Annotated in this window: 107 protein-coding genes and 2 tRNA genes (1 of these 109 cut by a window edge); 72 read left to right on the forward strand and 37 right to left on the reverse strand. The window is 64.6% G+C overall.

The window, feature by feature from the left end:
- Nucleotides 1-25 precede the first annotated feature (25 nt).
- The 8 genes from CG51_RS08655 to phoB all read left to right on the forward strand — a co-directional run bounded on the left by CG51_RS08655 (nt 26) and on the right by phoB (nt 7,638).
- Nucleotides 26-1,087: a sensor histidine kinase gene (locus CG51_RS08655; protein WP_035744010.1), complete on the forward strand. Its 1,062-nt coding sequence runs from the start codon at nt 26-28 to the stop codon at nt 1,085-1,087.
- A 32-nt stretch (nt 1,088-1,119) separates the two neighbouring features.
- Nucleotides 1,120-1,449, forward strand: coding sequence for a hypothetical protein (locus CG51_RS08660; RefSeq protein WP_035744011.1), 330 nt, complete (start codon nt 1,120-1,122; stop codon nt 1,447-1,449).
- A gap of 310 nt (nt 1,450-1,759) precedes the next feature.
- Nucleotides 1,760-2,785 (forward strand): substrate-binding domain-containing protein, encoded by a 1,026-nt coding sequence (locus CG51_RS08665; RefSeq protein WP_035744013.1) that lies wholly within the window; start codon nt 1,760-1,762, stop codon nt 2,783-2,785.
- 58 nt (nt 2,786-2,843) lie between these two features.
- Complete coding sequence (gene pstC, locus CG51_RS08670) at nt 2,844-4,055, forward strand: phosphate ABC transporter permease subunit PstC (RefSeq protein ID WP_035744014.1); 1,212 nt, start codon at nt 2,844-2,846, stop codon at nt 4,053-4,055.
- Nucleotides 4,052-5,413 (forward strand): phosphate ABC transporter permease PstA, encoded by a 1,362-nt coding sequence (pstA, locus tag CG51_RS08675; RefSeq protein WP_035744015.1) that lies wholly within the window; start codon nt 4,052-4,054, stop codon nt 5,411-5,413. Before pstC ends, pstA begins: the two co-directional genes overlap by 4 nt.
- Before the next feature lie 12 nt (nt 5,414-5,425).
- On the forward strand, nt 5,426-6,223 hold the full coding sequence (pstB, locus tag CG51_RS08680; protein ID WP_035744016.1) for a phosphate ABC transporter ATP-binding protein PstB: 798 nt from the start codon (nt 5,426-5,428) through the stop codon (nt 6,221-6,223).
- Nucleotides 6,224-6,235: 12 nt separating this feature from the next.
- Nucleotides 6,236-6,955 (forward strand): phosphate signaling complex protein PhoU, encoded by a 720-nt coding sequence (gene phoU / locus CG51_RS08685; protein ID WP_035744017.1) that lies wholly within the window; start codon nt 6,236-6,238, stop codon nt 6,953-6,955.
- Nucleotides 6,952-7,638, forward strand: a complete 687-nt coding sequence (phoB, locus tag CG51_RS08690) for a phosphate regulon transcriptional regulator PhoB (protein ID WP_035713014.1) — start codon at nt 6,952-6,954, stop codon at nt 7,636-7,638. Before phoU ends, phoB begins: the two co-directional genes overlap by 4 nt.
- Nucleotides 7,639-8,130: 492 nt before the next feature.
- On the opposite strand, the gene CG51_RS08695 is transcribed toward phoB, so the two are convergent.
- The gene (locus CG51_RS08695) at nt 8,131-10,593 is read right to left on the reverse strand and encodes a penicillin acylase family protein (protein ID WP_035744018.1); all 2,463 of its coding nucleotides are present in this window, start codon (nt 10,591-10,593) and stop codon (nt 8,131-8,133) included.
- 78 nt (nt 10,594-10,671) lie between these two features.
- On the opposite strand from CG51_RS08695, the gene CG51_RS08700 reads away from it, so the two are divergent.
- The 6 genes from CG51_RS08700 (at nt 10,672) to CG51_RS08725 (ending at nt 16,900) form a co-directional block, all read left to right on the forward strand.
- Nucleotides 10,672-11,562 carry an NAD(P)-dependent oxidoreductase gene (locus CG51_RS08700; protein ID WP_035744019.1) on the forward strand — a complete coding sequence of 297 codons (891 nt, stop codon included), beginning with the start codon at nt 10,672-10,674 and terminating at the stop codon, nt 11,560-11,562.
- A 62-nt stretch (nt 11,563-11,624) separates the two neighbouring features.
- Nucleotides 11,625-12,074 carry an RrF2 family transcriptional regulator gene (locus CG51_RS08705; protein ID WP_035744021.1) on the forward strand — a complete coding sequence of 150 codons (450 nt, stop codon included), beginning with the start codon at nt 11,625-11,627 and terminating at the stop codon, nt 12,072-12,074.
- Nucleotides 12,071-13,363, forward strand: coding sequence for an FAD/NAD(P)-binding protein (locus CG51_RS08710; protein WP_035744023.1), 1,293 nt, complete (start codon nt 12,071-12,073; stop codon nt 13,361-13,363). Before CG51_RS08705 ends, CG51_RS08710 begins: the two co-directional genes overlap by 4 nt.
- Before the next feature lie 121 nt (nt 13,364-13,484).
- Nucleotides 13,485-13,955 carry a MarR family winged helix-turn-helix transcriptional regulator gene (locus CG51_RS08715; protein WP_035744025.1) on the forward strand — a complete coding sequence of 157 codons (471 nt, stop codon included), beginning with the start codon at nt 13,485-13,487 and terminating at the stop codon, nt 13,953-13,955.
- Nucleotides 13,956-13,957: 2 nt separating this feature from the next.
- Entirely contained in the window at nt 13,958-15,730 is a 1,773-nt protein-coding gene (locus tag CG51_RS08720; RefSeq protein ID WP_084695115.1) for an MFS transporter, read from the forward strand.
- Nucleotides 15,731-15,766: 36 nt separating this feature from the next.
- Nucleotides 15,767-16,900: an HlyD family secretion protein gene (locus CG51_RS08725; RefSeq protein WP_051930298.1), complete on the forward strand. Its 1,134-nt coding sequence runs from the start codon at nt 15,767-15,769 to the stop codon at nt 16,898-16,900.
- Between the two features lie 161 nt (nt 16,901-17,061).
- Here CG51_RS08725 and CG51_RS08730 read toward each other — a convergent pair whose 3' ends face one another.
- Nucleotides 17,062-17,982, reverse strand: coding sequence for a LysR substrate-binding domain-containing protein (locus CG51_RS08730; protein WP_244901195.1), 921 nt, complete (start codon nt 17,980-17,982; stop codon nt 17,062-17,064).
- 66 nt (nt 17,983-18,048) lie between these two features.
- Between CG51_RS08730 and CG51_RS08735 the strand changes: the two genes are divergently transcribed.
- Nucleotides 18,049-19,266 carry an acyl-CoA dehydrogenase gene (locus CG51_RS08735; protein WP_416171706.1) on the forward strand — a complete coding sequence of 406 codons (1,218 nt, stop codon included), beginning with the start codon at nt 18,049-18,051 and terminating at the stop codon, nt 19,264-19,266.
- Nucleotides 19,266-20,432, forward strand: coding sequence for a CaiB/BaiF CoA transferase family protein (locus CG51_RS08740; protein WP_035744027.1), 1,167 nt, complete (start codon nt 19,266-19,268; stop codon nt 20,430-20,432). Before CG51_RS08735 ends, CG51_RS08740 begins: the two co-directional genes overlap by 1 nt.
- Nucleotides 20,433-20,578: 146 nt before the next feature.
- Here the strand turns inward: CG51_RS08740 and ilvN are convergent, their stop codons facing one another.
- Both ilvN and CG51_RS08750 read right to left on the reverse strand, forming a co-directional pair.
- Complete coding sequence (ilvN, locus tag CG51_RS08745) at nt 20,579-21,136, reverse strand: acetolactate synthase small subunit (protein WP_084695116.1); 558 nt, start codon at nt 21,134-21,136, stop codon at nt 20,579-20,581.
- A gap of 11 nt (nt 21,137-21,147) precedes the next feature.
- On the reverse strand, nt 21,148-22,935 hold the full coding sequence (locus tag CG51_RS08750; protein ID WP_051930322.1) for an acetolactate synthase 3 large subunit: 1,788 nt from the start codon (nt 22,933-22,935) through the stop codon (nt 21,148-21,150).
- A gap of 335 nt (nt 22,936-23,270) precedes the next feature.
- Here CG51_RS08750 and speB point away from each other — a divergent pair, with 335 nt between their 5' ends.
- Nucleotides 23,271-24,233 carry an agmatinase gene (speB, locus tag CG51_RS08755; protein WP_035744030.1) on the forward strand — a complete coding sequence of 321 codons (963 nt, stop codon included), beginning with the start codon at nt 23,271-23,273 and terminating at the stop codon, nt 24,231-24,233.
- On the opposite strand, the gene CG51_RS08760 is transcribed toward speB, so the two are convergent.
- From CG51_RS08760 to cobU, 3 genes are all read right to left on the reverse strand, one after another.
- Complete coding sequence (locus tag CG51_RS08760) at nt 24,234-25,103, reverse strand: glutathione S-transferase (RefSeq protein ID WP_035744031.1); 870 nt, start codon at nt 25,101-25,103, stop codon at nt 24,234-24,236.
- Nucleotides 25,104-25,179: 76 nt separating this feature from the next.
- On the reverse strand, nt 25,180-25,764 hold the full coding sequence (locus tag CG51_RS08765; protein ID WP_084695117.1) for a histidine phosphatase family protein: 585 nt from the start codon (nt 25,762-25,764) through the stop codon (nt 25,180-25,182).
- Entirely contained in the window at nt 25,761-26,297 is a 537-nt protein-coding gene (gene cobU, locus CG51_RS08770) for a bifunctional adenosylcobinamide kinase/adenosylcobinamide-phosphate guanylyltransferase (protein ID WP_035744032.1), read from the reverse strand. Before cobU ends, CG51_RS08765 begins: the two co-directional genes overlap by 4 nt.
- Nucleotides 26,298-26,399: 102 nt before the next feature.
- Between cobU and CG51_RS08775 the strand changes: the two genes are divergently transcribed.
- From CG51_RS08775 to CG51_RS08800, 6 genes are all read left to right on the forward strand, one after another.
- Nucleotides 26,400-27,269 (forward strand): RNA polymerase factor sigma-32, encoded by an 870-nt coding sequence (locus tag CG51_RS08775; RefSeq protein WP_035744033.1) that lies wholly within the window; start codon nt 26,400-26,402, stop codon nt 27,267-27,269.
- Nucleotides 27,266-28,084: a ChaN family lipoprotein gene (locus tag CG51_RS08780; RefSeq protein ID WP_035744035.1), complete on the forward strand. Its 819-nt coding sequence runs from the start codon at nt 27,266-27,268 to the stop codon at nt 28,082-28,084. The genes CG51_RS08775 and CG51_RS08780 overlap by 4 nt, the downstream gene beginning before the upstream one ends.
- A gap of 61 nt (nt 28,085-28,145) precedes the next feature.
- A complete protein-coding gene (gene coaBC / locus CG51_RS08785; protein ID WP_035744036.1) occupies nt 28,146-29,342 on the forward strand; it encodes a bifunctional phosphopantothenoylcysteine decarboxylase/phosphopantothenate--cysteine ligase CoaBC in 1,197 nt (398 codons plus the stop codon).
- A gap of 14 nt (nt 29,343-29,356) precedes the next feature.
- Complete coding sequence (gene dut, locus CG51_RS08790; protein ID WP_035744172.1) at nt 29,357-29,824, forward strand: dUTP diphosphatase; 468 nt, start codon at nt 29,357-29,359, stop codon at nt 29,822-29,824.
- A 3-nt stretch (nt 29,825-29,827) separates the two neighbouring features.
- On the forward strand, nt 29,828-30,904 hold the full coding sequence (locus tag CG51_RS08795; protein WP_035744037.1) for a HesA/MoeB/ThiF family protein: 1,077 nt from the start codon (nt 29,828-29,830) through the stop codon (nt 30,902-30,904).
- Between the two features lie 125 nt (nt 30,905-31,029).
- The gene (locus CG51_RS08800; RefSeq protein ID WP_035744038.1) at nt 31,030-33,057 is read left to right on the forward strand and encodes a M3 family metallopeptidase; all 2,028 of its coding nucleotides are present in this window, start codon (nt 31,030-31,032) and stop codon (nt 33,055-33,057) included.
- Here the strand turns inward: CG51_RS08800 and CG51_RS08805 are convergent.
- From CG51_RS08805 to ilvC, 4 genes are all read right to left on the reverse strand, one after another.
- The gene (locus CG51_RS08805; RefSeq protein WP_035744040.1) at nt 33,054-33,329 is read right to left on the reverse strand and encodes a hypothetical protein; all 276 of its coding nucleotides are present in this window, start codon (nt 33,327-33,329) and stop codon (nt 33,054-33,056) included. The genes CG51_RS08800 and CG51_RS08805 overlap by 4 nt on opposite strands.
- A 56-nt stretch (nt 33,330-33,385) precedes the next feature.
- Complete coding sequence (locus CG51_RS08810) at nt 33,386-34,261, reverse strand: cation diffusion facilitator family transporter (RefSeq protein WP_035744042.1); 876 nt, start codon at nt 34,259-34,261, stop codon at nt 33,386-33,388.
- Nucleotides 34,262-34,329: 68 nt separating this feature from the next.
- Nucleotides 34,330-34,836, reverse strand: a complete 507-nt coding sequence (locus tag CG51_RS08815) for an SH3 domain-containing protein (protein ID WP_035744044.1) — start codon at nt 34,834-34,836, stop codon at nt 34,330-34,332.
- 222 nt (nt 34,837-35,058) lie between these two features.
- Entirely contained in the window at nt 35,059-36,081 is a 1,023-nt protein-coding gene (gene ilvC / locus CG51_RS08820) for a ketol-acid reductoisomerase (RefSeq protein WP_035744046.1), read from the reverse strand.
- Nucleotides 36,082-36,212: 131 nt separating this feature from the next.
- On the opposite strand from ilvC, the gene CG51_RS08825 reads away from it, so the two are divergent.
- Both CG51_RS08825 and CG51_RS08830 read left to right on the forward strand, forming a co-directional pair.
- The gene (locus CG51_RS08825) at nt 36,213-36,668 is read left to right on the forward strand and encodes an Lrp/AsnC family transcriptional regulator (RefSeq protein ID WP_035744048.1); all 456 of its coding nucleotides are present in this window, start codon (nt 36,213-36,215) and stop codon (nt 36,666-36,668) included.
- On the forward strand, nt 36,665-37,123 hold the full coding sequence (locus tag CG51_RS08830) for an Lrp/AsnC family transcriptional regulator (protein WP_035744050.1): 459 nt from the start codon (nt 36,665-36,667) through the stop codon (nt 37,121-37,123). Before CG51_RS08825 ends, CG51_RS08830 begins: the two co-directional genes overlap by 4 nt.
- Here CG51_RS08830 and CG51_RS08835 read toward each other — a convergent pair.
- The 5 genes from CG51_RS08835 to fabI form a co-directional block, all read right to left on the reverse strand.
- On the reverse strand, nt 37,083-38,099 hold the full coding sequence (locus CG51_RS08835; protein WP_035744052.1) for an FUSC family protein: 1,017 nt from the start codon (nt 38,097-38,099) through the stop codon (nt 37,083-37,085). The genes CG51_RS08830 and CG51_RS08835 overlap by 41 nt on opposite strands.
- Nucleotides 38,100-38,109: 10 nt before the next feature.
- Nucleotides 38,110-38,694, reverse strand: coding sequence for a Dps family protein (locus CG51_RS08840; protein WP_035744054.1), 585 nt, complete (start codon nt 38,692-38,694; stop codon nt 38,110-38,112).
- 116 nt (nt 38,695-38,810) lie between these two features.
- Nucleotides 38,811-39,320: a xanthine phosphoribosyltransferase gene (gene gpt, locus CG51_RS08845; protein ID WP_035744056.1), complete on the reverse strand. Its 510-nt coding sequence runs from the start codon at nt 39,318-39,320 to the stop codon at nt 38,811-38,813.
- Nucleotides 39,321-39,332: 12 nt separating this feature from the next.
- Nucleotides 39,333-39,965: a LysE family translocator gene (locus CG51_RS08850; RefSeq protein ID WP_035744058.1), complete on the reverse strand. Its 633-nt coding sequence runs from the start codon at nt 39,963-39,965 to the stop codon at nt 39,333-39,335.
- 1 nt (nt 39,966) lies between these two features.
- Entirely contained in the window at nt 39,967-40,788 is an 822-nt protein-coding gene (fabI, locus tag CG51_RS08855; protein ID WP_035744060.1) for an enoyl-ACP reductase FabI, read from the reverse strand.
- Nucleotides 40,789-40,978: 190 nt separating this feature from the next.
- On the opposite strand from fabI, the gene pdxH reads away from it, so the two are divergent.
- From pdxH to CG51_RS08930, 16 genes are all read left to right on the forward strand, one after another.
- Nucleotides 40,979-41,584 (forward strand): pyridoxamine 5'-phosphate oxidase, encoded by a 606-nt coding sequence (pdxH, locus tag CG51_RS08860; protein ID WP_035744062.1) that lies wholly within the window; start codon nt 40,979-40,981, stop codon nt 41,582-41,584.
- Nucleotides 41,585-41,728: 144 nt separating this feature from the next.
- Nucleotides 41,729-42,271, forward strand: coding sequence for a cold-shock protein (locus CG51_RS08865; RefSeq protein ID WP_035744064.1), 543 nt, complete (start codon nt 41,729-41,731; stop codon nt 42,269-42,271).
- Nucleotides 42,268-42,738, forward strand: coding sequence for a DUF192 domain-containing protein (locus CG51_RS08870; protein ID WP_035744066.1), 471 nt, complete (start codon nt 42,268-42,270; stop codon nt 42,736-42,738). The genes CG51_RS08865 and CG51_RS08870 overlap by 4 nt, the downstream gene beginning before the upstream one ends.
- 62 nt (nt 42,739-42,800) lie before the next feature.
- A tRNA-Pro gene (locus CG51_RS08875) sits at nt 42,801-42,877 on the forward strand.
- Between the two features lie 605 nt (nt 42,878-43,482).
- Nucleotides 43,483-46,002, forward strand: a complete 2,520-nt coding sequence (locus CG51_RS08880; protein ID WP_035744068.1) for a cation:proton antiporter — start codon at nt 43,483-43,485, stop codon at nt 46,000-46,002.
- 324 nt (nt 46,003-46,326) lie between these two features.
- A complete protein-coding gene (locus CG51_RS08885; protein WP_051930301.1) occupies nt 46,327-49,074 on the forward strand; it encodes a vitamin B12-dependent ribonucleotide reductase in 2,748 nt (915 codons plus the stop codon).
- Between the two features lie 298 nt (nt 49,075-49,372).
- Complete coding sequence (locus CG51_RS21040) at nt 49,373-49,624, forward strand: Arm DNA-binding domain-containing protein (RefSeq protein ID WP_338085910.1); 252 nt, start codon at nt 49,373-49,375, stop codon at nt 49,622-49,624.
- An 8-nt stretch (nt 49,625-49,632) separates the two neighbouring features.
- Nucleotides 49,633-50,583 carry a tyrosine-type recombinase/integrase gene (locus CG51_RS21115; protein WP_423785209.1) on the forward strand — a complete coding sequence of 317 codons (951 nt, stop codon included), beginning with the start codon at nt 49,633-49,635 and terminating at the stop codon, nt 50,581-50,583.
- A complete protein-coding gene (locus CG51_RS08895) occupies nt 50,580-51,332 on the forward strand; it encodes a hypothetical protein (RefSeq protein ID WP_156961336.1) in 753 nt (250 codons plus the stop codon). The genes CG51_RS21115 and CG51_RS08895 overlap by 4 nt, the downstream gene beginning before the upstream one ends.
- 212 nt (nt 51,333-51,544) lie before the next feature.
- A complete protein-coding gene (locus CG51_RS08900; protein ID WP_035744072.1) occupies nt 51,545-51,736 on the forward strand; it encodes a helix-turn-helix transcriptional regulator in 192 nt (63 codons plus the stop codon).
- A gap of 64 nt (nt 51,737-51,800) precedes the next feature.
- Nucleotides 51,801-52,682 (forward strand): DUF7146 domain-containing protein, encoded by an 882-nt coding sequence (locus CG51_RS08905; protein ID WP_035744074.1) that lies wholly within the window; start codon nt 51,801-51,803, stop codon nt 52,680-52,682.
- A complete protein-coding gene (locus CG51_RS20915; RefSeq protein ID WP_035744076.1) occupies nt 52,679-53,341 on the forward strand; it encodes a DUF3987 domain-containing protein in 663 nt (220 codons plus the stop codon). The genes CG51_RS08905 and CG51_RS20915 overlap by 4 nt, the downstream gene beginning before the upstream one ends.
- Nucleotides 53,328-54,203: a DUF3987 domain-containing protein gene (locus CG51_RS20920; protein WP_035744078.1), complete on the forward strand. Its 876-nt coding sequence runs from the start codon at nt 53,328-53,330 to the stop codon at nt 54,201-54,203. The genes CG51_RS20915 and CG51_RS20920 overlap by 14 nt, the downstream gene beginning before the upstream one ends.
- A gap of 160 nt (nt 54,204-54,363) precedes the next feature.
- Nucleotides 54,364-54,570 carry a hypothetical protein gene (locus tag CG51_RS20015; protein WP_143412918.1) on the forward strand — a complete coding sequence of 69 codons (207 nt, stop codon included), beginning with the start codon at nt 54,364-54,366 and terminating at the stop codon, nt 54,568-54,570.
- Between the two features lie 628 nt (nt 54,571-55,198).
- Nucleotides 55,199-56,278, forward strand: coding sequence for a ParA family protein (locus CG51_RS08925; RefSeq protein WP_035744082.1), 1,080 nt, complete (start codon nt 55,199-55,201; stop codon nt 56,276-56,278).
- A 3-nt stretch (nt 56,279-56,281) separates the two neighbouring features.
- Complete coding sequence (locus CG51_RS08930; RefSeq protein WP_035744083.1) at nt 56,282-56,965, forward strand: RelA/SpoT domain-containing protein; 684 nt, start codon at nt 56,282-56,284, stop codon at nt 56,963-56,965.
- 332 nt (nt 56,966-57,297) lie between these two features.
- Here CG51_RS08930 and CG51_RS08935 read toward each other — a convergent pair whose 3' ends face one another.
- Nucleotides 57,298-57,930 carry a tyrosine-type recombinase/integrase gene (locus tag CG51_RS08935; RefSeq protein ID WP_035744084.1) on the reverse strand — a complete coding sequence of 211 codons (633 nt, stop codon included), beginning with the start codon at nt 57,928-57,930 and terminating at the stop codon, nt 57,298-57,300.
- Between the two features lie 344 nt (nt 57,931-58,274).
- On the opposite strand from CG51_RS08935, the gene CG51_RS08940 reads away from it, so the two are divergent.
- Nucleotides 58,275-59,858: an ABC-F family ATP-binding cassette domain-containing protein gene (locus CG51_RS08940; protein ID WP_035744085.1), complete on the forward strand. Its 1,584-nt coding sequence runs from the start codon at nt 58,275-58,277 to the stop codon at nt 59,856-59,858.
- A 423-nt stretch (nt 59,859-60,281) separates the two neighbouring features.
- Here CG51_RS08940 and CG51_RS19110 read toward each other — a convergent pair whose 3' ends face one another.
- On the reverse strand, nt 60,282-61,184 hold the full coding sequence (locus tag CG51_RS19110; protein ID WP_051930303.1) for a nucleotide-binding protein: 903 nt from the start codon (nt 61,182-61,184) through the stop codon (nt 60,282-60,284).
- A gap of 245 nt (nt 61,185-61,429) precedes the next feature.
- Nucleotides 61,430-61,517, reverse strand: a tRNA-Ser gene (locus CG51_RS08950).
- Nucleotides 61,518-61,844: 327 nt separating this feature from the next.
- Between CG51_RS08950 and CG51_RS08955 the strand changes: the two genes are divergently transcribed.
- The 7 genes from CG51_RS08955 to CG51_RS08985 all read left to right on the forward strand — a co-directional run bounded on the left by CG51_RS08955 (nt 61,845) and on the right by CG51_RS08985 (nt 67,841).
- Nucleotides 61,845-62,201, forward strand: coding sequence for a hypothetical protein (locus tag CG51_RS08955; protein WP_143412986.1), 357 nt, complete (start codon nt 61,845-61,847; stop codon nt 62,199-62,201).
- Nucleotides 62,202-62,342: 141 nt separating this feature from the next.
- Nucleotides 62,343-63,515: a D-alanyl-D-alanine carboxypeptidase family protein gene (locus CG51_RS08960; protein WP_051930304.1), complete on the forward strand. Its 1,173-nt coding sequence runs from the start codon at nt 62,343-62,345 to the stop codon at nt 63,513-63,515.
- 41 nt (nt 63,516-63,556) lie between these two features.
- Nucleotides 63,557-64,165, forward strand: coding sequence for a dTMP kinase (tmk, locus tag CG51_RS08965; protein WP_035744087.1), 609 nt, complete (start codon nt 63,557-63,559; stop codon nt 64,163-64,165).
- Nucleotides 64,162-65,259, forward strand: coding sequence for a DNA polymerase III subunit delta' (locus CG51_RS08970; RefSeq protein WP_035744088.1), 1,098 nt, complete (start codon nt 64,162-64,164; stop codon nt 65,257-65,259). The genes tmk and CG51_RS08970 overlap by 4 nt, the downstream gene beginning before the upstream one ends.
- A 7-nt stretch (nt 65,260-65,266) precedes the next feature.
- Entirely contained in the window at nt 65,267-66,106 is an 840-nt protein-coding gene (locus CG51_RS08975) for a TatD family hydrolase (RefSeq protein WP_051930306.1), read from the forward strand.
- Nucleotides 66,103-66,903, forward strand: coding sequence for an MBL fold metallo-hydrolase (locus tag CG51_RS08980; RefSeq protein ID WP_035744089.1), 801 nt, complete (start codon nt 66,103-66,105; stop codon nt 66,901-66,903). Before CG51_RS08975 ends, CG51_RS08980 begins: the two co-directional genes overlap by 4 nt.
- Nucleotides 66,903-67,841: an AEC family transporter gene (locus CG51_RS08985; RefSeq protein WP_035744090.1), complete on the forward strand. Its 939-nt coding sequence runs from the start codon at nt 66,903-66,905 to the stop codon at nt 67,839-67,841. The genes CG51_RS08980 and CG51_RS08985 overlap by 1 nt, the downstream gene beginning before the upstream one ends.
- A 427-nt stretch (nt 67,842-68,268) precedes the next feature.
- Here the strand turns inward: CG51_RS08985 and serA are convergent, their stop codons facing one another.
- Together serA and CG51_RS08995 are read right to left on the reverse strand one after the other, a co-directional pair.
- Entirely contained in the window at nt 68,269-69,864 is a 1,596-nt protein-coding gene (gene serA / locus CG51_RS08990; protein WP_035744091.1) for a phosphoglycerate dehydrogenase, read from the reverse strand.
- Between the two features lie 67 nt (nt 69,865-69,931).
- Nucleotides 69,932-71,086, reverse strand: a complete 1,155-nt coding sequence (locus CG51_RS08995) for a phosphoserine transaminase (RefSeq protein WP_035744092.1) — start codon at nt 71,084-71,086, stop codon at nt 69,932-69,934.
- Between the two features lie 279 nt (nt 71,087-71,365).
- Here CG51_RS08995 and CG51_RS09000 point away from each other — a divergent pair, with 279 nt between their 5' ends.
- The 5 genes from CG51_RS09000 to CG51_RS09020 are packed head-to-tail and all read left to right on the forward strand — an operon-like array spanning nt 71,366 to nt 76,659.
- The gene (locus CG51_RS09000) at nt 71,366-72,127 is read left to right on the forward strand and encodes a 3-hydroxyacyl-CoA dehydrogenase (protein WP_035744093.1); all 762 of its coding nucleotides are present in this window, start codon (nt 71,366-71,368) and stop codon (nt 72,125-72,127) included.
- Nucleotides 72,128-72,143: 16 nt separating this feature from the next.
- Nucleotides 72,144-73,352 (forward strand): acetyl-CoA C-acetyltransferase, encoded by a 1,209-nt coding sequence (locus tag CG51_RS09005; RefSeq protein ID WP_035744094.1) that lies wholly within the window; start codon nt 72,144-72,146, stop codon nt 73,350-73,352.
- 5 nt (nt 73,353-73,357) lie between these two features.
- Nucleotides 73,358-74,737 (forward strand): enoyl-CoA hydratase-related protein, encoded by a 1,380-nt coding sequence (locus CG51_RS09010; protein WP_051930308.1) that lies wholly within the window; start codon nt 73,358-73,360, stop codon nt 74,735-74,737.
- Nucleotides 74,734-75,525 carry an enoyl-CoA hydratase-related protein gene (locus CG51_RS09015; RefSeq protein ID WP_051930311.1) on the forward strand — a complete coding sequence of 264 codons (792 nt, stop codon included), beginning with the start codon at nt 74,734-74,736 and terminating at the stop codon, nt 75,523-75,525. The genes CG51_RS09010 and CG51_RS09015 overlap by 4 nt, the downstream gene beginning before the upstream one ends.
- Before the next feature lie 9 nt (nt 75,526-75,534).
- On the forward strand, nt 75,535-76,659 hold the full coding sequence (locus tag CG51_RS09020) for an acyl-CoA dehydrogenase family protein (RefSeq protein ID WP_035744096.1): 1,125 nt from the start codon (nt 75,535-75,537) through the stop codon (nt 76,657-76,659).
- A 48-nt stretch (nt 76,660-76,707) separates the two neighbouring features.
- Here CG51_RS09020 and CG51_RS09025 read toward each other — a convergent pair whose 3' ends face one another.
- The 5 genes from CG51_RS09025 to CG51_RS09045 all read right to left on the reverse strand — a co-directional run bounded on the left by CG51_RS09025 (nt 76,708) and on the right by CG51_RS09045 (nt 83,473).
- The gene (locus CG51_RS09025) at nt 76,708-79,311 is read right to left on the reverse strand and encodes a TRAP transporter permease (protein ID WP_084695119.1); all 2,604 of its coding nucleotides are present in this window, start codon (nt 79,309-79,311) and stop codon (nt 76,708-76,710) included.
- A 100-nt stretch (nt 79,312-79,411) separates the two neighbouring features.
- Nucleotides 79,412-80,383 (reverse strand): TAXI family TRAP transporter solute-binding subunit, encoded by a 972-nt coding sequence (locus CG51_RS09030; RefSeq protein WP_035744097.1) that lies wholly within the window; start codon nt 80,381-80,383, stop codon nt 79,412-79,414.
- A 48-nt stretch (nt 80,384-80,431) separates the two neighbouring features.
- Nucleotides 80,432-81,244 carry a beta-keto acid cleavage family enzyme gene (locus tag CG51_RS09035; protein ID WP_035744098.1) on the reverse strand — a complete coding sequence of 271 codons (813 nt, stop codon included), beginning with the start codon at nt 81,242-81,244 and terminating at the stop codon, nt 80,432-80,434.
- A complete protein-coding gene (locus CG51_RS09040) occupies nt 81,241-82,596 on the reverse strand; it encodes an aspartate aminotransferase family protein (protein WP_035744099.1) in 1,356 nt (451 codons plus the stop codon). Before CG51_RS09040 ends, CG51_RS09035 begins: the two co-directional genes overlap by 4 nt.
- A gap of 1 nt (nt 82,597) precedes the next feature.
- Nucleotides 82,598-83,473, reverse strand: coding sequence for a MurR/RpiR family transcriptional regulator (locus CG51_RS09045; protein ID WP_158212529.1), 876 nt, complete (start codon nt 83,471-83,473; stop codon nt 82,598-82,600).
- A 131-nt stretch (nt 83,474-83,604) separates the two neighbouring features.
- On the opposite strand from CG51_RS09045, the gene CG51_RS09050 reads away from it, so the two are divergent.
- From CG51_RS09050 to CG51_RS09070, 5 genes are all read left to right on the forward strand, one after another.
- The gene (locus CG51_RS09050) at nt 83,605-84,081 is read left to right on the forward strand and encodes a c-type cytochrome (protein WP_051930313.1); all 477 of its coding nucleotides are present in this window, start codon (nt 83,605-83,607) and stop codon (nt 84,079-84,081) included.
- 572 nt (nt 84,082-84,653) lie between these two features.
- Nucleotides 84,654-85,583, forward strand: a complete 930-nt coding sequence (locus CG51_RS09055) for an AEC family transporter (RefSeq protein WP_035744102.1) — start codon at nt 84,654-84,656, stop codon at nt 85,581-85,583.
- Nucleotides 85,580-86,038 carry a YaiI/YqxD family protein gene (locus CG51_RS09060; protein ID WP_035713087.1) on the forward strand — a complete coding sequence of 153 codons (459 nt, stop codon included), beginning with the start codon at nt 85,580-85,582 and terminating at the stop codon, nt 86,036-86,038. Before CG51_RS09055 ends, CG51_RS09060 begins: the two co-directional genes overlap by 4 nt.
- Entirely contained in the window at nt 86,035-86,676 is a 642-nt protein-coding gene (locus CG51_RS09065) for an HAD family hydrolase (protein ID WP_035744104.1), read from the forward strand. The genes CG51_RS09060 and CG51_RS09065 overlap by 4 nt, the downstream gene beginning before the upstream one ends.
- Nucleotides 86,673-87,596 (forward strand): ornithine cyclodeaminase family protein, encoded by a 924-nt coding sequence (locus CG51_RS09070; RefSeq protein WP_035744106.1) that lies wholly within the window; start codon nt 86,673-86,675, stop codon nt 87,594-87,596. The genes CG51_RS09065 and CG51_RS09070 overlap by 4 nt, the downstream gene beginning before the upstream one ends.
- Here CG51_RS09070 and CG51_RS09075 read toward each other — a convergent pair.
- Complete coding sequence (locus CG51_RS09075) at nt 87,593-88,843, reverse strand: MFS transporter (protein WP_035744108.1); 1,251 nt, start codon at nt 88,841-88,843, stop codon at nt 87,593-87,595. The two genes, CG51_RS09070 and CG51_RS09075, sit on opposite strands and share 4 nt — an antisense overlap.
- A 162-nt stretch (nt 88,844-89,005) precedes the next feature.
- Between CG51_RS09075 and CG51_RS09080 the strand changes: the two genes are divergently transcribed.
- Together CG51_RS09080 and zapE are read left to right on the forward strand one after the other, a co-directional pair.
- Nucleotides 89,006-89,887 carry a hypothetical protein gene (locus tag CG51_RS09080; RefSeq protein ID WP_035744110.1) on the forward strand — a complete coding sequence of 294 codons (882 nt, stop codon included), beginning with the start codon at nt 89,006-89,008 and terminating at the stop codon, nt 89,885-89,887.
- A gap of 3 nt (nt 89,888-89,890) precedes the next feature.
- Nucleotides 89,891-90,985, forward strand: coding sequence for a cell division protein ZapE (zapE, locus tag CG51_RS09085; protein ID WP_035744112.1), 1,095 nt, complete (start codon nt 89,891-89,893; stop codon nt 90,983-90,985).
- 40 nt (nt 90,986-91,025) lie between these two features.
- On the opposite strand, the gene hspQ is transcribed toward zapE, so the two are convergent.
- Complete coding sequence (hspQ, locus tag CG51_RS09090) at nt 91,026-91,352, reverse strand: heat shock protein HspQ (protein ID WP_035744113.1); 327 nt, start codon at nt 91,350-91,352, stop codon at nt 91,026-91,028.
- A 222-nt stretch (nt 91,353-91,574) separates the two neighbouring features.
- Here hspQ and CG51_RS09095 point away from each other — a divergent pair, with 222 nt between their 5' ends.
- A complete protein-coding gene (locus CG51_RS09095) occupies nt 91,575-92,156 on the forward strand; it encodes a transglycosylase SLT domain-containing protein (protein WP_035744114.1) in 582 nt (193 codons plus the stop codon).
- A 121-nt stretch (nt 92,157-92,277) separates the two neighbouring features.
- Here the strand turns inward: CG51_RS09095 and CG51_RS09100 are convergent, their stop codons facing one another.
- The 4 genes from CG51_RS09100 to CG51_RS09115 all read right to left on the reverse strand — a co-directional run bounded on the left by CG51_RS09100 (nt 92,278) and on the right by CG51_RS09115 (nt 98,618).
- The gene (locus CG51_RS09100; protein WP_035744116.1) at nt 92,278-92,880 is read right to left on the reverse strand and encodes a LolA family protein; all 603 of its coding nucleotides are present in this window, start codon (nt 92,878-92,880) and stop codon (nt 92,278-92,280) included.
- A gap of 47 nt (nt 92,881-92,927) precedes the next feature.
- The gene (locus tag CG51_RS09105; protein WP_416171648.1) at nt 92,928-95,945 is read right to left on the reverse strand and encodes a DNA translocase FtsK; all 3,018 of its coding nucleotides are present in this window, start codon (nt 95,943-95,945) and stop codon (nt 92,928-92,930) included.
- A 23-nt stretch (nt 95,946-95,968) separates the two neighbouring features.
- Nucleotides 95,969-97,150: an aminotransferase class I/II-fold pyridoxal phosphate-dependent enzyme gene (locus CG51_RS09110; RefSeq protein ID WP_035744119.1), complete on the reverse strand. Its 1,182-nt coding sequence runs from the start codon at nt 97,148-97,150 to the stop codon at nt 95,969-95,971.
- A 130-nt stretch (nt 97,151-97,280) separates the two neighbouring features.
- Nucleotides 97,281-98,618 carry an amidase gene (locus tag CG51_RS09115; RefSeq protein ID WP_035744121.1) on the reverse strand — a complete coding sequence of 446 codons (1,338 nt, stop codon included), beginning with the start codon at nt 98,616-98,618 and terminating at the stop codon, nt 97,281-97,283.
- 127 nt (nt 98,619-98,745) lie between these two features.
- Here CG51_RS09115 and CG51_RS09120 point away from each other — a divergent pair, with 127 nt between their 5' ends.
- The gene (locus CG51_RS09120) at nt 98,746-99,972 is read left to right on the forward strand and encodes a UbiH/UbiF/VisC/COQ6 family ubiquinone biosynthesis hydroxylase (RefSeq protein ID WP_035744122.1); all 1,227 of its coding nucleotides are present in this window, start codon (nt 98,746-98,748) and stop codon (nt 99,970-99,972) included.
- Nucleotides 99,973-100,424: 452 nt separating this feature from the next.
- Here the strand turns inward: CG51_RS09120 and CG51_RS09125 are convergent, their stop codons facing one another.
- The 4 genes from CG51_RS09125 to purL all read right to left on the reverse strand — a co-directional run bounded on the left by CG51_RS09125 (nt 100,425) and on the right by purL (nt 104,013).
- The gene (locus CG51_RS09125; protein ID WP_035744125.1) at nt 100,425-101,072 is read right to left on the reverse strand and encodes a bifunctional 4-hydroxy-2-oxoglutarate aldolase/2-dehydro-3-deoxy-phosphogluconate aldolase; all 648 of its coding nucleotides are present in this window, start codon (nt 101,070-101,072) and stop codon (nt 100,425-100,427) included.
- The gene (gene grxD / locus CG51_RS09130) at nt 101,069-101,446 is read right to left on the reverse strand and encodes a Grx4 family monothiol glutaredoxin (RefSeq protein ID WP_035744127.1); all 378 of its coding nucleotides are present in this window, start codon (nt 101,444-101,446) and stop codon (nt 101,069-101,071) included. Before grxD ends, CG51_RS09125 begins: the two co-directional genes overlap by 4 nt.
- Before the next feature lie 44 nt (nt 101,447-101,490).
- Nucleotides 101,491-101,733: a BolA/IbaG family iron-sulfur metabolism protein gene (locus CG51_RS09135; RefSeq protein ID WP_035744128.1), complete on the reverse strand. Its 243-nt coding sequence runs from the start codon at nt 101,731-101,733 to the stop codon at nt 101,491-101,493.
- Nucleotides 101,734-101,850: 117 nt separating this feature from the next.
- Nucleotides 101,851-104,013 carry a phosphoribosylformylglycinamidine synthase subunit PurL gene (gene purL / locus CG51_RS09140; RefSeq protein ID WP_035744130.1) on the reverse strand — a complete coding sequence of 721 codons (2,163 nt, stop codon included), beginning with the start codon at nt 104,011-104,013 and terminating at the stop codon, nt 101,851-101,853.
- 27 nt (nt 104,014-104,040) lie between these two features.
- Here purL and CG51_RS09145 point away from each other — a divergent pair, with 27 nt between their 5' ends.
- Nucleotides 104,041-104,289 (forward strand): hypothetical protein, encoded by a 249-nt coding sequence (locus CG51_RS09145; RefSeq protein ID WP_035744131.1) that lies wholly within the window; start codon nt 104,041-104,043, stop codon nt 104,287-104,289.
- A 72-nt stretch (nt 104,290-104,361) separates the two neighbouring features.
- On the opposite strand, the gene CG51_RS09150 is transcribed toward CG51_RS09145, so the two are convergent.
- Entirely contained in the window at nt 104,362-105,270 is a 909-nt protein-coding gene (locus tag CG51_RS09150; protein ID WP_035744132.1) for a LysR family transcriptional regulator, read from the reverse strand.
- A gap of 251 nt (nt 105,271-105,521) precedes the next feature.
- Here CG51_RS09150 and CG51_RS09155 point away from each other — a divergent pair, with 251 nt between their 5' ends.
- The 8 genes from CG51_RS09155 to CG51_RS09190 form a co-directional block, all read left to right on the forward strand.
- The gene (locus CG51_RS09155; protein ID WP_035744135.1) at nt 105,522-106,334 is read left to right on the forward strand and encodes a glutamate racemase; all 813 of its coding nucleotides are present in this window, start codon (nt 105,522-105,524) and stop codon (nt 106,332-106,334) included.
- A gap of 103 nt (nt 106,335-106,437) precedes the next feature.
- On the forward strand, nt 106,438-107,064 hold the full coding sequence (locus CG51_RS09160) for a hypothetical protein (RefSeq protein WP_035744136.1): 627 nt from the start codon (nt 106,438-106,440) through the stop codon (nt 107,062-107,064).
- A gap of 92 nt (nt 107,065-107,156) precedes the next feature.
- Nucleotides 107,157-108,185 carry an N-acetyl-gamma-glutamyl-phosphate reductase gene (gene argC / locus CG51_RS09165; protein WP_035744137.1) on the forward strand — a complete coding sequence of 343 codons (1,029 nt, stop codon included), beginning with the start codon at nt 107,157-107,159 and terminating at the stop codon, nt 108,183-108,185.
- A gap of 9 nt (nt 108,186-108,194) precedes the next feature.
- Complete coding sequence (gene ccmE, locus CG51_RS09170; protein WP_035744138.1) at nt 108,195-108,641, forward strand: cytochrome c maturation protein CcmE; 447 nt, start codon at nt 108,195-108,197, stop codon at nt 108,639-108,641.
- 540 nt (nt 108,642-109,181) lie between these two features.
- Nucleotides 109,182-109,811 carry a holin-associated N-acetylmuramidase gene (locus CG51_RS09175; protein WP_035744140.1) on the forward strand — a complete coding sequence of 210 codons (630 nt, stop codon included), beginning with the start codon at nt 109,182-109,184 and terminating at the stop codon, nt 109,809-109,811.
- Complete coding sequence (locus CG51_RS09180) at nt 109,802-110,182, forward strand: holin family protein (protein ID WP_051930317.1); 381 nt, start codon at nt 109,802-109,804, stop codon at nt 110,180-110,182. Before CG51_RS09175 ends, CG51_RS09180 begins: the two co-directional genes overlap by 10 nt.
- Before the next feature lie 558 nt (nt 110,183-110,740).
- Nucleotides 110,741-112,714: a heme lyase CcmF/NrfE family subunit gene (locus CG51_RS09185; RefSeq protein ID WP_035744190.1), complete on the forward strand. Its 1,974-nt coding sequence runs from the start codon at nt 110,741-110,743 to the stop codon at nt 112,712-112,714.
- Nucleotides 112,711-112,768, forward strand: the start of a protein-coding gene (locus CG51_RS09190; protein WP_035744142.1) for a cytochrome c-type biogenesis protein. Its footprint extends 398 nt past the window's final position; the window shows 58 of its 456 coding nt (coding positions 1-58); its start codon is at nt 112,711-112,713; its stop codon lies off the right edge, out of view. The genes CG51_RS09185 and CG51_RS09190 overlap by 4 nt, the downstream gene beginning before the upstream one ends.

A 112,768-nucleotide genomic window follows, 5' to 3' on the forward strand; every position in this document is an offset into this window, starting at 1 on the left:
TTAAAGCAGCGAAAGGATTAAAACAATGAGCAGCGCGACGGCGGACGAGGCCCTGAAATCGCTGGTCGCGGGTGTGCCGATTCCCCTTCTGCTTATCGATGAGGCGGACCGGATCCTGGCTACCAACGACGCGGCGGTTCGCTTGTTCGGTCCGGCGGTTGAGGCGCGTCATTACCTGACAGTGATCCGGCAGCCTGCCGTGACAAGCTGCATCGAGGCCACGCGCCGGACGGCGCGGGAGACACAGGGCCGAATGCTCATCGCCGGCCCGTCGCTCGACCGCTCGTTCCGGGTGGTGACAACGCCTGTCTTGGACAGGCGGGTGCTCGTCTCTCTGGAGGAGATCACGGATGTGGAGCAGGCGAGCCGCATCCGGCGCGACTTCGTCGCCAATGTCAGCCATGAGATGCGGACACCGCTGACGGCGCTTCTCGGCTTCATCGAAACACTTCGCGGCGCGGCACGGGATGACGCGGCGGCACGGGAGCGCTTCCTGTCCATCATGGCGCGAGAGGCGGAGCGGATGAACCGGCTCGTCGCGGATCTGCTGTCGCTCACGCGCGTGGAATCGGAGGAGCGTGTCCGCCCGACCGCACCCGTGGATCTCGCCGCGCTCGCGCGCTCCGCGGCCGCCAGCCTCCGTCCGGTGGCGGAAGCGGCGGGGGCGGAGATCGAGCTGACGGGAGCCGCCGAGCCCCTCACGGCGCCGGGTGATGCCGACCAGCTGACACAGGTGCTTACCAACCTCATCGAGAATGCGTTGAAATATGGTGGTCCGGGGCGCGTCACGGTGGCGCTTTCCGGCCAGGCGCGGGATCCCGTGCTGAAAAGACCGGTTGCGCGGATCGACGTGATCGACCGGGGAGAGGGGATAGACGACCTCCACCTGCCGCGGCTGACAGAGCGATTCTATCGCGTGGACAGTCACCGTTCCCGCGAAAAAGGCGGGACTGGGCTTGGCCTTGCGATCGTGAAGCATATCGTCAACCGTCACCGGGGCCGCCTCAAGATCGAAAGCCGGAAGGGGCAGGGGAGTCGCTTCACCGTCCTGCTGCCCAGATCAGAGAGCGTGGAACCGGAAAGCTGAAAGAGTGTTGTCTAGAATTGGGGAGAGTTCGAATGTCCATCACCCGAAGCACCTTGCTTGCCGCTGCCGTGATCTTCACGCCGGCGATCCTCACGGCGCAAACGGCCGTGGAAACACCGAAGGTCGGCGTAGCTGGAGATTGCGAGGGCGGAGTGGCACAGCCGGCAACGGGTGTGGCGCAGGGACCGTCCAGCGGCACCGCACCGGGCAATGCCGGTTCTACGGGGTGGAGCGGCGGCACGGGCGGCTCCAATACTGGAACTGTGCCGGCGGGCGCCTTGCCAGAATCGAAAACCTGGCAGCCGAAGACCGCCTCCGGGCTGGACCTCATGGGCGTCAAGAAGCTGCCGCCTGACTGCTGATTGAAACAGACGAGTTGTGGAAACCGATGCCCTCGGGGGAAGGTTTGCCTCCGGGCGATGCTTCGTCCTCATGAGGAATATCATTATCCGATAGGGGCTGCGGAGCTGGATTCAGGGAAGGCGGACGGCGCGGCCCATCCTGTATATTGCGCACCAAGGGTTTGCCTGTGTCAGAACGGCCCGCCCGCTTTTGGCGATGTCATGAAACTGTTACCATACCGTCACATAGTGGTCGCATCCTGGTCTTAGGAGACCTGCGAAAGGTCGCTTTACCGCGGTCACCACATGATCGGGCTAACAGGAGTTTTCCATGTCCATCGTCCGTAACACTGCCTCTGTCGTCGCGATCATCGCAGCCGGGGCTTGTTCCGCCTCTGCACGTGATGTTGTTCAGGTGGCCGGTTCCTCCACCGTTCTCCCCTACGCGTCGATCGTGGCCGAGGCTTTTGGCGAGAACTTCGACTTCAAGACTCCGGTCGTTCAATCCGGCGGTTCCTCCGCAGGCCTGAAGCAGTTCTGCGAGGGCGTGGCTGACAATACCATCGACATCGCCAACTCCTCCCGTCCGATCCGCCCGGCCGAGGTCGAGACCTGCAAGGCCAACGGCGTGACCGAGATCATGGAGGTGCGCATCGGTTACGACGGGATCGTTTTCGCCTCAGACCGTTCCGCGCAGGACTTCGCCTTCACCCCCGCCGACTGGTACAAGGCACTGGCCGCGCAGACCTTCGTGGACGGCAAGCTGGTTGCCAACACGGTTTCCAGCTGGGATCAGGTGAACCCCGCCTTCAAGAAGCAGGAGATCGTGGCCTATGTCCCGGGCACCAAACACGGCACGCGGGAGGTCTTCATCGAGAAGGTCATCCAGGAGGGCTGCGAAGCCACCGGCGCGCTGAAGGCGATGACGGACGCTCTGGGCAAGGATGAGGCGCTGAAAGCCTGCACCACGCTGCGCACCGATGGCCGCTCCGTTGACATCGACGGCGACTATACCGAGACGCTGGCCCGCATCCAGTCCAACAAGGCCGGGATCGGCGTGTTCGGCCTGTCCTTCTATGAGCAGAACACCAATACGCTGAAGGTCGCCACGATGGACGGGATCGTTCCTTCGGTGGAGTCGATCTCCACCGGCGAATACCCGGTTTCCCGCCCGCTGTTCTTCTACGTGAAGAAGCAGCACATCGGCCAGATCCCCGGCCTGCTGGAATTCGCGGAGTTCTTCGTCTCCGATGACATAGCGGGTCCGGGTGGTCCGCTCGCGCAATACGGGCTTGTGCCTGACCCGAAACTGGCCGACACGCAGGCCGCCGTCGCGTCACAGGCGGTGATGAACTGACACCCGGACAGGGCGGCGCAAGCCGCCCTCCTTCCTTTCAGAGGCTCGAACGCGCGCCATGTCCCTCCCCTGGATCATTTTCATCGTGCTGGCCCTCGCGGCGGCAGGCTTCGTGCTCGGTCGCGGTCGGGCGCTGAGCACTTCCGACTCAAGACTTCTGCATTCGCTGCCCTCCTTCCACGGCTGGTTCGTTGCATTGTCCACCGCCGTTCCGGCGCTGCTGTGGCTGCTCGCAGGGCTGCTGGCGCTTCCGCTGCTGGCGGCGGGTGAGGGGGCTCGCGCGCAAGGTTTCACCATCGTCGGGGTTATCGCCGTCCTGCTTTCTCTTGCGGGTCTTGCCCTGTCGCTGAAACGGGTCTCGTCTGATTTCCGCGCGCGGAACGTGGTGGAGCGGTTCACCCTGCTCATGCTGATCCTCGCCTCCACCATCGCCATCCTGACGACGCTCGGCATCGTCCTGTCGATGTTGTTCGAGACGATGAACTTTTTCAGCCAGTACCCCTGGCAGGATTTCTTCTTCTCCCTGACCTGGGCGCCCGCCTTCCACGGGCAGAGCCAACTCGGCATCCTGCCGCTGCTGTGGGGCACGCTTTACATTTCCTTCATCGCGCTGGCCGTGTCGGTTCCGATCGGGCTGTTCGCGGCGATCTACATGTCGGAATACGCCTCCAAGCCCTTCCGGTCGGTGGCCAAGCCGCTGATCGAGATTCTCGCGGGCATCCCGACCATTGTTTATGGCCTTTTCGCCCTGATCACGGTGGGGCCGCTGCTGCGCGACTGGATCGCCCAACCGACCGGGCTTGGCACGTCGGGCTCCTCGGTGATGACGGCGGGGCTGGTGATGGGAATCATGCTGATCCCCTTCGTCTCCTCGCTCTCCGACGACATCATGAACGCGGTGCCGCAGAGCCTGCGCGACGGCTCCTTCGGGCTTGGCGCGACGAAGTCGGAAACCATTCGGCAGGTCGTGCTGCCTGCGGCGCTGCCGGGGATCGTGGGGGCTGTGCTGCTCGCCACCTCGCGTGCCATCGGTGAGACGATGATCGTGGTTCTGGGGGCGGGGGCGGCTGCGCAGATGTCGCTCAACCCGTTCGAGGCGATGACCACTGTCACGGTCAAGATCGTCAGCCAGCTGACCGGCGACACCGATTTCGCCTCGCCCGAAACACTGGTGGCCTTTGCGCTGGGTCTGACGCTCTTCGTCATGACACTGGGGCTCAATGTGCTCGCGCTCCACATCGTGCGCAAATACCGGGAGCAATACGAATGACGGACGCAACCGCCGGATCGACGCCCGCGCCGCGCCGCGAGAGCACCCAGCGTTCCCTTCTGAAGCAGGATGCGCGGACGCGCCGCCGGAACGCGGCGGAAGCGCGGTTCCGCCTCTATGGCCTGATCGCCTGTCTGCTGGGTGTATTGGCGCTTGTCGGGCTTCTGACATCCGTGCTCGGCAACGGTCTTTCCTCCTTCCGCCAGACCTATGTGGAACTGACGGTTCATCTTGATGCCGACAAGCTCGACCCTTCGGGGGCGCGCGACCCTGCCGCCATCGCCAAGGTCACGACCTTCGGTTATGCGCCGCTGATCGAGCGGGCGATGCGGGAGGCGATGGCCGCTCGCGGCATCGCCATCGACGGGCTGTCGGAAAAGGAAGCCGCCGGCATCATTTCCCGAGACGCCGCCGCGCAACTCCGCAACCATGTGCTCGCCAACCCGGAGGTCATCGGCACCGACGTGTCCTTCGACGTTCTGGCGAACGGCCGCATCGACGGCTATCTGAAGGGCCGCGTGACGCGCGAGACGGCGGAGACGGACAGCATGGTCACACCGGGGCAGCTTCAGCTTGCCGCCGCGTTGCGCGATGCGGGGCTGCTGGAGTTGAAATTCAACCCCTCCTTCATCACCGGGTCCGACGCCTCCGACCAGCGCCCCGAAAGCGCGGGACTGGGGATCGCGATCCTGGGCTCGCTCTACATGATGCTGATCGTGCTGGTGCTCGCCCTTCCCATCGGTGTTGCCGCCTCCATCTATCTTGAGGAGTTCGCGCCGAAGAACCGCTGGACCGATCTGATCGAGGTCAACATCTCCAACCTCGCCGCGGTGCCCTCCATCGTGTTCGGTATCTTGGGCCTCGCGATCTTCATCAACTTTGTCGGCTTGCCGCAATCTGCTCCCATCGTGGGTGGGCTGGTGCTGACCTTGATGACTCTGCCGACGATCATCATATCCACCCGGGCGGCGCTGAAGGCCGTGCCGCCCTCCATCCGCGATGCGGCGCTGGGGGTGGGGGCGTCCCGGATGCAGGCCGTGTTCCACCACGTCCTGCCGCTTGCCATGCCGGGGATCCTCACGGGGACGATCATCGGTCTGGCACAGGCGCTCGGTGAGACTGCTCCGCTTCTGCTGATCGGGATGGTGGCCTTCGTGCGGGACTTCCCGGCCGCGCCGCCGGAAGGGCTTTTCGATCCTGCCTCCGCCCTGCCGGTGCAGGTGTTCAACTGGACCCAACGGGCGGACCCCGCCTTCGTCGAGCGGGCCTCGGGTGCGATCATCGTGCTCCTCGCCTTCCTGCTCGTGATGAATATCGTGGCCGTGGTGCTGCGTCGGCGCTTCGAACGCCGCTGGTAACGGAGTAAGCTCATGAACGACATGCGCATTACGGAGAGATTGGTGGACGACACCAGCAACAAGATCGCCGCCCGGAACGTCCAGGTCTTCTATGGCGAGACCCACGCGATCAAGGATGTGAGCGTGGATATCCGCGACCGGATGGTGACCGCCTTCATCGGCCCGTCTGGCTGTGGCAAGTCCACCTTCCTGCGGACGTTGAATCGAATGAATGACACGATCCAGGGATGCCGGGTGGAGGGAGAGATTCTGCTCGACAGCGAGGATATCTACGACAAGCGCGTCGATCCGGTGCAACTCCGGGCAAAGGTCGGCATGGTGTTCCAGAAGCCGAACCCCTTCCCGAAGTCGATCTATGACAACGTGGCCTATGGGCCCCGCATCCATGGCCTGTCCCGGTCCAAGGCGGAACTGGACGAGATCGTGGAGAAGTCGCTTCGCCGTGCCGCCCTCTGGAACGAGGTGAAGGACCGGCTCGCGGCGCCCGGCACCGGGCTTTCGGGCGGCCAGCAGCAGCGGCTCTGCATCGCGCGGGCGGTGGCGACCTCGCCCGAGGTTCTGCTGATGGACGAACCTTGCTCCGCCCTCGACCCCATCGCGACTGCGCAGGTGGAGCAACTGATCGACGAGCTTCGGGCGAATTTCTCCGTTGTGATCGTGACCCACTCCATGCAGCAGGCGGCACGGGTGAGCCAGAAGACCGCCTTTTTCCATCTCGGTCATCTCGTCGAATTCGGCGAGACCGGGGACATCTTCACCAATCCGAAAGACCCCCGGACCGAGAGCTACATCTCGGGCCGCATCGGCTGAGCGGGAGCGACCATGCCTGAGGTACATATCCAGTCCGCTTTCGACCGCGATCTCGAAGCGATCCAAGCGATGATCATGAAGATGGGCGGCATCGTCGAGACGCAGTTGCTCGACAGCGTGCAGGCGCTGGAGGAACGCGACGACGAACTCGCCGCCCATGTCCGGGCTACAGACAAGCAGGTCGACCAGCTTGAGGAGCAGATCAATCTGGAGGCCGCCCGCGTCATCGCCATGCGGGCCCCCATCGCCACCGATCTGCGCACCGTGCTGACGGTGCTCAAGATCTCCAATAATCTGGAGCGGATCGGCGACTACGCGAAGAACCTGGCCAAGCGATCCGTCGTGCTGGGCCAGATGCCGCAGATCTCGGGCGCTGCCGGATCCATCCGGCGGATGTCCAAGGCGGTGGAGCAGATGCTGAAGGATGCACTCGACGCCTATATCCACCGCGATGTTGAGCTGGCCCGCGACGTGCGCGACCGCGATCAGGACGTGGATCAGATGTACAACGCGCTGTTCCGTGAGTTCCTGACCCACATGATGGAGGACCCGCGCAACATTACCGCCTGCATGCACCTTCACTTCATCGCAAAGAATATCGAGCGTTGCGGCGATCACGTCACCTCCATCGCGGAGCAGGTGATCTATCTCGCGACCGGCGAGATGCCCTCCGACAGCCGGCCCAAGGCGGATGCGACATCGGCCCAGCCGATCATGGAGGATCGGGGATGAGCACGAAGCCGAGTGTCCTTCTCGTGGAGGATGAGCCTTCGCAGCGTGAGGTGCTGGCCTACAACCTCGAGGCGGAAGGGTTCCGGGTGATCCCGGCCTCCAACGGGGAGGAGGCCCTGCTTCTGGTGGACGAGGAAGCACCTGATCTGGTGCTGCTGGACTGGATGCTGCCCAATGTCTCCGGCATCGAGGTCTGTCGTCAGCTGAAGGGCCGTCCCGGAACGCGCAGTCTGCCGATCCTCATGCTCTCCGCCCGCTCGGAGGAAGTGGACCGGGTGCGCGGGCTGGAAACCGGCGCAGACGACTATGTCGTCAAACCCTATTCCATCGTGGAGCTTATGGCGCGTGCCCGCGCGCTCCTCCGCCGCACGCGTCCCGCTTCGGTGGGCGAGGTGCTGGAGTTCGGCGGCATCCGGCTCGACCCGGAGAGTCACCGCGTCTGGAGGGAAGAAAAGCTGCTGAAACTCGGCCCGACGGAGTTCCGCCTGCTCTCCACGCTGATGGAGAAGCCGGGGCGGGTCTGGAGCCGGGAGCAGCTCTTGGACCGGGTCTGGGGGCGGGACATCTATGTCGACACCCGGACGGTGGATGTCCATATCGGCAGGCTCCGCAAGGCGCTCGGCATCCATGGCGGAGAGGACGTCCTGCGCACCGTGCGCGGCGCGGGCTACGCGCTGGGATAATGCCCTGCGGAGGGGGCGGGCGGCCGCCCGTCTCCGGGAGCGCGGCAATCGGGCAAGGCTGGCGCGCTGCGGGCCGGATCGGTGGGCATATTATCATGCACGATCCTGCAGTCCTCGGACCCTCAGGCTGGTGAGGATCAACCGCTGGAAGAACTCGCCTTGAGGCCTGACCGGACGCTCTCGAACCGAATCCCTGACCCAAACCAATGTTTCATTGGCTCTGTTGCTGATGGCTGCCCTTGCCCGCCCGCGTGTGGGTATTGGCGTGAGCATGGGGATTGCGCGGGACTATCGTGAGCCGGCTGAGACGCGGGCATGCGCCTGCGTCGCGCGATGTCAAGGCGGCGGGCGAAGCCAGATATCGCGTGGATATGCAGGCGCGCATGGCGGATGCTCCCCGCACAGGTTTCTTTCAGGCCCGCAATGGGTATGCCCGCAGGGCGGAGATACCCCTCCGCGCAGGCGGATATCGGCGGCAGCCCATGTGCCGCCTCAGGGGGTGGGCGTTATCCGGGTGATCCCCACGGCGGCTGCGCGGGCAAGGGCCGGGTCCAGCGACATGGGGATATACTCTCCCCGCCGCCAGAGTTCCCCTAGATCGTCATAGTGTCGTGAGAGCGGGTGCCCCGATTGCCCCGTCGCCGTGATGAAGACCGAACTGTCAGGGTCGGCAAAGTCATAGACCCCGCGATAGCCGGCGCCGTGGACATTGAGATAGGGATTGCTGCCTGTGCCGCTGGTCAACCCGCGCATCAGCGTATCGTCCCCGCCCGAAGTGGATTGCCGGATATTCACGAGATAGCGCAGCAGCGGCACGTTCCCCAGCACCGGATGATCGTGAGCGGCCTGATGGATGTCGCCCCAGCGCCAGCTTTCCAGATTTCGGCCATAGCGTTCCGAGAGCCGCAGCAGCGCGTCATCCAGTGCCATCCGCGCGATATCCGTGCACGTCTCGACCGGAGAGGACTGGATGATGTCACACCACTTCGCCGCGCCGTCTATGTTGCGGAATACTCGCTCCATGAACAGCGGATCGGCATGGGTGAAGCTGTCCGCAAGCGGGCCAAGTTCATCCCGGATGAGCTTTTCCTGAAGGCTCCGCATCCAGGCGGCATAGATCAGTGGCTCGGGTAGATGCTCGTTCATCTCCCCGTTCCATTCGGCCAGCAGGTTGAGCGCCTTCTGACGGAGCCGTTCGGTGGTTCCTTCGGCGGCGGGCTCACCGGTGAACCACAGATCCTTCCCGATCAGCGGCAGAAGTGTGCGCGCCCCCTGGCTCACCGTGTCGAGTTGCGCTTCGATGAAGCTCTCTCGGGTGTGGACTTCCCGTGTCTGCATCAGGCGCTTCCACCGCTCGATGCGCTGGCTGTCGCCCCAGTCGAAGCTCACGTGCCGGGGGAAGGGGGCGTCGATGATCTTGTTGTTGGTATTGCCGAGGATACCTCCCGCCGGCTCCACGAAGCGGGGGTTCTCTGCATAGGGGAATATCCCCTGCCAGCGGTTCTGCGCGATCCAGCCGGGGCTGGGCATCCGGCCCTGCGTCTGGTGACCGGGATCGCGTATGGGCATCGCGCCGATGAGTTGCATGGCGATGCCATGGGAATCGGCCAGCATCAGGTTCTGTGAAGGAGCGGTGTAAAGCTCACCCGCCGTCATCCCCTCCGTAACGGACCGCGCCTTCATCAGCCGGAGGCCCGCGGTCATCGTTCTGTCGTGCGGGGTGAGCGCCGTCCAGGTCAGCGACATCACGTGACCGGGCGGCGTGACCGTCCCGAGATCGTAGTGGGAGCCGGGCAGGACAGGGCCATTCTCCGTCCAGCGAAGGGTAAGGGTGACGGGGGGAGCGTCCTTGATCGACAGGATCGCGCGCCGTGTCTCGAAGCTCTTATAGCCCGAAGGTGTAAGATATTCCTCCGAGTTTTCGGGGTTCAACCGCTCGATATGCAGATCCTGATCGTCGAGATAGGAGGAGGTCAGCGCCCAGCCCAGATCGGCGTTGCGTCCGACGATAACCAGCGGAATGCCGGGGATCGTCCCGCCGATCACCCCACCGCCCGCGAGGTCCAGCCGCGCGAGATACCACACCGTCGGGGCCGAGAAATTGAGGTGTGGATCGTTGGCCAGCAGCGTCCCCCCTGAAGCGGATCGGGAGGGCGCCGCCGCCCAGGCATTTGACGCCCCGGCGAAAAGCTGCGGATGCACGGGATCAAAGGCGCTCTCCGGCCCCGACAGCGCGGCATAGGACGGCGCCACGTTCGGCACGATGCTGGCATAGTCCGGTAATGCGGCGATGCCGGGGCCGGGAACGTCTGGCAGGATATCCTGCACCCGGTTCGCGGGCATCAGCAGCGATGTCCGGGCGCGCAGCACCTCCCGCTCCATCTGGCCGGTCAGTTGCAGCGCCAAGAGTTTCAGAATCGCCAGTGAATCCGCCGGTTGCCAATGCGCGATCTCGGGCGGGAAGAGGAAGAACTCCGGTGCGCCGCGCCCCAGCGCCTGCGCGTTCACCGTTTCGATCCACGCGTTCACGCCGCGGGAATAGGCCTCCAGCGCGCTTTTCGTGGGCTCGTCCTGCTCCTCGAAAGACGCTTGCGCCAGGCCGTAAAGGTCGAGGCGGCGGATGAACTCGTCGGTTCGCATCGTGCGCGCCCCGAAGATTTCCGACAGCCGCCCCTGCGCGGTGCGGCGCAGAATCGTCATCTGCCACAGCCGGTCCTGTGCATGGACGAAGCCCAGCCCGAAGAAGGCGTCCTCATCCGTCTTGGCGAAGACATGCGGCACACTTGCGGTATCACGCACGATCTCCATGGGCTGATGAACGCCCGAAAGCCGGTAGGACGCGCTGTAATCTGGCAGGGAGCGGGACGTGACATAGTAAAGGCCCGCGAGTGTCGCAGCCGTCACCAGGATCAGCGCTGTGAGAATCCGCACAAGCCAGCGGAATGCGATGAGCATGGGGGCCTTCAGTTGACGCGGGCGATGGAGCCCGTAGTTAAGTCAAAGCAGTGAGACGCGCAATCGGGAGGAGGGGACATGAAGGTCGCATTTCTGGGTCTGGGTGTTATGGGGGCGCCGATGGCGCGTCATCTGTCAGAGGCGGGCCATACGGTCACCGTTTATAATCGCACGTATTCCAAGGCTGCCGCCTGGGTCGCAACCAATGGTGGGCAGGCCGCACGCACGCCTGCCGCCGCGGCGACGGGTGCCGAATTCGTGATGGTCTGCGTCGGAAATGACGATGACCTGCGTTCGGTCTGCCTCGGTCCGGGGGGAGCCTTCACCGGCATGGCGGCCGGCAGCGTGCTCGTCGATCATACGACCGTCTCTGCGCGGGTGACGCGGGAGCTTGCAGCGGCAGCGGCAGAGCAGTCCATCGCTTTCGTCGATGCGCCGGTTTCGGGTGGGCAGGCAGGGGCTGAAAACGGCATCCTCTCCGTCATGTGCGGGGGGACGCCGGAAGATTTCGCGCGAGCGGAGCCGGTGATTGCCGCCTATTCCCGCATCTGCCGACTGATCGGGCCGACCGGCTCGGGCCAGCTTGCCAAGATGATGAACCAGATCTGTATCGCGGGTGTGGTGCAAGGTCTCTCCGAAGCGCTGTCTTTCGGGGAGAAGGCGGGTCTTGACGGGCGCGCGGTGGTGGAGGTCATCAGTCAGGGTGCCGCAGGCTCATGGCAGATGGTCAATCGCCACGAATCGATGTTGGATGACCGCTTCAATTTCGGTTTTGCCGTCGACTGGATGCGCAAGGACTTGGGCATCTGTCTTGCGACCGGCGACGAGATCGGCGCCCCCCTGCCGCTGACCGCTCTGGTGGATCAGTTCTACAAGGATGTGCAGGCGATGGGCGGCGGGCGGTGGGACACCTCTTCCCTCCTGCGCAGGCTGAAGGCATTTGACCGTGAGGAACCGGATCAACGCTGATCCTGCTCACATATTGCGCGTGCCGTGCTTGATCGGCGGCGCGCGCCGGCCTACCAAGGGGCATGATCACGCAGCGGATGAAATATGCGCTGAAGGCGCTTATGGTGCTCGCCGATGAATGGCAGGGAGGGCATAATCCGCTGTCCATCGAGGAGATCGCCCGGCGCGCGGGTACGCCCAAGCGGTTTCTGGAGCACATCCTCCTCGATCTCCGCAAGACCGGCAACGTGGTGAGCCTGCGCGGGCGTCGGGGCGGCTACATGCTTGTCAAACCACCCGAAACCGTGGCGTTGAGCGAACTGCTCCGCGCCATCGACGGGCCCATTGCGCCGCTCCCCTGCCTGTCCCGCAAGGCCTATCAGCGCTGCGAGGATTGCACGGATGAGGAAACATGCCGTCTCCGCCGGGTCTTCGGCGAACTGTTCTGGTCTTATCTCATCCTGCTGGAAAGCCTGACGCTTGCCGACCTCATCCGCACGCCCGACCGTTTCGGGCAGCTCGTAGCCGAATGACGGAAATCCCGCATATCCTCATCGCAGGCGGCGGCGCGACGGGCACGATCCTCGCCGCGCAGCTTCTCCGCCGGGGCGCTCGGGTGAGTCTGGTGGAGAGGAACACGGTGGGCGAGGGGGTTGCTTATTCCACCCGGGATCCCGCGCATCTGCTGAACACCCGAAGTGCGGCGATGTCCGCTTTCCCCGACATGCCGGGCCATTTCGTGGATTGGCTGCTGAGCGAGCGGGGCGCGGCTGACCCAGCCGCTTTCGAGCGCAGAGCAGATTATGCACGCTATCTCAAACATCTGCTCGCGCCGTGGCAGGGCAATTCGCGTCTCCGCATTCTGAGGGAGGAGGCTTTAGCGGTGCAGAGCGAGGGCGCCGGCGTCACCCTGCGCTGCACAGGCGGTGAGGTGTTGGCGGGGGATCGCCTGGTTCTGGCCACGGGTCATCCAGTGCCCGAGGAGGAGCCGGGGATGCGACAGCCGTGGCGGGAGGGGGAAACGCCGGAGGGTCTGGTACTTCTGGTCGGCACGGGGCTGACCATGGTGGATGAGGTCTTGAGTCTGTTGGAGGCGGGCCATCGCGGCGGGATGCTGGCCATTTCGCGCCGCGGTCTTTTGCCGAGGCACCATCTGGAGGAGCCCCCGCGCCCGGTAATACTCCCCGATGACGTTCCGGTCGGAGAGGGGCCTGCTGCAATCGCGCGCTGGCTTCGCCGCTCCGTTGCGCGGGAGGCGGCCTCGGGGGGAGACTGGCGGGGCGTCGTGGATGCCGTGCGACCGGAGGTGCAGACGTTGTGGCGGGCCATGCCGGAGGCTGGCCGGCGGATCTTTCTGCGCCATGGGGCGGTCTGGTGGGATGTGCATCGTCATCGGATGCCGCCCGGTTCACGCAACCGCCTTGACGCCGCGATGGCAGAAGGGTTGCTGCGGTTGCAGCGCGCACGGCTCCGGAGCCTCGTGGACGGAACAGCTCGCTTGAGCCTGCCGGGCGGTGGAGTGGAGGACATCGCGACCGCCGCCGTCATAGACTGCCGGGGGATCAGGCGCGACCCGGAGCGTTCCGCCTCGCCGCTGGTCGCGGAGTTGCTCCGCTCCGGGCTGGCGCGAATCGACCCGCTGCGGCTGGGGCTGGACGTGACGCTACAGGGGGCCGTCATCGCACGGGACGGGACGGTGTCGCAGAAGATCCATGCGGCCGGCCCGCCAAGTCGCGCAGCCCTTTGGGAGATCACGGCGATCCCCGATATCCGGGAGCAGGTCACCCGGCTTGCCGCTTCGTTCATGCCCGGTTGCGTATAGGCTCTACCGGTCATCTCCTGCTGAATGCTGCACCGCGGAAAATATTGCGCTGGGCCTTGCCGAAATACATAGGTGCCTATACATAGGTGCCTAATAGTTATCCACTTATGTCTTTATCCCCATGCCGCAGAGCCTCACAAAACCCACGCCCGCCGATCAGCGCAACGCTTGGTTCATTGACGAACTCACCAAGGTGAGTCGCAAGATCCGCACGTTGTTCGACGCTCGTGTGCGAGCGCAGGATCTGACCTTGTCGCGTGCGCGTGTCCTTTTGCGGCTGAGCGAGGGGGACGGCCAGACCCAGAGCCAGCTCGCCTGCAAGCTGGAGGTTGAGCAGCCCTCCATGGTGGGCATACTCGATGGTCTGGAAAAGTTGGGCTACATCCGCCGCGAGGCGCAGGAGAGCGACCGGCGCGTCAAGAACGTCTATCTCACGGATACCGCGCGGATGAAGGCGCGCGGGCTGACCGATTTCTCCCGTCGGTTGCGGGAAGACATGCTTGAAGGCATTTCTCCTGCCGATCTGGAAACGGCGACGCGCGTGCTGCGTGTCATCATGCAGAACATCGACTCTGGCAAGTTGGACGGCTGATCATGAACGATCTCGCCATCATAAAACGCGCCCCGCCCGAGGAGGTGGAGGGAACGGCAGAACCGGAAGCCGCTCCACGAGAGCCGGTCGCAGGCGGCACCAGTGCCGAGACCGCGCCACCGTCTTCCGGGGAAGTTGCGCAAACCTCCCCCGATGCACCGCAGCAACCGGCGCGCCCTCCCTTCGTTCCGAAGCCGCCGCATCTCGTTGCGGCGTATATGCTCGCCTCGACGCTTCTTTCTCTCACCCAGAGCTTCGGCATGAACCTCGTCTCGGCCAACATCCCGCAGATCGCGGGCGACCTGTCGGCCACGCAGACGGAAGCCACATGGCTGATGGCCGCCTATATGGCGCCGAACGTCTCTCTCGCCCTGGCCCTCATCAAGATCAGGAACCAGTTCGGGCTGAGGAACTTTGCCGAAATCTCCATTCTGGGTTTCGTCGTTGCAGCGTTGCTGAATTTCCTGATCTCCGACCTGCATTCCGCGCTTGTTGTCCGCTTCATGAGTGGGATGGCCGCCTCTCCGATGTCGAGCCTCGCCTTCCTGTACATGCTGGAGCCGATGCCGCCTGAGAAGAAGTTGAGCGTCGGTCTATCGCTTGCGCTCACCAACATCACGCTCGGCGCTCCCATCGCGCGTATCGTGTCGCCTTACCTCATCGAACTCTGGGGCGGGTGGCATGCGCTGACCGTGCTGGAACTTGCGCTCGCCATCGCGGCGCTGGGTCTGGTGTACAAGCTGCCGCTCGGCTCCATGCCACGGGCAAATGTGATCAGCCGCGGTGACGTGGTCAGCTATCTGCTGATCGCCGTCGGCTTCGGCTGCGTAGCTGTCGTGCTGGTCACAGGCCGGCTCTACTGGTGGTTGGAAGCGCCATGGATCGGGTGGCTTCTGGTTCTCTCCGCCTTCTGTCTGACAACCGCCGCGGTGATCGAGCTGAACCGAAAGTTGCCCCTGGTGGATATTCGCTGGCTTACCAGCCCCGCCATCGTCCACTTCGCCTGTGCGCTGTTTCTGTTCCGTATCGTGCTGGCCGAACAAAGCTCGGGCGTGCCTCAGTTCTTCATCGCGCTGGGCCTGTCCAATACGCAGATGCAGTTGATGTATGTCGTCATTCTTCTGGGATCCCTGCTGGGCGGGCTGACTTCGGCGGCTGTCCTGAAGCCCGGGCGGGAGGAGATGATGCACGTCGTGGCCCTCATCCTGATCGCCACCGGCTCCCTGATGGACAGTCACACGACAAGCCTGACCCGGCCCGAACAGCTGATGTTGAGCCAGGCGTTGATTGGCTATGCCACTGCTCTGTTCCTGCCGCCCGCGATGGCGAGCGGTCTGATGTCCGCGCTGAAGAAGGGGCCGAACTATCTCCTGAGCTTCATCATCGTCTTTCTCATGACCCAGAGTGTCGGTGGTCTGCTTGGCTCCGCCATTTTCGGGACACTGGTAACGATCAGGACGAACCTGCACACGCTCCGCCTGTCGGAGCTGATGTCTCCTTCCGATCCCCTGGTCGCCCAGCGGATCCAGCAGTACGGCAACAGCTACGCCAACGTCATCCCCGACAGCCTGCAACGGCAGGTGGAGGGGACGCGGCTCCTCTCCACCGTCATCAAGCGGGAGGCGACTGTGCTGGCCTACAACGACGTGTTTCTCATCGTGGGGATCATCGCGCTGATCGCACTGGGGCTTCTGCTGGGGCACATGGCGTTGAATGCGTGGCTGAGGCGGCGGGCGGTCGCGACGGCGCCTCCCGGCGGGGCGCTGCCGAACTGACGCCCCTCGCTGACCCTGCTATCCGAGTATCCTACCATGCCACATGAAATCATTCGTTCCCGCGCTACCCATATCGCTCTTGTCACCGGTATCGCTGCCATCGGGCTGGTGCTCTATGCATGGCAGTTGCCGCCCTTCACCACCGCCATAGAAACGACGGAGAATGCCTATACCCGCGCGAAGGTGACGTTTCTTGCGCCGCAGATCGCAGGCCATGTGGCCGAGGTGTTCGTGCATGACTTCGACACCGTGAAGGCGGGCCAGCCGCTTGTGAAGATCGACGACCGCATCTTCCGCCAGAAGGTAGCGCAAGCGGAGGCGGCGCTTGCTTCCTCCCGCGCGAGCCTTGCCTCCAACGCGCAGGACCGCGTCGTGGCAGAAGCGAGCGTCCACGCCGCGGAGGCCACGCTGGAGGGTGCGAAAGCCTCGGTGAAGGTTGCCACTGCGAACTGGGAGCGGATCACTCCGCTGCTGGGCAAGGGGGTCGCCACGCAGGCGGACGGCGATACAACCCGCGCCGCTCTGGATCAGGCTATCGCCAATCAGCATCAAGCTGAGGCCGCCTTAGAGACCGCCAGACAGAAGGTGCAGTCCACCATCGTCGGGCGTCAGGCTCTGGAGGCCGCTGTCACGGGGTCGGAGGCTGCGGTGGAACTGGCCCGTATCGACCTTGATAATACCGAAATTCGCGCACCGCAGGACGGCCGTGTGGGCGAGGTGGGTGCGCGGCCGGGGCAGTATGTGTCGGCGGGAACGCAACTCATGCCGCTGGTGCCGGAGGCGCTTTGGGTCATCGCGAACATGAAGGAGACGCAGCTCGCCGAAATGCGGGTGGGGCAGCCCGCGCGGATCACGGTGGATGCCATGAACCACGCGGAACTGACCGGCCGTGTCACGGGTTTTGCGCCCGCAACCGGCAATGAGTTCAGTCTTCTCAAGACCGATAACGCCACGGGTAACTTCACCAAGGTGGCCCAGCGTCTTCCCGTGAGGATCGAACTCGATCCCGCGCAGCCGCTGGTGCGGAACCTCGTGCCCGGCCTGTCCGTCGTGGTGAGCGTGGATACCAGTGTTACCCCTCATGAGGGCTCCGCCACCGCACCCACGCAGGTATCGGATCTCGGTGCCGAGGCTACGCCCGGCACGGGTATCGGCGGTCCTCGATTCTAGGTGGCGCTAGGAAATGCGTTCCAGGACTGCTCTGAGGCCGGGATCTTTCCCTGAATTATCCGAAAATCGCCTGAGAAGCAGCGATTTCCCGCTCTCGACCGGACCGATTTTCGGGCTTTCAACGGGAGCCCGGGCCAATGCTCCGCCCGTTCAGCGACCTTTCAGGAGCGCGCCTCACCAATCAGCCAGTCGCGAAAGGCCGCGAACACCGGGTTGGCGGCGCTTCTGTCAGGGTAGAGGATGGCGTAGGGGCTTGCTACCCGCAGCCTGCGTTCGGAGGCGAGCAGCAGCCTGCCGCGGCGAAGCTCCTCCTCTGCCACCACCTCGGGCACCAGCGCAACGCCAAGGCCGGCAACTGCCGCGGTGACCAGCATGCCGAAATGCTCGAACCGCGCGCCCCGCAGGATCGGCCGAGCATCCAGCCCGGCATCGCGGAACCAGTCCAGCCAGAGCGTCGGCCGCGTGGATTGCTGAAGAAGCGGCAGGCGGGCGAGGGCCAGGTCCGGCAACGGTCCTGCCACGACGGCGGGACTGGCAACGACGACAAGCTGTTCCTCCATCAGCTCCGCCACATGCGCATCCGGCGGGCGATGCTCTGCCCGCTGGATCGCCGCATCGAACGGATCGTCGGTGAAATCGACCGGCGACAGGCGCGAGGTGATGTCGAAGGTCACATCCGGCCTGAGCACTCGGAACGCCGCTAACCGTGGCACCAGCCACGCCGAGCCAAAGGAGGGCAGCACCGCCAGCCGGATCACGTCGCCATGACCGCCGAACGCCATGACAGTAACGGCGGCCTGATTGAGCTCCGCCAGCAGCCGCTCCGCATCGGGCAGAAACACCCGCCCCGCATCGGCAAGCACGAGTCGCCCCTTCACCCGGTGAAACAGCCGCACGCCCAGCCGATCCTCCAGCGTGTTGAGAGAGCGGCTGACGGCGCTCTGCGTCAGGTTCAGTTCCTCCGCCGCGCGGGTCGTGGCGCCGGTGCGCGCACAGGCGGAGAAGGTGGCAAGCTCCTGGATGGAAGGTAGGTAGGATTGTCGCATGATATGAGAAAAACTCATCGGGATGCCAGAAAACATCGTTAGCATCCTTCACGCGGGAGGAGTAGATCCTGCGGCAAGCAGAGGAGACCCGCCATGAACGACATGCAAAAGCCCAAGCTCAAGGCCAAGGACGCACCGGACCTGACCGCCTTTACCTGGGACGACCCCTTCCGGCTGGAGACGCAGCTGACGGAAGAGGAGCGGATGCTGCGCGATGCGGCCCATGCCTTCGCGCAGGACCGGCTGATGCCGCGCGTCCAGAAAGCCTTCGCCGAGGAGCATACCGACCCTGCCATCTTCCGCGAGATGGGAGAGGCGGGCCTGCTCGGCGTGACGATCCCCGAGGAATACGGCGGGCTTGGTGCGGGGTATGTCTCCTACGGACTGGTCGCGCGTGAGGTGGAGCGCGTGGATTCGGGCTACCGCTCCATGATGTCGGTGCAGTCGTCGCTGGTGATGTATCCGATCTATGCCTACGGGTCGGAGGAACAGCGCAAGAAATACCTGCCGAAGCTTTCCTCCGGCGAGTGGATCGGTTGCTTCGGCTTGACAGAGCCGGACGCGGGTTCCGATCCTGGCGGCATGAAGACGCGGGCGATCAAGACCGAGAGCGGCTATCGCCTGATCGGCTCGAAGATGTGGATCTCCAACTCCCCCATCGCCGATGTGTTCGTCGTCTGGGCGAAGTCGGAGGCCCATGGCGGCAAGATCCGCGGCTTCGTGCTGGAAAAGGGCATGAAGGGCCTGTCGGCTCCGAAAATTCAGGGCAAGCTGTCGCTCCGCGCCTCCATCACCGGCGAGATCGTGATGGATAACGTGGAAGTCGGTGAAGACGCGCTGCTACCGAATGTCGAAGGGCTGAAGGGTCCGTTCGGCTGCCTCAACCGCGCGCGGTACGGCATCTCCTGGGGGGCGCTGGGGGCTGCCGAGTTCTGCTGGCATGCGGCGCGTCAATATGGCCTCGACCGCAAGCAGTTCGGCAAACCACTCGCGCAGACCCAGCTCTTCCAGTTGAAGCTCGCCAACATGATGACGGAAATCGCTCTGGGGCTTCAGGCCTCGCTCCGTGTCGGCCGCCTGATGGACGAGGCACAGGCCGCGCCGGAGATGATCTCCATCATCAAGCGCAACAATTGTGGCAAGGCGTTGGACATCGCGCGGATGGCCCGCGACATGCACGGCGGCAACGGCATCTCCGAGGAGTTCCACGTCATCCGTCACATGGTGAACCTCGAGACGGTGAACACCTATGAGGGCACGCATGACGTGCACGCGCTGATCCTCGGCCGGGCACAGACGGGCCTTCAGGCGTTCTTCTGATGGGGGCGCCGCTCGAAGGACTGAAGGTCGTCGAGCTTGCACGCATTCTGGCCGGCCCATGGGCCGGCCAAGTGCTGGCCGATCTCGGCGCCGAAGTGGTGAAGGTGGAAGCGCCGGAGGGTGACGACACGCGCCGCTGGGGCCCGCCCTTCCTCGACCGGGAGACGCCGGACGGCGGGTCGGAACGGTCCGCCGCCTATTTCCACGCCTGCAACCGGGGCAAGCGCTCCGTGATCGCGGATTTCCGCAATCCTGAGGATCTGGATTTCGTCCGACGCCTGATCGCAGAGGCGGATGTGGTCATCGAGAACTTCAAGGTGGGCGGCCTTGCGAAATACGGGCTGGATTACGCAAGCCTCGCCGCACTCAATCCGCGGCTGATCTACGCCTCCATCACCGGTTTCGGACAGACCGGGCCCTACCGCAATCGCGCGGGCTACGACTTCATGATTCAGGGGATGGCCGGGATCATGGACCTGACCGGCGATCCGGCGGGCGAGCCGCAGAAGATCGGTGTTGCCTTCGCCGATATCTTTACCGGGCTTTATGCAGTGATCGGCATTCAGGCCGCGCTGACGGAGCGGGAGAAGACGGGGCGGGGACAGCACGTGGACCTCGCGCTTTTCGATTGCCTCACCGGGGTGCTGGCCAACCAGGCGATGAACTACTTCGTCTCGGGTGTCGCGCCGCACCGGATGGGCAATGCGCACCCCAACATCACGCCCTATGCGACCTATCCCGTGGCGGATGGCTGGTTCATTCTTGCCGTCGGCAATGATGGGCAATTCCGGCGCTTCTGCGATGTGATCGGGCGTTCCGACTTGGGCGCAGACCCCGCCTATGCGACGAATGCCCTCCGGCTGGAGCGGCGGGCGGAGCTGACGGAGGCGATTTCCGCAGCGACGCGGAAATGGCTGCGGGACGACCTGCTGGCCGCGCTGGAAACCGCGACAGTGCCCGCGGGGCCGATCAACACGCTGGCGGATGTCTTCGCCGATCCGCAGGTCGCGGCGCGTGGCATGAGGATCGAGGCGGAAGGTCTACCCGGCCTTCGGACCCCGATCACCTTTTCGTCCAGTGAACTGGCACTCGACCGGGCGTCACCGCTCCTTGGGGCGGATGATGCGGCAATCCGTACGCGCCTGTCCGAGGGTGCCGAAAGCTGACACCGGGCGCGGGGGACGCCCCCCGCGACCCCCGACGTTACCGTTCCGCAACCTGCCAGCTCTCCCCGGCAGCGGATCGGGGGATCCGGGGGGGCGCTGCCCACCGGACAGGGGGTGCGGGGGAGCGTGCTCCCCCGCTTTCTCCGTCAACTGCCGCGGCGAAGGGCGGCGACACCGGTCCGGGCGAGTTCGATCAGCCCCAGCGGGCGCATCAGGTCGGCAAAGGCATCCACCTTCTCCGGCGTGCCAGTGATCTCGAAGACAAAGCTTTCCAGCGTCGAATCCACCACCTTCGCGCGGAAGATGTCGGCCAGCCGCAGAGCTTCCACCCGCTTCTCCCCGGTGTTCTTCACCTTGATGAGCGCAAGTTCCCGCTCCACCGCGGCACCTTCCACGGTCAGGTCATGCACCTCGTGCACCGGGACGATGCGGCCGAGCTGTGCCTTGATCTGCTCAATGACCTGGGGTGTACCGGTGGTGACGATGGTGATCCGGCTCAGGTGGCCGGTGTGGTCCGTCTCCGCCACGGTCAGGCTGTCGATATTGTACCCCCGCCCGGAAAACAGCCCCACGACCCGCGCGAGAACACCGGATTCGTTATCCACCAGAACCGTCAGCGTGTGCCGCTCGCTCACATCCGCATTGGGGTCGCGAAGATCGTAGGCAGAATGCCCGGAGGAGCCCTGCATGAGATTCAGCGCCATGATCGTTCTCCTCAGACCAGAACCGCGCCCTGGGCGCCGATCGCATTCGCCGGGTCGGCATCGCCGAGCAGCATTTCATTGTGCGGCTTGCCCGACGGGATCATCGGGAAGCAGTTCTCATGCTTCTCGACCATGCAGTCGAAGATCACCGGCCCGTCATACGCGATCATCTCGCGGATCGCATCGTCCAGATCGGCGGGATCGCTGCACAGAATGCCCTTCGCCCCGAAGGCTTCGGCCAGCTTGACGAAATCGGGCAGCGATTCGGACCAGGAGTGCGAATACCGCTCGCCATGCAGAAGCTGCTGCCACTGCCGCACCATGCCCAGCCGCTCGTTGTTCAGGATGAACTGCTTGACCGGCAGGCGGAACTGCATGGCCGTGCCCATCTCCTGCATGTTCATCAGCCACGATGCCTCGCCCGCGACGTTGACGACGAGCGCATCGGGATGGGCCATCTGCACGCCGATGGAGGCAGGGAAACCGTATCCCATAGTGCCCAGCCCGCCGGAAGTCATCCAGCGGTTCGGCTCGTTGAAATGCAGGAACTGCGCCGCCCACATCTGGTGCTGGCCGACTTCCGTGGTGATGTAGCGGTCCATTCCGCGGGTCAGCGCTTCCAGCCGTTCGAGTGCATACTGCGGTTTGATCGTCGTCTCCGAGCCGCGGTAGGCGAGGCAGTTGACCGACTTCCACTCCGCGATCTGACGCCACCAGCCGGCCAGACCCTCACGGTTCACCTTCGATCCCCGTTCCTTCCAGATGCGGAGAATATCGAACAGCACCGAACCCACATCGCCGACGATGGGCAGGTCCACTCGGACCGTCTTGTTGATGGAGGAAGGGTCGATATCCACATGCGCCTTGATCGAGCCGGGAGAGAAATCGGCCAGCCGCCCCGTGATCCGGTCGTCGAAGCGCGCTCCCAGATTGATCATCAGGTCGCAACCATGCATGGCAAGGTTGGCCTCGTAGAGGCCGTGCATGCCGAGCATGCCGAGCCAGCCCTTGCCGGACGCGGGATAGGCTCCGAGCCCCATCAGGGTCGATGTCACGGGAAAACCGGTCGCATCGGCGAATTCGCGCAGCAGGCGGCTCGCCTCCCGGCCGGAATTGATGACCCCGCCACCGGTATAGAGAATCGGACGCTCCGCCGTTTCGATCATCTCGACCAGACGCAGGATCTGCGTGGCGTCGCCGCGGACCTGCGGCTTGTAGGGGTCGCTGTCCTTGGGTTTCGGTCGGCGATAGGCGCCGGTGGCGAACTGTACATCCTTCGGGATGTCGACCAGCACCGGTCCCGGGCGGCCGGTGGTGGCGACGTGAAAGGCGCGGTGCAACGTTTCCGCCAGCTTGTCCGTATCCTTGACCAGCCAATTATGCTTGGTGCAGGGGCGGGTGATGCCGACGGTATCGGCTTCCTGGAAGCCGTCGGTCCCGATCATGAAGGTCGGCACCTGACCGGACATCACCACGATCGGAATGGAATCGAGCAGCGCATCCGTCAGCCCGGTAACGGCATTGGTGGCGCCAGGGCCGGAAGTGACCAGCACCACGCCCGGCTTGCCGGTGGACCGGGCATAGCCTTCCGCGGCATGCACCGCCGCCTGCTCGTGCCGGACGAGGACATGGCGGATCTGGTTTTGCTGGAATAGTTCGTCATAGATCGGCAGCACCGCGCCGCCCGGGTAGCCGAAGATCACCTCGACCCCTTGATCGCGCAATGCCTGCACGATGATCTTCGCGCCGGTCAGCGCCTCACCGTTCGCGGGGCCTCGGGCGTAGCGTGCGCCCTCCATCTGGCCGGGTTTCTCCGCTGTCATCTTAGCTCCTCCGCCGTTTCGTCTCGGCAAATGAAAAAGCCCCCGGAGTGAAACTCGGGGGGCGCATGGGAAGGAAATATGGCTTCCTTAACGGACCATGCGCCAACTTCCTACGATTACGATAAGACCGCTCATGTCTCGCCCCCTCGGATGGCGTCCTCATCGCATGGGTGGACAGCATCGTCAACCCAAAAGCGCAACGATCTGTCGGTGGGATGTAGTGGTCTTTTCACAAGTTGCGCATCCGCTGTGGGGCTGGCTTTCGTGAGCGGCAAGGCTACCCTGCACTCGGCAACATGACGGAGGCATCGATGGCGCTCGAAGACGCGAAGACCGAAGTGGACACGGCGATCACACGCAAGGATGCGCGGGGCCTTTCCTATGAAAATGCCTTTGGTGGCGCGACCTCCTTCCTGCGACGGCGCTATACGAAGGATCTGGCGGGATACGATCTGGCCGTTACCGGCGTGCCCTTCGATCAGGCCGTTACCCATCGCCCCGGCACGCGCTTCGGTCCGCGCGCGATCCGCGAGGCGTCCACGCTCCAGGCCTTTGACCCGCCCTATGGCTGGGGGTTCGATCCGCTGTCGGATTTCTCCATCGCCGATTATGGCGATCTGGCCTTCGACTACGCCCGTCCGGCGGACTTTCCCGAGACGCTGGCCGCCCATATCCGCGGCATCCACGATCAGGGGGCCGCGGTGATCGCGCTCGGCGGCGATCATTCGATCAGCCACCCGATTCTGCGCGCCCATGCGGAGCGGTTCGGGCCGCTCGCGCTTGTCCATTTCGATGCACATTCCGATACATGGGCCGATGACGATACGGGCCGTGTCGATCACGGCACGATGTTCTACAAGGCGGTGAAGGAGGGGGTGATAGATGTCGCGCATTCAGTGCAGGTCGGCATCCGTACGACAAATACCGATACTCTCGGCCTCCATATCATCGACGCGTTCGATGTGCATGAGACGAGCCCCCGCGCCGTGGCGGAGAAGGTCCGCAGCATCGTGGATGATCGCCCGGTCTATGTCAGCTTCGATATCGACTGCCTCGATCCCGCCTTCGCGCCAGGAACCGGGACGCCGGTCTGGGGCGGCCTGACTTCGGCGCAGGCGGCGATCATCCTGCGGCGGCTTGCGGGCATCAACATGGTTGGCGGCGACGTGGTCGAAGTGTCGCCGCCCTATGACACGGCGGGAATCACGGCGGTGGCCGGAGCGCATGTCGCGACGGAGCTGATCTGCCTCTGGGCCTGGCCTCGCCGCCGCTAGTCAGCCGCGAAGCAGGGCCATGAAGGCCGGCCATGCCTCCGGGTCCGCCACCGTCTTGTCGCGGCAGAAGGCGTTGCAGAAGCCGAAGACGCGTCCTTCAGCCCTCAGGAAATGCGTGACGGGACGACCGGAATACGGGCAGGCCTCGTTCTCTGCGGGACCCTGACTGACCGCCTCCGCAGGGATCGGCGCGGGGCCGGGCCATGGGCGGCGGGGATAGTCGCGGCGATAGACCTCCTGATCGGGGAAATCGACCAGCGACATCGCGCGCCAGCGGCGGAAGGAGGGGTGGGAGAGATGCGCCTGCATATAGGCCAGCGCTTCCGGTCCCACGGGAAGGTTGTAGCTGGCGATACGTGCCGCAATCGGCGCATAGAAGGCATCAGCTGCCGAATAGGCACCGCAGAGCCACGGGCCCTTGCTTTCCGTTTCCGCGCGCGCGTCCGACCAGATGGTTTCGATCCGGGCGAGGTCGGCCAGCACGGCCTCTGGCGGGTTGCTGTCCGTATAGGAGGCCCGTAGGTTCATGGTGGAATGATCGCGGAGGGGCGCGAAACCCGAGTGCATCTCCGCCACCAGCCGCCGCGCCACGGCGCGAGCGGCAGGCCCGGCGGGCCAGATCCCGGCACCCGGCTCCCGTGAGGCCAGTTCCTCGGCAACAGCAATGGTATCTGAGATGACGGTTCCCTCTGCAGTGCGGATCACCGGAACCGTGCGTGCAGGAGGGAAGGCGGCAATGGCGGCGGCGAAATCCGGGCTGTACATCCGAACCGCCTTGACCTTCACCGGAATGCCGAACGCGTCGAACAGCAGCCATCCCCGCAGCGACCAGCTTGAATAGGCCCGATCTCCGATCAACAGATCATACATCGCAATCTCCCTTCCTACCGCTTCAGGTAGCAGGACGGCGATCAATCATGGAAATGGATATTTGTAGGATGATACATCAAGATTTGTGATCGAATCTGCGATTGGCGTACAGACAGCGGCGCTGACCCTCGACAATATCGATGCGGGAGAGGGACAGTGGCGCGACGGGTTGACTGAACGCCTCGGCCGCCGTCTTGCCGTTCGCGCGCTGAAGTTCCGAGAGGATCACTCCGAAATGCGCGACGCAGATGATGTCGCGGCCCGGATAGAGAAGGGCGAGCCTGTCCACCGCATCCGCCGTGCGCCGGCACAGCGTGTTCCAGCTCTCTCCACCGGGGGGTGCGATGTCGCCCGGTTGCTCCCAATAGCGACGGGCGAGCGTACCGTCACGCTCGGACACCTCGTCCGCCGTCAGTTGTTCCCACTCTCCAAAGCCGATTTCCCGCAGGTCGGCTTCATGTGGAAGGCGTGTGCCGGGGATCAGGTCCGCCGTCGCTACAGCCCGGCTAAGATCGGAAGAAAGGACAATGGCGTGCTCCGGCAGCGCGGCAAGCAGACGCTCGATGGTTCCGCTGTCGCTGAGATCAGCGGGCAGGTCCGTCCAGCCGACCATCCCCCTTGCATGGGTGGGCCCGTGGCGTATCCACCACCAGCGGCTCACGGAAGCTCTCCCTTAAGCACAAGGGGGAGGCCTGCCACGACGAGCACTGCCACATCCGCGAGCGCCGCGAGCCTTTGGTTCAGTTGGCCCTGTGCCGCGCGGAATGAGCGGGCGAGAGGGTGCATGGGCACGATGCCCAGCCCGGTTTCATTGGAGACGATCACAACACTCCCACGCGCCGCGACGAGCGCAGCCTCCAGCCGGGAAAACGCCGTGGGAAGGTCAGCCTCTTCCCCCGGCTCCGCCAGCATTTGACCCGAGAGCCAGAGCGTTGCGCAGTCGAGCAGGGCAACCTCGTTCTTGGCCAATGCGGCAAGCGTAGTCTCGGTTCTGCCCTCCACAACGCGCCACTCGGGTCCGCGGCGGCTCCTGTGGCGCTCCACGCGCTCCGCCATCTCCTCATCCTCGATACCGGCGGTTGCGATATAGCAAAGGCGCGCATGTGGTCCAGCCAGCCGCTTGACCAGTTCCTCTGCGAAAACCGACTTCCCTGAATCCGCGCCTCCCAAAATCAGAAAAAGTTTTTTTTGCATATGTCGTGAACTTTTTCCGGCCTGAGAAGTTTTTAGCCTGCGTAGCACGGAAACGCCGTAAGGCAAGAGCCCTGAGGGGCCACCCGGAAGGACAGGTGAACCATGCTGGAAATCAGAGAGAGCGGCCTTATGCGCCGCGCGATGACCGCAGAGATGCTTGACGCCGACACCGAACGCTCGCTCGCCGAAGCTTGGCGGGATCGCGGCGATGAGGCGGCGCTGCATCGCCTCGTTACAGCTTATCTGCGGCTGGCAATCTCGATGGCAATGAAATTCCGTCGTTATGGCGTCCCGATGGGCGATCTTTTGCAGGAATCCATCGTCGGTCTCATGAAGGCAGCCGAGAAGTTCGACCCTGATCGCGGCGTGCGCTTTTCCACCTACGCAGTGTGGTGGATCAAGGCCTCCATTCAGGATCACGTGATGCGGAACTGGTCGCTGGTCCGGACCGGATCCACGACGGTGCAGAAGTCGCTTTTCTTCAACCTCCACCGGGTCCGCGCCCGTCTGGAGCGGGAAGCCCGGCAGCGGGGTGAGGACCTTGCGGGGGACGAGCTTCTGCAGGCCGTGGCCGATGGGCTTGGCGTTTCCCTGCGCGATGTGACGGAGATGGAGCGTCGCATGTCCGGGCAGGATCAGTCGCTGAATGCGGTTCAGGGTGCGGAAGAAGGCCGGGAGTGGATCGACGCGCTGGAGGATGACACTCCGCGCGCGGAGGAGGTTTACGAAAACCGCCACGATACGCTGCGCCTGCGCAACTGGCTGATGACCGCCATGGGCGATCTTTCGGAGCGGGAACGGTATATCGTGCGGGAGCGGCGACTGCGCCCCCAGCCCCGTACGCTCGACAGCCTCGGCACGGAACTCGGGCTTTCCAAGGAGCGTGTGCGGCAGATCGAAACGGCTGCCTTCGCCCGGCTTCGCAAGAGCCTTGAAACCCGCAACCGGGAGGTGCACCACTTCTTCTCATGAAGTGGCTTGCTCCCGTAGTTCTTGCCCCCGTATTTTTCGCCGCCGCGGCTCCGGTCGCGGCGGACGCTGTTTCGCCCGCGCGGCTGGATGACCTGCCCTCGGCAGATGTTGTGTTGCTGGGAGAGGTGCATGACAATCCTCGCCATCACGAAAATCAGGCGCGTGCCGTTGCCGCGTTGAAGCCGAAGGCGCTTGTCTTTGAGATGCTGACCCCGGCGCAAGCTGATCGCATCTCGCCGGAGGCACGTCGGTCTTCGGACGCATTGGCGCTTACCACGGGGTGGGACACAAGCGGCTGGCCGGACATTTCGCTCTACTGGCCCATTTTTGCGGCTGCTCCGGCGGCGGCCATCCTTGGTGCGGGGGTGGCACGGGATGACATGGTGGGCCTGAAGGAAAAAGGCCCTGCAGCCCTGTTCGGGCCGGAGGCAAACCGGTTCGCTCTTGATCGGCCGCTCCCCGCAGAGGTGCAGCAGGCGGCGGAGGAGGATCAACGGCTGGCACATTGCGACCTGTTGCCGGATCACCTGCTTCCCATGATGGTTGATGCCCAACGGCTGAGGGATGCCGCGCTGGCGCGTGCGACACTGCGTGCGCTGGAGGACCATGGCCCGCCCGTGGTGGTGATCGCGGGATCGGGGCATGTGCGGGAAGGGGCTGTGCCGGCGATGCTGAGGACTGCGGTCCCTGATCTGCGCGTGATCTCCGTCGGTCAGGTGGAGGAGGGCGCGGCGGCGCAGCAACCCTTCGACCTGTGGATCGTCACGCCGCCGGAACCGCGCGACGATCCCTGTGCCGCGCTCCGCAAACCGTGATCGCGGCTTGCTCCTGCCGCATCGAACGGGGATAGATGAAACAGGACGGTGGAGGCGGGACGTGCTGGACGGCAAACATATCCTGATGATCATCGGTGGCGGCGTTGCCGCGACCAAGGCGCTCGACCTCATCCGGCGGTTGCGGGACCGGGGGGCGGAGGTGACGCCGGTCCTCACACCCGCTGCGGAGCATTTCGTGACGCCGCTCTCCGCCTCCGCTCTTGCCGCACGGAAGTGCTACCGAGATCTCTTTGACCTCACGGATGAGGCGGAGATGGGGCATATCCAGCTTTCCCGTGCCGCCGATCTGGTCGTTGTCTGTCCCGCGACCGCGGATCTGCTGGCCAAGATGGCAGCCGGGCTCGCCAATGATCTGGCCTCCACGCTGCTGCTCGCGACGGACAAGCAGGTGCTTGTCGTTCCCGCGATGAACGTGCGGATGTGGGAGCACCCCGCGACGCGCCGGAATGTGGAGCAGCTCCGCGCGGATGGCATCCTGTTCGCGGGCCCGGTGGACGGGCCCATGGCCTGCGGCGAGTACGGTCCCGGCAGGATGGTAGAAGTCCCGCAGATCGTGGCGACCGTCGCTTCGGTGTTCGACAGCGGGCCGCTCTCGGGCCGGCATGTACTTGTCACCTCTGGGCCAACCCACGAACCTATCGACCCGGTGCGCTATATAGCTAACCGATCCTCCGGCGCGCAGGGGACGGCGATTGCCGCCGCGCTCCGCGATATGGGGGCGCGGGTGACGTTCGTGACCGGTCCGGCCAGCGTGCCGCCGCCCTCCGGCGTCGCTGTCATCCGTGTGGAGACCGCGGAGGAGATGCTGGCCGCGGTTCAGGGTGCCCTGCCTGCCGATGCTGCGGTCTTTGCCGCTGCCGTGGCGGATTGGCAGGTGGCCAACCGGGGCGAGGCGAAGATCAAGAAGCAGGCGGATGGTAGTCTTCCTGCGCTCTCCTTCCGGGAGAACCCGGATATTCTGGCGACCGTGGGCCGCATGGGCGTGGGCCGTCCCCGGCTGGTGGTGGGTTTCGCGGCGGAGACGAACGACGTGATCGCCCATGCGACGGCGAAGCTTGCCCGGAAGGGGGCCGACTGGATCGTGGCCAATGATGTCAGTCCGGCGACCGGAATCATGGGCGGAACGGAGAATGCCGTGACCCTCATCAGTGCCGATGGGCAGGAACCCTGGCCGCGCCTTCCCAAGGAGGAGGTCGCGGCCCGTCTCGCCCGGCGGATCGCCGAAGCGCTCAAGTGACAGGAAGGATGAAGATGACCCCCGTGCTGCGTATTCTGTGGGAGGATTGGGCCGACCGCTCCATCCTGCTGCCCTCCTATGAGACCGCCGGGGCGGCAGGCGCTGATGTCCGCGCCAACCTGCAGCCGGAGGACAGGGAGACCGGGTTCATCATCGACCCCATGCGGCGGGTCATCATGCCGACCGGGTTTCGCGTGGAGATCCCCGAGGGGTTCGAGATGCAGATCCGTCCGCGCTCGGGGCTTGCCCTGAAGCACGGGATCACCCTTCCGAATACGCCGGGCACGATCGATTCCGATTATCGTGGCCCGCTTGGCGTGTTGTTGGTCAATCTTGGGCACGATCCCTACACGGTGCGTCACGGCGACCGGATCGCCCAGCTTGTCATCGCGCCGGTCGTTCAGGCCCGGTTCGAGCCTGCCGAGACACTCTCCGCCACCGCGCGGGGGGAGGGAGGCTTCGGCTCCACCGGTCGCGGTTGAGCGGTGCTGGTCGTTCTTCTCCTCGCGGCGGCGATCTGGGGTCTTGCCGCGGCCTTCGGTATCCGGCGGGAGATACATTGGCTGGCCATCGGCCTGCTCTACGTTGCGGTTCTGGCGTTGCTGGTTGTGCTGCCGGAGGGGGCGACGCTCCGGGGCTGGCTTGGATGGTCCGTCGGCGCGTGGCTCGTGCTGGGCGGGGCGGGTCTGGCGGTCTGGAGTTACGTGCGTTTGCTGGGCCGACTACGCATGCGGGCGCGATCCGCCGGAGTGCCGGGGGCTGAGATGCCCGCACCAAGGACGGGCGGGAGTTCCCCCCGGGGCGTGGCTGCCCTGAGTGAAGCGGATGTGGAGCGTTATTCCCGACACCTCATCCTGCGGGAGATTGGCGGCCAAGGCCAGAGGCGCTTGCGGAATGCGCATGTGCTCGTGGTGGGGGCGGGCGGTATAGGTTCTCCTGCGCTTCTTTATCTGGCGGGGGCGGGGGTCGGGCGGATCACGCTGGTGGACGACGACCGGGTGGACCTCTCCAATCTTCAGCGGCAGGTGATTCACCGAACGGAAGATATCGGCATGTCCAAGGTCGCCTCCGCCACCCGGGCACTCCATGCGCTCAATCCGGGCGTCGCGGTGACGCCGGTTGAGCGGCGTCTGGACGACACTCTTGCCGCGGAGCTGATCCCGGGCGTGGACCTCGTGCTCGACGGCAGTGACGGATTTGCCACGCGGGCGCTGGTGAACCGTGCGGCGGTGGCAGCGGGGGTGCCGCTCCTCTCAGCCTCGGTGGGTCAGTGGGAGGGTCAGATCTCGCTTTTCGATCCTGCGCGGGGGGCACCCTGTCTGGCCTGCCTCTTTCCGGTGGAACCAGCAGCCGGCCTTGCCCCCACCTGTGCGGAGGGCGGTGTCGCGGGGCCGCTTCCGGGCGTTCTGGGCACGATGATGGCGCTGGAGACGCTGAAGGAACTGACGGGCGCGGGCATCGGGCTCCGTGGGCGGCTTCTGCTGTACGACGGGCTGTACGGCGAGACGCGGATGATCGCCGTCCATCGCCGGCAGGATTGTCCGGTCTGCGGCGGCCTCTGAACGTTTCCGCGGTGGCCGGACGTCGCGTTTCAGCGCCCCGGCGTTGCCATTCCCGCGTTTCCGTTCGCCGGGGGTGGAAAGCCTCTCCCAGCCGGCTTAGCTTCCCCTTGTAAAGGAGAGCCCAGATGACCAATCCTCTGCTTGAACCCTGGACCGCGCCCTTTGGCCTGCCGCCCTTCGACCGTATCTCGGATGATGACTTCGCCGCGGCCTTCGATGCCGCTCTGGCAGAGGCACGGGCCAATATCTCGGCCATCGCCGCCGATCCCGCAGCGCCCGCCTTTGACAATACGATCGAGGCACTGGAACTGGCCGAGCAGCGGCTCGACCGGGTGGCTGGGGTGTTCTACAATCTCGCTGGCTCCGACGCCAATCCCGCACGAGAGGCACTGCAGCGCGACCTCGCGCCGAAGATGGCCAAGTTCTCCTCCGAAGTCCTGATGAACCGCACGCTCTACGACAGGGTGCGCACCGTCTGGGAACAGCGCGAGCAGCTCACTCTCACGCCGGAGCAGCTGCGTGTTCTGGACCTTTACCATCAGATGTTCGTCCGTGCGGGCGCCGAGCTGGAAGGCGCGCCCGCCGACCGTTTCCGCGCCATCAAGGAGCGTCTGGCCTCTCTGGGCACCGACTTCGGTCAGAAGGTTCTGGCGGAGGAGCGCGACTGGTCCATGGATCTGGCGGAGGGCGATCTGGAGGGCCTGCCGGAGTTTCTGGTCGAAGGGCTGGCCGCCGCTGCCGCCGAGCGGGGCCGAGAGGGCTGGACCCTCACGCTCAACCGCTCGCTCATCGTGCCATTCCTCGAACTCTCCCCCCGTAGGGAACTCCGTCAGCGCGCCTACGAGGCCTGGACCGCGCGCGGCTCGAACGGCAATGCCAACGACACGCGCGCGCTTGTCGCCGAAACCCTGAAGCTTCGTCATGAGCGTGCGGAACTGCTGGGTTATCCTTCTTACGCCGCCTACAAGCTGGAACCCGAGATGGCGCATACGCCGGAGCGGGTGCAGGAATTGCTTTCCCGCGTGTGGACGCCCGCGCGCGCCAAGGCGGAAGCAGATGCCGAGGCCCTGACTCAACTGCTGCATGAAGACGGGGTGAACGGCCGGCTCGAACCCTGGGACTGGCGGTTCTACGCGGCCCGCCGGCGCAAGGCGGAGCACGATCTGGATGAGGCCGCGCTGAAGCCCTACCTGCAACTCGATCGGATGGTCGAGGCGGCGTTCGAGACGGCGGGGCGGCTTTTCGGCCTGAAGTTCGAGCCGCTCGACGTGCCGCTCTACCACCCCGACGCCCGCGCGTGGGATGTGACGCGCGACGGGAGGCATATGGCGGTGTTCATCGGCGACTATTTCGCCCGGCCCTCCAAACGCTCGGGCGCATGGTGTTCCGCCTTCCGCAGTCAGCGCAAGCTGGGAGGCGAGGTGCGGCCCATCGTCGTCAATGTCTGCAACTTCGCCAAGCCCGCCAAGGGGCAGCCCGCGCTGCTGTCCTATGATGACGCGCGCACGCTGTTCCACGAATTCGGCCATGCATTGCACCAGATGCTGTCTGATGTGACTTATGGCTTCGTCTCCGGTACGTCGGTCGCGCGGGATTTCGTAGAGCTACCGAGTCAGCTCTACGAACACTGGCTTGAGGTTCCGGAGGTGCTGGAGCGCCACGCCCGCCACTACCGCACAGGCGAGCCGATGCCCCGCGAGATGTTGGAACGTCTGCTGGCCGCGCAGAACTTCGATCAGGGCTTCGCAACCGTGGAGTATCTCGCCTCTGCGTTGGTCGATCTGGCATTTCACGAGGGTCCGCCCCCCGCCGATCCGATGGCGAAACAGGCCCAGGTTCTGGCGGAGATCGGCATGCCCCATGCGATCCGCATGCGCCACGCCACACCGCATTTCGGCCATGTCTTTGCTGGGGAAGGTTATGCTTCGGGCTACTACAGCTACATGTGGTCCGAAGTGATGGATGCTGATGCGTTCGATGCCTTCCGAGAGGCAGGCGATCCCTTCGACCCGGAAATCGCGCGACGGCTGGAGCAGAACATCCTGTCTGCCGGGGGAAGCCGTGATCCGGCAGAGGAATACACGGCCTTCCGGGGCAGGATGCCCGGCGTGGAGGCATTGCTCCGTGGACGAGGGCTGGACGACGCGGCCTAGCGGTCGCTGGGCCGCCGACGGGTCGGTTGATCGACGATATCGCCGACCATGCGGAGGAGCAGACGCGTCTCCTCCGCCACGGCGGCCTCGAAGGAGAATGCTTCCTGCGGAATAACGCCGGGGTCCTCCGCGCCGTCCTGAACGGTCTCACCGCGCGTCAGGCGATGGCGCAGATCGTCGAGCCTGTCGCGCGGCAGGTTGGCCATCAGATCGCGGAGCACCTTGCGGTGCGCAACAATCATGGCTTCGAGCCGTTCGGGGGTGAGGGACATGGCGCGCCTCCTGATCAAGTTGTGGAACAACGCGCTCTTCGTCGCGGCTGTTCCGCTCAGTCCGCGACGTCTTTGTGGATGATGACATCCGTCTGCGGATAGGCTTCGAGAATGCGTCGTTTGAGCGCCGCGCTGATCGCATGCGCATCCCGGAGCGGCTGATCGCCGTCCAGCTCGATGTGCAGGTTCACGAAGACGCGGCTGCCGCTCGTCCGGGTTTTCAGGTCATGGAAACCTTGCACGCCGGGCCAGTCGCGCGTGATCGCGGCGATGCCTTCGATCAGCACCGGGTCCGCGCGGCGGTCCATCAGGGCGTTCCACGCGTCCCGCCCGATCCTGATGGCCCCGAACGCCATGACCGCGGCGGCCGCAATTGCCACGATGCTGTCCACCTGACCAAGCCCATATCGGGCGGAGACCCACAACGACACGATGGCGCCTATGTTGGGGATGAGGTCGCCGACGTAATGCACCGAATCCGCTGCGACGACCTTGCTCCCCGTCCGCCGCACGACGCGCCGCTGCCAGGCCACGAGGCCGATGGTGAGCACTATGGAAACGACCATCACGACGATGCCGCCTTCCTGCCCAGACAGATCTTGCGACTTCGGTCCGAACAACCGCGCGAAGCCGTTCCATGCGATGACGGCGGCGGACATCAGGATGAAGGTAGACTGGCCGAGTGCGGTCAGATCCTCGACCGACGTGTGGCCGAAGGCGTGATCCTCGTCCGGCGGGCGCGCGGCATACAGGATCGCAGCCAGTCCCCCCAGCGAAACCAGCAGGTCGAGCGAACTGTCCGCGAGGCTCGCTGCGATGGAGAGCGATCGCGTCTCCACCACCGCCCAAAGCTTCAGCGCAACGAGGATGAGCGCCACAGAGACGGAAGCCAGCCCCGCTGAAAGATTTTCGCGCGTTGGGGGTCTGTCCATGTGGCACTCCAGAATAGGAGCACCTTTATAGGGTCAAGTCCCGCGGAGTTCCAGCAGTCGGGGGAGCGTCAGTCACGGGTTTCCTGCGGATCGACACCCCAGATCGTCGTCTTGGGAACCCAGCCGTCGGAGCCGGAGGCGGTGATCTCGCACCAGTCGGGCAGGCACTTGCCAAGCCGCGCGATGACGCCTGCCTGAGCCTCGGCGACGACACGACCGTCTTCTTGCGGGCGGGCACGAAGCGGGACCATATCGGTCTCCACGAGGACGGTGCGCACACCCGACAACAGCGCGAAATGGATCCAGCCCCCAACCCCGTCCCGATCCTCGACCCGCCGCCAGTTGCCGTGTTCCGCCACAACCCGGAGCGGCATGTCCCGCCGGGTGAACACCCAGTCGATCCGATGCGTGAGCGAGGGTCCGCGCCGCACGTTTCCCTCCGATGTCTTGAGTGACACGAAACGTGGGACAGGCAGATTGGTGACGACGCCACGTTCCTCCTCCTGAGCACGGACCATGCCCGCCAGAAGGATCGCGATGACTGCGGCGATGACGCAGAAGACGACCTGTTTCATAGTATGTGCTGCCCGCTGGTCTCGTTGGACCCGAATCACGCCTTGTGGCGTCTGCTCAACGGCAGGATTTCATCTGGCCGCTGCGAAGGCCAGCAGGATTTGACGATGCGCATACCGGGAAGGGGCTAGGCCTGTTCAGCGATGCGTGGGGATCATGCGTGGCGGTGTCCATGGGAAAGGGGCGCCCTCCGGCGCCCCTTCATATCTGAGTCTATGCCCGGATCAGTTGCGGCTCTTGTCCACCATCTTGCCCTTGGAGATCCAGGGCATCATGGCGCGGAGCTTCTCACCGACCTGCTCGATCTGGTGCGCGTCGTTGATGCGGCGGGTCGCCTTGAAGTAAGGCTGGCCGACGGCATTCTCCTGCATGAAGTTGCGCACGAACTTGCCGTTCTGGATGTCGGTCAGCACTTCTTTCATGCGGGCCTTGGTTTCCTCGTACGGAAGCACGCGCGGGCCGGAGACGTATTCCCCGTATTCCGCGGTGTTGGAGATCGAGTAGTTCATGTTGGCGATGCCGCCTTCGTAGATCAGGTCCACGATCAGCTTCACCTCATGGAGGCATTCGAAATAGGCCATCTCCGGTTCGTAACCTGCTTCGACCAGCGTCTCGAAGCCCATGCGGATCAGCTCGACCAAACCGCCGCAGAGCACGGCCTGCTCGCCGAAGAGGTCGGTCTCGCATTCTTCCTTGAAGGTCGTCTCAATGATACCCGAGCGGCCGCCGCCGATGGCGGAGCAATAGGACAGGCCGATCTCCAGCGCCTTGCCGGACGCATCGTTCGCCACGGCGACAAGGCAGGGCACGCCGCCGCCCTTCACGAACTCACCGCGCACGGTATGCCCGGGCCCCTTCGGCGCCATCATGATGACATCGATGCCCGGCTTCGGCTCGATCAGGCCGAAGTGGATGTTCAGGCCGTGAGCGAAGGCGATGGCGGAGCCTTCCTTCAGGTTGTCATGAACGTATTTCTTGTAGGTCTCGGCCTGAAGCTCGTCGGGCATGGTGAACATCACGAGGTCGGCCCAGGCCGCTGCTTCCGCGATCTCCATGACCTTAAGACCTTCGGCTTCGGCCTTCTTGGCGGAAGCCGAACCGGGACGCAACGCGACGACGACGTTCTTTGCGCCGGAATCCCGCAGGTTCAGCGCATGCGCATGGCCCTGGCTGCCATAACCGAGAATGGCGACTTTCTTGTCCTTGATGAGATTGATGTCGCAATCACGATCGTAATAGACGCGCATCGGGGCGCCTCCTTCTGCTGATTTATGGGGCGGATCATAAACGTCATCAGAGTATGGCGAATGCAAACACGCGAAACATTCGAAAATAATCGATATTTCAATTCTTCATATTAGGAATTACTGTCATATTCATGCTCAACGACACCGACAGGCGCATTCTCCGCCACTACCTTGCCGATCCCGACGCGCCCGCGCTTCGGCTGGCGGAGCGGGCGGGCGTCACGGCCGCCACTTTTTCCCGCCGGCTGGAGCGGATGCGGGAGGAGGGAGTCGTGCAGGGGGAGCAGGCGATCATCGACTGGCGTGCGCTCGGCTGGGAGGTGGAGGTGAGCCTGCGGTTCACGCTCGACAAGACCGATCCCCGCGCGTTCGACCAGTTCCTCGCCGCCGCGCGGGAGGTGCCGGAGGTCGTCGCGATCCAGACCTTCCTGGGCCGCGTCGATGTGCGGCTGTCGGTCATCGCCCGCGACATGGCGCATTATCAGGAGATTTATCGCAACCGTATCCTGACGCTGCCGCATATCGCGGATATCGAGGCGCTGATGCTTGTCTCCGTCATCAAGGATGCGGAAACTCTGCCGCTGTGATCGAGCTCGACGATATGGACCGGCGCCTGCTGCGCGTTCTGGCGGAAGATGCCCGGCTGTCTGCGGGAGAGGCGGGGCGAAGGCTGGGCCTGAGCCAGCCCGCAGCCTGGCGGCGGCTGAAGCGGTTGACGGAGGCGGGTGCGATCCGGGGGCGTCGGGTGCTGCTCGACCATCAGGCACTTGGCTTCGGGGTTACCGTGTTCCTGGGCATCAAGCTCGCCACGCGCGGGCGAGTCAGCCTCGACGATTTCGAGCGTGCCGTGACAGCTATCCCAGAAGTGCTGACAGTGCAGCATGTGCTGGGCGTCTTCGATTATCGCCTGCGCGTCGTTGCCCGTGACATCGTGGATTTCGAGCGCATTTTGCGCCGGCGGATCATGACATTGCCCGGAGTGGGGCAGGTGGAGGCGAATGTCATGCTCTCGGAGGAGCATCGTCCGGGCCCGCTGGGATAACCCCCTCGGTCGGGTCGCTGGCACGGAAGGCCAGCATGGCGGACCGGACGCGCAGAAGGTAGATCAGCATCGGTTCCCATCCCGGATCGACGGAACGCTGGAGCTGAGGCAAAATGTCCGTTTTCAGCCCGTTTGCAAGGTCGGAAAGCATGTCGGCGACGCCGGGGGCGGCGCCTTCCTTTCGTAGAAGGTCTACACCTGCCTCCGCCATGAGGAGAGAGGATGCGTAGAGCCGTATCGATTGGGACTCGTAGATCTCCGTCACATGGCTCACCCGTTCGGCGGACAATCGGCCGCGGAGCGACCACCGGGCCTCCTGCCGGGCGGCGGCGGTGCTTTCTCCCAGCGCGACCACCGGGGCATGGGTTTGGGAAATGACTTTCAGCGCGGCCTCCGCACCGAGTACGTCGCCCTTGCCGATGGCATCGCCCAGTTGCCGCAAACCGGCCGCTAGCTGTGCCGTCATCGCGGCGGCGGATCGCTGGACAAGGGTGACCGGGTCGCGCGTGAACAGCACCTGACTGAACAGAAGGCCCACGCCGGTGCCGGTCGCCACGTCGATCAGGCGCGAGAGACCGGCGGTCTGCGGCCCCATGGCCAGAACCAAAAGCGCTGAGACGCCAGCCTGAATCGGCACAACGGCGGGCTGGCCGTAACTTGTGGCGATCATCATCGCGACAAAGCTGACGACGGCCAGGCGGAGAACCGGATAGGTGTCCGGAACCAGCAGCAGGCCCAGTTCCCCCACCACCGTCCCCGTGACCACGCCCGACATCAGGCCGATGGCTTGCCGCGCGTGGCTGGGCAGAGCGGGCGACAAGCAGACGATCGCGCTTACCGCCGCAAAGACCGGCCGGTCGTGACCGAAGACCCCATGTGCGATGACCCACGCCAGCGTTGCGCCCGCCGCGCTTTCCAGCGCGTCAAGCCATGTGCCATGCCAGCGGTCAAGAACGCGCGCCGCGATACCGCGCATTGCCACCCTGTCAGACGCGGACGAGCGGCGTGTCCACCAGATGCTCCGCGAGGAACCAGCATTGAAGCTCGTTCGTCCGTATCACGTTGGACACGAGCACGTCGTTGGAGCCATCGTCGCCCTGTTCCTGAACCTTCTCCGCGGCGTCGTGGGCGTCGATCAGGATCATCTCATGTGCTTCGAGCAGGCGGGAAAGCATGGCGGGCACTTCCTCCGCGCCATTGGGAGCCCGGGGAATACGGGTGATCTCCGCCACATGTCGGGGGTCGCCGACGGCGATGCCGCCCAGCGTCTGGATCCGCTCCGCGACCATGTCGATAAGTTCGAGCTGCTCGCCCGCATGCTTGTCCAGCAGGAGGTGGAGCTGGTAGAAGGTCGCGCCCCGCATGAGCCAGTGAGATTTCTTGTAGAAGGCGTGGAGGATTTGCGTGTCGGCCAGCACCTGGTTCAGCCGCTCGCAGGAGTAGAGCCGTGCATTGTGCGACAGGCCCAGCGGGAATTGCCGTGCTGTGCCGAACTCCTGAATGATCCGGCCTTCCTGATGGAGCCACGGCTGGCTCGACATGTCTTCGATGGTTTTGCGTTGCTTCGCCATTCTGGCCTCCAGCCCAATAGGTGCGGATGCCGAGACGCTTCGCGCACCGACGCGCCCCGGCGGAGGAGGATGTAGGGCAGACGACGCTTCCGGCCAGTGGCCGGAGGCGGTTTCCGTCAGTCCACGCCGCGATAGGGCTGAACGTATTGCAGCGCCATGTCCCAGGGGAAGAAGATCCAGGTGTCCTGGCTGACTTCGGTGATGTAGCTGTCCACCATCGCGCGCCCTTTGGGCTTTGCATAGACGGTGGCGAAATGCGCTTTTGGGTAAAGCCGGCGCACGAGCTCCAGCGTCTTGCCGCTGTCCACCAGATCGTCGATGACGAGAATGCCCGTGCCGTCGCCCATCAGTTCTGCCTGCGGAGCTTTGATGACGTGGGCATCCCCTTGCGACTGGTCGCTGTAGGATTTGACGGAGACGGTGTCGATCACCCGTACGTTCAGTTCGCGCGCGATGATCATGGCAGGCGCCATGCCGCCGCGGGTGATCGCGACGATGGCGCGCCAGCCGCCCGCCTCCGACTCCGGCCCCTTGCCGTCGAGCCGCCATGCCAGCGCGCGCGCGTCGCGGTGCAACTGATCCCAGCTGACGTGAAATCCCTTTTCATGCGGCAGACGGTCGTTCATGGCGGTTCCCAATCAGGTGGCGGCGATCTTGATACCGAGGGCGACAAGGAAGGCGCCGAAGGTGCGATCGATTACAGGTTTCAGCCCGGCATAACCGCGTTGGACGCGGTCCATCGAGAAGATGCGGGCGACAAAGGCATTCCACAGCGCCTCGTTCAGGAAAACGGCGATGAGCACGAGAGCCAGTGAAAGAGCGGAGGCCCCGCGGGGGATCGTGCTGACAAAGACCGCCCCGAAGAACACGGCGGGTTTCGGATTGGCAAGCTGGGTCGCGATGCCCAGCCACACCGCGGACAGCGGCGAGCGGGATGCGTCGCCTTCCGTTGCGATTGCCGGAGTAATCGTCATGTCGGCCGGATCGCTCGCGTGACGCCACATCTTGATGGCGAGCCAGATGAGATAGGCCGCGCCGCCGATCTTCAGCGCCCAGAGCAGGCTCGGCGCCAGCCGAAACAGCACCGCCAACCCGAAGAGCGCCGCCGTCGCCCAGAACACCGCGCCCAGCCCCAGCCCGACCGCGAGCCACGCGCCGCGCCGCGCGCCCTCCGTCAGCCCGACCCGCGCGGCCATCAGCACCGCCGGACCGGGAGAGATCGCGGCCAGCAGATGGACGAACCAGACCGCGAGAAACGCGGCGAGCGTCATGTCAGCTCTCCTTGCGACCGGCAGTCGCGTCGATATCCGGCGCGTCCACCGCTTTCATGCCGACGGCATGATAGCCTGCATCCACGTGCAGCGTCTCGCCCGTTGTGCCGGTTCCGAGGTCGGAAAGAAGATAGAGTGCCGCCTTGCCCACCTCCTCCTGCGTGACGTTGCGCCGGAGAGGGGAGTTCAACTCGTTCCATTTCAGGATATAGCGGAAATCACCGATGCCGGAGGCGGCCAGCGTCTTGATCGGGCCGGCGGAAATCGCATTCACGCGGATTGCATCTTTGCCCAGATCCTCGGCCATGTAGAGCACGGAAGCCTCCAGCGCGGCCTTCGCGATGCCCATGACGTTGTAATGCGGCATGACTTTTTCCGCGCCGTAGTAGGTCAGCGTCAGGCAGCTCCCGCCCTCCGTCATCAGCGCGGAGGCGCGCTTGACCGCGGAGGTGAAGGAGAACACGGAGATGTCCATCGTCATGCGGAAATTCTCGGCGCTCGTATCCACGTAGCGGCCGCGCAGTTCGTTCTTGTCCGAAAAGCTGATGGCATGAACGAGGAAGTCGATCTTGCCCCACACCTTTTCAAGCCGGGCAAAGAGCGCATCCATGGAGGATTCGTCCGCCACGTCGCATTCGATGATCTCGGTCACGCCGATCTGCTGGGCCAGCGGCTGCACCCGCTTCAGAAGCTGTTCGCCCTGATAGGAAAGCGCGATCTCCGCCCCCTGATCGGCGAGCGCCTTGGCAATGCCCCAAGCGATGGATTTGTCATTGGCCAGGCCCATGATCAACCCGCGTTTGCCCGCCATAAGACCCGTCATCGCCCAATACTCCCTGCTTTGCTTCGATACCGGAGGTTAGCGGGCACCGGGCCCGATATCCCCGGACCTTTAGGCGATTGCCTTTTGGTCATCAAGGGTGACAGGATGCGCGGCCCGACGATCCCCCGCGTTCGGCGGGATCGGGAAGCGCCGCGTGAAGCTTCGATGAAGGGCAAGGATTCAATCGGATATGACAGACAGAAACGGTATCTTCGCGGGCGAAGACCCCTTTGCCATTGCCCGACGGTGGCTGGCGGAGGCCGAGGCGACAGAGCCGAATGACCCTAATGCCATCGCGCTCGCTACCGTGGACGCGGAAGGGCTCCCGGATGTCCGCATGGTTCTGCTGAAGGAAATCGGTGAGGATCGCTTCACCTTCTATACCAACTACGGCTCCGCCAAGGCGCAGGAGATCGAGGCGACCGGCAAGGCCGCCTTTGTCCTGCATTGGAAAAGCCTGCGCCGGCAGGTGCGCGTAAGGGGCCGTGTCGTCCGCAATGACGGTGCGGCAGCGGACGCCTACTTCGCCTCCCGCTCCCTTCAGTCCCGGCTCGGCGCATGGGCGTCGCAACAGTCGCAGCCGCTGGAGAGCAGGGGCAAGCTGATGGCCGAAGTCGCGAAAATCACCACACGGCTGGGACCGCGCCCGCCGCGCCCTGAGTTCTGGGGTGGTTACGACATATTCCCCTCCCAGATGGAATTCTGGGCCGATGGAGCCTTTCGCCTGCACGATCGCTACCGCTGGAGTCGTGCCGAGATGGAGGGCGACTGGGAAATACAGCGGTTGTATCCGTGAAACGCCCGACATGCGGGCCGCGAGAGCACCGAAATACAGGATTTAATGGTCATTGTGTCAGTGTACACGATAATTCTCTTGAACTTGCGAGAGAATACCGTCCAACTTGCGCAAAAAACAGAAGACCTTGGGACGACTTCTGACATGACCGAAACGGACAAAGACACCCGCCTCGTTCGCGGCTGGGTCAAGTGGTTCGATCCCGACAAGGGATTCGGCTTCGTCGTGTCTGATGAAGGCGGGCCGGATATCCTGCTGCACGCCAATGTTCTGCGAAATTTCGGCCAGTCCTCTGTAGCGGATGGGGCCGGCATCCAGATACTCTGCCATGCCACTCCCCGGGGAATGCAGGCCGCGCAGGTGATGGAGGTGTCGCCTCCGCCCCCGGTGCCGCTGCCGGTTCTGGAGGATCTGGCCTCTGCGTCGATGGAGGAATTGCTGGGCAATCCATTGGAACCTGCGCGGGTCAAGTGGTTCGACAAGGCAAAGGGATTCGGCTTTGCAAATGTCTTCGGTCGCACCGAGGATGTGTTCGTCCACATAGAGGTGCTGCGCCATTCCGGTCTGTCCGATCTTCAGGCAGGGGAAGCGGTCTGCCTTGGGGTGGTCGAAGGTCGGCGCGGGCGCATGGCGGTCCGCATCGCCTCGTGGGAGGCTGCGGTGCACCAGAAGGTCGTAATGTTGTGAGATCGTTTCTGTTCGCGCTCGCGCTGAGCGCAGCCGCTGGGTCCGCCGGGGCGGAGGCGGTCTGTCGCCCCGACGCAGTGGAAATTCGCGGCCCGCGGGGAGAGACTCGTTTTTCCGTTGAACTCGCGGACACGCCCGACAGTCGCGCCTACGGGTTGATGAACCGCACGAGCCTGCCGAAGTCGAACGGGATGCTCTTCATTTATGAATACCCACAACATGTCTCCTTCTGGATGCGCAATACGCTGATCCCGCTGGATATGATCTTTCTTGATGCGCGGGGAGTCATCACCAGAATCCACGAAAATGCCCGCCCACATGACGAAACGGCCATTGATGGCGGTTCCGGTGTGCTGGCGGTGCTGGAGATCAACGGGGGACTTGCCCGTCGGCTCGGCCTTGTTCAAGGCGGTGTGATGCGTCATCCCGCCTTCGGGGCGGACGGCGCGTGGCCCTGCGGAAGCTGAACCCGCTTTTTCCCAAAACGCCTCTTTCCAAATTTCGCGCGCCTCTGTAGGAACCATTCGAACGGGGCGTGGCGCAGTCTGGTAGCGCGCTGGTTTTGGGTACCAGAGGCCGGAGGTTCGAATCCTCTCGCCCCGACCACAGGCGGCTTTATGTGCTGCCGGGGAACTCATTTCGACACTTTCTGCCCAGAACTGGAATCGGTTTTGCAGGTTGATTTCCGCAACGCCGCGGGCGTCAATCAGGCTCGCGCCTGAAGCGGGCCGAAAGATTGGTACCGTCCCGGACAGCTTACCCACCACAAGCAATGTCAGTTTGAGCGGTCACTCCACATGGCGACTGCAAGGCGGAGGGTGCGGCCGATGACGGGCTTCCCATCGATCATGAAAGGCGGCTGGTTCTCTTAAGGGCGATTGAAACGTAAAAGGGCGCGCCTCAGCCTGCCGCTGGCACGTGACAACTCTTCCTGTGGGCTCGCGGTATCGCTGGCGGCGGACGGCCCGATTTCTGCGCGCGGGTAATGCCCTGAATTCAGGACAAGACATGCGCGGCACACGGACGGCGTACCTTGCCACAGGGACACTTTGTCACGGATCAGCTCACAACCATCTGATATGCGGGCGTGATCTCCGCTTGTCTTTGTTCCGGGCTCAGTGATAATCGCGCATGAACGGGCTGACCTGCCACCCCTCTTAGCGGTCGGGAGAATGGCGGTTCGCAGCCCCTCTCACGCGCGGATCGAGCGAATGAACCTGATCGCCTTTCTCTCCGTGCTCGCGGGTCTCTTCGTCATCATCGCGCTGGGGGAACCGCTGGCTGCGCGCCTGCGCATTTCCTATACCGTGGTTCTGGCGATGCTGGGCATCGCCATCGGCGCTGGGGCGAGCTTTCTGCTTTCCACCGACATCACGGACGCGCTCAACCCGCTCGCCCTTTCAGTGTTGAGCCTGCCGATCACTTCCGAGGCGTTTCTCTACATCTTCCTGCCGACACTCATCTTTCAGGTATCGCTGACACTCGACCTGCGGCGGATGGTGGAGGATTGGGTGCCGATCACGGTCATGGCGATCGTCGCGGTGGTCGTCGCCACATTCGTGATCGGCCTGTCGCTGGACCCGTTCACCTCGCAACCACTGGTCGTCTGTCTGCTGATTGGCGCCATCGTGGCCACGACCGATCCCTCTGCGGTGGTGGGCATCTTCCGCGACATCGGCGCGCCGGCCCGTCTTTCGCGGCTCGCGGAGGGCGAGAGCCTGATGAATGATGCCGCCGCGATCGCGCTGTTCAGCGTGTTCATCACGCAGATCCTGCCTTGGGCGCCGCAGGTCACCGTGGGCCATCAGGTGGCCCATTTCGTCGTGCTTCTGGTCGCGGGGGCGCTGACGGGCTATGCGCTGGCGGTGATTGCCGTCGTCGCGATGGAGCATCTGCGGTCCACCCCGATGGCGATGATCTCCGTCTCGCTCGCGCTGCCCTATCTGACCTACATCCTCGCCGAACATGCCCTGCACGTCTCCGGTGTGATCGCGGTCGCGGCCGCCGGGATGACGGTGAACCTTCTTGGCCCTTCGCGGATGCCGCCGGGGCAGTGGCGGTACCTCACCGATACGTGGGAACTGCTCTCCCACTGGTCCGGCTCGCTCATCTTCATTCTGGCCGCGATCTTCGTGCCGCGGCTTCTGCATGATGTGAGCTGGCACGACGGGCTGCTGCTCCTGGTACTGATCGTGGCGGCGACGGTCGCACGGGCGCTGGTGCTGTTCGGGCTGCTCCCGCTGATGACGCGGCTGCATCTGTCACCCCCCGTCGCCCCGGCCTATCGCACGGTGATGCTCTGGGGCGGGCTGCGCGGGGCGGTCACCCTTGCACTGGCGCTCGCAGTGACGGAGCACGAGCTTGTCGCGGCGGAGGCCAAGCATACCGTTGCCGTGCTTGCCACCGGGTTCGTGCTGTTCACCCTTCTCGTTCAGGGGACGACGCTTCGCTGGCTGATCGGCCGTCTGGGGCTGGACCGTCTGACGCCGATAGACGAGGCGCTCCGCGATCAGGTTGTGGCAGTCGCGTTGCAGACGGTGCGGGAGGAGGTCGCCGACCTGACCCAGCGGCAGCACCTGACACGGGAGATCGTCCGCTCGGAGGCCAAAAGCTTCGGCGCGCGGATCGACGGCGCGGTCAAGACGGCGGAGGCCGCCGATGAGATCCTCGACCGTGACCGGCTGACGCTGAGCCTCGTCACGCTCGCCAGCCGCGAGAAGGAGATCATTCTTGAGGCATTTCGCGACAGGGAGGTGTCGTCAGCTCTTGTGGAGCGGCTTCTGCTGGACGCGGACCGGCTGATCGAAGCGACCCGCGCCGGGGGCAGGGGTGCCTACCGCACGCAGGCGCGCGCCAATCTCGCCCCCGGCCGGGCCTATCTTCTGGCCTTTAGGCTCCACCGGCAGTTCGGTATCTCGTTTCCTCTGGAGCGGTTGATGGGGAGCCGGTTCGAGGTTCTGCTGAGCACCCGCATGTTCCTGCGCGATCTGCATGATTTCGTGAACACCAAGATCCTGCGCATCCATGGCCAGCGCGTGACCGACATCCTCCACGAGGTCCTTTCGCGGCGCGAGGAGGATCTTGAGCGGGACATCGAAGGGTTGCGGCTGCAGTATCCCGGCTTTTCGGAGGAGTTCGAACGCCGATTCATCCGGCGCGCCGCCCTGCGGTTCGAGGAGAGCGAATACGAAACCGCCTATGCCGACGGGCTGATCGGGGCGGAGCTTTACGGCTCGCTCACACGGGGTCTTGCCGACCGGCGGGAGGCCAATCAGGTTCGCCCCAAGCTGGACCTGCTGCTTCAGCGACAGGAATTCGTCAGCCAGATCCCGATGTTTCAGGGGCTGGAGCCGCAGACGCGCGCGCGGCTCGCACGCGCACTGGTCAACATCTATGTCGAGCCGGGGGAAGTCATCGTTCATCGCGGCGATCCGGCGAATGCGGTCTATTTCATCGCGTCGGGCGCCGTGGAGCTTGATGGGGCCGCACCGCAGAAGATCCGGCTGGGCAGAGGGGACATGTTCGGAGAGCTGGCGATTTTCGCCCGCCGCCCGCGCCGGACGGCGCAGGTTCAGGCGATCACCCATTGCGCGCTGATGATGCTCAGCGAGCAGCACTTCCTCCATCTCGTCAGGGGTGAGCCCAGCCTTCGGGCGAAGGTCGTGGCGCAGGCGTCGGCGCAGGGAATGGACGCCGAGAAGGTGGAAGCGATGCTCGATCGGCGCGGCTGATTCTCGCCCTTTCCCTGCCGGTTCTCCGTTCCGCCTGTGGATAACTCTGTGGGGAAGGCGGAGACGACTCGGCCGCAATCCGCCAGAAGCCGGTCAAGGTCATAAACCCGTGGAAAACCTGCGAAATCCGTTGACCGGCCAACGCCGCTTGGGCAGTTTGTAGGCAACAAGAAGCGGACCACTACATCTTGTGGTGGTCATGGAAGGCTCAACTAGCCCCGATCCGCGATGAGACTGCCCGCGGCTTACCGCATGGGCAGATGGCGGAGCCATATCTGCGGCGCGGGACGCGGGGGATAACCGGTCGGCGACGGAGACGCAAGCATGAGGATCGAGAGGCAGTTCACGGTCGAGGGGCGCGACGTCTATGATCGCATTGCCTTTCGCGTGACCCGGTCCGAGCAGCGAAATCCGTCGGGGGAAGTGGTGTTCCGCTGCCGCAAGCTCGAGGTGCCGGAGGGTTGGAGCCAGGTGGCTGCGGATATCCTCGCGCAGCACTTTCTCCGCCGGAGCGGCGTGCCCGCGCGGTTGCGCCGTGTGCCGGAAGAGGGTGTGCCGGAGTTCCTGTGGCGCTCGGTCGCCGATGAGGCGGCTCTGTCCCACCTGACCGAAGCCCGCCGTTTCACGTCAGAAACCTCCGCACGGCAGATGTTCGACCGCCTCGCCGGAGCATGGGCTTACTGGGGGTGGAAGGCGGGATATTTCACGGCCGAGGCAGACGCGCGGGCCTATCACGACGAGATGCGGCACATGCTTGCCCTGCAGATGGCGGCGCCCGACGCCGCCCAGTGCAGCCAGACGGGCCTGCACTGGGCCTATGGCATCGACGAGGCGGGTCGCGACGGCATCGCGGTGGACCTTGCCACGGGTGAGTTGCGCAGGACGGATTCCCTCGAACGGCCCGAGGCCGGGGGGGTGGCCATCCTCTCCATGCCCGAGCCGGAGGATGCGCCTGACATGTGGTCGCGTGAGGCAGGCCTTGTCCGCGCAGGTGTTCGCTACGGGGTGAACGTGGCGACGCCGCCCGCCGGTCCGGCGGGAATGATGGCGCAGCTTGATGCCGGTGACCGGCTCGCCGGGCTGGCGCAGGGGAAGGGGAGCGTCCGCCGCCCGGCGCGGCTCGCATTATGCGACGCGGATCATCCCGAGGCTTCCGAGTTCATCGAATGGAAATCGGCGGAGGCGCACAAGCTCGCCAGTCTGACGGCGGGATCCCATCTGATCTCCGCGTTGGTAAGCGATATCCGCCTCGCTTTCCGCCGGGGGGGGCCGGACATCACCGGCAATCCCGCTTTGCAGGCGGCCATACGGGCTGCGAAACGCGGGATGGTGCCTGACGATGTGATTCAGCGCACGCTTGCCGAGGCGGTTGAAGGCCGCGCGCCGCGCATTGCCACGTTGGAGGCTGACTGGGACGGCAAGGCCGCAGCAACTGTCTCCGGCGCGCGAACCGCGACGGCCATCCGGCTGTCGGACACCTTCATGCGCGCAGCGACGAAGCCCGCCACCCGCGCCGGCCGGGAGCGGCGGCTGCAGGATCGCCTCGCCCGGGCTGTCTGGGCCACGTCCGAACCTGGGGCGCTGTTCGGGGATACGATCAACGGCTGGAACACTTGCGCCCAGGAGGGCGGGATCGACGGCGCCTCCCTCGATGGTGACTTCATGTTCCTTTCCGACACTGCCGCGATGCCTGCAACGTTAAATCTCCGCGGTTTTCTGGGGCAGGATGGGTTCAGGACTGCAGCCTTTTCCCACGCGGCGCGGCTCTGGGTGCTGACGCTTGATCTGTCGCTCTGCATGATGCGGCGGGGCGATGTGCTGCTCGCGGCCCGATCACAGGAGTACCGGCCGCTGGCGCTCGGGCATGCCAACGCGGCGGGCCTTCTGATGGCAATGGGCCTCGGCTACGCTACCGCTGAGGGCCGTGCCATGGTCGCTGCCATTACGGCGTTGATGACCGGAACTGCCTATGCCGCCTCTGCCGAACTTGCTGGGGAGAAAGGTGCCTTCCCGGCCTGGTCGCGGAACGCCCGTTCGATGCTCCGCGTGGTGAAGAACCATCGTCGCGCGGCAGAGGGAGAAGGCGCTTTTGAAGGGCTGGGTATTCTGCCGTACCCTCTGGATGCAGACTGCTGCCCCCAGCCGGACATTGTCGCACGTGCGCGCCTCTGCTGGGACGATGCGGTTGCCGCCGGTGCGGGGCATGGGTTCCGCCATGCACAGGTGACGGCGCTCCGGCGTGATCCCGTCACGGATTGCTTGCTGGACTGCGATACGAGCGGCATCGCTCCGGCAAGCGCGCTGATCCGCTGGGAGCCCTCCCCAGAGGGCCAGCCGCACCGCGCTCTCGCCGCGGCGGTTGATGAAGGACTCGCTGCGCTCGGCCATCCCCGGGTGGAGATCGCCGCGATCACCGCACATGTCATCGGTCACGGCAGTCTGGAAAATGCGCCGGGGATCAACCACACGAGCCTTCTCGGACAGGGTCTGGGTGCCGGAGAACTGGCACGGGTGGAAGCGGCGCTCGGTTCCGCTACGCATATCCGCTTCGCGCTGACGCCTTGGACGCTGGGGCTCGGCTTCTGTCGGGAAGTACTGGGGCTGCCGGCGGCGCAACTGGCGGACCCGGCTTTTGATTTGCTGGCCCACCTCGGCTTTTCTCCCGCCCAGATCGCTGCAGCGAATACCTATGTCTTCGGCACGGGGACGTTGCACGGCGCGCCCTTCCTGAAGGCGGCGGATCTCCACGTGTTCCATTGTCTGGATTCAACTGGTGAAGGCGGGGTGGATGCAGCGTGCCAAATCCACATGATAGCCGCGGCACAGCCCTTTGTTTCCGGCGGTATCGGCGGTGTTCTCCGTCTGCCCGCTACGGCTGCTGCCTCCGACTGCCTCGACCTCCAGACGCTGGCTTGGTCGCTGGGCCTGAAGGGGATCACCCTATCGCGCGACAGGTCGCAACAGGATCCCGCGCTCGCCGCCGTTCTGGAGGAAGCCGAGGAGTCGCTTGCGCTCCCGGACCCCGCCGCAGCCACGCAATCCCTGCTTGGTCGTAACTTTCGCACTACGTGACCCGAAGTCGCGCACACCGGCCGCTTTGAAGGGGGTGGCGGAAGAGGTGCCCGCCAGTATCGCGCTTCATACTGTTGCAGGGCTTCTCAAAGTCCCCGCTGTGTAACGATTATCTCCTCTTCTCTTGCCGCGGTGCGTTGCATCCGGTTGTCATCCGCGCCATTGGGGATGGCGGGTAGCATGACGGGTGGCAATGCCAAGGGTTGCGAAGGAGATGTCGGCGCTTGAGGTGAAGCGGCTCGCTCACCCAGGCGAGGGCGGGAATGCGCTGTTCGCGGTTGGCGGTGTTGCCGGTCTCATGTTGCAGATCACACCGAGCGGTGGACGTTCGTGGCTTCTTCGGACGGTCGTCGGAACCCGCCGCCGTGAGATAGGGCTGGGGGCGTTTCCGGAGGTTTCGCTCGCACAGGCCTGGGATCGGGCTCGTGAGGCAAGGGCAAAATCCGTCAAGGCGTCGATCCGGTCGAGGAAAGAAAGGCGGCCAAGGCCACGCTCGCTGCCGCCCAGCATCGGGGGCTCACCTTTGCCGAGGCAACTGATCGCTATCTGAGAGCGAAGCTGGAGGCCTTCCGAAATCCCAAACATCGCGATCAGTGGCGCAATACGCTGACCACCTATGCGCTTCCTCACATAGGGGAGATGCTCGTTCAGGACATAGCCGTCCAGGACGTCTTGCGGGTCCTGAACCAACCAGTCGATGGGAGGGAGGCAAGCTTCTGGTCCGAGAAGACCGAAACCGCTTCCCGCTTGCGCGGAAGAATCGAGTCGGTTCTGGCATGGGCCACGGTGGCGGGACACCGAAACGGCGACAATCCAGCCCGTTGGGCCGGCAACCTGAAGGAACTCCTGCCAGCGGCATCGAAGGTTGCCAAGCAGGACAATCAGCCAGCCCTTCAGATCGACGAGGCTCCCCGATGGATGGCGGCGCTCAGAGGGCGTGAAGGCATGGGGAGTCGGGCACTGGAGTTCGCAGCCCTCACGGCGGCACGATCGCAGGAAGTGCGGGGGGCCACATGGGAAGAAATCGACCTGAAGGCGGGACTTTGGACCGTTCTGCCCACGCGAATGAAGATGGCGCGGGAACATCGCGTGCCGCTGTCGTTGACAGCAATTGCGCTGCTTGAAGCGCTGCCGCGCTTTGCGGACAACCCGCTCGTATTCCCCGCGCCGCGTGGCGGGCAGCTGTCAGATATGACGCTGTCGGCGACGATGAAACGCTTGCACGAGGCGGACATCTCGTCCGGCGGCAAGGGCTTTCTCGACCGGGTCAGCAAGCGTCCGGCTGTTCCGCACGGCCTGCGCAGCGTGTTTCGGGACTGGGTGGCAGAGCGGACAAGCTACCCCGGCGACATGGCCGAGGTTGCGCTGGCCCACCGCGTCGGCAATGCCGTCGAGGCCGCATACCGGCGCGGCGACATGGTCGAAAAGCGGCGGGCGATGATGTCGACATGGGCAGAATACCTAGCTGGCGCGGTGCCAAAGGACGCAAAGATAATCAACCTGAAATGAGCATGAACATGGACACTGAACTCTGGCGCTTCGCGAGCGATCTTTCCGTCGTGGACGCGGCCATTCTTCTTGGCGGTGGCGATCCGGGGGAGAAGGACTGGGAGGACAACGGCACGCTCTACGGCGAACGCTATCAGGTGCAACGTACGAAAGGTCACCCAGGCTTTACCGCCATGTTCTCCACGCTGGCGAATGCTGTGCGAGAGGGTAGCCTTCCTGCCGCCCACGCCCATCGGGCGGAGCCCGGCGGATGGGTGGGTTCAAGTCTGCACGGCGACATCTGGATCATAAGCCGATCTGATATTGAACTGCTCCGCAGTCGGCTTGACGCCGATCCGTTCGATCAGACGCCCTTTGGTGGGGCATACAGTATACGGGTGCAAACCGAACCTGACTGGACCAAGACGATGCTTGCCGTGCGAGACCTCAAGACCTGGCTCTCAAAGCGCGGGCTCACCAAGAACTTTTTCTTCCCGCCCGAACCAGCAGCAGCGACAGACGCCTTTTCCGATCCTTCCCACCCGCGCTTCTGCCCTGAACTCGACTTTGCGATGCGAGCTTGGCGCGCGATGGCAGACGAGGAGATTCGGACGGGAACACCCAAACAGGCTGTCGAGCGCTGGATGAAGCAACACAAGGAAGAATGGCGCGGGCGCGACGCGCTGGAGGTCGGAAGCACTCAGTGGAAACGCATCGCGACGATGGTGAATTGGCAACCCGAAGGCGGAGCCGGAAAAACTGGCGGCTAACCGCACGCGGCCGGGCAAAAACTGACGCGGGTTAATATATTGATATTAAAAAACGTTTTTCTATCCGTTCCGGAAGCGCGTCCTTTCTGAAGGATTTACCGTCCTGAAAGGGCGCGCAGTTATCTGGAACCTCGAGTCCACTCAGCTGATGCTCAAGGCCGCCCTTTGCGGCACCTCTCTCCGTACAACGACAACCTGCTACGGAGGGCAACATGCGCATCCCCGAACTCTTCCTCACCGACGCGCAGCTTGCGCAGCGCTACAACGTCAATCGTTCGACGATCTGGCGGTGGATCAAGTCCGCCCCGAATTTCCCTCAGCCGGTGAAGCTCTCGCCGAACTGCACCCGGTTCCGTCAGTCCGAGATCGACGTCTGGGAAGCCGGTCGCACCTCGGCGGCCTGATCCATCTTCGGCAGAGGGAGGGGGGCAGCACCCCGCCCAAAGCCCGTCACTGAGAAAATCCAAAATGAGTGCTATCGAACTCACCGGTGTCCTCGGAGGGCACTGGAAGGGCCAGTATGGCCTTGCCTTCTGCCCTGCGCACCACAACACTAACACCCCGGCCCTGAGCATTTCCCAGGGGGCGGACGGTCGTCTCTTGTTCTATTGCCACGCGGGCTGCCCGTTCTCCGCTATCTGCGATGCGCTCCGGGATCGCGGCCTGCTCGCGGGCACCCGGCGTGGACCGCAGATGGACGGCGGCGAACTGACCCGTCTGCAGGCGGAGGCGCTCCGCAAGGCCGACAAGCGCGCGCAGCAGGCGCGGGCGACCTGGGACGAGGCCCGCCCGATCGAGAGCACGGTCGCGGAGTTCTACCTGCGCAACCGGGCGATCACCTGCGCGCTGCCGGACACCCTGCGCTTCCATCTGGCCTGCTGGCACCCCAGCGGTCAGCGCCTCCCGGCCATGGTGGCCCTCGTACAGGGCGCGGAGCGCTTTGCCGTGCATCGGACCTTCCTGCGCGCCGATGGCACCGGCAAGGCGGAGAAGGCGCCGGCCAAGGCGATGCTCGGAACAGTCGCGGGCGGGGCTGTCCGCCTCACCACGGGCAATGGCACGCTCGTCGTGGCCGAGGGAATCGAAACCGCCCTGAGCCTCGCCAGCGGCCTCCTCCGGGCGCCTGCGACCATCTGGTCGACCCTCTCCACCTCCGGCATGAGCGGGCTGCGCCTGCCCGCTAAGCCGGGCCGACTGACCATCGCCACCGACGGGGATGGTCCCGGCCAAGCGGCGGGCAATGCGCTCGCCGAACGGGCGGTCGCCCTGGGCTGGACCGTCAGCCTGCTTCCCGCGCCGCACGGGCGCGACTGGAACGACATTCTCAAGAACAAGGAAGTCGCGGCATGAATGCGCCCGAACACACCTCCACCTTCGCGCCGGAAGCCGTGCCGTACGTGGCGGAAGGTCCCCAACCGCTCGTCCGGGACATCCCGCGCGGCAACCCCTATCCGGTGGAGGCATTGGGGCCGCTCCGTGCGACGGTGGAAGCGGTCCAGGACATCACACAAGCACCCGCTGCGATTGCAGCGCAATCGACCCTTGCGGTCGCCTCACTGGTTCTCCAGCCTCACGCCAACGTCGCCCTTCTGGCTGGAAGCACCTCGCCACTTTCCCTCTTCCTGTTGACCATCGCGGACAGCGGCGAGCGCAAATCCTCCGCCGACCGTCTGGTCATGCTCGGGGTCCGTGCCTTTGAAGCGGCGCTGGACAAGGCCTACCGGGAGGAGAGCGTTGCACAGGCCGTCGCCCGCGATATCTGGAGCACCACGCGCAAGCGGCTGCTGACGGAGGCAAGCGGCTCCAAAAAGGATAAGGCGGCAGCAGCCAACGCTGACCTGCGGGCGCTTGGTCCGGAACCAAGCGCGCCGCTGGTTCCCATGATCACGAGCCAGGACCCGACGCTGGAAGGACTGCTGAAGCTCTACCAGATCGGTCGTCCCTCGATTGGCCTTTTCAGTGATGAGGGGGGGTGGGTTCATTGGCGGCCACGCCATGAACTCCGATAACCGACTGAAGACCATGGCGGGTCTGTCGCAGCTCTGGAACGCCGACCCGGTGAACCGTGTTCGCTCCGGCGATGGGGTGAGCAGCTATCCGGGGCGTCGCCTCGCTATGCATCTCATGGCCCAGGCCATTGCGGTCCGTCCGCTGCTCGCGGACCCGCAGGCATCCGGGCAGGGCTTTCTGGCACGTTTCTTGATCACGGAGCCGCCCAGCGCCATCGGGACGTGCCTCCGTCGCGGACACGCCCCTGCCAGCGACGCAGTGCTGAAGGACTTCTCGGCACGCGTGATGTCGCTGCTCAATGCCCCGCTGCCGACCGGTGATCATCCTCAGGAACTCATGCCGCGTCGCCTGCTGCTCTCGCCGGCCGCGGAGGAACTGCTCTGGCGCTTCCATGAGACCATCGAAAAGGAGCAGGGGCCCGGAGGGGCGCTGGAGCATATCCGATCCTTCGCCAGCAAGGTGGCGGAGCAGGAAGCACGCCTTGCTGGTATCCTGACGCTCTGGGCCGATTTCGATGCGGTTGACGTGAAGGTTGAAGCCATGGGCTGCGGCATCACGCTGGCCCAGTTCTATCTGACGGAGGCGAAGCGGCTGGTCGAGGCGGGTCTGGTTTCGGCAAAGACCGCGCAAGCCGAAATGCTGCGGAAATGGCTGCTCGAAAGCTACCCGAAAGACTGGGTCACCCCGAGCGATATCCTGAAGCTTGGCCCCAATGCGATGCGCGAACGGGCCAAGCTCAACGAGCCGCTGGCCATGCTGGTCAAAGCGGGCTGGCTGGTTCGTCTGAACGATGGTGTGGTCATTGCGGGCAAGCCGCGCAAGGAGGCCTACAAGATCGTGCGGGGATCGAATGTTCTTTGATGTCCAGCAAGCGCTGTCCGAAATCCTTCGCGGGGTTTCGGACACTGCTATTCCCGCTATTCCCGCTATTCGACCCACGCCGGATAGCAGGAATAGCGGGAATAGCAGCCCCCTCCCGACGGGGAATGTTTCCTGCGCCCCGCCTGAGACCCTTCCGAACGTGTATTCCAAACACGGATACTCCCTGTCGGGCGACCCGCTGAGCTGGACCGGACGCAGCGTCAGCAGCGAGGAGTGGCAGAGCCTTTCGGACTGGGACCTTGATGGTCCCGACGGGCGGTACTTCTGTGGCAAGTGCCGTCAATGGGTCGCGCCTGATGAAGCCTGCTATGGCGAACGGCTCTGCGACCGGATGGACGAGGCGTAGCTGCCTGAACTGACCTGCGAACCGGGGTGCGCACCGCTTGAGGGCCTGCGCACCCCGAACTTTTTGTCCCAACTAGCGATCTTTCGGGCCTCAGCCCCCCGCATTCGCACCCCCGCGGGAAGGACCCATTGCCATTGGCGCGGGTGACGGGCCGGTGCTCGGATCGACATTGGCGGAAGGCTTTGGCCCAACGGCTACGTTGCAAAGGGCGGAAAGCGGTCTGACGGCAGTGCGGCATGGCAGAGGCAGCAACCTGGTAAAGCGGTCATTCGTACGCGGCACAGCGATCCGCCTGCGCCCCGACCCGTGTCGGGCGGGAAGCCCACATACGTCGATGCGGCGTAGCGCCAGCAGCAAGCTTGTCGGAGCAGTCGTTCGGGCAGACCGCAGCTAGATCGCGGTCAGATTGGACGTGAGGGTGGAGAGCTGAACGATCGCATTGCGGGACGGCGCGGCGGCGATGCCGGTAATGCAGTCAGCCAAGCAGGTTGTCGCTTAAGTGGGATTCGGTGTGAGTATAGTAGCTACCAGAGTTTTGAAAGGTTTACAGATCTGGTAGGCACGGTTAGCCTTATGATAACGGCACCTTGACGTCTATGGTGTTGAAAAATCAACCGGTGATAGTCAGATGAAAATACTTACTATATTTAACAATAAGGGTGGCGTTGGGAAAACTACCCTTACCTACCACCTATCTAATGCATTTGCGGAAATGGGGCAGAAGGTCCTATTGGTGGACTTGGACCCTCAATGCAATTTGACCATAACGGCCCTCAAAATGGAGCAAATACACGACATTTGGGCCCCCGAAGATCCTTACATGGATGATTTTGGGGCTGCGTCTGCCAATATCGATGAAATGGTTAAATCTCCCAGATCTATTCACTTCCTCTTGAAGCCAACGGAGGATGGGAAAGATGATATCGAGGATCTGCCGCCGCCCATTCATTTAGCCGATAATTTAGACATTATTCCCGGAAGGCTAACACTTCATCGCTTTGAGGCTAAAGTCAGCGAGCGGTGGAATAGTGTCTACAGTGGTGATCCGCTTGCAATACGTACGATAACCAACATTAGAAAGTATGCGCATCAATACGCAGAGGTGTACGGCTACGACGTTGTCGTGTTTGATACCTCGCCAAGCTTAGGTGCATTGAACAAGAACATACTAACGCTAGCGGATGCGTTTCTGATCCCCTGCACGCCGGACCTGTTTTCAGTCTATGGAATCAGGAATATCGGGCAGTCACTGGATGAGTGGTCCAAGCAATTCGATACTGTTTTTAATGTTATATCTACAACAAAGAGAGAGCAGTTCCCGGATCACTTTGTGAAGCTCATAGGTTTTACGATTTACAACGCCAAGAAATACGATGGCCCAAATAACGATTTGCAGTTGGCCAAAGCACATCAGCATTATGCCTCCCAGATACCGGACACAATTCGCAACTTTATTTCGCAGGATGTTTCGTTGCCGTTTAGTGACATTTTAGATGAGTCCATCGGTGGAAACTCTGTCATTCATACTCATAATACCTTTCCAAGTATGGCTCAGAGATACCATGTGCCCATGTGGAAAATTCCAGACATAGACGTTGAGGAGGAAGATAAAAACACCGTGCGGGGTAACTCGACAAAGTTCCGCGCGACGCGGCGAGCCTACCATAATTTTGCCGCAGAGGTTCTCCAGCGCCTTGATGAGGTTTGAGCTATGATCGAAGGCGCCAATGAGACTATTGAATCTTGCTTGTCAGCTTTTCGAGCGAAAAAACATGCGATAGATGCATTTCGTGCCAGTGTGGAGCTTCTATTCACGAATAATCCCGAGCTTCAACATAAAGGGCGGCAGATTGTACACTCAACAAAATCACGCATTAAGGATGAAAATCACTTATCCGAGAAACTGTATCGGAAGATTAGTGCGGGCAGACAAATAGCTGAGGATAATTTCTTTTCAGAAATTACTGATCTGGCTGGTGTGCGCGTCTTGCTTCTGTATCAAGAAGACTTTGCAATTATTAACCGTATCATAAGAAATAAGATCGAAGCTGATGGGGATTGGTTCCTTGCTGAGCTGCCCATGGCCTATACATGGGATCCAGAGAGCACCGCGTTCTTTAAGAACCACGGCGTTGACCCCAAAATTAAAGAGAGTTCATACACCAGCGTTCACTACCTCGTTCGCCCGCACGAAAAGATTCCAATTCATTGTGAGATTCAGGTTCGCACGTTATTTGAAGAGATCTGGGGTGAGGTAGACCACCATCTGAATTACCCTGCCAAATGCGAAAACCCCGCACTAACAGAGCAAATAAAGGTATTGTCAAAAATTGTCGGCGCAGGAAGTAGACTCCTTGATTCCATTTACAGGGTGGACGAGGCCGACAGGAAGTAATCGCGGGTGGATTCAGCGTTTATTTCGCGTTCGCATTTGAATACCTTGAAAACTGCTCTATTTATACGTTTCGCCGCATCAAATGTGACTGACAGCTTCGTCCCGTTTGGAAATCTTCAGGGCGGTGGTTCCGCTACGGTGCCAAACAAGTGTCGGCTTCGGGCGCTGCGGCTGCGCAGCAGGGGCCGAAGCCGACCGTCAGATAAGGGCCGATTGATTGCTATGGAGCAATACGACCGGCAGCTTCCGGGATTGCGGCAAAGCAGCATCGGTTGGGTCTGACCTTCCACAATAGGCCGACCGGCGCGGAACGCGCCGGTCGGAATAGTTTTCTAAAGGTCGATCCCTTCAGAGAGCGTCAAAGCATCCTCGATGTCGACACCGAGATAGCGCACCGTGCTGTCCATCTTCGTATGGCCAAGCAGCAGCTGGACCGCCCGTAGGTTTCCGGTCTTCTTGTAGATCTGCGCCACCTTGGTTCGCCGCATCGAATGCGTACCGTAGGCGCTAGGTTCCAGGCCGACCGACCCAACCCATCCCCGGACGATCCGGGCATACTGTCGCGTCGACAGATGCGGACTGCCATGGATTCGGCTGGGCCAAAGGAACTCCAGGCCGATCATTTCGGGGTCGTGGATCCAGCGCTCGAGAGACAGCCGCGTCGTTTCGGTGATTTCGAACCGGACCGGCTTCGCGGTCTTGCTCTGGATCATCGACGCTCGTTCCTTGACACGCCCAGCAGCGAATACATCCCGGACCCTGAGGCTTACGAGATCGCAACCACGCAACTTGCTGTCCACGGCCATGTTGAACAGCGCTAGGTCACGCAAATTACCTGCCATCTCGAGGCGAACGCGTATGGACCAGACATGCCGGGGTAGAAGCGGGCGTTTCTGGCCAACAATGCGTCCCTTGTTCCAAGGCGCACGGACGGGACGAAGGATAGGAAGAAAATCAACGGGCATGGGACTACCTCCAGTCCACCGGCCCCACCCTTCTTCGGTCATGCCGACCGCGAGATTGTATCACGTTTTGGGCCAAGAAGGGCATCGTCGGCCTGAGTGCGCACGGATGCAGGTGCGACCGTCTGCTCGCGACAATGGCCGACGAGGTCCGTCATGCCAATGCGGATCGCACCTACTGTAGCGCGTGTTGGCGCAAAGAGCCCAAAAAGCTCCGTTGGCTCTGGCTTGTAAAATCGCCGGGTGACCCCTACTTTTGAGACATCCTGAAACTGGAGATGCTATCAACATGGACCTGAACCTCGCCGCATTCGCCCCTTCGATTCCGCTGCGAGAAGTTCTGTCCCATGCCTGCATCCGTTTCCCTCTCCGGCTTGTCCTGGTCCACGCCTGACGACGCGCCCCTTCTTACCGACCTCAACCTGACTTTCGGTCCGGAACGCACCGGCATCGTCGGGCGCAACGGCATCGGCAAGAGCACCCTCCTTCGCCTGATTTCGAGGGATCAGCATCCGGCTGCGGGGCAGGTCCGCGTGACCGGAACCTTCGCGATCTTGCGACAAGAAGCGATGGAGCAGCCCGATGACGTCATCGCCGATCTTTTCAGCGCACGACCCGCGCTGGATCTGCTTGACCGGGCGGAGTCGGGGCTTGCCGATGCCAATGAACTGGCAGACGCGGATTGGACCCTTCCCGAACGGATGGAGGCGGCGCTTTTGCGCTGTGGCTTGTCGGTCGGTCCGCAGACCCTCTTGGCGACGCTATCGGGCGGTCAGCGCAGCCGTGCCGCCCTTGCCGCCCTGATCTTTGCCGCACCGGATTTCCTGTTGCTGGACGAACCGACGAACAATCTCGACCGGGACGGGCGCAAGGCGGTGATCGACCTCATCCGGGGTTGGACAGGTGGTGCGATCATCGTCAGCCATGACCGCGAACTTCTGGAAGAAATGGACGCCATCGTTGAAATCACTTCGCTTGGCGCGGCCCGGTATGGCGGGAATTACAGCGATTTCCGGCAGCGGAAGGACATGGAGTTGGACGCGGCAGCACGTGACCTTGCCCATGCCGCGAAAACCCGCGCCGACGCGGCCCGTCGCGCGCGAGAGGCGAGCGAACGCAAGGCACGCAAGGACAGTGCCGGACACCGGGCGCGCGCGCAGGGCGACCAGCCAAAAATCCTGATGGACGCCGCCAAGGAACGGGCTGAGGCGTCGGGCGGCGCAGGTGTCCGTCTGCGCGATGCCCGGCGCGATGCCGCAGATAAAGCGCTGACCGCCGCCCGAGAGAAGATCGAAATCCTTCAGCCCTTGCGTATGGACATCCCCCCAACGGGCCTTGCGACCGGCAGAACGGTGCTGCGACTAGAAAGGGTGACCGGCGGCCATGACCGCGATCATCCCTTGATCCGTGACCTGTCGCTGACCGTGACCGGTCCCGAGCGCATTGTCATTACAGGGCCGAATGGCAGCGGAAAGACGACGCTTCTGAAGATCATCACCGGACAGATCGTGCCGCAAAGGGGCCTCGTGGCGCTTTCGGTGCCATTTGCCGTGCTGGATCAGCATGTCCAGCTGATCGACCCAGCCCTGTCCCTTCGCGACAATTTCTGTCACCTCAACCCCTTGGCTGATCCTCATGCCGCGCACGTGGCACTGGCTAGGTTCGGTTTCCGCGCCGGGGATGCCTTGCGTTACGCAAGGGAGTTGAGCGGCGGCGAGCGTCTGCGCGCCGGTCTGGCCTGTGCCCTCGGCGCCACCCCGCCGCCGCCGTTGCTGATCTTGGACGAGCCGACCAATCACCTTGATCTGGATGGTATCACAGCCCTTGAGGCTGCGCTGGCTACTTATGATGGGGCTCTTCTAGCGATCAGCCATGACACGGCATTCCTTGAATCCCTCGCACCGGACATGACGATTGATCTTGGGCCATGACCGCTTCGTCCGCATAGCTGACGGTGGCGGTGCGTTCCGGCCGCGTCGAGCCTGAGCGGCCGCTTTCTGGCGTGCCGCCCTACACGGTTCCTGCTGTCTGACCGGCGGCAATGGGCCGATGACCCCTGAACGCTACTCTGGTAAGTGCAGAATCCGCTCCGCCACATCATGGCCTCAATCCCCGCGTGGACGGTCAGCGTCAACGTGACGCGTATCACAAAAGCCGATGTGGCAGAGAGCGCCGGCCGAAGGCTTACAAAAGGTCCCGGGAATTGGCCCTAGTTTCTACCGGACACTGGGACATAGCCATCGCAGCCATCGGCACCGCTGTTCTGCCAGCGAGAATCTGCGGATCGTGGAGGGGACACTGGACGACCCAGACAGCATCGCAGTAGCGGGGCGCCGAGCCTGTCGTATGGAGGCTCAGCGTTGGTTCTTGGCTGACGGTGCGCCGACACGATCAAGGAACTCCGTCACCGCGCGGTGCAGCGCGTCCTGACGGGTTATGTCGTTGGCGGCGCAATATAGCCGCAGCCGGGAGTAGCACGCCTGATCGACCACAAGCTGAAGCTTTCGCTCGACGCGCTTGCGCGATGCGACCCCGAACGAGCCATCGTTGGAGCTCTGCTCGTCTTCCGCGTCCGTCTCTTGCGCCGTCGGTTGGGCATAGAGCATTTCTCGCAGCCACTGCCAGAGAGCTGCTATTTCTGCGGTTCCCCTGGCATCGCGGGTCTCTGACACGCCTCGTCCCGCTGCCTCCGCAATTGTATGAACCACACGAGGTGGGAGCGCTATTGGAGCGACCGGACCCAGTTTTTCCAGCGTCACTATGACGTCCTGCGTGAGCTCCGCCTTGGGCGCCTCGTTGAGCACGAAAGCAAACGGCACCTGCAGGCGGCGCGCAATGTCCGCGGTGGCCTCGACCTCTCGCAAATCCGCCATCGGGCGGACGGGTATCACGACGAGGTCAGCAGCGGCGATGGCAGTATCGCTCCACGCCGTTCCCGCACGGGGTGTGTCGATGATGCAGAGCTGATACTTGGCGGCTTCTATCCTCGCCAGCATCGCCTGCAGTTCCTGGGGTTCCGGGTCCCGTGGGATCATGGCCGGACCATCGACCTTGCGCCGGCGCTTCCACCAGCGGCGCAGGCTTTTATCCGGGCTCATGTCGAGACACATGACCGGATAGTCGGGGGCGTCAGCGACAACGGCAAGATTTCGGGCAAGCGTTGTCTTGCCAACGCCTCCCGCGCGCGAAGCAATGACAATCGTCTTCAGCTCAAGCATATGAAAAACCTGATATTTATGCTGCTGCGACTGATCCATCGTTTGCGCCTGACCGCAAGGGCAGAGCTGCGGGGAGTCGCGGGTTATTGGAGAGATCGATCTGCACGTCGTCCGAGCGACGTCATGGGCAATACGGTCATGCGATGTGACTTAGTCCCACCGTCCGGGTGCGTTCGTGCTGAAGCCTGCCGCACCCCGGTGCATCCAAGCGCATTTCGTATGGCGGGGCTTATGGTGGGTGAACGCCATTGGTAAGAAAATAATGCAGCAATATCAATGATAAGTGGCGGAAGAGGTGGGATTCGAACCCACGGATGGTTGCCCATCGCCGGTTTTCAAGACCGGTGCCTTAAACCGCTCGGCCACTCTTCCGTCGGTGGGCGGATAACGGGTGGCGCGCGATTCGGAAAGGTAAATGGTGCGCCGCATGAAGTTGCGCGGGCGACGTTGATGAATGGGGCGCAGTACGGCATGAAGCGGTACAGTGGATTGAGACACACAGCAGCAGGTGTTCTGGCCGCGATGATGCTGGCAGCCTGTGGCATGGAACCTGTCGTACCGCCTCCCACGCTGTAGGAGCAGGCCCGGTCGCGCGCGGAGGAACGGACGGCGCCGGACGTGCCGCGCCTCTCCGGCGGGGCGTTTGGGAACGGCCGCCCACGCTCGGCAGTCTGTGAATCGCGCGCCCCGGAGCGGAGAGTGGCCGTGTGCTGGTCGTGGCGGAGCGGCAGTGCGGCGGCCATGCTCCTGCCAAACATGTCCCGGGATCGGCGCTTTCAGCTTTCCTCCGACCTCGCGGGGGTGCTGGGAGTGACGGCGGGTCAAGAGATTGCGCTGCGTGTGACGGCGTTTGTGATGACCTCTGCGGGGGCCTCTCGCCTCTCGGCAGATACTCCTGCCGTCGTTCCCGCAGGGGCGGAAAGTGCCGCGCGGTATACAGTCAGCAGGACGCAGGCGATTCAGGTCGCGGTCTTCGCGGTGGAGGCGAATGCCCATGCGGCCCGCGCGAGGCTGGCGGAGGCAGGTCTTCGCGCGGAAATCCGGCGGCTGGGGTAATGTCTGGCGGGTCACGATTCCGCTTGATGGGGCTGCGGGGGATGGCGCTCCGGGCGAACTTCTCGCAAAAGTGAAGCGGCTCGGGTTTGCCGATGCCTACGCTGTCGCCCTATGAGGCCACCCGGATCTGGATGGAGAGCCATGTTCAAACCTTTTGCCCCCCTCGTGCTCGTGGCTTTTGCAGCCCTTCCCATCCCTGCCTCGGCGTTCGAGACGCGCGCGGGTTCGGCCTATGTGGTGGATTTCAAGACCGGCACCGTACTCATGGACAAGAACGCGGAGGTTCCCCTGCCGCCCGCCTCCATGTCCAAGCTCATGACGATCAACATGCTGTTCGAAGCGGTGCGGGACGGGCGTGTGACGATGGATACCACCTTCGCCGTCTCCTCCAAGGCCCGGGCCATGGGCGGTTCGACGATGTTCCTCAACGAACGTGACCGCCCCACGGTGGAGCAGCTCATCAAGGGGATCATCGTGTTGTCCGGCAACGATGCCTGCGTCGTGGTGGCGGAGGGGCTTGCCGGATCGGAGGAGGCTTTCGCCCGTCAGATGACCGAGCGGGGTCGGGCCATCGGGCTGGAAGCCTCCCATTTCTCCAACGCCTCCGGCTGGCCCGACCCGGAGCAACGGATGACGATGAAGGATCTGACGACGCTGGGCGTGCATCTCATCCGCGAATTCCCTGAATACTACCATTACTTCGCGATCACCGAATTTCCCTTCGACAACCGCGCACCCGCCAACCGGCACAACCGCAACCCGATCTTGAGCCTCGGGATCGGGGCGGACGGGCTGAAGACCGGGCACACGCAGGAATCGGGCTACGGCCTCGTCGGTTCCGCGCAGCAGGGCGACCGGCGCGTCGTGTTCACGCTCAACGGGATGGCGACCGAAGCGGAGCGGCGGGAGGAGTCGGAGAGCGTCGTGAACTGGGCCTTTCGCAACTTCGTCGAGAAGACGGTGGCGCGCAAGGGAGAGGTCATCGGAGAGGCGGCCGTCTGGATGGGCGGTGCTTCCAGCGTCGGCCTGACGGTGGAGGAAGATCTTCAGCTTCTGGTGCCGGCGCTGGTGCAGGGGCAGGTCTCGGCCGAGGCCATCTATGCCGCACCGCTGAAGGCACCCCTCGCAGCTGGACAGCAGGTCGGTGAACTGGTCATCCGCATGCCGGACATGGAGCCGCGGCACGTTCCGCTCGTCACCGCGACGGCGGTGGCGGAGGGGGGCTTCGGCACGCGGCTCTTGACGGCGGCCCGTGTGCTGGTGCACCGCATGACCGGTGCGGAGAGTGCCCCCGCTGGCGGGGCGGAGTTCTGAGCGGGGCCCGGCCGCTTGCCGCCGACCGCGCGGAGGGGTGTGTGTTCATCAGCTTTGAAGGCATAGACGGGTCGGGCAAGAGCACTCAGGCCCGGCGGCTGGCAGCGACCCTGGCGACCGAGGGGCGGGAAGTTCTGCTGACGCGGGAACCGGGCGGATCGCTCGGCGCGGAGGAGATCCGCCGTCTCGTTCTTGAGGGGGAGCCGGACCGCTGGTCGCCAGAAACGGAGCTTTTGCTCTTTACCGCCGCCCGCCGGGATCATCTGGAACGCACGATCCGCCCCGCGCTCGCTGCGGGGCAGGTGGTCGTCTGCGACCGTTTCGCCGATTCAACCCGCATCTATCAGGGCGTGAGCCGGGGCGATCTGCGGGGTATGGTGGACAGGCTGCACGATCTGATGATCGGGGTGGAGCCCGACCTGACCTTCATCATCGACATCGATGCCGAAACCGGCCTCTCCCGTGCCCGCGCCCGGGCCGGCGGGGAGCAGCGGTTCGAGGATTTCGGTCTCCCGCTTCAGGCGCGCATGCGTGAGGGGTTCCTGGCGCTGGCGCGCGAGTTTCCCGTCCGCTGCCGCGTGATAGACGGCGGAGACGACGAGGATACTGTGGCCGCCCGCGTGCGCGCGGCACTGGGCGAGGCGGGATGAGCGACGATCTTCCTGAATCCGACCGGCTGGACGGCGTACCCCACCCCCGCGAAACGCAGCGCCTGTACGGTCAGGAAGCGGCGGAGGCGGCCTTTCTCGACGCGGTGGAAATCGGACGGCTGCACCATGCTTGGCTTCTCACCGGCCCGCGCGGCATCGGCAAGGCCACGCTGGCGTGGCGCATCGCCCGCTACCTGCTGCAACCGCCCGCGCCGGGGATGTTCGGCGCGACCCTCGACCCGCCGCAGGACGATGCTCTGGCCCATCGCCTACGCGGGTTGAGCGAGCCGCGCCTCCTGCTGATCCGAAGACCCTATGACGAAAAAGCCGGCCGCTTCAGGGCAGAGATCCCGGTGGACGAAGTGCGCCGTCTGCGCGGCTTCTTCGGGCTCTCCGCGGCAGAGGGCGGCCGCCGGGTGGTGATCGTCGATACCGCCGATGACCTGAACCCAAACGCCGCGAATGCGCTGCTGAAGGTGCTGGAGGAGCCGCCGGAGGGTGCAGTGCTCCTGCTGGTGAGCCACCAACCCTCGGGGTTGCTGCCGACCATCCGCTCCCGCTGCCGCGAGCTGCGGCTCCGCCCGCTGGATCAGGCCGACCTGTCCCGCGCGCTGGAAGGCGCGGGCGTGAGCGGGGAGGGGGCGGCGCTGGCGGCCCTTTCCGGCGGATCGGTGGGTGATGCGGTGCGTCTTGGAGCAGGCGGGGGCGCTGAGCTTTACGGACATATCCTCGCGCTCATGGCAAAGGCGCCCGGCATGGACAGGCAGGCAGCCCTGTCGCTGGCGGAACGTGGAGCGGGGCGGGGGAACGAGGCGGCGTTCGATCTGATCCTCACGCTGCTCGACCTGTTTCTGGCCCGACTCGCCCGGACAGGCGTCGCGGGACCGCCCGAACTGGAGGCCCTGCCGGGGGAGGGGGCTCTGCTCGCGCGGCTTTCGCCGGATCTCGCGGCAGCCCGCCGCTGGGCCGAAGTGCAGGAGGCAGCGGGCGCCCGCGCGCGACAGGGACGGGCGGTGAACCTTGACCCAGCCACGCTTCTCCTTGATATGGTTCTGACACTGGACGAGACGGCGGCGGCAGTGGCCGCCCGTTGAGGCACCGATGACCGATCATTCCTCCCCTTCCGCTTCCGCCGCTGACGCGGTTCCCGAAATCGTTGACAGCCACTGTCACCTCGACTTCCCTGACTTTCAGGGAGAGCTTGACGACGTGGTGGCCCGCGCCCGAGCGGCTGGCGTAACGCGGATGGTCTCGATCTGCACGCGGATGGGCAGCCTTCCCACCGTGCGTGACATCGCCGGGCGATTTGATGGGGTGTTCTACGCGGCGGGTATCCATCCGATGTCGGTAGCGGAGGAGCCGCCGGTGACGCTGGCGGAGCTCCTGGCACTGGCGGATGATCCGAAATGCGTGGGGATCGGTGAAACCGGGCTCGACTATCATTACTCCGCCGACAGCGCGGAGGCGCAGACGGTGAGCCTCCGGCTCCACATCGACGCCGCGCGGCGGACGGGCCTGCCACTCATCATCCATTCCCGCGACGCCGATGCGGACATGGCCCGTATCCTGACGGAAGAACATGCAAGGGGCGCCTTCACCGGTGTCATGCACTGTTTTACCTCCTCTGCCGAACTGGCGGAGTCAGCACTGGCCATCGGCTTCTACCTCTCCATGTCGGGTATCACCGCTTTTCCGAAGTCCGGCGATCTGCGCGACATCTTCGCCGCTGCCCCCCGGGACCGGATATTGGTGGAGACAGACTCCCCCTATCTCGCTCCGCCGCCCCACCGAGGCCGACGCAACGAACCGGCTTATACCGCTTTCACCGCGCGCAAGGGAGCAGAGACGCTGGGCATGGACTATGCCGATTTCGCGCGCCTGACCTCCGACAATTTCGACCGCCTGTTCGACCGCGCGGCCCGAAAGGTGGATGCGGCATGACGGGGCGGATCAGCTATACCATTCTGGGCTGTGGATCTTCTGCCGGGGTGCCCCGTCTGGGCGGCCACTGGGGGGAATGCGACCCGGCCAACCCGAAGAACGAACGTCTCCGCTGTGCGCTCCTCGTCACGCGCGAGACCGCAGAGGGGATCACGCGTGTGCTGGTCGACACCGGGCCGGACCTGCGCACACAGCTTCTCCGCGCCGGGGTGGGGGACCTTGATGGCGTTGTCTATACCCATGCCCATGCCGACCACGTTCACGGAATAGACGATCTGCGGCAGGTGGTGTTCAACATCCGCCGCAAGCTTGACGTCTGGGCGGATGAGCCGACGTCGGAGGCGCTGCTCCACAGGTTCGACTATATTTTCGTGCAGCCTCCCGGTTCCTCCTACCCGCCGATCCTGAACCTCCTGCCGATCACCGGCGCGTTCGAGGTTACGGGCGCAGGGGGTTCTATCCCGTTCGTGCCCTTCCGCGCCAACCACGGCAGCATCGACGCGCTCGGCTTCCGAATTGGGGACGTGGCCTACCTCCCGGATGCGCTGGAACTGACGGAGGAGGCCTGGCCCGTGCTCTCCGGTCTGGACTGCTGGATCGTGGGCGCGCTCCGGCGCAAGCCGCATCCGACCCATGCGCATCTGGAGCGCACGCTGAGTTGGATCACGCGCGCCGCCCCGCGGGAGGCCGTGATCACCAACATGCATATCGACCTCGACTATGAGGACGTGATGGCCGAGACGCCGGCGAACGTCGTGCCGGCCTATGACGGTCTGACGCTGAGCTACGAACTCTGATGCAGGCGCTGGTCGATGTCATCCTTCCGGTCTTCCTCGTCATCGGCTTCGGTTACTTCATCGCATGGCGGGGGCTGTTCACGGACCAGATGGTCGATGCGCTCATGCGCTTTACCCAGAACTTCGCGATCCCCTTCGTGCTGTTCCGGGGCATCGCCACGCTGGACCTCGGTCAGAACTTCGATATCCGGCTGCTGGCAAGCTTCTTCATCCCGGCGATCCTGTGCTTCCTGATCGGAGCAGGCGCCGCGCGCTATGCGTTCGGACGCCCGCCGGAGGACTGCGTGGCGGTCGGTTTCTGCTGCATGTTCTCCAACTCCCTTCTGCTCGGCATTCCCATTGCGGAGCGCGCCTTCGGGCCGGAGGGGCTGGCGGGCAACTATCTCATCATCGCCTTCCACTCGCCGCTGCTCTACGGCATTGGCATCACGCTGATGGAGGTGATCCGTAGCCGCCACGCCGCGAAAAGTCCCGCCCGTGTCGCGGTGCAGGTGCTGAACGCGATGTTCCACAATCCGCTGGTGATGGGCGTGACCACCGGCCTCGTGGTGAACCTCACCGGAGTGCCGCTGCCGGGTCCGCTCTGGGGCGCGGTCAACATGATGGCCCAGGCGGCGCTGCCGGCCGCGCTTTTCGGTCTGGGCGGCGTGCTGTTCCGCTACCGGCCGGAGGGGGACATGAAGCTGATCATGGTGATCTGCTTCCTGTCGCTGATCGGGCATCCGGCGCTGGTCTGGCTGATGGGGAAGGCCTTCGGGCTGCCGTTCGAGGGGTTCCGCTCCGCCGTCCAGACCGCGACGATGGCTTCGGGTGCGAATGCCTATCTGTTCGCCAACATGTATGGCGCGGCCAAACGCGTGGCGGCCTCCTCCGTCCTGCTGGGAACGGCGGCTTCCATGCTGACCATCTGGGTCTGGCTGAAACTACTGGGCGCTTGAAGGCAAGCCGCGGGAAAAGCCGTCGAGCCGGGCAGTTGACCGGTGGACGCGCCTTTCACCTCGTGGAAAGTGTCCGTTCTGTCCGTTCTGTCCGTTCTGTCCGTTCTGTCCGACTCTCTGACGGGCTGACTCTCTAATGGGCTGCTCAGAAATGCGTTCGGGCCAGATCGCTCGCCATCTGGCGAATCCCGAAATATGCGGTTTCCGGCCCGATTTCGGCAGATCGCGAGCCTCTTCCGCATCAGCGCAGTTCCGAAAGCTGTTTCCAGCAGCCTGCTGGACATGAAACTCATGAACTTTTTCACCAACCCGCCCAAGCTCGCAGGTTTACGGCGGCTCTGATTCCTCTCTGAGAAGCGCTGCGGCCCATCCATGAAAAAGCCGCGCCCAGCGGGGGCGCGGCCTGTCATCTTTAATTCGGGCAGGATCAGGCGGCCGCGAATTCCAGCGGGCGGACCTGCTTGAACAGCCCGGTGTCGCGCAGCGCGTCCAGCGTCGGGCCATCCAGCGGCTCGTCGAGATACAGGATGGCGATTGCATCCCTGCCGACAGAGGAGCGGCCCAGCGTGAAGTTCGCGATGTTCACCCCGTGCTGGCCCAGCGTGGTGCCGAGCGCGCCTATGATGCCGGGCACATCGTTGTTGGTGGTGTAAAGCATGTGCTCGCCCACTTCCGCGTCGATGTTGATGCCCTTGACCTGAATAAACCGCGGCTTGCCGTCGGAGAAGACCGTGCCCGCGATGGAGCGTTCGCGCGTCTCCGTCACCATCGTCACCTTGATGTAGGCGTCGAACGTGCCGGACTTCTCCTGGCTGGTGGTCGAGACCTGTATTCCCCGTTCCTTGGCGATGATCGGGGCAGAGACCATGTTGACATCGGGGTTGGTCGTCTTCATCACCCCGGCGATCACGGCGGCGTTCAGCGCGGCAAGGTTCATCTTCGCCACCGTACCGTCGTAGAGCACGTTGATCGCCTTGATCGGCTCGTCCGTCATTTGCCCGACGAAAGCGCCGAGATGCCCCGCGAGCTTGAGCCACGGCCCCATCACGGCGGCTTCCTCGGCGGTGACGGAGGGCATGTTGAGCGCGTTCGACACCGCGCCGGTCAGCAGGTAATCCGACATCTGCTCGGCCACCTGGAGCGCCACGTTCTCCTGCGCTTCCGTGGTGGATGCGCCAAGGTGCGGTGTGACCACGACGTTCGGCAGGCCGAAGAGCGGGCTTTCCTTGGCGGGTTCCACCTCGAACACGTCAAAGGCGGCGCCCGCGACATGGCCGGATTTCAGGGCTTCGGCCAGAGCGGCTTCATCGACCAATCCGCCACGGGCACAGTTGATGATACGCACGCCGGGCTTCGTCTTGGCGATGTTCTCGGCGTTCAGGATGCCCTTGGTCTTGTCAGTCAGCGGCACGTGAAGAGTGATGAAATCTGCCCGCGCCAGCAGTTCGTCCAGCTCGACCTTGGTCACGCCCATCTGCTTGGCGCGTTCTTCGGACAGGAAGGGGTCGTAGGCCACGACCTTCATCTTCAGCCCGAGCGCCCTGTCGCAGACGATGCCGCCGATATTGCCCGCGCCGATCACGCCCAGCGTCTTGTTGAACAGCTCGACGCCCATGAAGCGGGATTTCTCCCATTTCCCGGCGTGGGTGGATTCGGAGGCCTCGGGAAGCTGGCGCGCGACCGCGAACATCATCGCGATGGCATGTTCCGCGGTGGTGATGGAGTTGCCGAACGGCGTGTTCATCACGATGATGCCGCGCTTCGAGGCGGCCGGGATGTCCACGTTGTCCACCCCGATCCCGGCGCGGCCGATGACCTTGAGGTTGGTGGCCTTCTCCAGCAGCTTCTCCGTCGCCTTGGTGGCGGAACGGATCGCAAGGCCGTCGTACTTTCCGATGATTTCGGCCAGAGCGTCCTTGTCCTTGCCAATCTTCGGCAGGTAATCCACCTCGACGCCACGGTCGCGGAAAATCTGGACAGCGGTTTCGGAAAGCTCGTCGGAAACCAGAACTTTGGGTGCCATTTCCAGGCTCCTTGAATGGAGGGATTGGCCCCCGCGTCAGCAGGGGCGGTCTCGTATCGGACAGGGATCAGGCGGCGATGGCCTGCGCTTCGATCTCGGCCTCGAAGGCCCATTCGATCCAAGGCAGCAGCGCTTCCACGTCGGCGGTTTCCACAGTGGAGCCGCACCAGATCCGCAGGCCGGGAGGCGCGTCGCGGTAGGCGCCGGCGTCCAGCGCCACGCCTTCCTTTTCCAGCCGTTTCGCGACGGCCTTGGCAAAGGCGGCAGCATCCTTGATCCGGGCATCCGTGAACTTCAGGCAGACCGAGGTGCAGGAGGCCGTGGCCGGATCCGCGGCGAGATTGGCGATCCAGTCCTTCGTCGCCACGAAATCGTTCAACGCTTTGGCATTGGCCTCGGCCCGCGCGATCAGCGCCTTCTGTCCGCCCAGTGCCTTCGCCCATTTCAGCGCAACGAGGTAATCCTCCACGCAGAGCATGGACGGCGTATTGATCGTCTCACCGACGAAGATACCCTCGATCAGCTTGCCGCCCTTGGTCATGCGGAAGATCTTCGGCAGCGGCCAGGCGGGGGCGTAGCTTTCCAGCCGTTCGACGGCGCGGGGCGACAGGATCAGGACGCCGTGCCCGCCCTCACCACCCAGCACTTTCTGCCAGGAGAAGGTGACAACATCCAGCTTCGCCCACGGCAGGTCCATGGCGAAAGCGGCGGAGGTGGCGTCGCAGATGGTCAGGCCTTGACGGTCGGCCGGGATCGCGTCGCCGTTCGGCAGGCGCACGCCGGAGGTTGTGCCGTTCCAGGTGAAGACAACGTCACGCGCGAAATCCACCGTGGCGAAATCGACGATCTCGCCGTAACCGGCCTTCTTCACGGTCGCATCAATCTTCAGCTGTTTCACCACGTCGGTGACCCAGCCTTCGCCGAAGCTTTCCCAAGCCAGCATTTCCACCGGGCGCTGGCCCAGCAGGCTCCACAGCGCCATCTCCACGGCGCCGGTGTCGGACGCGGGTACAATGCCGATGCGGTAATCCGCCGGCACGTTCAGAATTTCACGGGTAAGGTCGATCGCCTCTTTGAGCTTCGCCTTGCCGACAGCAGCGCGGTGCGAGCGGCCAAGCGGCGCGTCGGACAGCATGTCGAGGGTAAAGCCGGGGATCTTGGCACAGGGGCCGGAAGAGAAACGCGGATTGGCCGGGCGTTGAGCCGGAGCGGAGATCGCCATCGCTGGTATCCTTACAGATAATCGCCTCTCGTTGGGGAGAGGTGTCCCGCTGATGCGGATACGCCGCGTCATTTTGAAAATCAAGCGGAGACTGCGGCGGATTGGCACATTCTGTCCGGACCTCCTGCAGGAGGCGAAATCCGCCCGCTGAGCACAAACTGATACCCAAGCTACTGTTTAAAATGGAATATCATTTATGAATTTTACTATTCAGTAACATTTACCGCCGTGCTAGCGTCTCCGCCGAGGTAACCGGCTCCGTGCCGGAAGGAGGGACATATGGACATCAAGGGAATCGTCGCGGTCGTGACCGGAGGCGCCTCCGGGCTGGGTGATGCGACGGCGCGGGCGCTGGCCGCGAGCGGTGCGAAGGTGGCGCTGGTGGATTACAATGAGGAAGGCGCACGCAAGACCGCGGAGGAGATCGGCGGGATCGCCGTGCAGTGCGATGTATCCAAGGCGGAAAGCGGCGAGGCGGCCTTTGCCAAAATCCTCGCTGATCTGGGTACGCCGCGCGTCCTCATCAACTGTGCGGGTGTCGCGCCGGCGCAGAAGGTGCTGGGGCGCAACGGCGTCATGCCGCTCGACGATTACCGCCGCGCGATCGAGGTGAACCTGATCGGCACGTTCAACATGCTGCGGCTGTTTGCCGATGCCTGTCAGGCGCTGGAGCCGCAGGCTTCGGGAGAGCGGGGGGTGATCGTCAACACGGCCTCCGTCGCGGCCTTTGAAGGGCAGGTCGGCCAGACGGCCTATGCCTCCTCCAAGGCAGGGGTCGCGGGGTTGACGCTGCCTGCGGCGCGGGAGTTCGCGCAGATCGGCATCCGCGTCTGCACCATCGCGCCCGGCATTTTCGAGACACCGATGCTGAAGGGCTTGCCGGAAGCAGCGCAGGAAAGCCTTGGCAAGATGGTGCCCTTCCCCTCGCGCCTGGGCCGCCCGCAGGAATATGCCGCGCTGGCGCTGCACATCATCCAGAACGAAATGCTGAACGGTGAGACGATCCGGCTGGACGGCGCGATCCGGATGGCGCCGCGGTAAGCCGGCAGGGGGGATCATGACCGAAGCCTTTATCTACGACGCCGTGCGCACGCCGCGCGGCCGGGGCAAGCCCGACGGTGCGCTGCATCCGGCAACGCCCGTCACCCTCGCCACAACCGTGCTGGAGGCGGTGCGGAACCGTAACGGTCTGGATACCGCGGCGGTAAGCGACGTCGTGATGGGGATTGTCATGCCGGTGGGCGAGCAGGGCCAGGTGCTGCCCCGCATCGCCGCCCTTCAGGCAGGCTATGCGCAGGACGTGGCGGGGGTGCAGATCAACCGGTTCTGCGGCTCGGGGCTGGAGGCGACCAACATGGGCGCGGCCAAGGTCATGGCGGGGCAGGCGGACATGGTGGTGACCGGGGGGGTGGAAAGCATGTCCCGCATCCCGATGCTGTCGGATGGCGGGGCATGGAGTTCCGATCCGCAGGTCTCCTTCAACACGCGCTTCGTGCCGCAGGGCATTTCCGCCGATCTCATCGCGACGAAATGGGGATACGGCCGGGAGCGGACGGATGCCTTTGCCGTCGAAAGCCACCGCCGTGCCGCCCGCGCCTGGGGCGAGGGGCGGTTCGACCATTCCGTCGTGCCCGTGCGCGACAAGGTCGGTCGGGTGATGCTCGACCGGGACGAGACCGTGCGCGGCAATGCGACGGTGGCGGATCTGGCAAAGCTCCGCCCCTCCTTTGCCCGCATGGGGGCGGAGATGGGCTTCGACGCCATCGCCCGCCTTCGCTACCCTGAGGTGGGAGAGATCGACCACGTGCACCACGCGGGATCGTCCAGCGGCATCGTGGACGGCGCGGCGGCGGTGCTGATCGGCACGCGGGAGGCGGGGGCCGCGCAGGGACTGCGCCCCCGCGCCCGAATCCGCGCCTTTGCCGAGATCGGGTCGGAACCGACGATCATGCTGACCGCCCCCTCCTTCGCCGCCGAAAAGGCGTTGAAGCGGGCGGGAATGACGCCGGACGACATCGATCTTTATGAAATCAACGAAGCCTTCGCCGCCGTGGCCATTCGCTTCACCGAGGCGCTTGACCTCGACCCGGCTTGCGTCAACGTCAATGGCGGCGCCATTGCGATGGGCCACTCGCTTGGGGCGACGGGGGCGATGATCCTTGGCATCGCGCTCGACGAACTGGAGCGGCAGGACAGGGAGACCGCGCTCATCACGCTCTGCATCGGGGCGGGAATGGGTGTCGCAACGATCATCGAAAGGGTCTGAGAGACATGTTCACGACCGATATCGACGCCGAAGGCATCGCGACCGTCACCATCGACATGCCCGGGCGGAGCATGAACGTGATCGACTGGGCGCTCACCGATGCGCTGGACGCGGAGGCGCGTGCGCTGGCAGCCAATCCGGCGGTCAAGGCTATCGTGCTGACCTCGGGCAAGAAGGATTTCGTCGCCGGAGCCGATCTCGCGATCATGCACGATCTCTACGATCTGACGCCGGAAGCCGCGTCCGACAGGATCGGCACGCTGGGCGCGATGGTGCGGGCGTTCGAGACCTCCGGCAAGCCCGTCGTGGGCGCCGCTCCCGGCACCGCCCTTGGCGGCGGGCTGGAGATCCTGCTCGGCTGCAACTACCGGATCGCGGCGGATAATCCGAAGGCGCGGTTCGGCCTGCCGGAAGTGACGCTGGGGATCCTGCCCGGCGCCGGCGGAACGCAGCGCCTGCCGCGGATCATCGGTATCCCCGCCGCCTTGCCGGTGCTGGTCTATGGCAAGCCCATGACGGCGGAGCAGGCAAAGGCGGCGGGCATCCTGGATGAGGTTGTTCCGCCTGATAACTTGCTTGCAGCGGCGAAGGCTGCAGTCCGCGAGGGCAGGGTCAGGCCGGGCCAGCCGTGGGACGAAAAGGGCTTTGCCCTGCCGGGCCCCGCGCCGCAATCCTCCGAAGCGATGGACCTGTTCTCCAGTTGGAACGCGAAAGTCCTCGCGGAAACCTCCGGCAATCGTCCCGCGCCCAAAGCCATCCTGTCCTGCGTCTTTGAGGGGACGCGCGTACCGATAGACGCCGGACTGAAGATCGAGCGGGATTACTTTGGTACGCTGGTGACGGGCGACGTAGCGCCCGCGATGGTCTGGGCCACGTTCGAGGCGCGGATTGCGGCGAGCAAGGAGGGACGCAACATAGCGGACCCGGACGGCCCTTACGTGACCTCCGGCGTTTCGGCTCTTCTGGAGGAGACGCGGCGGCTCAGGGAAGAAGGTGTGCCGGACTCCACCATCGAGACGGCGGCGGCGCAGCTTGGCATGGCGCGGACACCCAAAGATTTCGGCGCGGGTAAGGAAATCGCGGAGATGTCGGAGGCGATGGATACGGTGCCGCTGGAGGATGTGAAGGACCGGCTCCTGTTCGCGCAGGTTTCCGCCGCTGCAACTGCGTTGCAGGGGGGGGCAGTGGCCCTCGCGGCGGAGGCCGATTATGGCGCGGTCGCGGGCTGGGGCTTCCCGGTTCATCTGGGCGGACCGATCTATTTCGCGCGGCAGCTCGGCCCTGAGGGTCTGGAGCAGCGGATGGGCAAACTGGAGACCGCCTATGGCCTTCGCTTTGCCCCGCCGCCGGTGATTGCCGCCGTGACAGACGCGGCCAAGCCGTGACGGACCTCGTGCTCACAGATTTCGACGCGGAATCCGGTATTGCTCGGATCGCATTCAACCGGCCGGAGGTGCTGAATGCTCTGAACGTGCCGCTGGCGCGCGCCTTCCTCGCCGCGGTGCGGGAGGTGACCGCGTTGCAGGGTCTGCGCGCCATCGTGCTCGGCGGAGAGGGGCGCGCCTTTGTCGCCGGGGGTGACGTGGCAAGCTTCGCCGGCGGGCCCGAGAGAGCGGTGCCGGTGGTCAACGATCTGCTCGATGCGCTGAACCCGGCAATCGTGGCATTGCGCCGGGTGGATGCGCCGGTGATCGCCGCCGTGCGCGGGGCCGCGGCGGGGGCCGGGCTGTCGCTCATGATGGCTGCCGACATCATCGTCGCGGCGACGGGAACGAAGTTCCTCATGGCTTATGAGAAGCTCGGGTCTTCGCCCGATTGCGGGGCCACTTGGTTCGCGCCGCGACTCCTCGGGCGGGCGCGGACCATGGAGCTTCTGCTGATGGGGCGCGTGCTCGATGCGGAAGCCGCGCGTGACTGGGGGCTTATCAACGAGGTCGTGCCTGCCGACGACCTGGACAGCCGAGTTCAGGGACTGGCGGAGACGCTGGCGCGGGGGCCGACGCGCGCCTTCGGCCAGTCCAAGCGTCTCATCGACGAGGCCGAACACGTAACCCTCGCCGAGCAACTGGAAAAGGAACGTGCGGCTTTTCTGGCGGGCACCGGCACGGCGGATTTCGCCGAAGGCACCGCCGCCTTCACCGCCAAGCGGACACCCGTCTTTACCGGGCGATGAGGATCACAGATGTACAATGATGAACAGACCCTGATCCGCGATACGGCCCGTGCCTTTGCGCAAGATATCCTCGCGCCCGGTGCGGCTGCGCGGGACAGGGCAAAGACCGTCGATCCGTCCGTGTTTTCCGACATGGCGGAACTCGGGTTCCTCGGCATGACGGTGCCGGAGGAATGGGACGGTGTCGGGGCCGATTACGTCAGCTATGCGCTGGCGCTGATGGAGATCGCGGCGGCGGATGGTGCGATCTCGACCATCATGTCGGTGCACAATGCACCCTTCAACGCGATCCTCACCCGCTTCGGCAGCGATTTTCAGAAGGAGCAGGTACTCCGCCCCGCGGCAAAGGGGGAGTTCATCGGCGCCTTCGCCCTGACCGAAGCCAATGCCGGCTCCGATGCCGCCGCGATCCGCACAAGGGCGGAGAAACGCGGTAACCGCTATGTCATCAACGGTGGCAAGGAATTCATCACCTCTGGCCGGATCGGCGGGTGGTGTATCCTGTTCGCCACGCTGGACGGCACGCGGAAAGGGATCACCGCCTTTCTGACACCCACCTCCGTCCCCGGCTACGAAGCGGCGAAGGTGGAGGAGAAGCTGGGTCAGCGCTGTTCCGACACCTGCTCCCTCCGTTTCACCGATCTGGAGATCCCGGAGGAATACCGTATCGGCGAAGAAGGGCAGGGCTATCGCATCGCGCTGTCCAGCCTTGAAGCGGGGCGGATCGGCATCGCGTCCCAGTCGGTCGGGATGGCGCAGGCGGCCTTTGACGCGGCGGTGGCCTATGCGCGGGAGCGGACCTCCATGGGCAAGCGGCTGATCGAGCACCAGGCCGTGGCCTTCCGGCTGGCGGAATTGCGCACGAAACTGGAGGCCGCGCGACAACTCGTGCTGCTCGCGGCGCGGATGAAGGACGCGGGCCTTCCCTGCCTGAACGAGGCGGCGATGGCAAAGCTCTTCGCGTCGGAGACAGCGGAAGTCGTGGTGTCGGGCGCGCTCCAGACCTTCGGTGGCTACGGCTACATGCAGGATTTTGCGCTGGAGCGCATCTATCGCGATGTGCGCGTGTGCCAGATCTACGAGGGCACCTCCGACATACAGAAGATCATCATCTCCCGGCAGCTCGACCAATGAAAAGGCCCGCTCATCTGAGCGGGCCTTCTCCCGGATAAAGAGCGGGCATCATGCGGGAAGGGGGGCCGCTCCTTCCCGCTCTCGCCGCCGCCATTGCAGCGCGGCGATGCCCGCCGTTGCCAGCAGCGCAAGCCCGGTCGGCCAGAGGTGCGACGGCTGATCGGCGCGCTGCAGCACCGCCGTAACCTCGAACCCGGGCTCGATCCCCATGCGCGCGGCATAGGAGCCGAAGGTGACCGGTCCCACCGTCAACCTGTCGCCCAGCGGCGTGAGCATCAGCCCGTTGTCCCGCAGCCGCTCTGCCGCGGGACCGGGCCCGACGCGCAGGTTCACCGTCTTGGCGACCTCATCGCCCATGAGGTCCATGCCTTCGACGCGGAACTGGAAGCGGGTGCCTTCGGGCGCCTCGTCCAGCAGCTGCATGAACTCTGCCGCGGGGCGCTGCTCGTAGGGGGAGGAGAACCGGTTGAGCCACCAGTCCGGCCGGAACAGCGTAAAGCAGATGAGGAGCAGGACCGCGCTCTCCCACAGGCGGCTTTTCGTGACGAACCAGTTCATCGTGGCAGCGGCGAACAGCAGGATCGCCGCCAGCGACATGGCACAGAGCCAGAGCGTCTCAGCCCACGAATGCACGTCGAGCAGCAGCATCGCCGGATTGAAGATGAAGACGAAGGGCAGAATCGCCGTGCGGAGGGAATAGAGCGCACCCTGAAAGCTCGTCTTGATCGGATCTTCGCGAGAGATCGCCGCGGCGGCAAAGCCGGCAAGCCCGACCGGCGGCGTGATATCCGCCATGATGCCAAAGTAGAACACGAAGAGATGCACGGCGATCAGCGGAATCGACAGCCCGGCCTGCGAGGCGAGGCTCACCACCACTGGCGCCATGAGGGAGGACACGAGGATGTAGTTTGCGGTCGTCGGAATTCCCATGCCGAGGATCAGGCTGATGACCGCGACCATCAGCAGCATGATGATGACATTGCCGCCGGAGATGAACTCCACGAACTCCGTCATCATGAGGCCGAGGCCCGTCAGCGTCACCGTGCCGACCACGATGCCCGCCGTCGCCGTGGCTACCGCAATGCCGATCATGTTCCGGGCTCCGAGTGCCAGGCCGTCCCACAGGTCGATGAGACCGGTGCGGATGCCCGCGCCCACATCCTGCTTGCGGAAGACGGCGAGCAGCGCCTTCCGCGTCGCCACGATCACGATGATGGTCATCGTGGCCCAGAAGGCGGAAAGCCCCGGCGACATCATCTCGACCATCAGGCACCACAGGAGCACGACGATGGGGATGAGGAAATCCAGCCCCGTCCGCGTCACCTCCCATGCCAGCGGCAGCTGAAGGATGGGCGCGTTCGGATCGTCCACCGAAAGGTCCTCATAACGCGCAGAGAAGGCGACGGCGGCGATGTAGAGCACGCCCCCCGCGAGAGCCAGCCCCCAGCCCGCGCCCGGACCGGCGAGCGTCTGGATCAGCCCGATGCCCCAGGACAGCAGGCAGAGCACCGCGATGAAGCCGGAAATGCCCAGGCCGAACCGCAGCAGCCGGTGTCGCGCGGGCATGGGTGCCGAGGGGATGGGCCGTGCGCCGATCTTGATCGCTTCGAGATGCACGATGTAGAGCAGCGAGAGGTAGGAGAAGATCGCGGGCAGTGCCGCGTGGCGAATGATCTGGGAATAGGGGATCCCCACATACTCCACCATCAGGAAGGCGGCGGCGCCCATCACCGGCGGCATGATCTGTCCGTTGATGGAGGCGGAGGCCTCGATCGCGCCCGCCTTGACCCCGGACAGGCCCGTCCGCTTCATCAGCGGAATGGTGAAGATACCGCCCGAGACCACGTTGGAGACCGAGGAGCCGGAAACGACCCCGTTCAGCGCGGAGGAGACGACGGCCACCTTGGCTGGGCCGCCGCGCAGGTGGCCGAGCAGCGCGATGGAGATGTTCATCATCCAGTTGCCCGCGCCCGCCTTCTCAAGCAGCGTGCCGAAAAGCACGAACAGGAACACGAAACTCGTGGAGACGCCGAGCGCGATGCCGAATACGCCCTCCGTCGTCAGCCATTGATGGTTAACGAACTTCGTCAGAGAGGCGCCGCGGTGCATGATCGCTTCGGGCATGTACTGCCCGCCGAAGCTGTAGCCCACGAACACCAGCGCCACGATGACCATGGGCAGGCCAAGTGCGCGGCGCGTCGCCTCCAGAAGCAGCACGAAGCCCACGATGCCGCTCACCAGATCAAGCGTCGTCGGCTGGCCCGGCCGCTGGGCGAGCGCACCGTAAAACCAGAAGAGATAGGAGGCGCAGAAGGCTCCGACCAGCGCGAACAGCCAGTCCTGCGGCGGGATCCGGTTCCGGGGGGAGGATTTGAGCGCCGGATAGGCGAGATATGCGAGGAAGATGGCAAAGCCCAGATGGATCGCCCGCGCCTCTGTGTCGTTCAGGACACCGAAGCCCAGCATGAAGGGCAGGGGCGATGCATACCAGAGCTGGAACAGCGACCAGCAGACCGCCGTTACCGTGAGCACGCGCGCGGTGAGGCCGGCCGGGCTCCGCCCGCCCGTATCGATATCGGCGACAAGTTGGTCGAGCTTGGCCTGTGTCGCGTCGCTCGACGCTGGGCCGGGAGAGGTAGGAGAGGTTTTCATGTCCTGACCCTTTCGCGCCGGGGTGACGCGGTCTGGATGGGAACGGCCCGGAATTGCTTCCGGGCCATGTGATGTGGCATTTCCGAGGCCGGGTCCGGCCTTAGTTCAGCCAGCCCTTCTCCCGGTAGAACTTCTCGGCGCCCGGGTGCAGCGGAGCGGAGATACCGTTCGTGACCATCGTTTCCGCAGTCAGCGTCGCAAATGCGGGGTGGAGGGCCTTGAACTCGTCGAAGTTGTCGAAAACCGCCTTCACGATCTGATAGACGTGTTCGTCCGGCTCATCTGCGGAAGTGACCAGCGTTGCCAGCACGCCGAAGGTCTCTGTCGGTTCCGGGTTGTTGTTGTAAAGCCCGCCGGGAATCGTCGCAGCGCCGTAGTAGGGGTAGGTTTCCATGAGCTTGTCCACCGCCGGACCGGTCAGCGCCACGAGCTTTGCGCCGCAGGTGGTCGTCGGGTCCTGGATGTTGGCGGAAGGGTGGCCGACGCCGTAGAAGAAACCGTCGATCTTGCCGTCGCAGAGCGCGGCGCCATGCTCATCGGCCTTCAGCTCGGAGGCCAGCGCGAAATCGGCCGTCGTCCAGCCGAGCGCGTCCAGCAGGATCTCCATGGAGGCGCGCGTTCCCGATCCGGGATTGCCGACGTTGAACCGCTTGCCCTTGAAATCCTCGAACGTGCTCACGCCGGCATCGGGGCGAGCCAGCACGGTGAAAGGCTCGGGGTGGAGGGAAAAGACCGCGCGGAGGTTGTCGTTCGCGCCGCCGTCCTTGAAGGCGCCCTCGCCCTTGTAGGCATTGTATTGCACGTCGGACTGGGCCATGCCGAAGTCGATCTCGCCCTGCTTGATCGCATTGGCATTGTAGGCCGAGCCGCCGGTGGATTCGACGGAGCAACGCAGGCCATGCGTCGCGCGATCCTTGTTCAGCAACCGGCAGATCGCGCCGCCCGCCGCGTAATACACGCCGGTCACGCCGCCGGTGCCGATGGTGACGAACTGCTGCTGCGCAAACGCAGGCGTCACGGTGGAGGCAAGTGCGAAGGCAAGGCCGCAGCCAAGCATCTTGTCGAGTTTCATGGGTCGTTCTCCCTGTCTGGCCCCGTTCCGGGTGCCGGTTGATGATTGTCAGCGGTTCGCGGGCGTCCACCACAGCCGTCGGAGATCCTCCGCCGTCGCGCGCGGCCGCATGGTCTGTCTGGTGGTGGCCGCGACGATGGCGGCGTTGTCGGGGGCAAGACTGCCGTCGGGCAGATGGAGGTTGTTCTCGAAGCCCACGCGCGCATGGCCGCCATGCGCCGCACCCGCCGCCATGAAGGCCGCTTCCTGCCGGCCAAAGGCGCAGAGCATGAAGGCATGGCGGGCGATGCCGGCGGCCAGATAGGCGTCAAGCTCCGCCCGCTCCGCCCCGGTGCCCGAATAACGGCCCATCACGGGCAGGATCGCCAGCGGGCCTTCCGGCAGCAGGCCGCGCCTCTGCAATGTCTCCAGCCGTGCGACATCGGCCGTATCGTAGAGAATGATCTGGTGGAGCGTGCCCCACCCCTCCATCCGTTCGAACAGGGCGGCGCCAGCGGATTCTCCGCCCTCCGGCATGATCTCGCGCAGCGCCAGCGACACGGATTCCGGCCGAAGCGCATCGACAAGCGCGATCTGCTCGGCAGGGGTATAGCGGCCGACGGCCTCCGTCGTGACCTGCACCACCAGAGCGTCACCGGTGACGGCGCGGATCGCCGCCTCCGCCTCGCGGTAAAGGTCCGCGTCGAGCACATGGCCCCCGTCCGCCCCGCGCACGTGCAGGTGGATCATCGCCGCGCCTGCCGCAAGGGCAGCCTCCGCCGTCGCGGCGAGTTCCGCGGCAGTCATCGGCAGGGCGGGATGGTCCGCCTTCGTGCGTCGCGCGCCGTTCGGGGCGACCGCTATCGCAAACGGCCGCGTCATGCGACGGCCTTCAGCGAGGTATCGATGGCATGGCCGAGCCGCTCCGCGATCAGGGCGATCTCATCGCTGCCGATGATGAAGGGAGGCGCCAGCAGAACGTGATCCCCATGCGTGCCATCCACCGTGCCCCCGCCCGGATAGACCATCAGTCCCTCCGCCATCGCGGCTGCCCGGATGCGGCCATGAAGTTTCAGCGCAGGATCGAAGCTCTCCTTCGTGGTCCGGTCCCGCACCAGTTCCACCCCGATGAACAGGCCGCGCCCGCGGATGTCGCCCACGTGGGGGTTTCCGGCCAGCCGGTCACCCAGCACGGCACGCAACGCTGCTCCCGCATCCCGGCACCGGGCAAGAAGGCCGTCCTCCTCGATCACATGCTGAACCGCCAGCGCGCCGGCGCAGGCGGTGGCATGACCGATATAGGTGAAACCGTGGTGGAACACGCCCGACCCGCCGGTGATCGCGTCGTGGATCTCCCGTGACATCAGACATGCGCCGATCGGCTGATAACCGGCACCCAACCCCTTCGCGCAGGTAAGCAGGTCCGGCACCACGCCTTCGTCCTCGCAGGCGAAAAGGCGTCCGGTCCGGCCCATGCCCGACATGACCTCATCCAGAATCAGCAGCACGCCGTACTGGTCGCAGATCTCGCGGATGCGCTTGAAATAGCCGGGGGCGGCGGTCACGGCACCGGCCGTTGCGCCCACGACCGTTTCCGCCACGAAGCCGATCACGGTCTCCGGCCCCAGTCGCAGGATCTCGGCCTCAAGCGCGTCGGCGGCGCGGAGGGCGTAATCCTCCATGCTCTCGCCCTCGCGGCGGTAATGGTAGTCGAAGCAGGGCTCGATATGGCTCGCGGGCAGCAGGATCGGTTCATAGACCGCGCGGCGCCCCGGATTGCCGCCGATGGAAAGCGCGGCGATCGTATTGCCATGGTAGCTTTGCTGGCGGGCGATGAAGTGCCGCCGCTGCGTCTCCCCCTTCTCCCAGAAGTACTGGCGGGCAAGTTTCAGCGCCGTCTCATTGGCCTCCGAGCCGCCGGAGATGAAATAGACGTGCTCCAACCCTTCCGGCGCGCGGGAGATCAGGTGATCGGCCAGCGCTTCCGCGGGCTCGGTGGTGAAGAAACTGGAATGGGCGTAGGGTAACCGGTCGAGCTGCGCCTTGATGGCCTCGATCACCCGCCGGTCGCTGTGCCCGAGGCAGGAAACGGCAGCGCCCCCGGAGGCATCCAGATACCGCCGTCCGGTGCTGTCGATCACATAGGGTCCGTCGCCCCCGATCGCCACCGGCAAGGTTCGGGCGGGGTCGCGATGCAGGATGCGCGTTTGGTTGGCGGTCAGATCCTTGGCCATGTCAATCCTCGGGAGGCAGGTAGGCGGAGCGTTGGGAAAGGCGGGATTCGCGCAGACGCAGGGCTGCCAGCCCCGCCTCTCCGGAACGGGTGAGAACAAGGCTTGTCAGCCCCTCGCAGAGCGCGACAAGCCCGGTGACGGAGGCCAGATGCGCCGGAATATCGGTGGTCGTGGTCAGCGTGATATCCGACAGCCGGGAGAGCGGGCCGAAGGGTGCGTCGGTGACGGCGATGACCCCCATCCCGTGGCTGCGCGCGTGGCGCGTCGCTTCCACCGTTTCACGGCTGTAGGGCGCTATGGATATGGTAACGAGGGTCGCCCCCTGCGGCAAGGCGTCGATCTCGTCCAGCATCATCCCGCCCGTGCCGCCGATGAGCCGCACGCCGGGGCGAAAAAGCGACAGTCCGTAGGCCAGCCCGTACGCGACGGAGTGACAACTTCGAAGCCCGAGTATCCCGATCTCGGTCGCCGTCGCCAACCTGTCCGCCGCCTTGGCAAGGGCGGGGTGCTGCGCCTCCGCCAGACCGGAGGCCGCGTTTGCCGTCTCCGCCTCGGCCAGCCGCAGCAGAAGATTGCTCTCTGACCCAAGCTGATGCGCGACCATATCGCCCGCCCGCCGGGAAAACACTGCGGACCGGTCCTCCGTCAGCCACTGCTGATGCAACGCCTGAAACTCCGCCCAGCTTGCGAAGCCCAGCGTCTGGAGCAGTCGGAGCACCGAGGCGGGAGAGGTTCCCGCCTTGCGCGCCGCCGAGCGCAGGCCGTGCAGCGCGATCTCCGCCGGGTGTTCGCGGATATACCTCGCCGCTTCCTGCGCCTTTGGGGAAAGGCCGGGATAGAGCGCGTCGATTTGATGATGCAGGGTGCTGACGGTCATGAATGGAACGGTTGTTTCATGAATGATGATGATATGAAACATTCGTGTCAATGCGAAACTCGTCCGCTAAGAGGCTGTTCAACCGGTTCCTCCGTGTTAAGCTTCCTAGACAATCTGGAGGAGACAGCCACGTGAAGACGGTAGCTACCCCTCGGTCGGCGCGCTCCGCCGGCCTGTTTCTTGCCCTCGGACTTCTCTGCCTCGGAGCAGCGCCCGGTCCCGTTCATGCAGAGGGCGAAGCGACCAACCCCGCGGTGCGCGAGCGGATGGCGTTGATGAAGGATATCGGGCGGAACCTGAAATCCATCGCCGACATGGTTCAGCAGAAGGTCCCCTTCGACAGTCATGCAGCCCAAGCCGCAGCGGGCACCATTGCCACCGATGCCGGGCGTATCCACACGCTGTTCAGGCCGCAGGAGAGCGACCCCGCCTCCGAAGCGCTTCCGGCAATCTGGGAGAAATGGGACGATTTCGTCGCCCATGCCGACAAGCTCGCCTCCGCCGCCCAGGCCATAGACGCAACTTCTGCCGAGACGCTCGCTGCCGGTTTCCGGCCTATGGCGGGCACGTGCAAGAGTTGCCATGACAACTACCGCATGGACGATTGACCGACTGCTTGGCTCGCGGTCGGCAGTTAACTCGCACCCCGCAGGCGGGAGATGATGCAGATTCCCCCTGCGGGTCGCTGGCTACACTTGGCCCGCGGGGTTGTCCTCGGGTGATTCTCCGTTGATCGGAGGCGTATGGCCTTGCCTGCGCGACGATTATACGGTTTCGACCGTCACCGATTGGCTAGGGCGAGAGCTTGGCAGGGCGTCTCGGCCATCCACGTCGGCTGACCGGAACGTCAGGGCCGAGACGGACACTGCGCCGGTCAGGGCCGGAAAACACGAGCATTGCTCTGGAGCTGGAAAGCGAGGGCCAGGCGATGTTGCCGGCGAGATCCATTCCAGGCTGCATCCCCCGGACGCTCGCGCCCCCCTCGTTGAGCGCTGATCGCGGCCTGAAGATCAGCGCTTCGGCCGGTTATTGCGCTGTCCTCCGCCAACTGGGGAGCGGGGGTAGTGTTCCGCCCTCCGGGCTTGAATATCGGACGGCCATCGCGCTCCTGCCGACACAGCATGGCCTCGCCATGTGCGGGGCGCTGGTCCGGCACCTCAGACCGTGCTAGGCGAAATTGATGCTTCCGGTGTTTCTCAAGACCTTGCCCTTTTTCGCGCTGATCGGCCTTGGCTGGATCGCGGCGCGGCGGGGTTTCTGCCCCCCGGAAGCAACGGCTTGGCTCACGCGATTCGTGTTCTTCCTGCCACTCTCGGCAATGCTGTTCGGCTTCGCTGCCTCGCTGCCGCTTTCAGCGCTGCATGAGCCGGTCTTTATCGCCGCCTATGCGGGTGCGAGCCTTGCCGTCTATGCGTTGACGGGAGCGGTCGCGCTTCTTCGGGGCTGCACGGTGGCGGAAGCGGCGGTGGAGGCGCAGTGCGGGGTGGTGGGGAATACCGGCTTCTTCGGCCTGCCGATGTTCGTGACGCTGCTCGGCCCGAAGGCAGCGGCACCGATCCTCATCATGCTGCTCATCGACCTTGTCGTGTTTTCCACGCTCATCACGGTCATCATGACGCTGTGGCGGGACAGGCGGTTCGACCTGCGCATCTTCCCCTCGCTCGGGCGCGGGCTCATCGGCAACCCGATGATCGTGTCGATGGTGGCGGGGGTACTGTGGTCGGCCTCGGGTGTGCCGCTGCCTGCTCCGGTCAAGGAATTCGTGACGCTCCTTGGCGCGGCTGCAACGCCTTGCGCGCTGTTTGCTATCGGCGCCTCGCTCGCGGGCCGGAATGCGGAGCGGCCTGCGGTCGCGGCGTGGCTGTCGGCGGTGAAGCTGCTGCTGCACCCGCTCACCTGTGCCGTGGTGGCGTTTTGGCTGCTGCCGGTCGATCCCTTCGCGGCGGGGCTGATGGTGGCGACGGCCGCGCTCCCGGTTGCGGGCAATGTCTATATGCTGGCCCAGCACTACGGCGTGGCGCCGCTGCGCGTTTCGACGGCCATCCTGTTCTCCACGGCGGCGAGTGTGATCACGCTCCCGCTCATCATCGCACGGGTGCTCATGCCATGACGGCGATCTATGTCGATGCGGATGCTTGCCCGGTCAAGGCAGAGGCCGAGCGGGTCGCAACGCGCCACACGCTGCGGTTGTTCATGGTTTCTAACGGTGGGCTTCGCCCCTCGCCGAACCCGTTGGTCGAGATGATCTTCGTTCCGGCCGGCCCGGACGTGGCCGACGACTGGATCGCTGAGCGAGCGGCGCGCGGCGATGTCGTGGTGACGAATGACATCCCGCTTGCGGCACGGGTGATCGAGCGCGGCGCGCGTGTCGTGCGACCGGAAGGGTCCGTGCTGACGCAGGCCAATATCGGCCCCGTGCTGGCCCAGCGGAACCTGATGGCTGATATCCGTTCGGCCGACCCGTTCCTGCAGGGGGGCGGACGCCCCTTCGCCAAGGCCGACCGATCCCGTTTTCTGGATGCGCTGGAGCGGGAGCTTCGCGCCGCGATGAAGGAAGCCCCATGACCGCAGCCGCCGCATCTCCTCCGAAGGCCGTCGTCTTCGACATCGGCAACGTGTTGCTCGAATGGCAGCCCGAGCGCTTTTTCGATGGCCTCATGCCCGCCGCGGACCGGGCACGGATGTTCGCGGAGGTCGACCTGCACGCGATGAACGACGGCATAGACCGGGGCGAGAGTTTCCAGGACGTTGTCTATGACACCGCCGACCGTCACCCCGCCTGGGGCGCGCAGATCCGCCTTTGGCACGACCGCTGGCTCGATATCGCGCGGCCGGAGATACCGGGGTCGGTGCATCTGCTGCGGGCGCTCAGGCAAAAGGGGATCCCGGTCTTTGCGCTGACCAACTTCGGGGTGGAGACATTCGCCCTTGCCCGTAAAGCCTATCCCTTTCTGGACGAATTCGACCGGCGCTACGTCTCGGGTGAGCTTAAGGTCATCAAACCCGATCCGCAGATCTACGCGATTCTGGAGCAGGACAGCGGCGTTGCGCCTGCCGACCTTCTGTTCACCGATGACCGGATCGACAATATCACGGCCGCCAGTGCGCGGGGATGGCGGACACACCATTTCGACGGGCCGGAGGGCTGGGCGCGGCGGCTTGTCCGCGAAGGCTTGCTGACGGAGGAGGAGGCACGGCCATGACCATTGAGATCATCGGCCCGGAGGCGGAGGCCCATCTGGACTGGATCGCCCTGACGGAGGCGTTGAAGCAGGGGCACCTGCTGCCGCTCTCGGGTATAGGCGATACGTTTCTTTACCGCGAAGATGACACTCTCCTCTCCCGCTCCGCCTGGATCGACGGGCTGGGCGTCGCGGTGAAATCCGCGACCATCGTGCCGGAAAACCGGCGGGCGGGCAGGCCGCTCGTCAACGGGGTCGTCACGCTGTTCGATGATGTGACCGGCTACCCGCTGGCGCTGGTCGATTTCCATCTGGTGACCAAGTGGAAGACGGCGGGAGACAGCCTGCTCGCCGCGCGGTTGCTGGCGCGGCCCGACAGCAGGCATATCCTCATCGTCGGGGCCGGGGCGGTCGCGGCCTCCATGATAGAGGCCTATTCGGCCGCTTTCCCGGAGGCGCGCTTCCGCGTCTGGGCGCGAAAGCGGGATGCGGCGGAGGCGCTGGCGCTGCGTTATCCCGGCGTGCAGGTGGTGAGCGATCTCGAGGAGGCCACCAGCACCGCCGACATCATCGCGACCTGCACCATGTCCTCCGAACCGGTGATCGAGGGGCGCTGGATCCAGCCTGGAACGCATCTCGACCTGATCGGGGCCTACCGTCCCGACATGCGTGAGGTGGATGACGAGGCGATGCGGCGCGCGAGCATCTTCGTCAACGCGCGCGCCACCACCGTTCACCACATCGGAGAACTGATGAAGCCTATCGCGACCGGCGTCATCACCGAGGATGACGTGATCGCCGATTTCTATGACATCGACCGGGGGGATTTCCGGCGGGAGAGCGCGGAGGAGATCACGCTCTGCAAAAACGGCGGCGGCGCGCATCTGGACCTGATGACAGGCCGATACATCCTCGACGCCTGGCGCGCTCGGAACGGCTAGGCCGTCGCGCCCCGCATGGCGTAGGGACGTTCGTTCACAGGCAAGTGGACGAGCGCCGAAAATGCGCCGATCCCCACACCGATCCACCAAACCAGGGTGTAGTTGCCATACATGTCGTAGAGCGCGCCCCCAAGCCAGACACCCATGAAGCTGCCGAGCTGGTGGCTGAAGAACACCAGCCCATACAGCGTTCCCATGTAGCGCAGCCCGAATATCTGCGCGACAAGTCCCGAGGTCAGCGGCACGGTGGCGAGCCAGAGCGAACCCATCGCCGCCGAGAACAGCAGCACCGAGCCCGGCGTCACGGGCGCCATGATGAAGGCCGCCGAAACGACCGTCCGGGCGAGGTAGATCCCCGCGAGCAGGTATTTCTTGGAATAGGTCTTGCCCAGCATCCCGGCGAGGATCGTGCCGCCCACGTTCATCAGCCCGATGACCGCGATGGCCAGCGCCCCCAGCGCAGAGGTGGAGGTGATGCCGATAGAGGACAGCCAGCTTCCCGCGCTGATCGGGGCGCACAGCTCCGTCACAAAGGCCGGGAAGTGCGCGGTAATGAAGCCCAGCTGATAGCCGCAGGAGAAAAAGCCAAGGAAGATAAGGATATATGACGGGTCTTTCACGGCGCGGGCGAGGACACGCCCCAAGGGTTCGTCCACCTCGGTACTTGCCCGCTCCGGCGCGCGAATGAGGGGGAGCGCGAACAGCGCGCAAAGGATGGCGCCGGCGAAAATGACGAACACGGTCTGCCACGGAAACTGCGCCAGCAGCAGTTCGGCGATGGGGGCGCCGATGATCTGGCCCGCCGATCCCGCCGCGGTCACAACGCCGAGCGCAAGGGACCGGTTGTCATCGGAGGCGGAGCGCCCGACGACCGCGAGGATCACGCCGAACCCCGTGCCGGCAATACCGAAGCCCACCAGCACCTCGAGCGACTGGACCATGCCGGGCGTTGAAGCCCAGGCGGTGAGCACCAGACCCGCCGCATAGAACAGCGCCCCGATGATGATCGCCCGCTTGTCGCCCCAGCGCTCCGCGATCGCGCCGAATACCGGCTGCCCGATCCCCCAGGCGAGGTTCTGGATGGCGATGGCCAGCGAGAAGTAGGAGCGCGGCCAGCCGAATTCCTCTGCCACCGGGATCTGGAACACTCCGAAGGAGGCGCGGATCGCGAAGTTGATCAGGATGATGATGCACCCGCCGATGAGTATCGGGGTGAACAGGCGGTCGCGGCTCAGGGTGTTCGTCATGGGAGTCTCCTCGCCTACAGGTTTTGCGTGGCACGGCCCAAACCGTCAATTGATGATTTGTGATGGAAGCATCACGGAATGCGAAGGATGCGCGGCGGAGGGGTAGTTGTGTCCCTCGCAGTCAGCGGATAGGGTCGCGCGCGATCTTTCAGGAGGATGAACATGGCCGGTGCGGAGACATGGCAGTGCGTCATGGTCTGCTGGGGCACGCGCTATCCCGTGGAAGTTCTGAACCATCTGGTCGGCGAGATCCGCAGGCAGGCGGCGAGCGTGCCGCGCTTCGTCCTCATTACCGAACTGCCGAAACCGGGGCTGGACCCCGCCGTGATGCTGCGCCCGTTCCCGGAGTTCTTCCTGCGGGAACGCTTCCGCCGCTCCGGCTGTCAGGCCAAGCTGGCGATGTTCGAGGAGGGTGTGGTTCCTGTCGATCTGCCCGCCACCTATGTCGATCTGGACACCGTGATCACGGGCGACATGTCGCGGGGCATCGGTTTCATGCGCGACCGGCAATCCGTTCTGATGCTGCAAAGCGCGATCATCCCTTTCGGCGCGTTGGGGCGGCTCGTCTATCGGCTGTCGAAGGGAAAGCACTACGCGCGGGGCAATTCTTCTGTCGTGGTCTGGCGCCCGGCGGAGGGGCATTACATCGCGCGACGCTTTCGGGAACTGGATGAGCGGTTTCCCAATCATGGCGACTTCCGCCCCATGATCGCCGACGAGCGGTTCATCAGTTGGTGCGCGCAACCTCATATGTCAGCCCTTCCAAGGGATTACGCGGTCAAGTTCACGTGGGAGTTCATGTTTCCGTGGCGCTGGCCGATCCTGCTTCGTGCCAAGCTGCCCTGGGTGATGGCGCGCCGTGCCCGGCAGGCCGCGATCACGCTGAATGGCGAGGATATCAAGCCGGAGGTCCTGATCGACATGCCGGAGGGTGCCGAGCTGACCGACAGGAAGGGCCGCAAGCTCATCTGGAGCACTGCCGCGATGGGGCCCGCCTGGAGCCGCATCCTCGACCATTGCCGCGCGACACTTGGACGGACCTGACCCATGGCCACATTGACCGAAATCTACGATCGCAAGGTCGCCGAAGGCACATTGCGCGCTGATGCGGGGCAGCGATCCACCCTGCCGCTGCTGGAGACGATCCGTACGGCGCTGGAGACGCAGCCGCCCAAGCCAAAGGGCTTTCTCGCCCGGTTGACCCGCAAGCCGGCGGAACCGATCCGCGGCCTTTACCTCTGGGGCGGGGTAGGGCGGGGCAAGTCGATGCTGATGGACCTGTTCATGGAGTCCGTCGATATCCCGGAGAAGCGCCGTGTTCACTTCCACGCCTTCATGCAGGAAGTGCAGGCGGGGCTGAACGACGCTCGGGCGCGTGGCGTTCAGGATGCGATACTGCCGGTGGCGGAAAAGATCGCGACCGAACTCCGGCTGCTCTGCTTCGACGAGATGCAGATTACCGACATCGCCGACGCGATGATCGTGGGGCGGCTGTTCCAGAAGCTCTTCGATGCGGGCGTGGTGGTCGTGACCACTTCCAACCGCGCCCCGGACGATCTCTACAAGGATGGCTTGAACCGCCAGCTTTTCCTCCCGTTCATCGCGCTTCTGAAGGAGCGGCTGGCCGTCCATGAGATCGAAAGCGAGACGGACTACCGCCAGCACCGGCTTTCCGGTGCGCCTGTCTATTTCTCGCCCGCCAATGCCGCTGCCGCAGCGGCGATCGATGGGATATGGAACGATCTGACCGGTCATGCGCCGAAGCGCCCGATGTTTCTGAAGGTCAACGGTCGGGAGGTGGAGATCCCTGCCTTCCACAACGGTGTTGCGCGGGCGCGGTTCTGGGATCTCTGTGCGAAGCCGCTCGGCCCGGCGGACTACCTTGCGCTGACAGGGGCCGCTCGGGTGCTCATCCTTGAAGAGATCCCGCGGCTGTCCCGGTCCAACTTCAACGAGGCGAAACGGTTCGTCACGCTGATCGACGCGGTCTATGAGGCACGGTTGCGGTTCATCTGCTCCGCCGCCGATATCCCGGAGCATCTGTATCAGGAGGGGGAAGGGGCATTCGAGTTCGAGCGTACCGCCAGCCGTCTGCGAGAGATGCAGGGTGCCGATTGGGCGGGGGCGACGACCGCAGCCTAGGCCCGCCCGTCATCGCGCGGCCCTTGCCTGCCGGGCGGGATCAGTTCAGCGGGAAATGCAGCGAGTAGCGTCCGCCCTCGAATTCGCCGAAAAGGTCGGTCAGGTCGGGATGCTCCACCGGCTCTCCGGTTTCGTCGGGCAGCAGGTTCTGCTCCGAGACATAGGCGACATAGTAGCTCCGGTCGTTCTCGGCCAGAAGATGGTAGAAGGGCTGTTCACGCGAGGGGCGGCTGTCCTCCGGTATGGAGGCATACCATTCCTCGGTATTGTTGAATTCGGGATCCACGTCGAAAACCACCCCCCGGAAGGGATGCTTCCGGTGGCGCAGGACCTGTCCGAGATGATACTTCGCCTCTGACTTGATCATGAGCGGGGCCTCTTTTTAACCATTGTTACGATTTGCCGCTCGAAAAGTCCATGAGTTCACCGGGCACAATCTGTCTCGCAACAGTGTCTGATGAACATTTTGCAAGGGCAAAGAGCATGTGCTCTCGCGGATCTGATCGCAAATTGGACGACAGTGGCATTTCTCTGACGCTTGCTTTCGCGTATAACCTTGGAAAACAATAAGACAGAACACGAGGGGCAGATGGGCAGATACCTCCGGCTATCGGTGTTGTTGCTGTTGGCGGCATGCGGCGGCGGCAAATACTCGGCCCCGAAAAATCTCGACGATGCCTGTGCCATCGTGCGCGAGCGGCCCAAATATCTCTCCGCCATGCGCCGGACCGAGGCCCGGTGGGGCGTTCCGGTCAACGTCCAGATGGCGGTGATTCACCAGGAAAGCAAGTTCATCGGCGATGCGAAGACGCCGTTCCGATATACGCTCGGCATCATCCCGATGGGCCGCCAGTCCTCCGCCTACGGCTATGCGCAGGCGCTGGACGACACTTGGGAGGAATACAAGCGCGAGACGCGGAATCGCGGCGCCGACCGCAGGGATATTCACGACGCGACGGACTTCATGGGTTGGTACATGAACCAGACGCGTCAGGCCCTGGGTATTCCGGTGTACGACATCTACAACCAGTATCTCGCCTATCATGAGGGCCGCGGCGGCTATGCGCGGCAGACCTACAGGAGCAAGCCGTGGCTCATGTCGGTTGCGAACAGCATGTCGGCCCGGTCGGAGAAATACCGCGCCCAGCTGATCTCCTGCCGCAAGATCTGACCTCCGCCTCTGGGGAAACCGGGGCGCTGCAAGGGAGGCACCGGATTTCCCGGCGGGATATATCCCGACCCGAGACACAGCCCCCGTTCCCGGCGTAGCTGTCAGGGAAGCATCGCCAAGCTCAGCGCTGCCGTTTCGCTGTCTCCAGAGGGATGTTGAAGAACGATGGGGGATAGTTCTCCCCGAGTTTCAGCGGGCCAAGCTGGGTCGTCGTCTGGGTCCCAGCCTCGTCGGTGATGACCCATTGCTTCAGCGCGATGGGATTGGAGGAGAACACCAGCCTTATCTGCCCGTATTGCGGGTTCTTCGGATCCTGCGCGATCACATAGGTATCGCTGCCCTGCGTGCCGTGCCCCACGACCATCCGCGCCTGCCCGAGATCGACAGTGGGGGCGAGGATCAGGTTCAGCGGCGTCTTGCTCAGCGGATACTGCTGCGGGCCGGAGTTCGACTTCGCGTCGAAGATTGCCACCTGCCCGCCGCCCGCCATGACGAGGTTGCGAACCGGCGCATTGTATTCGAACCTCATCCGCCCGGGACGACGAATATAGACCGTGCCCTCGGCACGGGAGCCGTCGGCATTGGTCTGCGTGAACGGCGCTTCCGCCGTGCGCAGCCCGTTCAGGTAACGCGACAGCTCCGACAGCGGCACCTCCTGCGCGAAGGCGGGCAGGGCCATGAGGAGCACGAGGATGACGGCGATAACGCGGGAGAAGATCTTCATATCGCTTATCTATCGCATCCCGCGCTCTCTGCCATCCCCACGCGCGATCACGGCTCCGGGACCAGCACCTCTCGCTTGCCGACGTGGTTGGCGGAGGAGACGACGCCCTCATCCTCCATCTGTTCCACCAGCTTCGCGGCCTTGTTGTAGCCGATGCCGAGCTTCCGCTGGATGTAGGAGGTGGAGCACTTGCGGTCCTTGGCCACGATGGCAACCGCCTGATCGTAGAGCGAGTCCTCCCCATCGGTATTGCCGCCGAGGCCCAGTACCGCGTCGATGTCATCGGCGCGTTCGTCATCCGGCCCCTCGACGACGCCCGACATGTATTCGGGCGGCCCGAAGGACTTCAGATGGTTCACGATCTCCTCCACCTCCTCGTCGGAGACGAAGGGCCCGTGGACGCGGGTGATCTTGGAACCGCCTGCCATGTAGAGCATGTCGCCCTGGCCCAGAAGCTGCTCCGCCCCCTGTTCGCCGAGGATGGTGCGGCTGTCGATCTTCGATGTCACCTGGAAGGAAATCCGGGTGGGGAAGTTCGCCTTGATCGTGCCGGTGATGACGTCCACGGAGGGCCGCTGCGTCGCCATGATGAGGTGGATGCCCGAAGCCCGCGCCATCTGCGCCAGCCGCTGGATACAGGCCTCGATCTCCTTGCCGGCGACCATCATGAGGTCGGCCATCTCATCGACGATCACCACGATGAAGGGGATGGTCCGGGGCTCGATCTCCTCCGTCTCGAAGACGGGATCGCCGGTTTCCTCGTCGAAGCCGGTCTGGACGGTGCGCTTGAACATCTCGCCCTTGGCCTGCGCCTCGTGGACGCGGCCGTTGTAGCCCTCGATGTTGCGCACGCCCATCTTGGACATCTTGCGATAGCGTTCCTCCATCTCGCCCACGACCCATTTCAGGGCGACGACCGCCTTCTTCGGGTCGGTGACGACCGGGGAGAGCAGATGCGGGATGCCGTCATAGACGGACAGTTCCAGCATCTTCGGGTCGATCATGATGAGGCGGCATTCCTCCGGCGACAGCCGGTAGAGAAGCGACAGGATCATCGTGTTGATCGCGACCGACTTGCCGGAGCCGGTCGTCCCCGCGATGAGCAGGTGGGGCATCTTGGCAAGGTTGGCGACGACGGCCGCGCCGCCGATATCCTTGCCGAGCGCCAGTGGCAGCCGCATCGCGGTATCGCCGAAATCGCGGGAGGTCAGGATTTCCCGCAGGACGACCTTCTCCCGCTTCTCGTTCGGCAGTTCGATCCCGATCACGGAGCGGCCCGGCACGGTGGAGACGCGGGCGGAAAGCGCAGACATGGAGCGCGCGATGTCATCGGCCAGCCCGATCACGCGCGACGCCTTCAGCCCCGGCGCCGGTTCAAGCTCATACATCGTCACGACGGGGCCGGGACGGACGGAGACGATCTCTCCCTTCACCCCATAGTCGTCGAGGACGGACTCCAGCGTACGTGCATTCTCCTCCAGCGCCTCGTCCGGCAGGACATGGCGGGAGATTTCCGCCGGGTCCATCAGCAGCGCCAGCGGCGGATGTTCGTAGTCGGGGTAGCTCGGCACCGGCGGGCGGCGGGGTGCCGTCGCCGTCTGCGCTGCGGGTTGCGGCGCGGCCTGCGCCGTCCAGCGCGAGCCGTGCTGCACCTTGATCCGCCGGGCGTCCGGCGCCTCTCTCGGGGCGCGGTCATCGTCCAGCGCGAAGATGTTGCGCGTAGCGTCCTCCTCGTCCATCTCGTCCTCGTCGGTGATCGCGAGCGGATGGGGACGACGCGGGGCGGCGGAAAGGGGGGTGGAGGGGGCCATGACCGGCTCCGGCATCACGTCCTCGAACATCTCCAGATCGTCGAAATCGTCGGCGAGGTCGAGTGGCAGCTGCTCATCCAGCTCCTGCATGACTGCCGGAGCGGCGGCGACCGGGGCCAGGGGAGGGCGGGGACGGGTGTTGGCGATCAGCGGCATGGGCCGACGGGCGCGGACAAGCGGCGGCTCGGAGCGTGCACCGGCCACGATCGGGGGCTCCAGCCGGGGACTGCCGCTGCGGCTGGCCCTTGCGCGGACGACACTGGTGATACGGGCCCGGACGCGGTCGCTGTCCGGCAGATCTTCCGGCAGATGGCGGGAGAGCAGCGGCTCCACCAGTTCGGGTTCCGGTTCGGGTTCGGGCGCGCGCTTGACGAAAGCGCGCGCAAGAAGGCCGGGCCGCTCTCTGGGCGCGGGCTCCTCCTCATAGCGCGGCTCGGCACGGAGCGTGGCTGCGGCAACCATCGGCTGGGGAGCGGACCATGCGTCCTGCGGCTCCGCCTGCCGTGTCACGCGGCTCGCCGGAGCGGCGAGTGCTGCCTCCCGCTTCTCCCGCCGCTTTTCGGCGGCCGTCTGCACGGCGGACTGGGCGGCGGATTGCGCCACGCGGAATGCTCCATTCGCGCCCCGGCCCGCACCGTTCATGAGCCTGTCGTAGCCGGTGACCAGCCCGCGAGCGAGAAAGCGTGACAGCCCCCGCAGTTCCGCGCGGTCGAAGCCCAGCACGTAAAGCCCGAACGCGACTGCTGCGATGAAGCTCAGCAGCGACATCATCTTCAGCCCGAAACCCGCGCTCAGCGGCGCCACACCCAGAAGCGCACCAAGGATCGTATCGCCGAACAGTCCGCCCAGGCCGAAAGAGTGGCCCCAGTCGTGCGAGGGCACCAGCGTGGAGGCATAGACCGACACCAGCGCCGCCGAGATCGGCACGAAGACCGAACGGTTCAGCGCCCGATCCTCCCCCCGGTGGGTGATGAACCGCAGACCCCAGACCACGAAGGCGATGGACAGCGCCCATGCCCCATAGCCCGCTATCACGATCAGTGGCGAGGCGATGGAGGCCCCGGTCCGCCCCAGCAGGTTCTGCGCAGGTTCGTCGGTGGCGGACATCCAGCTCGGATCATCGGCGTGGTAGGAGCCGATCATCATGCCGATCAGCACCCCGACCACGACCAGAAGAACGCCGATCAACTCCTTGCCGCGCCGTTCGAGCGCCGCCTGTGTGGAGGAGTCGAACAGCGGGTCGCGTTGTCTCATCTGATAGGAAGCCATCCCTCACCTCACCCGTAGAGACAGTCGCGGAGCTGGACCAGGCCGCGCTGCAGTTCGTCCTTCGGCGCGACCAGCGCCACGCGGATGTATCCCTTGCCAGGGTTTCCGCCGTCGGTATCGCGGCTGAGATAGGCGCCCGGCAGCACGCGGACGCCGGTCTGCGTCCAGAGCTTCAGCGCCGCCGCCTCCCCATCCTCCACCGGGAGCCAGAGGAAGAACCCTCCCTCCGGCGGCTGGTAGCCCTGGGCCCCGGCAAAGACCTCATCGGCGAGCGCGTATTTCTCGGCATAAAGCGCCTGGTTGGCGATCACATGCGCCTCGTCCGACCAGACACGGGCTGAAACGGCCTGCAGCGGCAGCGGCACGGGCGCGCCGTTGTAACTGCGCAGTTGCTTGATCCGCGCCATCGTCTCCGGCCCCCCGGCGACGAAGCCCGAGCGGGCTCCGGGCAGGTTCGACCGCTTGGAAAGGGAGTTGAACACGACCAGCCGTTCCGGGTCGGCCCCGGTGCGCACCAGCGCCTCCAGCGCGCCGGGCGGGGGCGCTGTCCGCCAGATCTCGGAGTAGCATTCGTCGGCGAAGATCTTGAAATCATGCTTCTCGGCCAGCGCGAGCAGCTCTGTCCAGTAGTCGAGCGATGCGACGGCGCCCTGCGGGTTGGCGGGGGAGCAGAGATAGGCGACCGTCACCCTGTCCAGCGTCTCTGCCGGAAGACCGGCATAGTCGGGCAGGAATCCGGTCGCGGCGGTCGCGGGAACGAAGACCGGATCGGCCTCGGAGGCGACGGCGGCCACGGCATAGACCTGGTAGAACGGGTTGGGTATCAGCACCAGCGGCCTCCGCCCGTCCTTCTGCTCCGGCGAAACGGCCAGGCAAGCGTTGAACAGCGCCTCCCGCGAGCCGTTGACGTTGCAGATCTGCGTCGCGGGGTCGAGCACCGCACCGTAACGCCGCTCCAGCCAGCCGGAGATCGCGGCGCGCAGTTCCGGCGTGCCCTCGTTCGGCGGATAGCGGTTGAAGCCCGCCAGATTGGCCGTGAGCACCTCTCCCACCCAGTCGGGGAAGGGGTGGGTGGGTTCCCCGATCGTCATGGACACGGGTTCTCCCCCGGCCGCATGATGGTCGAGAAGCGCGCGCAGGCGCGGGAAGGCGTACTCCGGCAAAGCCGCGAACCGCTGGGGAAACTTCATACTGCTGCCTCGTCTCGGGGTCGTGGCGCCCCGTTCGCAATGACAATAGCCGGGAGCGGGACGGCGGTCCAGAAAAACGCATCACCCTCCGCGGCTTGTCGCGGAGGGTGTGACATGGGGTCGCGAAGCGTCACGCGCGGGCGAGCGCTGCCTCCGCCGCGATGCCGAGGCGGAGCAGCCTCTCCTCCCCCATCGGCTGGCCGAGCAGTTGCAGCCCGGCAGAGGGAACGCCCGTCGACAGCGTGAGCGCGGACAGCCCGAACAGGTTGCCGATCCGTGTGTTGCGGAGCGCGAGCAGGTTCTCCGTCACGTAATAATCGCTATCGTCCATCAGCCGATCCGCCTCGGGTGGCAGGATGGGAGAGGTCGGCGTCAGCACAGCGTCATAGCCCGCCGTCACCTCCCGCCAGCGTTTCCGCAGCGCGGTCTGCCGGCGCATGGCGGCCACGTAATCCGCGCCGTTGGTCTTCGCGCCGCCCCGGAACCGTTCGAGAATCCGGGAAAACATCTTGTCCGGAGCGGCCTCGATGGCTTCGCGCCAGATCGCATAGGCTTCCGTGGCGAACAGGATGCCGGAAAGCGCAGCCGCTTCCGCCACCTCCGGGATTCGGCCGCGCTCGATCCGCGCCCCCGCGGCTTCCAGTACCTTCAGCCCGTGCTCGAACCCGCGCATGGGCGCCTCGCGCACGTCATCCAGAGCCAGCGTCTCCAGCACGAGGAACCGCGTTCCCTCCAGCGTGGCGCCCCGCAGATCGGCGGGCCTGCGCCCCTCCAGCGCCGCGAGGATCAGCCCCGCATCCTCCACCGAGCGGGTGAGCGGTCCCACGGTGTCCAGCGTCTCGCAGAGCGGCACGGCCCCTTGAAGCGACAGTCGCCCATGCGTGGTCTTGAGCCCGACGAGATCGTTCCAAGCCGCCGGAAGCCGCACCGAACCGCCCGTATCCGACCCGATGGCCGCGGGCGCGAGACCGAAGGCCACGGAGGCCGCCGCTCCGGAGGAAGACCCGCCCGGCACCGCCTTCGGATCGTTCACATTGGGCGGCGTCGCCGTCACCGGGTTGAGGCCCAGCCCGGAGAACGCCAGTTCCGACATATGCGTCTTGCCAAGGCACGCCAGCCCTGCCTCCGTCGCATCGATCAGCACCTCCGCATCCCGGTCCGGCACGCGGCCCGCAAGAAGGGCGGATCCTGCCTCCGTCGCCACGCCCGCCGTGTCGAACAGGTCTTTCCAGGACACCGGAACGCCGTCCAGCAACCCGCGCCGCTGGCCCGCCTTCTGGCGCATGTAGGCGGCCTCCGCCTCCGCCATGGCACGGTCCGGGGTGACGCGGGCATAGATCCGGTCGCGTTCGGGATGGGCGGCAATGGCGTCAAGATAGGCGCGCGTCACCTCTCGCGGGTCGATATGCCCGCCGTCGATCCCGCGTCCCAGATCGGCAGCCGTCATCCAGAGCCAGTCCTCGTTCATCCCTCAATCCCCGCCGTTCCATGAGTCGGCGGGAGGCTAGCCCTCCCTTGCCGCATGGACAATCCCGCCCGGAACGTTAGTTTCCCACCCGTGTCCCGATGCGTTCGACGGGGCGAAAGGACGGATCATGCAGATCGACAGCGACATTGCCATAGTGGGCGGTGGCCTCAACGGGCCAGCCCTCGCGCTCGCGCTCTCCGGGGCAGGCTTTTCGGTGACGTTGATCGATGCAGGCCCCGCAGGTGCGCGGGGGCAGGCGGGGTTCGACGGGCGGGCCTATTCGCTCGCCGCGGCATCGCAGAAGCTGCTGACCGTGCTTGGTGTGTGGGAGCAGGTGGCGGAGAGCCAGCCGATCCTCGACGTAATCGCCAGTCAGGGCCGCGCGGGAGAGGGCGCCGCGCCCTTCTTTCTGCATTTCGATCATGCGGAGTTGGATGACGGCCCGATGGGCTGGATGGTCGAAGATCGCCACCTGTCTGCCGCCCTCTCTACCGTGCTGGGCGATACTCCTGCGATTCGGCAGGTCAGTGACAGCGCCGTGACCGGTCAGGAGGTTGGCGCGGCGGGGGTCACGCTCACCCTCTCTACCGGCGCCACGATCACCGCAAGGCTGGCGGTGGGCTGCGACGGACGGCGGAGCGGCGTGGCGGAGCGGGCGGGCATCCACCGCAGCGGCTGGTCCTACGATCAGACTGCACTGGTCTGTGCCGTGACCCATGATCATCCCCACCATGGCGCCGCGCATCAGTTCTTCATGCCCGGCGGGCCGCTTGCCATCCTGCCCCTTCCGGGAGGACATCGGTCCTCCATCGTCTGGAGCCTGCCCACGCGGGAGGCCGAGGCGCTGAAGGCCCTGGACGATGCCGCCTTCCTTGAAGTCCTGCGCCCGGCCTTCGGAGATTTTCTCGGGGAGATCGCGCTCGCGGGGGGGCGCTTCTCCTATCCGCTGAGCCTTTCGCTCGCCGATCATTATGTCCGGCCCCGCCTCGCGCTCGCGGGGGATGCGGCGCACGGGGTACATCCGCTGGCAGGCCAGGGACTGAACATCGGGCTGCGCGATGTCGCGGCGCTGGCCGAAGTGCTGGCAGAATCGCATCGGCGGGGCGAGGATCCGGGCACGCTCCCGGTGCTCAGACGCTATGAACGCTGGCGGCGGTTCGATGCGACGGCGCTCGCGCTTGGCATGGATGGGATGAACCGGCTATTTTCCAACGGAAATCCGCTGCTGTCCGCCATGCGCGGCGCGGGAATGGGCATGGTTCAGGCACTCCCCCCCCTCCGCCGGGCCTTCATGCGCGAAGCGGCAGGTCTGGGTGGCGCAACGCCCCGCCTGCTTCGCGGCCTTCCGGCATGATGCCCGTCTGATACTTCATCCGAGAGGAGGAAGCGGCTGGGGTGCGGCCTTTTGCCATCCGCTGTGGCGGAACGGCCGAGGGGGAAAGAGAGCGTCCGGGGTTCGGCTGCGCCATCCGCTGTAACCGAACGGCCGAGGGAGGGTCCGGGGGACGGCCGCGCCGTCCGCTGTGGCGGAACGGTCGAGGCGAGGAGAGCGTTCGGGGCGCGCCCGTGCCATCCACTGTGACTGGAAAGGAGGGCGTCCCGGGGTGCGGCCACGGTGTCCCGTGGTGGCGGAACGATCAAGGGGAAGGAGGGCGTCCGGGGGGGCGACCGTCCCATCCGCTGTGGCGGAACAGTCAAGGGGAAGGAGATCTTCTCGGATGCGAGCGTAACATCCGCCGCGACCGAGCGGTGCGCCGCGCCGGTGTAGCCGGACCCTGTCGCCCGGCCCGCTTCCGGCAAGCGGCGTCAGACCGAAGGATGCGCTGCGGCCCTCGCCAGAGCTTCTATCCCCGCCCAATCGCCAGCGGCCACCTTGTCCGCCGGAACGACCCAGCTTCCCCCGCAGCAGACCACGTTCGGCAGTTCGAGATAGCGGGACAGGTTCGCCGGCGTGATGCCGCCCGTTGGACAGAAATGCGCGGCAGGCAAAGGCGAGGCGAGCGATTTGAGGAAGGGAACGCCACCGGCGGGTTCCGCAGGGAAGAACTTCATCGTGGTATAGCCGCGCTCCAGCAGGGCCATGACCTCACTCGCCGTAGAGGCGCCGGGGAGCAGGGGCAACTCCGCTTCCTCGCAGGCAGCAAGGATGCTGTCCGTCGCACCGGGAGACACTCCGAAAGTCGCGCCGGCGTCCTTGGCCCGCAACACATCATCCCGGCGAAGCAGGGTACCCGCACCGACGATCCCCCCCTCCACCTTCGCCATCGCGCGGATCGCATCCAGCGCCGCGGGCGTGCGCAGCGTCACCTCCAGCACCGGGAGGCCGCCTGCGACCAGCGCCTCCGCCATCGGAACGGCGGTGGCGGCATCCTCTATCAGAATGACCGGTATGACAGGCGCGCTCCGGCAGATTTCCAGTGTCCGGCGGCTGGCCTCTGATGGTGAAAGGCTCAACCGTTGGCCTCGCGGATGCGGTCGGCAGCCTCCTGATCGAAGGCGACGCCCTTGGCAGTGAAAAGCTGGTCAAGCTCGCCCGAGAGCGTCATCTCGGTTACGATATCGCAGCCGCCCACGAACTCACCCTTCACGTAAAGCTGCGGGATGGTCGGCCAGTCGGAGAAATCCTTGATCCCCTGACGAATATCCGCCTCGGCCAGCACGTTCACGTCGGTATAGTCGACGCCCATGTAGTTCAGTACGCCCGCGACACGGGAGGAGAACCCGCATTGCGGCATCGACTTCGTCCCCTTCATGAAGAGCACGACGTCATGGCTGTCCACCAAATCGCGGATCTGGTCTTGAACGGGGGAGGAGGCTGTGTCGCTCATCTCGGTCCTCATAGCTAGGGTTGGGCGGGCCGGTGCCCGCAAGATCAGTCCGGTGCCTTGGTCGTCAGCGCCAGCGCATGAAGCTCGCCATGCGCGCCATCCATCCGGCCCTTCAACGCGGCATAGACTGCGCGTTGCTGCTGGACGCGGTTCAGCCCGCGAAAGCTCTTGTCGATCACCTCTGCCGCGAAGTGGTTTCCGTCCCCGGCGAGGTCGGTGATCGCGATCTTGGCTTCGGGGAACGTTTCCCGAAGCAGGTTTTCGATATCCTGGGCTTCCATCGGCATGAAGGGGCTCGTCGTCCTGTTTCCGTTTCCCAAGATGTAATCCGCCCATCCCCGGCCTGCAAGCTTTGGCCAGCGGAGATGGGCAGATAGCCAGGGCAGGATGCCTCGGCGATAGCGTCAGGCAGCAACGGCCTTTTCAAAGGCGGAGCGGTAAAGGGCGGAAAGATCCGCCAGCGGCGCGGCCGAATGCCCCATGCGGAACTCACTCCCCGTGAAGCGTCCGACCCGCTCGGCCGGAACCCCGGCGGCTGTCGCTGCGTGAAGCAGTGCATCGGCGGCCTCGTCGGTGCAGGCAAGCAGGTAGCGTGCCTGATCCTCACCGAACAGCGCCGGGATCTCCGCTGTCTCCAGCGCCAGACCCACGCCCGCACCCTCCGCCATCTCGAAGGCCGCGAGGGCCAGACCACCGTCCGACAGGTCGGAGGCCGCCGTCACCAGCCCGCGGTTCGCCCGAAGGAAATCACCGTTCCGTCGCTCCGCGACCAGATCGACCGGGGGGGCGTCGCCCGCCTCTATGCCAAAGGCTTCCGCCGCCAGTGCTGACTGGCCGAGATGCCCCGCTGTCTCGCCGATCAGAATGGCCACCATGCCTTCCGCCGGGCGGCCCGCGATCAGGTTCGCCACGTCGTCGATCAGCCCGACTGCGCCGATGGTGGGTGTCGGCAGGATCCCCGCGCCGTCAGTCTCGTTGTAGAGTGACACGTTGCCCGAGACGATGGGGAAGTCGAGCGCGCGACAGGCCTCTCCGATGCCGCGGATCGCGCCGACGAACTGGCCCATGATCTCCGGCTTCTCCGGATTGCCGAAGTTCAGGTTGTCCGTCGCCGCGAGCGGCAGGGCGCCGGTCGCCGTCAGGTTGCGCCAGGCTTCCGCCACGGCCTGCCTGCCGCCCTCCACCGGGTTCGCCTTCACGTAGCGCGGTGTCACGTCGGAGGTGAAGGCCAGCGCCTTCTGCGTGCCATGAACCCGCACCACGCCCGCACCAAGACCGGGGGATCGGACGGTGTCGGCCATGACCATGCTGTCATACTGCTCCCATACCCACTGCTTGCGGGCATGGTTGGGCGAGCCGATAAGCGCCTTCAGCCCGTCGATCGGGTCGATGTCGGGCAACTCGCCCAGCGGCGCGGCGGCAGGCGTCGCCACCCAGGGGCGGTCGTATTCAGGCGCGGAGGAGGCGAGCTTGGAAAGCGGGATATCCGCCTTCACCTCGTTGCCGTGCAGGATGAGGAAGCGGTCCTCCGGGATCGTCTCGCCCACGATGGCGAAGTCGAGATCCCATTTGTCGAAGATCGCCTTCGCCTCTGCCTCCTTCTCGGGGAGCAGCACCATGAGCATCCGCTCCTGAGACTCCGACAGCATCATCTCGTAGGCGGTCATGTTGGTTTCGCGCTGCGGCACGGCGTCGAGCGTGAGCCGGATGCCAAGACCCCCTTTGTCGCCCATCTCCACCGCCGAACATGTCAGCCCCGCCGCACCCATGTCCTGAATGGAGATGACGGCGCCGGTCTTCATCAGTTCGAGACAGGCTTCCAGCAGGCGCTTTTCGGTGAAGGGGTCACCGACCTGCACGGTGGGGCGCTTTTCCTCGATCGTGTCGTCGAATTCCGCGCTGGCCATGGTGGCGCCGCCCACGCCGTCACGCCCCGTCTTGGCGCCGAGATAGACGACCGGCATCCCCACGCCGGAGGCGGCGGAGTAGAAGATCTTGTCCGCATCGGCCAGCCCGGCGGCAAAGGCATTGACCAGGCAGTTGCCGTTGTAGGCCCGGTGGAAGCGGACCTCACCTCCCACCGTCGGCACGCCGAAGGCGTTGCCGTAACCGCCCACGCCCTCGACCACGCCCTTGACCAGATGTCCGGTCTTGGGATGCGAGGGTTCGCCGAAGGAGAGCGCATTCATCGCCGCGATGGGACGCGCGCCCATGGTGAAGACATCGCGCAGGATGCCACCCACGCCGGTCGCCGCACCCTGATAGGGCTCGATGTAGGACGGGTGGTTGTGGCTCTCCATCTTGAAGACCACAGCCTGACCATCGCCGATGTCCACCACGCCAGCGTTCTCGCCCGGGCCGCAGATCACCTGCGGGCCGGTGGTCGGGAGCGTGCGGAGCCATTTCTTCGACGACTTGTAGGAGCAGTGCTCGTTCCACATGGCGGAGAAGATGCCCAGCTCCGTGAAGGTCGGCGCGCGGCCGATGATCTCAAGAATGCTGTCGTACTCGTCCGGCTTCAGCCCGTGTGCGGCGATCAGGTCGGGAGTGATCTTGGGCTCGTCCATTGGCGGTCTCCGGGAGATTTGGCGGGGATGGAAGATATGGGCGCTTCCTTAAGCGATGACACCCCCGCCGGAAAGGTGGGAATGCAGGGGCGGCCATGCAGGAAGCGGCGGGATTTCGTGCAGGGGCGGGTCCGGCTGCCCTATTCTTCGGCGTTGCGGCGCAAGACGGGCGAAAACCAAAAAAAAGGCCGAGCAAAAGCTCGGCCCAAGTCCAACAGGGAGGTAAAGGAACAGCAGCAACTGCCGCGCCTTCGAGAGATCATCTATGCCCCGTAGGCCGGGGTATCAAGTGCGAGAGCCTTGCGCATCCTGCAACCCTGACATGTGTCATGGGTATGGCAGGCATCTTCAGGCATCAATTTCCTCTTCCTGAAGCTTCTTGCGATGCTGGAAAATCTCCTCCAGCACGAAATCCCGGAACGCGGCGACCCGCTTGGAATGGCGAAGCTCCTCGGGATAGGCAAGAAAGACCGGCACCTCGCCGCTGTCCACATCGGGCAGTACGCGGACGAGCGAAGGGTCCGATTCGACCACGTAATGCGGCAGCACCCCAATGCCGAGGTTGTTGCGCACCGCCTGAAGCACCCCGAAGTAGTTGTTCACGTGCAGCGTCGCGCCGGGCTCATAGGTGGTAAGCATCTGAATGAGGTTCTTGCCCGCCGTGACCTGCGGGGTGGACGCGCTCTGGCAGATGAGCCGATGCTCCTTCAGCTCCGATAGCTGCGTGGGCGTGCCGTGCTTCTCCAGATATTCCGGGCTTGCGTAAAGGCGGATATTCACACTCATCAGCCGCTTGCGGATGAGGTCGGCCTGCGTCGGCTCCTTCAGGCGGATGGCCACGTCGGCCTCCCGCATGGGCAGGTCCAGAACGCGTTCCTCGAGGATCAGGTCGATCTTCAGATCGGGATACTTGTCATAGAGCGCGGCCAGCCGCGGCGCGAGCCAGATGGTGCCGAAGCCGGTCGTGGTCGTCACCCGCAGCTCACCATAGACTTCGTCCGAAGAATCCCGGATCCGGGCAGCGGCGGCATCGAGCCGTTTGACCATCGCATCGGTGGCCTCGAACAGCAGTTCGCCTTGTTCGGTCAGGATCAGGCCACGCGCATGACGGTGGAACAGGGTGGCATTGAGGCTCTCCTCCAGCGCGCGGATCTGACGGCTCACCGCAGACTGGCTCAGGTGCAATGTCTCGCCCGCATGGGTAAGGCTTCCCGCATCGGCCACCGCGTGGAAGATGCGCAGCTTGTCCCAGTCCATTTTCAAGCCCTCATTCTGACAGGTCTCATATAAAATCGAATGCCAGCCATGCAACAGGTGCAAGCCGCGTCGCAGCGTCTTTCGCATCCAAAGTGGCGTCTCAGACGGTTCATCTGCCGCGCTAAGGCATATATGCCCGCATTTTTGGCGTATTGTGGCGCAGAGCGATGCTGCATCGCAGCGAAATGGCGCCGATGGATTTTCCCGACCCATCCGCTTAAGCAATGGGCCTGCGAGTCGGAGGTGTGGTTATGGCGGTCGGAGTATTTGATTCGGGGCTTGGCGGGCTGACCGTGCTCGACGCCGTGGCCCGCCGCCTGCCGGATGTTCCTTTCGTCTATCTGGGTGACAATGCCCATGCGCCCTACGGCGTGCGGACGCCTGACGACATCTTCAACCTGACCTGCCGGTCCGTGGAGCGGCTGTGGGAAGAAGGCTGCGATCTGGTGATTCTCGCCTGCAACACCGCGTCCGCCGCCGCGCTCCGCCGGATGCAGGAGACATGGATGCCTGCGGACAAGCGGGTGCTGGGCGTCTTCGTGCCGCTGATCGAGGCGCTGACGGAGCGGCAATGGGGCGACAACTCCCCCCCGAGGGAAGTCGCCGTGCAGCACGTCGCACTCTTTGCCACGCCCGCCACCGTCTCTTCCCGCGCGTTTCAGCGCGAACTGGCCTTTCGCGCCATCGGCGTGGATGTGGAAGCCCAGCCCTGCGCCGGTGTCGTCGACGCGATCGAGCAGGGGGACGAGATGCTGGCCGAGGCGCTTGTCCATTCCCATGTGGAGGCGCTCAAACGCCGCATGCCCAGCCCGCAGGCCGCCATCCTCGGCTGTACCCACTACCCCCTTCTGGAGCGTGTGTTCCGCGAGGCGCTGGGACCGGCGGTGAAGGTCTATTCGCAGGCCGACATCGTGGCGGAGAGCCTCGCCGACTATCTCTCTCGCCATCCCGACATGCGGGGCAGGGGAGAGGCATCGCGTTTCCTGACCACGGGCGATCCCGTCGCCGTCTCCCACAAGGCCACCCAGTTTCTCCGCCGTCGTCTGGAGTTCGAGGCGGCGTAAAAAATCGTTAAACCATTAATATTGAATATATATTTCTGAACGATTTCCTTGTGTCCGCGCGTGAGCGGAGCGATCTTCCTGCCGTCATCACAGGGGATCGACGATGCGTTTCACCTCAGGGCCTTTCACCTCAAGGGCGGTCTGCCGCCTTTTCTGCCTCGCCGCAGCCGGGGGGTTTCTGGCCGGTCCTGCCACAGCCGCCACCTTGAGCGAAGCGGATGTCGGGATGTTCAGTCAGGATTGGTCAAGCCCCAGCGTCATCTCGGGCGTGTCCTCGGTCACGGGTACGACGGCGGGTGGCTATGACATGTTCCGATTCGATCTTCCCACCGGCCCTCGGGAGCTGACGATCAGCTTTTCGTCCGGCTCGCGCATGGGCTATTCCTACTCCGCCGGCTCCACGCTGATGTATTCGCTGACGGGGTTTCCGTGGGGTTGGTCCGGGGCGACGCTCGGCACCGTCCAGATAGACTGGAGCCAGCAGGCGGACCGCCTCCTCCAACTCTCGCTGGAGGAGGCGTTCGAGGGCACTCTCTACCTTGCATTCTACAACACCCACGGTGAGATGGGTTATGCAATCAACGGGCTGATGGCTCCCACGACGGGTCGCGTTCAGTCGGAGGTTCCCGCCGCCGTTCCGCTCCCGACTGGCCTTGCGCTGCTTGGCTCCGTGCTCGGCGCAGGCAGCCTTTTCGCGCTTCGCCGGAGGCGCGACGCAGCGGCTTCTTGACCTTGGGGGTGGCGCGGTCGAAAAGGGGGCCGCTGAAGGGGCCGGTCGGGAGCGTCCTGCCCCGATCGTCCATGTAAGAGGGAACCCGTCCGATGACCCTTTCCGTCGCCATCCTTGGTGCGTCCGGCTACACCGGAGCGGAACTTGTCCGCCTGATCGCTACGCATCCCGAGCTGCGTATCGCCGCGCTCACCGGCGACCGAAAGGCCGGTATGTCCATGGGCGACGTCTTCCCCTTCTTGCGCCACATGAGCCTCCCCGATCTGGAAAAGATCGAGGATGTGGATTTCGCGAAGGTGGACCTGTGCTTTTGCGCGTTGCCCCATGCCACGTCGCAGGCCGTTATCAGCGCGCTTCCGCGCGATCTGAAGATCGTCGATCTCTCCGCCGATTTCCGGCTTCGCGATCCGGCGGAATACGAGAAATGGTATGGCAAGCCGCACGCTGCCCTGGAGCTTCAGAAGGAGGCCGTCTACGGCCTCACCGAATTCTATCGTGACGACATCCGGGAGGCGCGCCTCGTCGCGGGCACCGGTTGCAACGCCGCGACCGGCCAGTATGCGCTCCGTCCGCTGATAGAGGCCGGGGTGATCGACCTTGACGATATCCTGATCGATCTGAAGGCAGGCGTCTCCGGGGCGGGCCGCAGCCTGAAGGAGCCGAATCTTCACGCGGAATTGTCCGAAGGCGCACATCCCTATTCTGCGGGCGGCACTCACCGCCATCTGGGCGAGTTCGATCAGGAATTCTCCCGGGCAGCTGGACGCCCCGTCCGGGTGCAGTTCACGCCGCATCTGCTGCCGATGAATCGCGGCATCCTCGCCAATGTCTATGTGAAGGGCGATCCGCAGGCCGTGCACCGGGCGCTGGCGGAGCGCTACGCGGCGGAGCCGTTCCTGCACGTCCTGCCCTTCGGCGCCTTGCCCTCCACCCGTCATGTCCGCGGCAGCAATTATGTCCATATCGGCGTGATCGGCGATCGCATTCCCGGTCGCGCCATGGTCGTCGCGGCGCTTGACAACCTTGCCAAGGGGTCGTCTGGTCAGGCGATCCAGAATGCGAACCTGATGCTCGGGGTGGAGGAGACGGCGGGGCTGACACTGGCTCCCGTCTTCCCGTAAGGGGGCCGGATGAAGGGGCTGAAGAAAAAGCGCAGGATTCAGGTGATCCTCGTGGCAGTGGTGGCGCTGGCGCTCTCCACCGCCATGATCGGTTACGCGATGCGTGACGGCATCAACTTCTTCCGCTCGCCCAGTCAGGTGGTGGAGGCACCACCCGGCCCCAGCGAGGTTTTCCGCATCGGCGGCCTGGTCGAAAAGGGCAGTCTTGTCCGGGGGGAGGGCACGACGGTAAGTTTCCGTGTCACGGATGGCGGGGCTTCCGTGCCCGTGACATTCACCGGCGTCCTTCCGGACCTGTTCGGCGAGGATGAGGGCATGGTCGGCATGGGCAGGCTTGTTGGCGGTGTCTTCGAGGCGAGCGAAATCCTCGCCAAGCACGATGAGACTTATATGCCGAAAGAGGTCGTGGACGCGCTCAAGGAACAGGGCGTTTACAAGGATCCGGGCGCGAGCTGACCCCTCGGAGGGTCGGGCGCTTGCCGATTTCAGCGGGTCTGGCCTGGCCGGACCTGCCTGCCCGATGATCGGCCCTGCTTCCCCTCCATCGCAGCCTTACCGCTGCACAGGCATTGACCCTACCGGACCATACACGGCGCCCTTGTCGGCCCCGGTTTCTCAGACTGCTCCGGCGATCCCGTCCCCGACCAGCAGGCTGCTGAAAAAAGTCCCTAAGTGTCATACCTAGCGCCGGAAATCGGAAAATCGGCCCGGAAACGCGCGGAAGTATATGGATTTCGGGCTGGATTTCGTCAGATGGCGCACGATTTCCGCTCCAACACAGGCGAGAAAGCCTTTTCAGCAACCTGCCAGCGGCCAGCGGAACCTCCATTCAGCCATGCACCGCGAATTCCGCTCGTTGCCCGAATGCCTTCGCTGAACAGCGATGTCCGGTCAGTAACATGCGGCACACCACGCAACGCACGGTGCTCAAACCTCACCTTAGACATCCTCGGCCATGATGCCCCGATCAGAGCAACCGCTCAGAAAGGGACTGTCATGCCGTCGAGCCGCCATCTGTCGATCCGCCGTGTCGCCGAGCAAATCGTTATGCGCGAAGGCGGCTATGTCAACGACCCCGACGATCCAGGCGGGGCCACCAATCTTGGCATCACGCTCACCACTCTGCGCGCGCTAGGGCTGGACATCGACGGAGACGGGCGGGTGACGGAGAATGACTTGCTGGCGCTTACCCCGCCGATGGCCACGGACATCTATCTTGAGCACTACTGGCGCAGGCCGCGGCTCGACCTGTTGCCAAGCGCGCTTCAGCCGCCGGTTTTCGACATGCGCGTCCATTCCGGCGATACCGGCGTGCGTCTGTTGCAGGAGATGCTGGGCCGTCTGGGCCAGCCCTGCGTCGTGGACGGTATCGTCGGTCCGCAGACCGCCGCCGCTGCCCGCCGCGCCGCCCGTCAGGCGGGGGAGGACCGGCTGGCGGAAAGCTATGGCATCGCGCGGCGGGATTATTATTACCGCCTCGCCGACAGGCGGCCCGCCAGCCGCAAGTACTGCCTGCGCCGCGACGGGGGAAAGGGGGGCTGGATCGTCCGGGCAGAGGCGTTCCTGCCGGCGGCGCTGCACTACACCGCGGCCCAGCATCGCGCACGGGTGGCGGCATGGCTCTGACACCCCGCGCGGGGCTGCGGGCGGTGGAGGCCCTGGGGGCGGCCGCCGCGCTCTTCGGCCAGATCGCCACGCGGGCGGCAGAACGGGGGGAGGATGTCCTGCTGCGCAAGTCGGGTGAGCTTTCGCGCTATGACCGGATCGTAGACGGGCTGAACCGCCTGCCGCGCCCGTTTCTTGCGCTCGGAACGATCGGTCTGTTCATCCATGCGATGACCGACCCCGACGCCTTCGCGCGGCGGATGACGGGCCTCGCTGCCGTGCCGGAGCCGCTGTGGTGGTTGCTGGGGGCGGTCGTCTCCTTCCACTTCGGCGCGCGCGAGGCGCATTATCTCCGCTCTTCACGACCAGCCCCGCCAAGCGATGACGGCTGACATGGCGTGGCGCGGATGCTGGCGGGGAGTGTGAAGAAGCCGCTTCCCCTGCCAATCCGCCGGAGGCTCCGGCCGTGCGAGAGCTGGATGGTCTCTCGAACTTGTCCCAAGCGCCTCCTTCCATTCCAAAGAAAGGATCGCACTATCAAACCGGGGGAGCAAATGCCTGACTGGCTGTTGAAAACACTCTGCACCGTCCTGTTTATGTCCTGGAAATCGGGAAACGCGGCCCTGCTATAATTCGAAATGTATAGGTTTCCGGCTTGGTTTCGTCAGATCGTCACCGATTTCCGCGCCAGCACAGGTTTGAAAGTCCTTCTCAGCAGCGCGTTCCGCGGTCAATGAAGCGGAAAATTGCTCCATTCGGGGCGAATTGACCTGCCGAATTTCAGCCCGGCGTTTCCCGAAGCGTCATTCGCAGGAGCTGGCTCGGGACAGTTCCAATAATTCCGGGTTTTCGCCCCGCGCCTTCTCCGTCTCCGCCCCGCGACATCACTGCCGCGCGACCAGACTTCCGGGGGATTGGCGCGGCTGCGGACAGGGCATATGATCGGCGGCATGTTTGTAGAGCTTGGCCACTTCGCCCTCATCCTCGCCTTCATGGTGGCCATCCTGCAGATGGTCGTTCCCTTCGTGGGTGCGCAGAAGGGTTGGCGTGCGTGGATGGCGGTGGGGGAGCCTGCGGCCTCGGCGCAGTTCCTGCTGCTCGCTTTCTCCTTTGCTGCCTTGACCTATGCCTTCGTGACGTCGGATTTCTCGGTGCGGCTGGTGGTTGCCAATTCGCATACCGACAAGCCGATGCTCTACAAGGTCGCGGGCGTCTGGGGCAATCATGAAGGGTCGATGCTCCTGTGGGTGCTGATCCTTGCACTGTTCGGGGCCTGTGCGGGCTGGTTCGGCGGCAATCTGCCCGACCGGCTGCGGGCACGGGTGCTGTCGGTCCAGGCGTCGATCGGTGTAGCCTTTCTTGCCTTCATCCTGTTCACATCGAACCCGTTCCTGCGCCTCGCGGTACCGCCTTTCAACGGGACGGATCTGAATCCGTTGTTGCAGGATCCGGGCCTCGCCTTCCATCCGCCCTTTCTTTACCTCGGCTACGTCGGGCTCTCCATGTCCTTCTCCTTCGCCGTCGCCGCGATGATCGAGGGGAAGGTGGATGCCGCCTGGGCGCGCTGGGTCCGTCCGTGGACGCTGGCCGCATGGCTTTTCCTGACCATCGGCATCGCGCTGGGAAGCTGGTGGGCCTATTACGAACTGGGTTGGGGTGGCTTCTGGTTCTGGGATCCGGTGGAGAACGCCTCCTTCATGCCGTGGCTGATCGCCGCCGCGCTGCTGCATTCCGCCATCGTGGTGGAAAAGCGGGAGGCGCTGAAAAGCTGGACGATCCTGCTCGCGATCCTTGCCTTCGGTTTCTCGCTCGTCGGCACCTTCATCGTGCGGTCCGGTGTGATCACCTCCGTCCATGCCTTTGCGTCGGATCCGACACGGGGCGTGTTCATCCTTGCCATCCTCGCGGTATTCGTGGGCGGCGCGCTCACGCTCTATGCCGCGCGGGCAGGATCGATGCAGGCCAAGGGCATCTTCAGCCTCGCCAGTCGTGAATCCGCGCTGGTGGCCAATAACATCCTGCTGGCCGTCGCAGCCTTCGTGGTGTTCATCGGAACGATCTGGCCGTTGGTGGCGGAACTGGCCTTCGGGCGTGTCCTTTCCGTCGGGCCGCCGTTCTTCGATGCCGCCTTCACCCCCTTCATGGTCGTGCTGGCGCTGATCCTGCCGGCGGGCGCCCTCCTGCCCTGGAAACGGGGTGAGATGCGGCGGGTCCTGCTCCCGTTGCGGGGGGCGCTGGTGCTGTCCGTGGCCATCGGTCTGCTGGTCTATGCGGTACAGTCCGGGCATTCCGCGCTGGGTCCGATCGGCGTGGGATTGGGCGTCTGGCTGATCCTTGGCGCGGGCGTGGACCTGTGGCAGCGCACCGGGCGGGAGGGGATACACCGCCGGCTTGGCCGCCTGACCCGCCTGCCGCGGGCGGACTGGGGCCGGGCGGTCGCGCATGGCGGCCTTGGCGTGACATTCATCGGCATTGCCGCGATGCTCGCATGGAATGTGGAGGATATCCGCGTCGTCCAGACGGGCGAGAGCTTCCCCGTCGGGCAATATACCATCACGCTCGATGGCGTCCGGCGGGTGCAGGGGCCAAACTTCCAGTCCACGACCGCCGACATGACGGTGCGGGAGGGGGGGCGCTTCATTGCCACCATGCACCCGGAGAAACGCTTCTACCCCGTCGCCGGAATGCCCACGACGGAGGCGGCGATCCACAACGGCTTCCTGCGCGACATCTACCTCGTCATCGGCGATCCGCAGACGGGGGGCGGCTGGGCCGTCCGCAGCTACATCAAGCCCTTCGCCAACTGGATCTGGGGTGGCGCCCTCCTGATGTCGCTGGGCGGTGTGCTCAGTCTGACGGATCGGCGCTACCGCGTCGCGGCGGGCGCGCGACGCCAATCCCCCGTGCAGGTCGCGGCGGAATGAGGATCCTGCGCCTGCTGGTTGCGGTTCTGCTGCTTGCCGGTCCCGCATTTGCCG

Source organism: Haematobacter missouriensis (assembly GCF_000740775.1).
GTDB classification, from domain to species: domain Bacteria; phylum Pseudomonadota; class Alphaproteobacteria; order Rhodobacterales; family Rhodobacteraceae; genus Haematobacter; species Haematobacter missouriensis.

Excerpts from the sequence above, each read along its gene's own strand:
- zapE (WP_035744112.1), top strand. The coding sequence starts at position 89,891 with ATGGCCACATTGACCGAAATCTACGATCGCAAGGTCGCCGAAGGCACA.
- CG51_RS20920 (WP_035744078.1), top strand. The coding sequence starts at position 53,328 with ATGAACTCCGATAACCGACTGAAGACCATGGCGGGTCTGTCGCAGCTC.
- CG51_RS09145 (WP_035744131.1), top strand. The coding sequence starts at position 104,041 with ATGGAAGATATGGGCGCTTCCTTAAGCGATGACACCCCCGCCGGAAAG.
- CG51_RS08900 (WP_035744072.1), top strand. The coding sequence starts at position 51,545 with ATGCGCATCCCCGAACTCTTCCTCACCGACGCGCAGCTTGCGCAGCGC.
- CG51_RS09100 (WP_035744116.1), bottom strand. The coding sequence starts at position 92,880 with ATGAAGATCTTCTCCCGCGTTATCGCCGTCATCCTCGTGCTCCTCATG.
- CG51_RS09110 (WP_035744119.1), bottom strand. The coding sequence starts at position 97,150 with ATGAAGTTTCCCCAGCGGTTCGCGGCTTTGCCGGAGTACGCCTTCCCG.
- CG51_RS08865 (WP_035744064.1), top strand. The coding sequence starts at position 41,729 with ATGACCGAAACGGACAAAGACACCCGCCTCGTTCGCGGCTGGGTCAAG.
- CG51_RS08960 (WP_051930304.1), top strand. The coding sequence starts at position 62,343 with ATGTTCAAACCTTTTGCCCCCCTCGTGCTCGTGGCTTTTGCAGCCCTT.
- CG51_RS09075 (WP_035744108.1), bottom strand. The coding sequence starts at position 88,843 with ATGACGAACACCCTGAGCCGCGACCGCCTGTTCACCCCGATACTCATC.
- CG51_RS09045 (WP_158212529.1), bottom strand. The coding sequence starts at position 83,473 with ATGACCGTCAGCACCCTGCATCATCAAATCGACGCGCTCTATCCCGGC.
- CG51_RS09040 (WP_035744099.1), bottom strand. The coding sequence starts at position 82,596 with ATGGCCAAGGATCTGACCGCCAACCAAACGCGCATCCTGCATCGCGAC.
- CG51_RS09115 (WP_035744121.1), bottom strand. The coding sequence starts at position 98,618 with ATGAACGAGGACTGGCTCTGGATGACGGCTGCCGATCTGGGACGCGGG.
- CG51_RS09155 (WP_035744135.1), top strand. The coding sequence starts at position 105,522 with ATGGCGGTCGGAGTATTTGATTCGGGGCTTGGCGGGCTGACCGTGCTC.
- CG51_RS09135 (WP_035744128.1), bottom strand. The coding sequence starts at position 101,733 with ATGCCGATGGAAGCCCAGGATATCGAAAACCTGCTTCGGGAAACGTTC.
- CG51_RS08655 (WP_035744010.1), top strand. The coding sequence starts at position 26 with ATGAGCAGCGCGACGGCGGACGAGGCCCTGAAATCGCTGGTCGCGGGT.
- CG51_RS08815 (WP_035744044.1), bottom strand. The coding sequence starts at position 34,836 with ATGAAACAGGTCGTCTTCTGCGTCATCGCCGCAGTCATCGCGATCCTT.
- CG51_RS09185 (WP_035744190.1), top strand. The coding sequence starts at position 110,741 with ATGTTTGTAGAGCTTGGCCACTTCGCCCTCATCCTCGCCTTCATGGTG.
- CG51_RS08710 (WP_035744023.1), top strand. The coding sequence starts at position 12,071 with ATGACGGAAATCCCGCATATCCTCATCGCAGGCGGCGGCGCGACGGGC.
- CG51_RS08805 (WP_035744040.1), bottom strand. The coding sequence starts at position 33,329 with ATGTCCCTCACCCCCGAACGGCTCGAAGCCATGATTGTTGCGCACCGC.
- grxD (WP_035744127.1), bottom strand. The coding sequence starts at position 101,446 with ATGAGCGACACAGCCTCCTCCCCCGTTCAAGACCAGATCCGCGATTTG.
- CG51_RS08695 (WP_035744018.1), bottom strand. The coding sequence starts at position 10,593 with ATGCTCATCGCATTCCGCTGGCTTGTGCGGATTCTCACAGCGCTGATC.
- purL (WP_035744130.1), bottom strand. The coding sequence starts at position 104,013 with ATGGACGAGCCCAAGATCACTCCCGACCTGATCGCCGCACACGGGCTG.
- CG51_RS08850 (WP_035744058.1), bottom strand. The coding sequence starts at position 39,965 with ATGACGCTCGCCGCGTTTCTCGCGGTCTGGTTCGTCCATCTGCTGGCC.
- CG51_RS08665 (WP_035744013.1), top strand. The coding sequence starts at position 1,760 with ATGTCCATCGTCCGTAACACTGCCTCTGTCGTCGCGATCATCGCAGCC.
- CG51_RS09000 (WP_035744093.1), top strand. The coding sequence starts at position 71,366 with ATGGACATCAAGGGAATCGTCGCGGTCGTGACCGGAGGCGCCTCCGGG.
- CG51_RS09080 (WP_035744110.1), top strand. The coding sequence starts at position 89,006 with ATGGCCGGTGCGGAGACATGGCAGTGCGTCATGGTCTGCTGGGGCACG.
- CG51_RS08730 (WP_244901195.1), bottom strand. The coding sequence starts at position 17,982 with ATGTTTTCTGGCATCCCGATGAGTTTTTCTCATATCATGCGACAATCC.
- CG51_RS09005 (WP_035744094.1), top strand. The coding sequence starts at position 72,144 with ATGACCGAAGCCTTTATCTACGACGCCGTGCGCACGCCGCGCGGCCGG.
- phoB (WP_035713014.1), top strand. The coding sequence starts at position 6,952 with ATGAGCACGAAGCCGAGTGTCCTTCTCGTGGAGGATGAGCCTTCGCAG.
- CG51_RS08705 (WP_035744021.1), top strand. The coding sequence starts at position 11,625 with ATGATCACGCAGCGGATGAAATATGCGCTGAAGGCGCTTATGGTGCTC.
- CG51_RS08885 (WP_051930301.1), top strand. The coding sequence starts at position 46,327 with ATGAGGATCGAGAGGCAGTTCACGGTCGAGGGGCGCGACGTCTATGAT.
- ilvN (WP_084695116.1), bottom strand. The coding sequence starts at position 21,136 with ATGGCGCTGAATCTCATGCAGGGCTCCTCCGGGCATTCTGCCTACGAT.
- CG51_RS09030 (WP_035744097.1), bottom strand. The coding sequence starts at position 80,383 with ATGAAACTCGACAAGATGCTTGGCTGCGGCCTTGCCTTCGCACTTGCC.
- CG51_RS09105 (WP_416171648.1), bottom strand. The coding sequence starts at position 95,945 with ATGAGACAACGCGACCCGCTGTTCGACTCCTCCACACAGGCGGCGCTC.
- pstC (WP_035744014.1), top strand. The coding sequence starts at position 2,844 with ATGTCCCTCCCCTGGATCATTTTCATCGTGCTGGCCCTCGCGGCGGCA.
- pdxH (WP_035744062.1), top strand. The coding sequence starts at position 40,979 with ATGACAGACAGAAACGGTATCTTCGCGGGCGAAGACCCCTTTGCCATT.
- ccmE (WP_035744138.1), top strand. The coding sequence starts at position 108,195 with ATGAAGGGGCTGAAGAAAAAGCGCAGGATTCAGGTGATCCTCGTGGCA.
- CG51_RS08715 (WP_035744025.1), top strand. The coding sequence starts at position 13,485 with ATGCCGCAGAGCCTCACAAAACCCACGCCCGCCGATCAGCGCAACGCT.
- CG51_RS08835 (WP_035744052.1), bottom strand. The coding sequence starts at position 38,099 with ATGCGCGGTATCGCGGCGCGCGTTCTTGACCGCTGGCATGGCACATGG.
- CG51_RS08905 (WP_035744074.1), top strand. The coding sequence starts at position 51,801 with ATGAGTGCTATCGAACTCACCGGTGTCCTCGGAGGGCACTGGAAGGGC.
- CG51_RS19110 (WP_051930303.1), bottom strand. The coding sequence starts at position 61,184 with ATGGATCAGTCGCAGCAGCATAAATATCAGGTTTTTCATATGCTTGAG.
- CG51_RS09025 (WP_084695119.1), bottom strand. The coding sequence starts at position 79,311 with ATGAAAACCTCTCCTACCTCTCCCGGCCCAGCGTCGAGCGACGCGACA.
- dut (WP_035744172.1), top strand. The coding sequence starts at position 29,357 with ATGACCCCCGTGCTGCGTATTCTGTGGGAGGATTGGGCCGACCGCTCC.
- CG51_RS08895 (WP_156961336.1), top strand. The coding sequence starts at position 50,580 with ATGAGCATGAACATGGACACTGAACTCTGGCGCTTCGCGAGCGATCTT.
- fabI (WP_035744060.1), bottom strand. The coding sequence starts at position 40,788 with ATGACGGGTCTTATGGCGGGCAAACGCGGGTTGATCATGGGCCTGGCC.
- CG51_RS08720 (WP_084695115.1), top strand. The coding sequence starts at position 13,958 with ATGAACGATCTCGCCATCATAAAACGCGCCCCGCCCGAGGAGGTGGAG.
- CG51_RS09150 (WP_035744132.1), bottom strand. The coding sequence starts at position 105,270 with ATGGACTGGGACAAGCTGCGCATCTTCCACGCGGTGGCCGATGCGGGA.
- CG51_RS21040 (WP_338085910.1), top strand. The coding sequence starts at position 49,373 with ATGTTGCAGATCACACCGAGCGGTGGACGTTCGTGGCTTCTTCGGACG.
- CG51_RS09060 (WP_035713087.1), top strand. The coding sequence starts at position 85,580 with ATGACGGCGATCTATGTCGATGCGGATGCTTGCCCGGTCAAGGCAGAG.
- CG51_RS08930 (WP_035744083.1), top strand. The coding sequence starts at position 56,282 with ATGATCGAAGGCGCCAATGAGACTATTGAATCTTGCTTGTCAGCTTTT.
- CG51_RS08985 (WP_035744090.1), top strand. The coding sequence starts at position 66,903 with ATGCAGGCGCTGGTCGATGTCATCCTTCCGGTCTTCCTCGTCATCGGC.
- CG51_RS20915 (WP_035744076.1), top strand. The coding sequence starts at position 52,679 with ATGAATGCGCCCGAACACACCTCCACCTTCGCGCCGGAAGCCGTGCCG.
- pstA (WP_035744015.1), top strand. The coding sequence starts at position 4,052 with ATGACGGACGCAACCGCCGGATCGACGCCCGCGCCGCGCCGCGAGAGC.
- pstB (WP_035744016.1), top strand. The coding sequence starts at position 5,426 with ATGAACGACATGCGCATTACGGAGAGATTGGTGGACGACACCAGCAAC.
- argC (WP_035744137.1), top strand. The coding sequence starts at position 107,157 with ATGACCCTTTCCGTCGCCATCCTTGGTGCGTCCGGCTACACCGGAGCG.
- CG51_RS09095 (WP_035744114.1), top strand. The coding sequence starts at position 91,575 with ATGGGCAGATACCTCCGGCTATCGGTGTTGTTGCTGTTGGCGGCATGC.
- CG51_RS08975 (WP_051930306.1), top strand. The coding sequence starts at position 65,267 with ATGACCGATCATTCCTCCCCTTCCGCTTCCGCCGCTGACGCGGTTCCC.
- CG51_RS08810 (WP_035744042.1), bottom strand. The coding sequence starts at position 34,261 with ATGGACAGACCCCCAACGCGCGAAAATCTTTCAGCGGGGCTGGCTTCC.
- CG51_RS09175 (WP_035744140.1), top strand. The coding sequence starts at position 109,182 with ATGCCGTCGAGCCGCCATCTGTCGATCCGCCGTGTCGCCGAGCAAATC.
- CG51_RS08970 (WP_035744088.1), top strand. The coding sequence starts at position 64,162 with ATGAGCGACGATCTTCCTGAATCCGACCGGCTGGACGGCGTACCCCAC.
- hspQ (WP_035744113.1), bottom strand. The coding sequence starts at position 91,352 with ATGATCAAGTCAGAGGCGAAGTATCATCTCGGACAGGTCCTGCGCCAC.
- CG51_RS08980 (WP_035744089.1), top strand. The coding sequence starts at position 66,103 with ATGACGGGGCGGATCAGCTATACCATTCTGGGCTGTGGATCTTCTGCC.
- CG51_RS08660 (WP_035744011.1), top strand. The coding sequence starts at position 1,120 with ATGTCCATCACCCGAAGCACCTTGCTTGCCGCTGCCGTGATCTTCACG.
- CG51_RS09160 (WP_035744136.1), top strand. The coding sequence starts at position 106,438 with ATGCGTTTCACCTCAGGGCCTTTCACCTCAAGGGCGGTCTGCCGCCTT.
- CG51_RS08880 (WP_035744068.1), top strand. The coding sequence starts at position 43,483 with ATGAACCTGATCGCCTTTCTCTCCGTGCTCGCGGGTCTCTTCGTCATC.
- CG51_RS09020 (WP_035744096.1), top strand. The coding sequence starts at position 75,535 with ATGTACAATGATGAACAGACCCTGATCCGCGATACGGCCCGTGCCTTT.
- speB (WP_035744030.1), top strand. The coding sequence starts at position 23,271 with ATGGCGCTCGAAGACGCGAAGACCGAAGTGGACACGGCGATCACACGC.
- CG51_RS08775 (WP_035744033.1), top strand. The coding sequence starts at position 26,400 with ATGCTGGAAATCAGAGAGAGCGGCCTTATGCGCCGCGCGATGACCGCA.
- CG51_RS09010 (WP_051930308.1), top strand. The coding sequence starts at position 73,358 with ATGTTCACGACCGATATCGACGCCGAAGGCATCGCGACCGTCACCATC.
- CG51_RS09070 (WP_035744106.1), top strand. The coding sequence starts at position 86,673 with ATGACCATTGAGATCATCGGCCCGGAGGCGGAGGCCCATCTGGACTGG.
- ilvC (WP_035744046.1), bottom strand. The coding sequence starts at position 36,081 with ATGCGCGTCTATTACGATCGTGATTGCGACATCAATCTCATCAAGGAC.
- serA (WP_035744091.1), bottom strand. The coding sequence starts at position 69,864 with ATGGCACCCAAAGTTCTGGTTTCCGACGAGCTTTCCGAAACCGCTGTC.
- CG51_RS08800 (WP_035744038.1), top strand. The coding sequence starts at position 31,030 with ATGACCAATCCTCTGCTTGAACCCTGGACCGCGCCCTTTGGCCTGCCG.
- gpt (WP_035744056.1), bottom strand. The coding sequence starts at position 39,320 with ATGAACGACCGTCTGCCGCATGAAAAGGGATTTCACGTCAGCTGGGAT.
- CG51_RS08740 (WP_035744027.1), top strand. The coding sequence starts at position 19,266 with ATGGGGGCGCCGCTCGAAGGACTGAAGGTCGTCGAGCTTGCACGCATT.
- CG51_RS09035 (WP_035744098.1), bottom strand. The coding sequence starts at position 81,244 with ATGACGCGGCCGTTTGCGATAGCGGTCGCCCCGAACGGCGCGCGACGC.
- CG51_RS08725 (WP_051930298.1), top strand. The coding sequence starts at position 15,767 with ATGCCACATGAAATCATTCGTTCCCGCGCTACCCATATCGCTCTTGTC.
- CG51_RS09065 (WP_035744104.1), top strand. The coding sequence starts at position 86,035 with ATGACCGCAGCCGCCGCATCTCCTCCGAAGGCCGTCGTCTTCGACATC.
- CG51_RS08700 (WP_035744019.1), top strand. The coding sequence starts at position 10,672 with ATGAAGGTCGCATTTCTGGGTCTGGGTGTTATGGGGGCGCCGATGGCG.
- CG51_RS08940 (WP_035744085.1), top strand. The coding sequence starts at position 58,275 with ATGCCTGCATCCGTTTCCCTCTCCGGCTTGTCCTGGTCCACGCCTGAC.
- CG51_RS08995 (WP_035744092.1), bottom strand. The coding sequence starts at position 71,086 with ATGGCGATCTCCGCTCCGGCTCAACGCCCGGCCAATCCGCGTTTCTCT.
- CG51_RS08780 (WP_035744035.1), top strand. The coding sequence starts at position 27,266 with ATGAAGTGGCTTGCTCCCGTAGTTCTTGCCCCCGTATTTTTCGCCGCC.
- cobU (WP_035744032.1), bottom strand. The coding sequence starts at position 26,297 with ATGCAAAAAAAACTTTTTCTGATTTTGGGAGGCGCGGATTCAGGGAAG.
- CG51_RS08935 (WP_035744084.1), bottom strand. The coding sequence starts at position 57,930 with ATGCCCGTTGATTTTCTTCCTATCCTTCGTCCCGTCCGTGCGCCTTGG.
- CG51_RS09055 (WP_035744102.1), top strand. The coding sequence starts at position 84,654 with ATGCTTCCGGTGTTTCTCAAGACCTTGCCCTTTTTCGCGCTGATCGGC.
- CG51_RS08840 (WP_035744054.1), bottom strand. The coding sequence starts at position 38,694 with ATGGCGAAGCAACGCAAAACCATCGAAGACATGTCGAGCCAGCCGTGG.
- CG51_RS09120 (WP_035744122.1), top strand. The coding sequence starts at position 98,746 with ATGCAGATCGACAGCGACATTGCCATAGTGGGCGGTGGCCTCAACGGG.
- CG51_RS08735 (WP_416171706.1), top strand. The coding sequence starts at position 18,049 with ATGCAAAAGCCCAAGCTCAAGGCCAAGGACGCACCGGACCTGACCGCC.
- CG51_RS08925 (WP_035744082.1), top strand. The coding sequence starts at position 55,199 with ATGAAAATACTTACTATATTTAACAATAAGGGTGGCGTTGGGAAAACT.
- CG51_RS08760 (WP_035744031.1), bottom strand. The coding sequence starts at position 25,103 with ATGTATGATCTGTTGATCGGAGATCGGGCCTATTCAAGCTGGTCGCTG.
- CG51_RS08750 (WP_051930322.1), bottom strand. The coding sequence starts at position 22,935 with ATGGAGGGCGCACGCTACGCCCGAGGCCCCGCGAACGGTGAGGCGCTG.
- phoU (WP_035744017.1), top strand. The coding sequence starts at position 6,236 with ATGCCTGAGGTACATATCCAGTCCGCTTTCGACCGCGATCTCGAAGCG.
- CG51_RS08825 (WP_035744048.1), top strand. The coding sequence starts at position 36,213 with ATGCTCAACGACACCGACAGGCGCATTCTCCGCCACTACCTTGCCGAT.
- CG51_RS09180 (WP_051930317.1), top strand. The coding sequence starts at position 109,802 with ATGGCTCTGACACCCCGCGCGGGGCTGCGGGCGGTGGAGGCCCTGGGG.